Raw genomic sequence first — 115343 nt, 5'->3', positions numbered from 1 at the left:
ATGCCGACGACTGAAATTTTTGTCATTTCTTGTTCAATACTAACTTCAAACCCTTCATTAAATTCACTCATTATTTTTTCAATAATAAATAAATCATCTTTTGGGGCAGTGAATGATAAGCTAATAACTCCCGATAACGGGGCGGTTTGACTAATCATATCGACATTAACATTTTCTTGCGCTAACTTTTCAAAGATCATCGCGATATGTTCTATTTGATCAGGAATTCGGCTAATCGTCACCATTAAGCTATCGTCACTAATACTCAAACCAGTAATAATATTTTCTTCCATTTTTTCATCATACTCCTTAATATAAGTTCCTTCCACATCATTCATACTTGAGGCAACATAGATCGGAATGTTATATTTATAGGCAATTTCAATGGCTCGTGCTTCCATAACACCAGCCCCTAAGCTTGCCATTTCCATCATTTCTTCATAGCTCACCGTCTGTAACTTTTTGGCTTGTGGATATAACCTTGGATCAACGGAGTAAATCCCATCCACATCGGTATAAATATGACACGGACAATTAAGTTTAGCGGCTAATGCAACAGCTGTGGTGTCTGATCCACCGCGTCCAAGTGTCGTAATGTCTCCTTCATCATTAATACCTTGAAATCCAGCGACAACGACGATTTTTCCCTGTGATAAATAATTCTGAATTTTGTCACTATCAATATCTAAAATTTTATTTTTCGTATGGGGACCATATGTTTTAATTCCCGCTTGAAATCCTGTTAAAGCAATCGCATCATAGCCAAGCTCTTGAAACGCCATCGATAATAAGGCGATTGAAACTTGTTCTCCGGTTGATAAAATTAAATCAAGTTCTCGCCTACTTGGATTTTTTGAAATTTCTTTAGACATCTCTACTAAGTGATCCGTTGTTTTTCCCATCGCTGAAACAACAACGACCATTTCATATCCATTTTCTTTTTCTAAAATGACACGTTTTGCAATTTTTTTAATTTTTTCAAGCGTTCCTACTGACGTTCCCCCGTACTTATGAACTAGCATCCTCATCTGATTCTCACCCCTATTTAAACTTCTAGTGACAGCAACTCTTCTAAACTTTGTCGTTTACAAATCACCTGAGCTTCTCCATTTAAAACTGAAACGATTGCAGCCTTTGGAATTTTATTATAATTAGATGACATGGAATAACCGTATGCTCCAGTTGAGGCAATAATGAGAATGTCCCCAGTTTCAATTCCTTTAATGTCCACATCTGTAATTAAAATATCGCCACTTTCACAGCACTTTCCTGCAATCGTTACTTGCTTTGGTTCACCTGTACGCATTTTAGTGACAATCGAACATTCATAACCTGCTTGATATAAAGATGGGCGAATGTTATCGGTCATTCCCCCATCAACACCCACATACGTACGAACATCTTTTATATCTTTCATCGAACCAACCGTATAAAGGGTACTTCCAGCATTTGCAACAATTGAGCGTCCGGGTTCAATGACAAGAATCGGTACTTCAATTCCTAGTGCCTCACATGATGCTGCTGCCCGTTCAATGATTGCCTCACAAAATTGTTGAATGGTTTTGGGTTGATCTTTTTTCGTGTAATACACGCCCATTCCTCCACCTAAGTCAACTTCTTTAATTTGGATATCATAGCATTCTTGAATCTCTTTAACTAATCTCATCATAATATCGACTTCATCTAAAAAAGGTGTCACATCAAAAATTTGTGATCCGATGTGAGCATGTAAACCAATCAATTCTAAATGCTGATATTGATGAAAATTTGATAAACATTCAGACAAATCACCATTTGTTAAGGTAAAACCAAACTTGGAATCAATTTGCCCCGTTTTGATATAATCATGAGTATGAGCTTCAATTCCGGGTGTAATTCTTAAATAAATCGCTTGCTTCATCTGTTTTTCTTTACAAAATTGTTCTAGTAAATCGAGTTCATAATAGTTATCAACAACAAATCGTCCAACCCCTAAATCAAGTCCCATTTGTATTTCTTCAATCGTTTTATTGTTTCCATGAAACAACACTTTTTCCATAGGAAAATTAACTTTATGAGCCGTATATAACTCTCCACCAGATACAACATCTAAATAAAGTCCTTCATCTTTAATCAAACGACACATATGTAAAGGTAAAAAGGCTTTACCCGCGTATGCAACTCGATTATTGTTTTCTTTAGCTTTAAAATGCTTCATGTATTCTTGACAATTTTTTCGAGCTAATTGTTCATCAAAAACATAAAGTGGCGTTTGATAAGTTTGAGCTAATTCTAAACAGCTCATCCCTCCAATATAAAGTTGATCGTTTTGTACCATCATCGTTCCATGTAGTTTCATTTTATAGTCCTTTCTTTACGGTAGAAAGAAGCCCATTTATATAATAAAAACTCCCTTAACTAGTCATTAAGGGAGCCTCTAAAAGCTATAATAAATCTAACTAAATTTAAAATAGCTTTATTGATTAAATGTAGCTCAACACAAATAACTATTTGTGACAGTGATACATATATTTTATGCATCCCCAGGTCTATAACATTAAAGCATCTGTTATAGCCTTCGGCAATTCTTCCTTTCACCATAAATCATCGTGCTTACCTCCTTATGGTTACTCTTAAGTCTCGCGGCCTCTACCCTAATTCATTTATTATCTTATTATCTATTCTAGCTATTTACCATCATTTGTCAATTGAGTTTTTTGAATTTATTAGCTTAACGTTTATGTGATCTTATCCATATAAGTGGCGGTATTTTTTTATCCAAGAAAAGTTTTTAACTTCATTATTGTCATCTGGGTCTTTTTTTAGCTTGGTATAGAGAGAAAATATTTTATTTAAACTCAAATTAAGGTATGATAAAACTAATCTATATAGAAACAGATAAGTATTTGACATCTAATGTTTATTATCAAAACTAAGGATTACTTGACTTATCAAGACATTCTATGGTCCAGCTAAAAATTTTCTCTAAAGAAAATTTATCTGGACTTATATATTAAATGAAATGAGGTTATGTGATGTTTGAAGAACTTATAATGCAACCACTTTCTAATTTTTACGAAGAAGGTTCATATGATGAAATTCCGTACTGTGCCAACTGTAATCTAGAAGTTGGTCCAGGGGGACGTGTTGATTCACGATTTCCAACGAATGATGATTACAATCGCTGCTATCAGTGTGTTAATAAATAGTAAAAAGTAATTCATCGTGTATCTTACTGAGTCACTTAATAACATGAAAAAGGGATGTTCATTTACATTAAAAATGACATCCCTGATTTTTTAGCGAACAGTATCTAATGTTTCTTTTAAGATCGAAACTGATTTTGTTAACTGTTCTTGTTCTTCTTTTGAAATATTTAAATTGAATACTTCACGAATTCCGTTACGGTTAATAATAGCTGGCATTCCGGTAAAGATATCATGAAGTCCGTATTGCCCATCTAAATAAACAGAAACTGGTAAGACTGAGTTTTCATCATTTAAAATAGCTCTAACGATACGCGTTGTACACATCCCAATACCATAGTAAGTGGCACGTTTACGTTCAATAATATGATAAGCAGCATCACGAACATTAACGTAGATTTCTTCTAAGTCTTCCATTTTATATTCTGGATGATCTTTGATAATATCAAAGATTGGTTTAACACCAACTGTTGTGTGTGACCATAATGGAGTTTCTGTATCTCCATGTTCTCCAACAATATAACCATGGACATTACGAGGGTCAACATCTAAATATTTACCAATTTGGTGACGTAAACGGGCTGTATCAAGTGTTGTCCCTGTCCCAATGACACGATTTTTTGGTAATCCTGATTCTTGCCAAGCAATATAAGTTAAAACGTCAACTGGGTTACTTGCGATTAATAAAATCCCATTGAACCCTGATTTCATGACATTTCCAACGACATCACGCATAATTTTAGCGTTTCGTTCAACTAATGCTAAACGTGTTTCTCCAGGTTGTTGATTAACTCCGGCTGTAATAACAACGATATCAGCTGATTTACAGTCTTCGTAATTCCCAGCCCAAATTTCGATATTTTCAGGTCCAAAAGGAATCCCATGGCTTAAGTCCATAGCCTCTCCTTCTGCTTTTTCATGATTAACATCAATTAAGACTAGCTCTTCAGCTCCACCTTGATTCACCATTGAATAGGCGAAACTCATTCCTACAAATCCTGTACCAATTAACACCACACGGCGTGTTTCAGTTTGCATAATAATACCTCCTTTCAAAATACTTCATTATTATATGTATCTTCCATATTTCTAAAGATAATTTTTATCGATAATTTTTGGTTATTGTTATATAAATTGGTTTTTATAGAGTTAGATTAAACGAGCTTATCTCTTAAAAATAATGCTCATTGTTTTTTTTAATTATTTACATCTATGATAGTAATCCTGATTAAGAAAATGAGTCTGATCGGATATACAAAAATTTTGTGTTCAACTACATTAGTTACTAAGTTTATTCATATGAAAAGGAGAGATAATATGTTACAGTTTAGAGCTGCTAAGTTTGATGACCTTTCGCGTATAATGGAGATTATCAAACAGGCACAATGTTATTTTAAAAAACAAGGAATTGATCAATGGCAAAATGGCTATCCTAATTCAACCGTGATTAAACAAGATATTGAAAAAAAAGAAAGTTATGTTTTAACTAAAAATAAAAAAATTATTGCAGTCGCTGTTATTTCATTTGAAGAAGAGCCGACTTATCATCAAATTTTTAATGGTAAATGGAAAAGTCAACAAAAGTATGCCGTCATGCATCGAGTCGCTGTTGATTCTTCTTTTAAAGGGATGAGCATTGCTTCTGAGTTTATTTTTCATACTGAACGCATGTGTAAAGAAAATGCAATTTCAAGTATTAGAATTGATACTCATGAAGATAATCAATCCATGCAAAAGTTATTAGCTAAAAATCAATTCAGCTATTGTGGCATTATTTATTTATCAGATGGTAGTAAACGTCTCGCATTTGAAAAAGTATTAATCTAATAAACATTTCTCCTAAATTGCTACGAAAGTAATCCATGAATGATGATTTCTAAATCATATTATGAGTCAATTCATTTAAAACATAACTTCATAAATGCATACAAAAAGTGCCGTTAACATTAACGGCACTTTTATTATTGTGCTATGTTTTCTACTGATTGTGGTTGAATGATTTCTTTATCAATCCCAACAATATCCATTATTTTTTGTGAACGTTCACGTGTTGATCCAGTAATCATTTCATACTTAACATTTTCAGCATTTAAGAAGTTTAAAATAGCATCATCTACCATTTGAGCCACTTCTTCATCTTGCCAGCGAACACCATCTTTTTTGTATCCAAATTCGCGTGGAACAAAGAAGATATGATCATATTGAGGTAAATCGCGAATAGCTAAGCTATATAAGTCATTTAAAATTTCAATTTCTTTTTTAGTGCGTTTTTTATCACCAAGCATTAAACGTCCATAAATGTATGGAACGAACGTTGCATAATCAGTAATCGCATAATCATGTCCTTCTAATGCTTTTTCTAAATGTAATTGCCCTAAGTAAATTCCATATTGCTCTGAAATAGATTCAATCATTCCTTTATCACGTAAATAATCTGTACTATATTCAGTCGCAACTCCGACATTAATATCTCGAATTTTTAAATCCACGTATAATTGTTGAATTAACGTTGTTTTACCACATCTTGGTCCACCTAGAATTGCAATTCTTACTGTCATCTTTCACTTCTCCAATATATAGATATTTGTCATCATAACTATCTTTTTAAAGTTAAATTATATCAACAAATATGCGTTTTTTCAACGACAATTTCTGTGTGATTACGACAACATCTGTCATTTAAAACTATAATAATTTTATTTTTGTGCTGTACGATATTGAATCGCTAATCCCTTTAAAAAGTTGCGTAAATAACGATCGCCACATTCTTTATAGTTTTTATGTCCTTCTTTACGTAATACGGCACTTAATTCACTTTTTGAAATTTTAACACCTGCTAATCCTAAAATATCAAGAACTTCTTCTGCTGTTAAAGCTAAAGCAATTTTTAATTTCTTTAAAACAATATTATTGACATTATTACGACGAATACTCACTGGATTCTCAGGTTGATTCGGTTTCTTTTCTTGTGGACCACGTTTGAAAATAATTAATCCGTTTAAGAAACTGTCTAACATCTTATTGTTACAAGGTAAAGTTTCTGTGTTTGTTTTATCTTGGAATCCAAACTCTTCTTTAACTTTAGTTAACATTTTTTTGACTTCTTCTTCTGTAACCTCAACTCCACCTAGTTTAAAGATTTTGACCATTTGTCCATCTTTTAAATTAAGTGCATATCGTATACGAATTAGAATATCGTTATTATTCATTCATAAACCTCCATTACTTTATTACCTTTTTATCTTTTAACCCTACCTAACTATAATGACTTTGGTGTGACTAATTCTAAATGATAAAAATCTTCATATCCATAATCACCGACATGATTTAAGTAGACACGAATAATTGCACGAATATTTGTTCCACAACTACGAAGTTCGTCCTCTAATTCATCACTTTGATGATAATCAATTAATCGCTCAACGACTTCAGAAATTGTTGAACGATCGAGTTCTAAAAGTTCGACATTTGATTCAATGTAGCTACCTTCTCTTAAAAACATCACTAAATAATGTTGATCCATCTTCTAACCTCCTGATGTTATCTTTTCTTTATTATATCATAAGTTTCATTGGTTTAATCAGCCGAATCAGTTGTATCAACTCTCTCTGCTCTTGGTTAAGCACTCATTTTATTTTTCTCAAATTAAACCGTCTAATAAATCTGAAAAACGTGATCAAAAGCACACGTCATTTCAAAAGATAAATAGGCTTCAAACTAAATAAAAAGCTTCCTAATGGTGGAAGCTTATCTATATTGAATGGTTGATAAACCATACTTTTCACAACAATCATTTGTCAACTGAATAATTAGTTGACGGAGCTTGTCTTCATATCGTTGACTATACGCTTCATCCTCATTCATCGAAGTCGATACAAAAATAATATGATTATGTAAAACTTTTGAATGAGTATGCGTTGCAACCACATAATCAGAATAATCTTTTAAAAATCGAGTCGCAACCTCCATTCCAATTTGATAGGCAATTTCTGGTTTTACATATTCGTCCACAGGAAATCGTTGAACAATATGATACGCCGAATCTAGTTTATGAATGGATTCACTCGTTGTTGTAAATTTATAAATCAGTTCATGATCCCCAGCCTTTTTCTCATCCATAATGGCTTCAATCTTTTTATGACAATTTTTCGTAATTTTATAAACTTTAATGAAAGCCACGTCTTCACTTCCTTTATTATCTTGATGCTTTAAGTAGCTACTATAATACTCTCAAATTCATAGCTCTGCAAATATATTACAATAACTATGCTTTTTTTAACAATGATCGACACGTTTCATTTGTTTCATCATTTCTTTAGTTGATACATCACTTTTTAACGATTCGCTAATTTTTTGTAGTGCTTTGTGATAAGTAAATGTATCTAGTTTAGTTTCTTTCAAATAAGCGAGTGTTAAGTTTGGATATTTAACATAACAAGCCGAGATAGCCCATGCAATCGCCATTCGAACATAATACCCTGAATGTGAAAGATGCTCTAGGTGATTTAACACGTCATTAACATATCGATTATCAACGTAATAAGTTAGCATCATGACAATTCCAAATCGGACTTCAAACTCATCTTCTGATGAAAGAGAGGAGCAGATCAGCGGCCAAAATTTTTCTTGATGATGTTTGGTTATTTTAAGACCCGCACAAAAACTATCACAAACTGACCAGTTATCCATCTTAGGAATAAAGGTTTCAATTAGTTTTATTATTTCGTTGACGGATGCATCTTTAATATAGCCAATCACCATTCCTTTTAACATGATTTCCTCAAAGTAAACCTCATCGTTTTGTTTTAAAAATTCACGCCAATTTTCTTTAGCAATCTCCTTAGCCACCTTACGTAAAAGGGGTAAACGAACGCCTAAAATATTTTTATGGCCCGGTATTAATCGCTCAGTAAATGCTTGATAACCTGGATCTGCTAATTCTAGTAATTGTGCTTTAATATTCATCTTCTACTCCTTTTAAAACGAATCAATATTTTTTGATTTGACTTCCCGCTTCTTCTCAATCATTAAGACATCTTATTACTCATGAAAAAGCTTATCTTGTCCATTTATAGCCTATTTTCTCTAATCATATCATGAGTTATTCTAAGATAACAGTCATAATGTCCACTTGTTTAATAGACACAGTAATAAAGGTGGTAGCTACAAAAAAAGTAGAGATTTAATCTCTACTTCTTTACTATGAATTGGCATATTTAACAAGCGCTTGGCTTCGAATAAGTGGTGCTTCTTCTGTTACTTGGATCACTGATTGAATCAGTCCTAATACATCCGAATTGTTAGCTCCTATAATTCGTTGCTGTGTTTGTAAACTATAAAAATTATCATATGGCTGCATGATTGGATAGATTGTATTGATAGCTGTAACTGTCGGTTGACCCATGTCCTGTCGCACTCCTCCATAAGATGAGTAAGGATTAAATCCCCCTCTACTTTCTAACATAAAGGTTTGACCACTAGCCGGACAAGTAATTCCTAAAGTACCATTCATATTAATATAACCCGATTGATAAACTAGCTTTCTTAAAAGATCTTCCTCGTCTAGTATCAGCTTTAATTTATTATTTTCTAAGCAATACAAACGTAAAATCGCGTAATCTCCGCTACCTCCTGTTCGACCTGTAATCAATATTTGACTATAGTTTTTGTTTAGAAAATCTCCTAAAAACAAATGAATACCATATCCCTGTAAATCTAGTTCAAATCTTAACTTCGTATCATCCATATAATGAATTAATAGCTCTAACTGCTGTGTATAAGATTGGTTAGGTCCATACGGTGTGCCAAATAGTATGATTTTTTCACAGTTATAGTCGCCATCGACATCGCCATATTGAATACTAATTGCGTTTTGATCAACATTCATGATTTCTACTCCTCCTCTCATATCGTTAAATTATATGAGAATTGTTCTAAAAACATGTTATTTTGTTGAAGAATGTACAACTTACTGTTCAATCCAAATGATATTATTTTAACTTGAAACCATCATATAAATTATTTTTAAACTAACAAAAAAGAAAGCCATTTTAGCTTTCCTTTCAATTTACAATGAATGAACTAAAAAAGTTATTTATTGTAGCCCTGATCTACAATAAATAACTTTTGACTTAAATAAAAAATAAACAAAATAGCATCATAACGAGCCACTTAACATTGGACATAAACTTCCCAATAGAGAATTTAATATAATAGATCATGTTTAGTTGTGTACATCGGGTAATATACATGTTATCACTTAAAAAATATTCTATTATAAACATAAATCCTCTCTAAATCAAGTATATCGAATTATGTCGAAAGTTTCGAGTGTGCAAATGCACACATCTAAGACTTATTACCTATTTTACATATATGAAGCGTTATCCTTTTAAATTTACATTCGTTAAAACTTCCTAGTATTTTTCTTTTATTTTATATGGATACCTATCAAGTAATTGGGGATATTTCATTTGAATCATTGATTGAGTTATTGCTTTAACTTGGGTAGTTGGAATCGATTGCATCATCGCCATATTCACGATAGACTCCGGTCTAGACTTCAACACAGTTATAATAGCAAAAAAAATCGTTGTCATTTTTTCCACATCAATTTCAATGACTTCATGATTCTTCATTACCAAATAACATATTTTCATACTCCTCCCCCTGACTATAGTCTGTCTTTTACGACACAACGATCAAACAGTTAGTGTGTAATGATAAATATAGATGTTTTTGCTTATATAAGGTATTTACATTAAAATTCTTGTTTTACTGCCATCGCTTTATATAAACATTTTATGTTCAAGTTATACAATTATACGTATAAATCTACAACAAACTAGATTGAATGCGTTTTTTCCATCAACGATGACATAAAAAGAGAGCCTATGATCAACATAAGCTCTCTTTCATTTTATAATTAATCAACTGATTTTAATGACTCTACCATTTGAACATTTTTTAGTTTATAGTACATCGCTAAGTTAACAAAGGCTGCAAAGATAAACGTTAATCCCGCTGAATAAATGTAGCTTAATCCACGAATTTCACGTCCAAACATCATCATATCCATTTCAACCGTTGTCATTACAAATTGATGAAAAATTGTTCCTAAAACTAATCCAACCAGTGTTCCAATGATCGTAAGAATAATATTCTCACGATAAATATAGGCCGATACTTCGAAATCATAAAATCCTAATACTTTAATGGTTGCTATTTCACGCATACGTTCTGAGATATTAACATTCGTTAAATTGTAAAGAACGACAAATGCAAGTGCTCCTGCCGAAACAATAAGTAAAATAATGACGTAGTTTAAATTCTTAATCATATCATCAAAGCTATCTTGTAGCGTAGATACCCAACTTACCCCACTCACTTGATCTAACGCCATTAATTCACTTGAAGTTTGTGACTGAAGATCTTTATCTTGTTGATTTGAGATAGCGACTAATTGATTAAAACTAATCGTATCATTAAATAATTTTTCATAAGCAGTTTTAGATAAATAGATGTAATGATTAATATAGTTTTCAGTAATCCCTGAAATTGAAACATCTACCTTTTTCCCATCTGCATTTTCTAATATTACTGTATCTCCAACTTTAACACCTAGTTGATTTGCTACTTTTTCAGTTAAGATTGCACCTTCATCCGTTAAGTCAAATGACTCATCCGTTTTACGATTTTGAAAGTGAATAAACGAATTTAAATCCTCTAACTGATCAGGAATGAAAATAATAATATCTTTGTCTTGATCATCAGTGTATAACTTTCCATTTTGACTAGTTGTTAATAATGTTCCCGCAAATCGATCATCTTGATTAAGCCATTCAATCAAATCATTTCGTTCATTTTCTGTACTTTCACGATCAAATGATAACGTCATATCGTATAAGAATAATGATCCAAACTGTTTTTCAACAATAGTACGAATAGAATCTTTTAACCCAAATCCAGTTAATAATAAAGCTGTACACCCAGCGATTCCAAAAACCGTCATGAAGAAACGTTTTTTATAACGGAAAATATTACGCACCGTTACTTTTCCAATGAAACTTAAGTTATTCCATACAAAAGGAATTCGTTCTAATAAAATTCGCTTTCCTTCTTTTGGAGCTTTAGGTCTCATTAAAATAGAAGGTGTTTCAACTAACTCTGAATTCACAGCAAAGTAAGCTGATAAAGTTGTCACCCCAACTGCAATTCCTAAAGCGGTTAAAATAAGTGGCCAACTAACAACAATCATCTTATTTGGCAAGACATACATCATCGAATAAGCTTCCATCACGATATTTGGAAAAACAACATTTCCAACGGCAGCTCCAATCACACTTCCTGTTAAACTCGCTACTCCTGCATAAATTAAAAACTTTGAAGCAATGTTCCATTTATTATAACCCAGTGCTTTTAGCGTTCCGATATTCATTCGTTGTTCATCCACCATTCGTGTCATGGTTGTTAAACAAACAAGTGCAGCAACCATAAAGAAAAACACAGGGAATAGTTGTGAAACCGCATCAATACTATCTGCTGCTCCTTTGTAATCTACAAATGAATAATGTTTATTACGATCAAGCACATACCACTCTGGCTCTTCTAACTCTTCAAGTTGTTTTTTCGCTGTTTCTAGCTCTTTCTCAGCTTCTTCAAATCCTTCTTCAGCTTCTTTTTTAGCTTTCTCATATTCTTTTTGTCCAGCTTCTAGCTCAGTTTCTCCTTGAGCTAACGTTGTTTCAGCTGCTTCAAATTGTTGATGAGCACTTGCTATCTCACGTTCTAAATTAGCTTTTTGTTGATTAAGTTCTTGGCGAGAATTTTCTAATGTTGTTTTAGTCTCTAATAACTGTTGTTCACCTTGAATTAAATCCTGTTCATTTTTTTCTAACTCTGATTTAGCAGCTGTTAAGGTCATCATTCCAGTCTCATACTGTTCTTTAAGAACCGTTAGTTGTGCTATAACAGTCGTTTTTTGTTCTTCAGTGAGCAATGGGTTATTTAAACTGTCTTCAAATTGAGTAATCGTTAATTTTAGTTCATTTAATTGATCTTCACTTTGATTCAGTTCTTCTTTTGCTGCATTAATCTTTTCCCAAGCACTATCTTTATTTGAGTAAAATTCATTATATGCCTGATTAAATTCGGCTTCTCCTTGAGTTAATTTTGCTTCACCATCTGCTATTTGTTTTTTTACCTGTGCAATAGTTGATTCAAACTGTGTTTTCTTAGAAGCTAACTCTGATTTACCTGATTCAATCGTTTCTTTAGCCTCTTCGAGTTCATCAGACGCCTTTTGTAACTCAGCTAATGCCTCTGCTTTTTTATCTTCGTATTCTTGACGACCTTTATCTAATTCTTTTGTCGCTTCGTCCATAATCTCATCATAACGTTGTTTCGTTTGCGTATCAGCGAGTGTTTCAATTGAAGAAATCAATGGTTGCATCGCTTCTTCATAAGCTTTACTAAAAGTATCTAAATCCGATACTCCACTTGCTGTTACAAATACCTCAGTATAAATATCTGATTTAAAGTCACTTTGTGGAATCATGATAAAACTTGCTATTTCACCATTTCCAATCGTTGTCGTTCCTTTATCAAAAGATAGATAATACGGCGTTTCTACAATCCCAACAATGGTGTATTCAATTGTTTCTAACGTGTCACTTAATTCTTGGTCTGTCCCAGACTCTAATGTGATTTTAGAACCAATCTCCATTGTTTCAACGTAATTTCCTTTTTCAATCACTGCTTCTCCTGATTTTTCAGGTAATCGTCCCTCAATTACACGCACTTGATTAATATAATCTGAGTTATCTGAATTTAAGTTTTCAGGTAAGGCGTGTACCTTCAGTACAAGTTCTCGATTATTATAATTAGTTATCACATCTTGAGAAAAAGTTGCAAAAACACCGTTAATCCCTGGTAATTGCTCGATTGCCTCAACATCAGAGTCAGTAAATCCAAGTGTTGAAAGTAGACGTAAATCCATCATATTATAATCGTCATAATATTGATCGACTGTTCGTTTCATCGATAAAGGAGAAGACTTAATCCCAACAAAAAAAGCAACTCCTAGGGCACAGATCACCAAAATAGAAATGAATCGGCCTAATGACTTTTTAATATCGCGAATTGTATCCTTTGTTAAGCTTTTACTCATATCTACCACTCAATCCTTTCGACTGGTGTTGGATTTTCATTAATTTCAATACTTGAAACTTTTCCATTACGGACATGAATAACTTTATCTCCCATTGGAGCAATAGCTAAGTTATGAGTAATCATAACAACTGTCATTCCCATCTGACGGCACATATCTTGTAATAATTTTAAAATAGCCTTTCCAGTATTGTAGTCTAAAGCCCCCGTTGGTTCATCACATAATAATAATTTAGGGTTTTTGGCTAATGCACGCGCAATCGCTACACGTTGTTGCTCTCCTCCTGACATTTGGGCAGGAAAGTTATTTTTACGATGAGAAAGACCAACTGCTTCTAATACTTCATGAACATCTAAAGGATTTTTGCAGATTTGTGTCGCTAATTCAACATTCTCTAAAGCCGTTAAATTTTGAACTAAGTTATAGAACTGAAAAACAAATCCGATATCATAACGACGATAAGTGATCAGTTCTTTATTATTATATTTACTAATCTCATTTCCTCCGACTTTAATACTTCCGCTACTAGCTGTATCCATTCCACCTAATATATTTAAAACGGTACTTTTCCCAGCACCACTCGCTCCAGCTACAATGACAAATTCTCCTTTATCAATCGAAAAATTGACACCACTTAACGCTTCAATCTCTACTTCTCCCATTTTATAGACTTTTTTAACATTTTCAAAAGTAATATAATCCTTCAAATTCACCCACTCCTCTTAGTTGATTAACTTTTATCAATAACTCTATTATGCTCGAGTTTAAAGAGAGATACAATACTCAATGTTCATTTTCCTACCTATAAATTCATGACTGATCAATTTTTTAATTTATTTATGTATATTTTCTTATTTTTTTGCTTGCTTTTATAATCTAAACATGTTATTCTATTATACCAACCCCTTGCGTTAAGACAAGGAATGTTTCGAGGTTGAAGGAAAGAACAATTTCCACGTACTGTTCTTTATGTGTTGTTATTGATTATCGTCGGAATGATAATCGCCAGAAGCATTCACAAAAAGAAAGTAATTACCACATAAGTTAATTACGAGCGCTTTTTCATAAATAGAGCTCAGATTGAAAACGTAAATGATGAGAAAAATTCTCTCATAGAAACCAATATGACGGCTAATTTCTTATTCTCATAAGAAAACGCGGCCACTAGGCTCTGTTTATTTTTCTTGTTTAAACGCAACATGCGTTTTATAGGAAGAAGGCCTGTAAAACCTTTGGGGTTAGTAAAAACACCAAAGGAGGAATTTGAAATGAAACAAATTCAAATGTTAAAAGATGCAGTAAAAGGGTTAGTAATTGGAACAGCTTTATTCTACATTACCCCTGAAATTATTGAAGTTATCGCTCATATCACAGCAATTAAATAATAAAATAAAAACCTCACGTATTTGTGAGGTTTTTATTTTATTAACAAACTTCTTTTAAAAGATAATAGTCTGTCTTATTGTTCAAGATGATCATTTGGGTGACGAATATCATCAACGAAGTCTTTTGCCTTGTTTACGACTTTTTTAGCTCCGTGCTCAATTTTTTCTCCTAAATGTTCAATACCTTCTGCTGTTTCGTGGATAACTTTTTCAGTTCCATTTACAACATTTTTCATTCCTTTACTAATTCCATGAGCGATATCTTCTGCTACGTCTTCTGCACTATCTACTACTTTTTTAGCTCCGTGCGCAATATCTTCTGCAACGTTTTTAACGCCATGAGCCGTCGCATGAACAGCTTTATCTGCACCATGCGCTACATCTTTAGCAACATCATCTACACCGTGAGCAACTTTTTTAGCTCCGTGTTCAACATCTTTTGCTATGTCTTGAACTCCATGTGCCATTTTATGTGCTACATGTTCAGCATCTTTTACGACTTCTTCACCAAACTCTTCTTGATAAGTTGATTTATTATAGGTAGACATATCAATACCTCCTTTAAATGTAAACAATGATTTCAATTCAATGAAACCAGTATTAGTATTCTCAAATTCTGATCAAAATATATTCATTCTAGTTTTTTATTGTAAAAATCACCTTTTTTAAAAAATTAATTTCCAAATTAGTTGTCATTTCTGTTGGTAGGATTGAAACGAAAAAAATGTAGCTAAACTACACTTTTTTCTATTGCTTCTATCGATGATGGAGTGAACTTATTAATGATTGAATTAATTAAATTAACTATTGGTCCGATTAAAACAGTCATTAAAACAGTTCCAATTCCTACCGGTCCTTTTAATAGTAAAGCAATGACAATTGCGATTATATCAATAAACAATTTTGCTGTTCCCATTTTTAATCCTAATACCTCATTTAAAGCGACGATCATATCATCATTTGGATTCGCTGGAAATTTAGGTCTTAAATAGATGGCAATCCCTAGTGAGACGCAAAAAATAGCTAAAGCAAATACAATAATCTGTTGAGCAATTGTATCCACAGTAATGATTTCTATGATCTTTACCCATGACTCCGTAAACACACCCATGAATATAGCAGTCATTAACGTTTTAAAACTTAACTTGCCACGACGAATCACCGCTGAAATAAAAATAGCTACAAACGCCATTAAAACAATGACTATGGATAAGTTTAATTGTGTTCGACTAGCTAAAGCAAAATTAATCGAGTCTAATGATCCTGTTCCTAACCCCGCCTTTGAACTTAACGCAACGCCAAGTGTTAATATTAAAATTCCTCCAACATATTGAACATAGTCCATTTTGTTTCGTTTCACATCTACACCTTCTTCTTTTTCTTTGATTTAGTATCATTATAAATGTTAATTGAAGGATAATACATTTCATGATGTTAGATAGGAATGGTTAAATGTTTGTTGTTTACTGATTATAGATGACTTTCTTTTTTATAGTTTAAGGATATTTTAAGAATCACTTGTTATATTAGCCACAGATAAGACAAATATCTTTGTAGAAATCGTGTCCCCATTCTTATAACCTATCCTTTAGACGCTTTCTACTTAGATTTGTCTTATCTTCTTTAGATTAAAGATTAGAAAAGAGAACTCATTAAACAGGAGGCATTTAAAATGAAAAAGCAACTGACGTTTTTTATTTCAGCTTTATCAATTTATAGTACATTAGTCGGATGTTCCAATCAGCAAATGAATAATTCTGATGAGACAACACAAGAAAGTGTTATTGATTCGACTCTTCAAACCGATAAACAAGCGACGACTAACGCCGATACAACCATTGAATTTGGATCAACGATTGACGTGAATGGAACAGGTGTGACGGTGGAAGAAAACATTGTGACTATTACTAAAGGTGGAACGTATTGTTTAAGTGGAACATTAGAAGGCGGTCAAGTTATAGTCAATGCAGGAGATACCGATCAGGTGGAATTATTACTAAATGGTGTTCAATTAACTTCTTCAACTAGTGCCCCTATTTATATTATGAATGCAGATAAAACAACCTTAACCTTAGTCGATGGAACCGAAAGCATCATTACAGATGCCGATTCATATCTCTTTGAAGATTCATCAATCGATGAACCGAGTGCTGCTATTTTTAGTAAAGATGATTTAAAAATTAACGGAACAGGCTCTTTAGTCGTTAACGCAAACTATAACAACGCAATTGCAAGCAAGGATGACTTAGATATTAAAGATGGAAATATTACTATTACTGCTGTTAACAACGGATTAAAAGGAAAAGACTCCATTGAAATTGATAACGGAACGTTTGTCATTAATAGTGGAGGTGATGCCATCAAATCAGATAATACAACAGATTCAACTAAAGGTTGGATTACCATCCATGACGGAACATTTAATCTAACTACAACAGGAGATGGAATCCAAGCTGAAACTAATTTACTGATTAATGGTGGAACCTTTACAATCGAAACAGGTGGTGGTAGTGAAAACAGTAGTTCAAAATCAGAGGATTGGGGAACTTGGGGAATGCCTGGTCGTAATCAATCTTCATCTACTACTAGTGATGAAACAACAAGTGCTAAAGCATTAAAAGCAGGAGTTAATTTAACGATTGAAAATGGAAACTTTACGATTGATTCATCCGATGATTCGCTTCATACAAACGATAGCGTTACGATTAATAACGGAACCTTCTCTATTGCTAGTGGTGATGATGGAATTCATGCCGATACAACACTCGAGATTAACGGTGGAACAATCGATATTACAAAGTCTTATGAAGGATTAGAAAGTACAACAGTTACAATTAATGATGGAACGATTCATCTTGTTACAAGTGATGATGGTATTAATGCAGCAGGTGGAAATGATGGTTCAGCTATGAATGGACGTCCTGGACAAAATAATTTTTCATCAAGTTCAGGGATGATTTATTTTAACGGTGGCTATGTTTATGTCGACGCTTCTGGAGATGGAATTGATGCCAATGGATCAATTGAAATGTCAAATGGAACTGTGATTGTCAATGGTCCTACTAATGGTGGAAATGGTTCATTAGATTTTGATCAAACATTTACGATTAACGGTGGATTATTCATTGCATCAGGAAGTAAAGATATGCTTCAAACGCCGAGCTCATCTTCTACTCAAAATACAATCGTCGTAAGTAGCAACACTTCAAGTAATACATTAATTAATGTTCAAGATAGTAGCGGTGTTAATCTGGTGACTTATGCTCCAGCTAAAACATCAGAAGTTATTATCATTAGTTCTCCTGAATTTAAAACAGGTGAGACTTATACCATTTCAACAGGCGGAACTTCAACTGCAACTCCAACGGATGGATTATATGAAGGTGGTTCATACAGTGGCGGTTCAGACGTAGCAACACTAACGATTTCAAGTGCTGTTACGAGTAATACAACGTTAAATATGGGAATGGGTGGCCCTGGTGGCATGATGCGACGTTAATTAGCTGACACTCATCGATAAATAAAAAGGTATGAAATCTAAGCCCACTAGATTCATACCTTTTTTAATAGCTTCTTATTACGTAGAAAGCAAGTGACATAAGTTTCTAAAAACTGAATCTAATACGTGTCAGATAATAGTCAGCTTTCATATAAAAGCAATCATTCAACAATAATCTATCTAATAATTATAATTAGGATGTTGAATCTAACTAAACTATTGAATCCCGTGATTTCTTAATATTCTTCCCCCCTACACCTATCAAAGAAACTAAATCTACCGCTAGTAGAATTTAAAAACTTTAGTTAAATAAATCATTTGATTATCTCCCTAACATTAATCATACTGATCACCATTAAAAGCCTATCCGTCATTTAACTAATAATAAAAAGCCAGTAAGTTCTCATCCCTTACTGGCTTTCCTTTTAACCATATATTTTTTCACTTTGAGCATTTAACGTTAATGTAATATTTAAGTTTCCATTTCGACATCTTAAGTCATCAATTAGTTGTTTTTGATTGACTCCCTCAAGTAACTCGATTGAATAATTAAGTTCAAACAAAGCACCAAAATCACGTGTTCGGATCGTTTCAATAAAGTAAGTTTTTGAATAGTTCTTTAAAACTTCATCAAAAACACCTTCGTAATTTAAATCTTCTGGAACAATAATTTTTAATTTCATTGCTTTTGTTTTAGGCATCGCAAATTTAGTTGTATCTAATACTAGCATAACAAAACATAGAGCCATGGTAAAAATAACGGCATAGCCAATATACCCCATTCCACAACATAACCCAACGGCTAATGTAAAGAAGACATAGGCAATATCTTTTGGCTCTCCCGGAGCACTTCTGAATCGAATAAGTGAAAAGGCTCCTGCTAAACTAAAGGCGCGAGCCACATTATTTCCAACTAATAAAATAATGATTGAAATAATGACAGGTAACATAATTAATGTGATTGTAAAACTTGGACTATATCCAGATTTCTTAGTTGTTCTCATATAAACTAAACTAATCATAAGTCCTAATATAAGAGCCGCGATCATAACAATGAACGTATTGACGATTGTTAATGAGCTTCCATCTGTTGATTGAATAATTGTTTCTAACATGCGATTTCTCTCCATTTCTCTTCTATTTCATTTTTATCTTGAGCACAGTAATTCATAAATTCTTGACCGTACTTCGAAAACTTAGTATTGTAAATTTCTAACTCAGATAAAATCTGAGTAAACCAAACAGGAATTGCCCCTAAGATTTTAACTTCCATTAAGTATTGATTTTCTTTTAAAATGTCTTCCCCGTAGTAACCTGACTCAAGCGTTAAATTTTCACGTCTAGTTAATATTTTTGAATCAAACGTTAAACGAAACTCTGGATCGTTTTTAGCAAAGAAAGCTTTACGAGTATAACCGATGTAAACGGCTGGCTTCACTACTTCATGACTTAAGTAATAGGCTATTTCACTAATGACTTGTTCGCTCATATAATCATGTGATTCAGGTCGTACTCCCTTTTCAACAAAATCTTTTGCTTCTTGTAACGTTAGAACCACACGACGTTTATTCACAATGCCATTAATTTTTTTCTTAAGTTCTAAAAACACTTTATCCGTTGGTTTTTTAGGAACTTTATAGCTTCTTAATCGTAGCTTCTCCTTATAATAAGGCTTTGAAATAGAATGACGAATGACATCAGAATGAACCGTATCATAGTAAATGTTATAGATACTGTAATTCTTTCCATCTAAACAATGTTGATCAGGCTCCATGTAATCAGACAATTTACTAACCAATACATCATATTGTTGTTGAGTTAACAAAAATTTTTTCTCATACCGTTTAAAAGATTTAATCGCCATGATAACAGCCTCCAATTTGCTTAAATAATGTCTTATACTTTCATTATAGTGATGCACCTTAAATCAACCTTAAGAATTATTAATTTTCTGTTAATTTTAATAAATTCTCTTAAACTCAATTTAATGACTAACAAAAACTAACTCCGCCATCTAAAAACGATAATAAAAAGAGTAAGATAAATTAATATCTTACTCTCTTTTGATTAATTGTTTTTTAAAAATTCAGTTGCAAAGTCTATAAATGATCGATAATCGATTAAAGAACACTTTGTCCCATCCAGTAAATATGTTTGAATTTCATTCGTTTGTTCATAAGCTTTTCCGATTTTATCAAATAAGGTTGAATTCAACGCTAAGTCTTCAAATTCAACCAGTGTTCTCTTCCCATTTTGAATGATGATGGCTTCATGCTTCATTTTAGGTCGACAATTTGAAAAATATTCTGCTAAATGAAGCGCTGTTAATTGATTATAATCAACACCTAAACATAAAAGTTTAGCATCTTGTGCATATAGCTTCTGTAGTGGCGACTTTTCACCAAACATTGATTGTAATGAATGATTAGCCATAAACCAATCTGCTTTTCTACCAGCCGCTAAATACGATGCAATTGGATGTTCACTACGAAAAACATTTTTATTCATTGAAAATGTTTCTGAAATCTCCCCAGCTAAAATAGGTGAACATTCTTTATCAAAAGCTGGCATCTGCTCATAAACAATATGCTTCCATTCATTAGGCAATCTTTCATCAAAAAAAGTCGGACATGTTTGATTGAGTTGATGAGCTGGCATGATGATAGTCGTGTGATAGCCTGCCACTTCATAAAGAGCCTCTAGTACCGTTTGTGCTCCACCTATGACATAACTAAATGCTTTTAAGTCTGCATAAACCATTAATAATTCCTGCTGATTCACTTTTAACTGTTTAAATGCTTTAATCCAATCTAACTTAGTCATTGGCTTTTTCGTACGATTAATAATTTCTTGTAATTTCATGATGATTTCTCCCCTTCTCATAAAATGATTTCATAAACCATTTTATAAATTATTTTCTTAATCATATCGTTAAATAAGTGTCATTCGTCTCCCGCTAATCACCTATTACTGTTATTTTACATAAAAAATCTTTGATTGAATAGTAATTAACTAAATATTGTTAGTTTATAAAAGATGATCACTTAATTTTCTTCTTTCAAAAATAAAAGAAGCCATAAAAAAATTCCATAACATCTATGGAATTTTTTTATATTTATCTTTTCAAAAGTTTTAATTTCGATTTTTTAATTTAGGCTCGCACATGTCTTTGATCAATTTCAACAACCTTTTGAACTCGCGTTGCATATTTTTTTTCTTCCGATAAATAGCTAGTAGAGAGCCAGGTCTTAACAATTTCAAGAGCAAGGGCCGAACCAATAATTTTCCCACCAAGGCAAAGAACGTTGGTATTTGAATGCGAGCGTGCCAGGCTCGCACAAAAGGGATCTTGGCAGACAGCTGCAAAAATTCCAGGAAGTTTGTTTGCAATCATTGCACTTCCATAGCCAACACCGTCCACGAAAATTCCACGCTCTACTTGCCCTTCACTTACGGCAACAGATGCGGGATAAACATGATCTGATAAATCACATGATTCGTTATCATTTGTTCCAAAATCAATCACTTCATGACCTTCATTTTGTAAATATGTTTTAATCTCTTCTTTTAATTCAACACCTGCATGATCGCAGGCCATCCCTATTTTCATATAAGCACCTCACTTTAAGTTCTATTTTATCGTTTGTAAATTTTGAATTTTTATACAAAAAAAAGAGTTGGCTAAACGCCAACTCCCTTAACTCAATCATGATTATGCTGTAATTGTAGCTTTCCATAGTCCGTGTAAGTTACACCAAGCGTAAACTTCTACTTCACCTTTATAAGATCCTAATTCAAATTCTGCGACAGGTTTTTCTGTTGCTTTAATTGAACGACGTAATACTAAATCTCCAGCCTTAACAACTACGAATGGAATCCAGTGCTTTTCAATACTTGGATGTTCTACTTCACCAACGCATACGTTTAATACTCCATTTTCTACTGATAAAACTGGCATATGTTTTTCAACTGCAGCCTCTGTTGAATTTGGTACTAATTCTTCCATTGGTTGTCCATCCATCATTAATGGTGCAGGTTGTCCTGCAATGACTTCAACCACTGTTTGTGTTTTTTTGCAAATATAAAATTTCATTATTATTCCTCCATTCATGTTTGAATCTCTAAGTCTATTTATATTATATCCCTTTGAATTTCTTTCTTCAAACATAATGCTTTATCTTTCGTCACCTTTTTAAAATCACAATTTAGTAACTTCTAGACAACCATTTACCTGATGTTGAGAAATGCTATCAAGTCATATCACATCACTTAGTTTTTATTTTGTGTTGAAATCACTTTTTAAATACCAACACTGTAAAACTTTTTGAATGAAGCTGATTCCAAGACAAACAGATTGCTAAGAAAACTTCTGTAAATTCTAATATTAATAACTCTTTTCTAACTTCAAATCAGTTTTCTCAAACTCATTTTGTTCTTGATATTTTAATTTCAGTTTTGGAATGGCTTTATAATAAGCTCCAACTAACCATACCGTTGCCCCAATCCATGCGAATGGACTTGCAAAACAAACCCCTTGAAAACCTAATATTCCAGGTAACGTAAAAGCAACGATGGTACGCATAATCAGCTCCATTACTCCTGCAAACATCGGAACAATCGTGTTTCCAATTCCTTGTAGCGTAAAACGATATAAAAATAATAATCCTAAAATAGGAAAGAATACAGCTACTGTACTTAAATATTGTTGTGATAATGGAATAGCGTCTGTATTCTGAGCTGGGATAAACATCTGAACCACGTACGTTCCGAATAAAGTAACCCCTACCCCTGCAATGGCATTAACAATAAGGGTAATCCATCTACACTTACAAACCCCTTGTCTCACACGATCAATCTCACATGCTCCTAAGTTTTGTGCTGAGTAAGTGGCCATTGTCATTCCTAATGCAATTCCCGGTTGCATCACTAACTGTTCGACTTTACTTGCTGCCGTATACGCAGCGACAGTTGTCGATCCAAAACTGTTAACCGCTACCTGTAAAATCATTACTCCAATAGCTGTAATCGAATATTGAAGCGCCATTGGTAATGAAGTCAATAGTAACTCTTTAACTAATAGTGAATCATACTTAAAATGCTCTTTCTTTAATGTTAAGATATCAAATTTTTTCATCATATAAATATAGCATAAAATACCTGATAATCCTTGTGAAATAACAGTGGCAATCGCAGCACCCGCTATTCCTAGATTGAAGTTAATAATTAACAATAAATCAAGAACGATATTTGTAATAGATGCTAAAACTAAAAAATAAAGCGGCGTTTTACTATCTCCGAATGCTCGTAATAAAGAAGCTAATAGATTATAAATCATCATAGTTACGAGTCCTCCAAAGAGAATCGAAACGTATAAACTAGCTCCTGAGATAATATCCGTTGGTGTATTCATCAACTGTAACAGCGGTTTTGCTCCAATCATACAGATGATCGTTAAAATAATCGTAGCCATAGCTGACAAGCAAATAGCTGTTGCAGTGGCTTTTTTAATTCCTTGTTCATCGTTTGCTCCATATCGTTGTGAAACAATAACTGAAAATCCATGAGTTAATCCATTAATAAAACCTTGGACTAAAAAAACTAAGCCTCCTGTTGAACCAACAGCTGCTAACGCACCAACGCCTACAAACTGCCCTACAATTGCGGTATCGACCATGTTATAAAACTGCTGAAATAAATTTCCGATTAAAATAGGAATCGTAAAAGCTAAAATTAATTTCGTTGGACTTCCTTTTGTCATATCTGTCATCATGACTTTCCTCTCCTCTCTCATATCGTAAAATCTTCAGAAATTTCCTTTTCAAAATTCTTTATCATCTTATCAGCGACAGGTATCAGTGTCAATGCTATTTTGTTCATTTTTACCATGTCTTTTTGCCCCATAAAAAAGTAGATCAAACATCTACTTTTTTATGCTTTTATCCCTTGTTCAAAATCAAAAACACCTGTTGGATCATACTTTCGTTTGACTTCCTTCAACCTTTTTAAGTTATCTCCATAATAATTCAAGTCATAGTCTGTTCCTTGATCAATCGGAAAGTTAACAAATGAACCTTTTGTATAAGTGGATAAGATGTTAAACCGCTCTTTTACCCACTCATCGTTAGCTGCTTTATCTGATAAATCTTCCCAAACCGATTGAAATCCTAGAATAAATAAAGCATCCCGATAATAAAAGGCAGTCTCATCCTTAGCTATATCCGAAATAGCACCTCCTAATCCATAAAAGGTAATGGCAGTATATAAGGCACCCGGAGCACGATCATTTAGTAAGCTTAACATATTTAACAATTCAGCTTCGGTATAATGACGATAAATAAAACGTCCTCCTGAACGATACATTTCAAAATCAGGGTGACTATCTTGAATCTCACGATTCGCTTGTAAAACAGTCATATACTCTAATTCAAACTCAGGAGCGTCTCCAAACAGATGCAACAACTTAGTGGCTTCTTCTTTCGTTCCATAAAATAACCCTGTTAATTTAACACCTTTTCCTTTTGTTTCAGAATGATACATGGACATTTTTAAATTTAAACGACGATCTAAGTTTTCAAAAAATTGTTGATAGCGAATAGCGACTTCTACTACTTTTTCAAATCCGACCTGTTGATAATCAATATTAATTAATGTTGCCATTTTTTCTTTTTTCGGAAGACGATACGTTAATGATGTAACGACACCAAAGTTTCCGCCTCCGCCTCCACGGAGTGCCCAAAACAAATCTTCATTTTCATGCTTACTTGCCACCATGACGGTTCCATCCGCTGTAATAACTTCAGCTTCAAGTAGTTGATCACATCCTAGACCAAATAAGCGACCTGAATAGCCCCAACCGCCACCAAGTGTATAACCAGCTACACCAACAGTAGGGCACCCTCCGCCAGGAAACGGATATCCTTCTCCACATACAGCTTCGTAAAGTTCACGATTGCGAACACCACCTTGAACAGTTACAGTTGTCTCGCTTAAGATAATTTTATTCATTTTACTAATATCAATGACTAACAAATCATCTCCAGTTGAATAGCCTTCATAATGATGCGTCCCTGATCGAATTCGGAAGGGGACTTCATATCGTTTAGCCCAATTAATAGCATCTATAATTTGTTGATTGGTTTCACAATAAACAATAGCTAATGGATGTTTATCAATCGCACGATTCCAAGACAAACAACATTCGTTATAATTAGGGCTATCCTTTGTAATGACCACTCCACTTAATTGACTATAATCCATCCTTCAACACCTCTTTTTAAATATGTTATAATGTGTTAAAACTGATCACAACTCATAACTTTATCTTCAAAATTAAATTAATCTTTGTTAAGAATACCATAACTCTATCTTCTTCTACAAATGGTGTCGTATTTTTACATCTTCATCATGTTAATCAATTACTATAAGATTCTACTATGAGACTACTTATGTTTAATTTTTATTCTAACTAATCAAATATAAAAAGAAGGCTATTTTACTGATAGCCTTCTTTTTCGTTTATTCAGCTGTTAATACATAAATACGTGATTGATAATCTCCATTTGTTCCATCATACGGATTTTTATTTTCTCCACATGAACCATCAGATGTAATCAACCCAACATTCATTAATTCATCCCCATAATTCATCGTTTCGTTAATTGAAACATGATATTTTAATTCAGGATTAAGCCCTTGTAATTTAACACGTCGGAATCCAACATTAACTTCATTTAATGGACGATAATAACCAACTAACGCTGTTTTTTGATCATTCGATACAATCATCCAGCAAGTTTCATTTCCTTCAAATGGACTTAACAAGCGATAGAAGCGACCATTAAAGATGGTTTCACGATGAGCTTTGAAAAACTTGACCTGTTGTTTAACTTCTTCTTTTTCTTGATCAGTTAATTTATTTAAATCTAACTCATAGCCAAATGTTCCAAAATAAGCGACATTCGCGCGTGTTGATAATGGAGCGTGACGATATAATTGATGATTTGGAATGGCTGATACGTGAGATCCCATGCTACTGATTGGATAAACCATTGATGTTCCGTATTGAATTTTCAAACGTTCCACTGCGTCTGTATCATCACTTGTCCAAGTTTGTGGTGCATAGTATAACATACCTGGATCAAAACGAGATCCACCACTTGCACATGATTCAAATAAAATTTCCGGAAATTCAGTTGTTAAACGATCATATAAATCATAAACACCTAAAATATATTTATGAAATACCTTTCCTTGATCAGCCGCATTAGCAACTGCTGAGAAGCATTCTGTAATATTTCGGTTCATATCCCATTTTACATATGAAATAGGGGCTTCACTTAAAACTTTAGCCATCGCTTCATAAATATAATCCACAACTTCTTGGCGAGAGAAATCCAAAACAAATTGATGGCGTCCATGACAAGCACGACGATTTGGCGTCGTTAAAATCCAATCCGGATGAGCGCGATATAAATCACTATTTTTATTGACCATCTCAGGTTCAAACCATAATCCGAATTTAATTCCTAACTCAGTGACACGATTAGCAAGACCCGTAATACCATTTGGTAATTTTTCAAAGTTCTTAACGTACCAATCTCCTAAACCAACTGTATCATCTTCACGATTTCCAAACCATCCATCATCTAATACAAATAATTCGATTCCTAATTCTTTTGCATCTTTTGCGATAGATACAATTTTATCTTCATTAAAATCAAAATACGTTGCTTCCCAGTTATTAACTAGAATTGGACGAACGCGATCACGCCAATATCCTCGACATAAACGTGTTCGATATAACTCATGATACGCTTGACTCATTCCATTCAACCCGTTTTGGCTATATACCATGACAACTTCTGGCGTTTGAAATTCTTCACCTTGTTTTAATACCCAGTTAAAACGATTAGGGTGTAATCCCATCATCAAACGAGTCGTTCCATAGGTATGAACTTCTGCCTGAGCTAAGAAATTTCCGCTATAAACTAAACTAAATCCATAAACTTCTCCCGTATACTCTGTTGTATTTGGACGTTTTAACGCTAAGAACGGATTATAATTGGCACTACTTGATCCGCGCATACTATAAACTGACTGAATCCCATGTTCTAATTTACGATTTTTAACGTAACGCTCCCTTGACCATGCACCTGTTAATTCAATCATCTCATAATTATAGTCAGGAAAATCAATAGATGCACTCATCGCATGATTAAGTACGATCTCTTCCTCTCCTAAATGTTTAAAAAGGGCATGACGCGTAATAACAGGACGTGTTTCATAAATTGTATAAGTTAACACTAATTCGGTCTGAATTAATGAATCTTTTAATGTCACTTCTAACGTTGTTGCTTCTTCATCAGACTCTACATAAGTGGCTGGCATTTTATGAGATAACGTCGGCTTTCCATTATAAATACGATGAGATACATATTCAAACGCTGTAATATCACTACCATTTTGTTGTAAAATTTCATAAGCTGGATACTTAAAATCTCCCGTTCCATAACATGGATATTCTTGTTTAATATGTTCCATACAAAATGACATATTACCTTCAAATGTACATGCTGATAACGGACGTGGTCTTTGTTCTAATAAATGTTGAAAAGAATCGTTATGGCGAATTTTTTTGCCGTAATATAATTGTCCTAATTGATTGTTCTGTAAAATATTCATGATGTAACTGACTTCATCATTATATAAATGAAACTCTTTAGTTTGCTCATTAAATAAAATTGGCATTGTGTCTCTCCCCTTGTTCGCACGATTATCCTGATTTTTATTTCTCTCTTAAAACATGATTTAATTATAAAACAGAAATCGTTTTCTTCACATGTTTAAATGTTATGGATAACTGGTTAAATGTTGTTTTTTTAACTAAAATTTACTTAATGTTTAAAGAGATCAAACCAACATCATCGAAATCTTTTTATTCAGCTACTCTTGCACTCATCAAAATAAAAAAGCTAGTCATAAAAACCAGCTTTTTATAAAACGTCATTTATTGATTTGAGTGATCTTCTTAATGGTTTTGATCACTCCATTCTCGTCATTAGATGGAGCTTCAAAACGACAAATTTCTTTTAAATCTTCATGTGCATTTTTCATCGCATAGCTGTAATAACAGCTCTTCATCATTTCATAATCGTTTAAATAATCTCCAAAGGCCATGGTCTCCTCATATGAAATATCATACTTTTTTTGAATCAAACGAATAGCTTCCCCCTTATTGACCGTTAGATTCATAATATCTACCCATTCATGACCTGAAAGTGAGACTTTAAACGTTTCACTCAAAGAAGCTAAGTGTTTATAGGTATTTGTTTGGGCATCTCTCGTATCAAAAATGGCAATCTTACAAATTCGATCGTTTTTAGCTACCTCTAACAAGTCATTAACACGCTCAAAACGTGCATAATACATAGCAACATTTTTTTCAAATGCTTCAGTAGAGTTCTCAATATAAGCGGATTTAACGCCACATAAGATTGGATATGCATGCTCAATCTTGCGAATGATTTCAATTAATTGAACAATCGATTCGTATGATAAGCTATCACAAAAAATATTTTCTCCTTGGTCAAAAACTAATGCCCCATTTTCACAAATAAAGATCATTTCATCTTTCACTAATTCAAAGTCTTTAAGTAAAGTGTAATACTGCCGCCCACTCGCTACTGAGAATTTAATATTTTGCTTATGAAGTTGATCAATGACATCAAACAATTCATTTGGAAATTCTTTTTTACTATTTAATAATGTTCCATCCATATCTGTTGCAATTAACTTAATCATACTATTCTCCCTTTATAAAAATATTTATCACCCATTTATTACCTTTTATAACATAAACTTAATAAAAAAGCTATTTTAATCACGTTATCAAGTTAGCTTTAAATAGGCATTATTTGAATCGATTAATTCTAGTTAAACCATAACCTTTACTTTAAATACTAATTAAAAAGGCTAACACTTGTTAGCCTTTAATCTCGTTATTTATCTTCTCGAAGTAAGTAGTTATTTCCATCTTGATCTTTAAATGAGAACATTTTACCGTAAGGCATTTCTTGTAATGGTCCTACTTCTACTTCATTTTCTTTTAATTTATTATACACGGTTTCAATTGATGAAGTACTTAAAATGACATTAGGATGTTCGACTGACATATTTGGATTTTGTGCTTTCATTAATTGCTTTTCATAAATAACAAATGAGGTCGATGTACTTTTGTTTGGTTTAACTTCCATCCATTTAAAATTCGGACCCATTGGTTGTTCATGACAAATAAATCCCATCTTTTCCGTCCAAAATTGTTTAGCTTCTTCTTGATTATTAACATAGATTGTAATTTTAGCGATATAATTAATCACTGCATTCACCTCTTGCTCTTATCTTATCACATCTTATAAAAGAGTGCGAAACATCTGTTTTATTATTCAACATTTAATGGCATTTTTAAAAGATCAGCTCTCATTACCATTAGCTTTAAACCTTCAATTGCGTGATACTAAAATAATGTTTTTTTACGCTCTATTTTGTTGTTTACTCTTTCTAAGTCCTAGTTATTTTAATCCTTTTCTTATTCCCACCCGGATAAATACGTCATCTATTCTTTTTTATTTGTCGATGGTGTGTTAGGCATCATCACTTGTATATCGCCTTTACTCCAACTAAATTTATCACTCATTATCTCTCGTTCGTACTTTTTAGTATTTGAATTATAAAAATATCCCCCATTCCCAAACTTTTTTGTAAAATTAGTTTCATCTATCTCTAATGCCTCAGCGATTTCCTTTGGAGTTTTCCCTTGTTTTAATTGACGATTATAGTACTCTACTTGCTTCTTTAATTCTAAAAACATAAATTCTAACTTATCCATTTCCATCCCCCCACTTACTGTTTCTTAACTTTTATTATAGCATGTTATAATTTTAGACTTATATATGATTTGCAATGAAATTGTATCTATTTAAAATATTAGCTAATAGTTTACATAAAAAAATAAATTTCCCTAATGTCTTCTTTTAGAAACGGTTGATCTCTCGTTTCATTAATGTTTCAATGAAATAAAAAAAATTCGTTTAACTCCCAAATTAAACGAATTTTTTTATTTGCATACCCCTATGCTAATAAATAAAAGAATGAGAACAACGCTACCCATATTCTAGTTATTTAAAATCCCATTATTTAAATAACCTTTTAAATCTAAATCATTTACTCCCAAATTAAACAACTTAGAATGTTCCTTTATGTACATTACCCTTCGTACAAATCTATGATACTATATAATAATGAAAAAAAGTACAAAAAAAATATCACAAGATTATGTGATATTTTGTGATATTTTTAAAGAGCAAAAAAGTCATTAAGAAATCGGTATTCTTCTTGTCGAAGAAGAAGTTGCCCTTCAAATCTTTTATAGATAGTCGCTTTTAACTCATATAACATGGATTCTGGGAATTGTCCTTCACAAACGAGATTTCTTAACTCAGCAAACAATTCTTTAATTTCTTCCATTTGATTCAGTCTACAGTATAAATCTAACTGCTCATCGATCCATAATCTTTTGGTTCTCAAACTGTTTGATAAGAAAATACGGTCTTTAATCTGATGATAATACTTTTGAGCGATCTCGTATTGTCCTATTTCAGCATTAATATGTCCAATTAATAACATCGTTAAGGCTTTATCTAATTCTTTTTTTCGAAGAGGTAGTGCTATTTGCATAGCCTCTAGAGCTTCATTGTATTTTTTTGCTTCTATGTAATTCCATCCTAACGTATGATAAACAACATGCACATATTCAGGATATTGTTTCAGTTGATCGGAATCTAATAATTTCAATAAATATTTTCTTGATACTTCTGACCCTTCGATTCCTCGAGTACACATCTCTTTTAAGATTATAACACCAATATAGCGACCTTCTACTAATCCATGTTCTTTTGTTAATAAATGATTAATGACTTCTAGTCCTAGCTTATACTCTTTCATTCGATGATAAGTGAGGGCTAGAAAAATCTGAGCATCATACGAAATAAGAGATCTTTCGGTTAACGCTTGGGCAGAGTTGGTAGCTAAACAAAGATTTAAAACCGCCTCATCGTAATGACCGATTGTCAATAAACTTTTACCAAACTTCATATGTAGATGGGCAGGATTTAATTTATGCTTCATCGCACATCCAATGGCACGGCGGTAGTAGTGTGACATCGCTTGATAATCACTTATCTTAAAATAATACCTTGCCATTTTTTCATTAGTGTCTACCTGCTGTTCAGCTAAATGATATTTTTCGGCAATTGAGATGAATAATTCATATTTTTCATGAAAATCATCACTATCTAACTGTTCCTCCAACCATTGCTTAACCTGTGTTTCAACTGGTATACAAAACATTTCAAACGTATAAAGAGACTCAACTTCACCATCTGTTAAGATTAATAATGCTTCATAGATATCTTTAAGCGTTTCTTGTGGTGCTTGACGCTTATTTGTCTCGATCATGCTTAAATAATGTTGAGTAATCCCAAATTGTTTAAAGACCCCCTGTTTTAAGTTAAATTGTTGCCTTATTTGGCGTATCCTGTCTCCAACTGTTAAGAACAATCAATTCACCTCTAAACTATTTAATATTACTAGGTCTTTTTTACAAACATTTATAAAATACCACATTTTTTGACTTAATGCCAATAAACTCTTTAAAATTACTACTTATTTTATAATCAGTCTTCACCAAAAATGGCGCTTGGTTCTTTATTTGTAATGAAAAAATACCTAAATTCTAATTCTGTGATTCGGCTATTTGTATCAACTTTTTGTCAAGAAACACTTCCGGTGTTGAGCCTTTATAATATTTTAAAAAATACCTCATTATTAGTTAGGATATTATCAAATAATAGATTAGTGTATTAATAAAACAATCATAAAGATTTAAACGCTTAGCTCACTAATAAAAAAGAGATTTCTTTAATAAGGCAACAGTTTCAGTTTTGCAGTGGAATTTTTGAAATTACACAACTAAATGTAATTGAAAAATACGATTGTTTTGCAATCGTATTTTTTATTGTTGTATCAATGAAAATTTAGATTTTTCGTTGAAAATACACGAAGTTTTACATCAACTTTTACAACACAAAAACAAGTGGTAATAAATTTATAACTGCTTTTTTAATAGGTGTAAAAATAAATATAATTTTAATCACGAAAATAATAAAAAAGTAGGCTAGACCATTGGTTCTACCTACTTTTTTGTAAAACTGAAAGACATGTTCAATAAGGAATCTCTTTTTTATTAATTTTGGCTTTGTCCCGCTGCTTGAGCGTATTTTTGTTTAGCTTGAGCAATTTTTTGTTGTTCAGCTGCCTCTGTTGGATACCAACCTTTTTGAGCCATTAATTGATAAACTTCATTTTGCATCGTTAATGTTTCATTTAACACTTTATTGAACGTTGTATGAACATTTGATGTTGAAGACTCAATCGTTCCATGTAATTGTAAATCAGCTTCACCTTTAAGAATTAATAGAATATCTTCCATTAAATCGCGATCAGTCATCGAAATCCCTCCTCGTTAGTTTAATAATTGATAAAGTTCATTAAGCATCATTTTATGTTTATTTGCTAAACGTTCTGCAACTTGTTTTAATTCTTGATCTTGTAATTGATCAGCACAGCATCGACATTTTTTCTCCATATGTTGAGCATGTCCTAATGCATCCTCAATATATAAAAGTTCTTTTGGACTCATAAATTCACCTCCTCATACATTTACCCTTATTATTTATCCAATAAACTTAGTTATGCACACGAAAAGATACTTCTTTATATAACCACTTTATTTTTCTTTGCATAAACTAAACTATAAGTAACTACATTTTAATCATGGCACTAAGGAGGAACTTTTCATGTTATCATCTGATCAATCAAATCACAACCAGGCAATTAATAACTTAATTGCCTCAATTGCTTTACAGGAATCTTTTTTTTCTGATGTCATTTATCATGAATCACACCGTTTAAATACGATTATTAACTCTCAAGGAATAACTCCAGACGAGTTATATAATGCAAAAGTTTGTTTATCTGAAATTTCTCAAGCGATTTCAGGACTTGAACGAATTTTACAAGCTAAAATCGAATTTTTTCAATCTGAATTTTCGCAATAAAAAAACTCTAATGATATTAGAGTTTTTTTATGCAGTTTAATCAAATAAATTTAAAATAATGAATCACTTCATTAAGCAGTAGTGTTTATTTAAAGATATGCCATTCTTTAATTCGAGCCACTGATTGTTTTAATGATTCCTTAGTTTGAGCCTGGATTAATACACTTGCTTGATTTTTTTGGGCTATTTGTAACTTTTCTTTAATTCCCTCTTGAAAAGTAACTGATTGTCTTTTTTCATCATCTTGATTAGGGAGATGAATATACTTAATTTCTGATTGATGCTTTAATAAAAATTCATAATCATCGTCTAATAAATTAGATTTTTGATTTTCACTCCAAGTCAGACAAAAGCGACCACTCTTTAATAATTCCTTAACAGCAGCTTGAATATAAGATCGATTAAACATTCCTGTATTTTCAATTCCTATTAAAACGCCTGTTCCACCTAACCAAATATCGATTAATTCCATACTAGACATTAAATTTTCTAAATATAGTCGTTCATATTTTTCGTATAGGCAATCTTCATCGTCTGAAAATGATAATTCAGGGCCCGGATTCATATGAATGTTTAAAATCTTACAGCCCAGTCGATCAGCAACACCAATGGCTTCTTCGATGACTCTTAAATGAGCCTCACGAATATGGCGATTAAAATGACCTAAGTCAAGATTTTCTGGTAGACGAAGTATATAAGAAACATTATATTTTGACTTTAATAAATTCAAGTATTGAACGTTCATTATTTCAGGTTGACACGCTGGTAAATTACAATTTAACTCGATAAAGTCTAGGCCTAGTTCTGAACAAAGTTGAACGCTTTCTTCAATCTGATCTAACTCAATGAGCTGGGGCATTCCATAACTAATGTGCTTCATACCTTAACTCTCCTCTCATTCACCCTCCTAGTATGGAGTTTTATCCTTCTTTCCCTCCCATACTTTAAACGCCTGTAAGGCTTCATCCCTTAGTAACTCCTCTAACTGAATAGGAGCGTTTTCTATTGAACGATTTTGAATATATGTATAAATAAATTCATCGGCAAACCCTATCTCTTTTGCATCATGAACCGTGCATCCATAATAAACTTGACGTATTCCTGCCCACATAATGGCGGATAAACACATCGGACACGGCTCTGCAGACGTGATTAAAATACAATCACTTAAATCAAATCGTTGTAACTTTTGTGATGCTTGACGAATAGCATTTATCTCAGCATGAGCTGTCGGATCATGACTTTTTAATACCGTATTATGTGCTTGAGCAATCAGCTCATGATCTTTTAAAATGACTGCTCCAAAAGGACCTCCATCCTCTTGATGAACCCCCTCAATTGCTTCTTCAATACATAATCGCATCCATTTATTCATTATCGTTCACACCTCTTTATTTGAAGAACTGATAATAGCAATCTCCTTTATTGATATCTTTTCATTCCGTAGTTTTTAATAAATCACAGTACATTCATTTTTATGATTTAAAGTCTTTGTTACTTTGAATTGAAAGAGCTTTATCCCTAACAGAACTTTAAGATTTTTAATCATTAATCACTTCTTTGGACTTATATAAAAACGATAGGAGAAATTGTCTATATAATAAATATATACTGATCGTTCCACTTTTAGACTAATTGGATAAAATAAAAAAAACTGTGGATAAATATTTTATCCACAGTTTAAAGCTATTTGGTTAAAATTATAATTTAACGATGTTAGCTGCTTGAGGTCCACGGTCACCTTCAACGATTTCGAAAGAAACTTTTTGACCTTCTTCTAAAGTTTTGAATCCTTCTCCTTGGATTGCTGAGAAGTGAGCGAATACGTCGTTTCCACCTTCAACAGTGATGAATCCGAAACCTTTTTCTGAGTTAAACCATTTTACTGTACCTGTAGTCATAATCAAGTACCTCCTGTAAATTTTTATTTCTTAAAGCCATATTTCAAAAAATTTCAATCAATGTTCGAGTTGCGCACTACCCCATGGTTCAAATTTAAATCAAAAAAGACTATTAAGTTAAACTCATTGTATCATACCACATATAAATAAGCAAACGAAAATACTCTTTCTATACAACAATTCAATCACCAAAATTCGACAACCAAAACATTTTATTCCCTTTTTTATAAATTATAATATGGTAATTTAAGTTTTAATTTCCTGAAATCTTCTTAAAAACGAAGATAAGACTAATTGGGTGAATACATGATTCATGTAAATCAAGATAAAACTTCAATACTAGATAATAACAGATAAGTGCTCTACAAAAAAATGATACCTTGACATACTAAACTATATTAAGAAGTATACTAAGTGGATCATTAAATATACCGAATTATTATATTCATCAAATTCAATTCTTTTACCATTCTGTCATTGACATATGTTATACTTTCCGTGAGGTGTTAAACATGGACTTTAATAAATTACTAAATATCAGTACACAACTTGGAAAAATGCTTCTTGAAAGTGGTGCTGAAATATACCGCGTAGAAGAATCGATCCAACGCATGGCACTAGCCTATGGTGTAAAGGAAGTAGACGTCTACGCTGTTCCAACAACTATTATCACAACAATAACAACGCCTGATAACGTTAATTTAACTAAAGCAAAACGGATTCATGTTCGATCGACTAATTTTGATAAAGTTGAACGTTTAAATCATCTTTGTCGACAAATTTGTCAAACGACACCTGAACTAAAGCTAGTCAGTGAGGAACTAGACGCCATCGCATCACGTCCCGTTTATAGTTTTAAAATTCAACTACTCGCTTATGCCTTAACATCATCGACATTTACTTTATTCTTTGGTGGTAATTTGGCAGATGCTTTTTGTGCGATGCTGATTGGTCCTTTAATTAAAATCGTCTCTTATTATTTAGAACGATTTGGAACTAATCCTTTTTTCGTCACTATCTTATGTAGTATAATAAGCGCCTTTTTAGCAACCGTTGCCTGTGATTTGGAGATTGCACAACATGTTGATAAGATGATTATTGGAATGGTGATGAATTTAGTTCCTGGTGTTGCTATTACTAACTCTGTTCGTGATGTCATTGCTGGAGACTTCATTGCCGGACAAACAAAAATGACAGAGGCCTTGTTAACAGCTACATCCATTGCACTTGGTACAGGGATCGCACTCTCATTATCGGCATATTTTTAGGAGGATGTTATGGCTATCTTACTCTCTTGTTTATATTCATTCATTGCCACGATTGGATTTTGTATTATGTTTAATATTCGTGGAAAAATGGTCTTTTTCGCTTCACTCGGAGGGGCACTAGGATGGATCGCCTATGAACTATCAGCTTTTTTCGGAAATGATTTGAGTCAATATTTTGTTGCCACAGTTGTGATTGCTTTATATGCTGAAATCATGGCAAGATTACATAAAGTTCCCGTCACTGTTTACTTAATTGCTGCTCTAATTCCTCTTGTACCCGGTAGCGGGATTTATTACACGATGGAGCATTTTATTGAAGGAAATATTGATGAATTTTTAGCTACCTTTGTTCATACAATTGCAATCGCTGGTTGCCTTGCGTTTGGAATCTTACTCGTCTCTTCACTCGTTCGTTTAACGAATCGTATGAAATTAGATAAACATAGAAAAAAAGTCGCTCGTTAATTAAACGAGCGACTTTTTCATTATTTAATATAACCTTTAGCCACACATTCCTCAATAACTTCATGAATAAAGTCTTTAAACACTTGAGGTCCCTTTTCTAAAGTAATTTGATTTCTTTTATATACTTGTTCAACTGAAATCTGGTGCTGTGCCCAAGTCCCACCTTCATTAATATAATTCATAATGAGTGGCTGTAATCGATCAAGCATTGCCGCATACTCTGCCTCTAGTGTTTCACAAGATTCAAACTCTTCCCATAATTGACGTAATTCTTGACCTTGATCGTGTTCTAATAAACCGAAAATCTTATCTGCGGATGCTTGTTCACGAGCTTCCTTATCTTGCATTCCCGCTTCATCAAAACAAAATGTATCTCCTGCATGAATCTCTACTAAGTCATGAATTAATACCATTTTAATGACTTTTAATAAATCAATCTGATCGTCTACATATTCAGCAAACAAGACAGCCATCATGGCTAAACTCCATGAATGTTCTGCATCATTTTCACGACGTGATCCATCTGCAATTGAAGTCATACGTAAAATATTTTTTACTTGATCAATTTCAATTAAGAAATTTAACTGCTTTTTAAAACGTTCCATCATCCGAGAAATCCTCCTTTTATTTAAACCATTATAACATATTAATGACTTAACGCCTTAGAAGAATTTAATCGTTACTAGTTCGTCTATTACCTAGTAGTCACTATATCAATAAAAGATGAATCCTCTCATGCCTTATCATCTATCAATTAATATTTGTAAGTCATATTTTTATAAATACTTAATAATTTTAGCTGGATTTCCTCCTACTACAACATTATCAGGCACATCCTTTACAACAACTGACCCTGCGGCAACAACAACGTTATTTCCAATCGTCACCCCAGGAACAATGACTGCACTTCCACCAATCCATACATTATCTCCAATTTTAACTTCTTTTCCATACTCTAAGCCTGAAATTCGAGTCGGTGCATCTAATGGATGTGTGGCTGTATAAATACAAACACGCGGTGCTAACATACAGTTATCCCCAATGGTTACTTTACAAACATCTAAAATAACACAGTCGTAATTAGCAAAGAAATTTTCTCCTACATGAATGTTATAGCCATAATCACAGCGAAATGTCGGCTTAATACAAAAGTTCTTTCCCGTTTTTCCGAATAAGGGTTTTAAAATCTCGCTACGATTTAAATCATCCTCTGACTGATTAAACTCTCGTAAAATTTTTTGTGCTCTCAAATGTTCTTCAAAAAGCTCCTTATCTGAAGCCATATATAGCTCTCCAGCTAACATCTTTTCTTTTTCTGTCATCTTAGTCACTCCTAATCAAATGTTTTTTTTACAACTTTTAATTCATAACTTATCTTTTGAAATGCTAAAGCTTTTAATCCATCCATATACCCCTCATGAATATCTGCTTGATAAACAATAGTAAGGTGTCCTTCACTTGATGAATCAAATTTAAGTTCGATTACTTCACCTGTTTTTAATTATTCATTTAAGATTGTTCCACAGATCATCACACTAAGCGCTATTGCAAGAGCTAATTCTGTTTTCATAAACTCAAATCTTTCACTTTTTAAAAAGTATCATAAACCTATCAAATGAGCAAGAGAGTAACCCTAAACATATTGATCAAAAATTATCTCGTTAATTTTACCAAATTGAATAGGATGTGACACTAAACTCTATAATAAAGCTACAACATTCTAATAGGTGGTAATTTATGATCAATTTTATGAAGCAATATCAACTTCCCAACTTAAAATTAAAACTCATTCTTCTTTATCTTCTAAACTTAACAGATATTATCTTCACTGTGTTCCTTTTAAAAACAGGAGTGATTATAGAAGCTAATCCTTTAATGGCTATTATCTTAAAAAGTGAGTTATATACATTTTTCATCAAAGGAATTTTACCTGCACTTCTTTTTCTTTATCTCTATATGCGATTAAAAACAGCTAGTCTCCACATGGTACGCCTAACAAATTACTGTTTACTTGCCTTACTTTGCTTTTATTTAAGTATTAATCTATTGCATTTAATTTGGTTTATTTGCTTACCTTTATTTTTATAAATCATTTAATGTTTAACGCAAAAAATACGACTGTTATCACAGTCGCATTTTTTATATCAATCATTTTTAAGCAATTAATCAATTCCTAAAACTGAAAATCCTGCATCATCAATCGTTTGTTTAATTAATTCATCACTAACCGTTGTTTCTAATAAAACTAATTGACTTCCTAAATCAACTTGAATATCGGTTGTGTCATTTAAATCACCTAATACTTTCTTCACATGCTCTACACAATTTGAACATTTCATTCCCTCTAATTGAACTTTCTTTTTCATCGTATCGTCACCTCTATTTTTTATTAACCTTTAAAACGTGTTAAACGAAGGGCATTTAATAATACAGACACTGAGCTTAAGCTCATCGCTGCTGCTGCGATCATTGGATTTAGCAATGGTCCACCAAATACATGTAAAATACCCATCGCAACTGGAATTCCAAGAACGTTATAAGCAAATGCCCAGAATAAATTTTCTTTAATATTTTTAATCGTTGCACGACTTAATTTAATAGCAGTTAAAACATCCATTAAATCGCTCTTCATTAAAACAATATCTGCTGATTCAATGGCAACATCTGTTCCGCTACCGATTGCGATTCCAATGTCGGCACTAGCTAATGCAGGTGCATCATTGATTCCATCGCCAACCATTCCTACTTTTTCACCTAAAGCCTGAAGTTTTTTCACTTCTTTCGCTTTATCAATTGGCAATACTTCAGCTAACACTAAATCGATTCCAACCTGACGAGCAATTGCATCTGCTGTCTTTTGATTATCACCTGTGATCATCGCCACTTTAATTCCCATCTCATGTAATTTTTCAATGGCTTGTCTGCTACTCTCTTTAACCGTATCTGCAACTGCAATGATTCCTGCAAGTTGATGATCAATCGCTATATACATCGGTGTTTTTCCATCATAAGCTAACTGATCTGACACTTCACTTAACGGTGTTACATCAATAGTGTTTTCAATCATTAGTTTTTTATTACCAATTAAAACTTGTTTTCCTTCGATCACAACTTCAATTCCATGACCAGTTACTGCACGGAATGATTCTAAATCACCTAATGAATAACCTCGATCAAGTGCTTCTTTAACAATGGCTTCTCCTAACGGATGTTCAGACCCTTTTTCAGCACTAGCTGCATAATAAAGCAATTGTTCCTTTGTTAGTGAAGTTGTAATAATATCTGTTACTTTTGGTTTACCTTCTGTAATGGTTCCTGTTTTATCAAATATAATAGTCGTTAGTTTATGCGTTGTTTCTAACGCTTCTCCACCTTTAATTAAAACGCCATATTCAGCACCTTTTCCTGTTCCAACCATAATCGCTGTTGGAGTGGCTAAACCTAAAGCACAAGGACAAGCAATTACTAAAACTGAAATGAAGATAGATAAAGCAAACACACCTGATTGTGCGGCAAGTAACCAAGCTATGGCTGATAAGAACGCTAATCCAATGACAATAGGTACAAAGTAAGCTGATATAATATCTGCCATTTTGGCGATTGGCGCTTTCGAACCTTGCGCATCTTCTACTAATTTTACAATCTGTGAAAGTACTGTGTCGCGTCCTACTTTTGTTGCCTTATATTTTATAAATCCAGTCTTATTCAAACTTGCTCCAATCACTACATCCCCTACAGTCTTTTCAACCGGAAGACTCTCTCCTGTTAACATGGACTCATCAATAGCTGTACTTCCTTCAATCACTTCACCATCTACCGGTAATTTTTCACCCGGTCTAACTAAGACAATGTCGCCTACTGCTACTTCTTCAATGGGAACCTCTAATTCTACACCGTTACGTTCAATCCTAGCTGTTTTAGGTGCTAAGCCCATCAAGGCTTTAATAGCCTGTGACGTTTTACCTTTTGAGACAGCCTCTAAGTATTTACCTAACGTAATTAAAGTTAAAATAACAGCGGCTGATTCAAAGTATAAGTGCATCGCATAACTAGCATCACCTTCGTTTATTTTATAAATTCCAAATAAACTATAACAAAAGGCTGTTAACGTTCCAATGGCAATTAACGAATCCATATTAGGACTTAATTGAATTAAGTTTTTGATTCCAACGTAATAAAATTTATAGCCTGTCACAACAACTGGGATCGTTAAAATCAGCTGAGTAATAGCAAAATTTAATGGATTCATCATTGGATCAATGAAGTGAGGAAGTGGCATTCCAACCATATGTCCCATAGAGACAATTAATAATGGGATCGCAAACATTAAGGAAATAATAAAACGAACTAATAATTTTACGTCTTCACCCCATTTTTTCTCTTGCACTTGTTTTATATCAGTTTCAGAGATTAACTGAAATCCAGCCTTTTCAACAACTGACTTAATCTGTCCATAACTTACTAAATCAGCATCGATTTTTATTGTTAGTTTTTCTGTCGCAAAGTTAACAGATGCAAATTGTACGCCTTCAAGTTTTTTTGTAACCTTTTCAATTCGATTCGCACAAGCTGAACAACTCATTCCTTCAACTTTAAACGTATAATCTTTTATATTTTTTTTGACTTTAAATCCAGCTTTTTCAATCGCTGATTTTACTTCATCTAACTGCATGATTTCTTCATGATACTCAAGTGATAATGTTTCAGTGGCAAAGTTAACCACACCTTTTTCAACACCATCTAACTTATTAACGATTCGTTCAATTCGATTGGCACAAGCTGAACAACTCATACCTTCAATTTTAAGTGATATTTTCTTCATTCTATCTCTTCTCTCTATTTACTCATTGCTTTTTCTAAAATAACCATAATTTCATTAATTTTTTCTTCACTTCCGCCATTTAAACAAGCTTGAGTGACACAATGATCTAAATGTTGCTTTAAAATTAATAAATTGGCACGCTTTAATAATGCTTGTGACGATAGAATTTGATTGGAGATATCCATACAATAGCGATCATCTTCTATCATTTTCATAATCCCTTCAATTTGACCTTTAGCCGTTTTCAAAGTTTGTAATGACTTTTTTCGTTCTTCGTTCATAGTTTCAACCTCCTACCCCCCCGGGGGGTGTTTATATACTTATTATATGCTTAAACCATTTAATGTCAACCTTTTTTCATTCAAATAAAAAATGTTTCTTAATTCATTAAAAATTAACTAAACTTTATGGATAACATAACATGATCTTCTGTTCATATTAAGTATCGCTAATAAAAAAACTCCTAGAGATTCATCAATCCCTAGGAGTTTTTCATATATATTATCGTTATATTTGATAAGATTACTTGTTTTGGCTTAAAAAACTTCATCTATTAAATCCACTCTTCAAATTGAGGTCTGGGTAGTGGTTTTGAATACACATACCCTTGAATGAAATCACATTTCATTTCTTTTAAGATCTCCACTTGTTCTTGAACTTCTACTCCTTCGCAAACAACTGAAATCCCAATTCGTTTCGCTAATTCAATGATTCCATGAACCATTTCTTTACTTTTAAAGTTTGTTTCAATATCACATAAAAATGAACGATCGATTTTTAAAACATCGATATCTACATGTTTTAAATTACTAAACGTCGAACTACCTGTTCCAAAGTCATCCATTGATACTTTCATCCCTAAATCATGAATAGATGCAATCTTTTCATTAATTAAAGTAATATCGTTTAAAGCAGCGGTTTCAGTAATTTCAATTTCAATTAAGCTCGGATCAACTTGATATTTTGAAATCGTTGACGCTAAGAAAACAATTAAATCAGACTGATAAAACTCCACTGGTGATAAGTTAATCGAGATAGGAACGCTTTTGAGTCCCTTTTGTTTTTGATCAGCCAACATTAAACAAACCTCATTAAAAACCCAGCGTCCTATATCAACAATATCGCCTGATTTCTCTGAAATTGGAATAAAATCTGCCGGACTAATGAATCCTCGTTCAGGATGGAACCAGCGAACTAGCGCTTCAGCTCCTGCGATTTTTTCAGTTATCGGATTTACTTTAGGCTGATAGTATACTTGAAAATGTCCTTGTTCTAATGATGATTTGATTGCTTGTTCAATTTCTTTTAATTTTTTTTCATTTTCAACTACATCCTGATTAAATACATAATAGTTATCTGGTAGTGTTTTTGCATGAACACGTGCCATATCTGCATGATCAACGGCAAGCTGAATATTTTCTTCTTGCGTTTTAAAATCATAAAACCCGATGTTTACATTTAATGTCATCTCAATAATATTCTCACTAACTGAACGAACCACTCGCTCAATTCGAGAAGAAATATTGTCCTCATCATATTGAATTCGTTTAGCAAGCATTAAGGTAAAAACATCATTTCCTAATCTTCCAAAAATTGTTGATGAATGAAATTCTGATTTTAACTGTTGAGCAATTTCTATTAACAGTCGATCACCTTTACTATAACCATAAATTTCATTAACTAATTTAAAACTTTCAATATCAAAAGCTACTAGTGAATAGTAACGATATGGCGAGCGTTTTAGCACAGATTTTATCTCTTTAACAAATCCATCATTATTAAATAATCCCGTCAAAGAATCATTAAAAGCTAATCGTTCAATGTATTCTAAACTATCTTTTTTCATCTTAGTCACATAAAAGTGGAAAGAGATAACTGCTGTCCATATCATCATAACAACTAATAACGTCACTTTTTCCGTATTATGAATCTTTTGAGCAAGACGATCAGGATTCGCTGTCGTTAAAACATACCAATCACTAATACTATCGATTTTTTGATAATTAATATAAGTTCGGTGGTTATATTTATTAGTCCATTCAATACTTTGACTATGATTGGTTGAAAGAATATACGGTAACTGAACATCCTTTGATCGGTTTAAATTAATATAATAATCATTGAACGAGCTCACTAAAAGTGAATTATCTAAGTTGTTTGAAATAATAACTTCTCCATTATCTCCAACAATGTAAACATCCGTTCCGAAGCCATAGATTTTACTTAATACAACTTTATTTAACTCATCTACTGTATTTCTTCCGCTTAACGCACCGATGACTTGACCGTTCTTTTTAATCGGTACTGTATACATAATGACGCGTTCACCATCAAACTCACTGATCGTTGGATTGGAGATGCTGACTTCTCCCTCTAGAGCTAATTTAAAAAATCCTCTATTTTCAAAATTTCTCTCTATTCCTTCAGATGAATAAACGACTCCATTTGGTTTGGCTAAATATAACTCATCAAAAAAATCTGATTTAATCTCGTCATTCCATATATTTAACGCTAACGTTGATTCTTCTGACAAACTATCAGCAATAACATTCGCTAAAAACTCTAGCTCCTTGACACTAACATTTAACTGGTCACTAATCGCCTTTGCCATATGACTTGAAACTTCTAAACTTTCATCTCGAGAACGATTAATAATGTTTTGTTCAAGAAAATTTTCAATCATCATTCCAGTTAATCCAATCATGACAATAATAAAAATAATGAAAGTAATTGAATTTTGTTTGATTGACCTATGCCCCTTAATCACGTCTTATCTCCACCTAGTTCTATAACTCTATCAACATCATATCATTTCCTTATTTTACTACAAACAAGTACTTTTTTGGAGATAATTGTCTAAAATTATTTTATTTTTAACTTAAATTTCATTAAGTACGTTAAAGCCAAATAAATGATCCCAATCCCAACATAAATAATCCACAGCGATGGATTCCACTTAATGAATAGAAAAACAATAAAATAACCAACTAAATAACAAACAACCGTCGTTTTTAAAACCCAACGCTGCTCACCTAAAATTTGTAAACAAGTCTGGTTCATCATCAATGGCTGACGAAAGATATATAATAAAAAGACATAGGGTAATAGCAGACGACATTCATTCATTAATAGCTGTTGATTAGTTAAAAGATTAAAAATGACTCCCTTATTGAAAATCAGAATACTAGCGATTACTCCGTACAATTTTAACGATCTTATCAATGCTTCTTTTCTAATACGTTTAAGTCTTTTAGGCTGTTTGCTCACTATGGTTAAAATGGCTTGGGAATAAGCATACATCGGCATCCATGAGATTTCTAACAAAAGATTTACTAAGTTAAACACAGATACTTCAAGTAATCCAATACGAGCAATTAATATATTTAACACTAAAACTAAAATGGTACTTTCTAAAAATTCCTGAACCATAAATGAAAAAGAATGAAACATACATTTTTTCATCAATCGTAACTTAATAATAACAGGCTGCCAACACCATTTTGATCGTAGGAAAAAAAGATAGATTATAAGGTTGAAACACAAAGCTAGAATGGAACCTACGGCATTTCCTATCATTCCGAAATTAAGTCCATAAATGAAAATGAAATCTAAAATGACATTGCTGATAGCCGCTACGACATTACCAACTAAAATATAGTTCGTTTGATTCGTAATTTTTAAATAGGTTGAAACTGTGAACAATAACAAGTTTAGTCCAATCGAGAGACTAAAAATCTTAGCATAAGATAAGGCATCAATCAGCACCTGCCCTTTTAATTGATATAACTCATGAAAAATAAACTCTTTACTAAACCCTATTGCTACATAACTGATAACGCCTATGATAAAACTTAACACCACTTGAGATTGAATATACGCTTTAAATAATAAGGATTTTCGATAAGCTCTAGCAGCTAAAATATTAAAGCTAATTGAAATAGCTCCTAAAACACCTGTTATACTATTAATAAAACTAGCTACGATTCCAACAGCTGCAAAACTACTGATTGATAAATGTCCAATCATCGCTTGATCACAAAGACCAATTACTAAAGATAAAACATTACTTAACATTAATGGAAATGCTATTTGATTTAATTCATCATTTTTAAACATATTTATCCCCTTCTTTTCAAATGACTTAGAAAAGAAGGGTTAATCCATCCAGAACATTCATTTTAATCCGTCTCCCTTAACTTCTTTGATCTTTCACTTTCCATGGACCGAGATCGCTAATTAAACTTAATAATGAACTGACGATTAAAAAACGACTCAAAACATACCAATCCATCGTCCAGTTTAAGTGACTAAAAGCAAATAAAGTTGTAAAATATTGTTCATTAAAAAGTGATTGATTTAAAAGCATCGCACAAAATAGTAAATAAGCACTAATCTTATACACAAATTTTAACATAATAAAATTAAATGACCACTTGTCTAATCTTAATTGAAATCCATAATAGACTAAACCTAGTCCATATACTGTAAAAATAAGTGGATGATAATTTCGTAATACCGATTCATTAAACAGTGGCTCTACCATTTGAAACGTTCCATCAACGACTTGATAACTCGCAATAAAGTGAGGTTGAAAGCAAAGCACCCACACTAAGACGACTATTCCTATCATATTAAAACAAGAGTTGCTATGTGAAATCAAACGTGACCTTTCCCTCTTATTAAAAAGATAATTCTCGAGTGAATCAACATTGATTTGATGACTAGGAAAAGAACAAAGTCTCATTAAAATAAAAATAATCGTTAGTCCAACTAAGCAACAAATCATAGATTGAATAGCAACTACTATTAACCCAGTCGATAACTTAGCAACTTTTAAAACTATTTCTTCAGACTTAAAATTAAATAGGATCAGTTGTTTAATAAAAAAGATACCCATTGTAACCGTGGGGATGATACTAAGAATTAATTTTAAAACAACCCGATATAAACGATAAAGAGAATTCCCTAAAAATTTCTTCATCTAATCATCTCCCTTCACCTAAAATGTATTTTAAATCATATGAAGGGAGTTCTTTTAGTATTATTAAAATGTATTAATCTCTTAGTGATTCTATAGATTTTATTAAGTAGTTGATGAGTACTTAATTTTCGTTTACTTACCGATTTCTGACTTTTCCTTCGCTTGTTTTTTCAATACTTCTTCTAGTGTAGGAATCGATGTAGAAGACCCTTTTCGTGTAACCGTAATTGAAGAAGCCAAAGAGGCTAATTTTAAAATGTCATCCATTGATAAATCACGAACGAGTCCTGAAATAAAATATCCAATAAACGTATCCCCTGCCGCAGTTGTATCCACTACCTCTACTTTATAAGCGGATTGTTCAATCATGACATCTTCATGAGCATAAAGAACTCCTTTACTTCCGCGTGTTAATAACAGATGAGTTTTTGGATACATCGTTTTTAATTTCTCTAACACTTTAAAGTCATCCGTTTCTTTTGTTAAATCTTGTCCCTCTATTTCATTTAAAATTAAATAGTCAACTAAATGAAGTGGAATTTGTTTAATCTGATCATTAAACGGAGCGGGATTAATTGCAATTTTAAATCCTTTTTCGTAAGCTTTATTCACAATAAGTGGCATTTCATTGATTTCATTTTGTAATAAAAGAAGGTCTCCCGCTTCAAAGTGAGTGAAAAGTCCATCAATCTTCTGTTCATCAAACAAATGATTAGCTCCTGGATAAACGAGAATACTATTTTCTCCGTTTGCATCTATTTGAATAATGGCATGACCACTTGGGCCCTCTACTTCATGAACATAATCAGTTTTCACATCATATCTCTCTAACGTTTCTTTTAAGAGCGTTCCATCTTTTCCAATTAAACCTGCATGATACACGTCAACGCCTGCTTTAGCTAAAGCAATCGATTGATTTAGGCCTTTACCACCACTCACCACTTGTAAATTTTGAACCGTTTGGGTTTCACCTGGACGTACCATGTGATTGACTTCATAAATATAATCAATATTACATGACCCAATATTTAAAACTTTCATTTCATCACTTCCTAATCTATAGAGTAACTACTTTTTCACTTCATTGATTTAATTATAGGGGGGCATCTTTTAAACACGCAATCCCTTATTATTAAAAATGTCTATTATTTACAAATAAAAAACACTGAAAAAACTTCAGTGCTTTTCGTTTATTTATTAAATGTCAGCATGACTTTAAACAAATCACCATCGACTTGAATTTGAAGTGTTCCTCCTTGAAGCTCAACAAAGCTTTTAGCAATCGCGAGTCCTAGTCCTGAACCTTCAGTATGACGAGCTTGATCTCCACGAACAAAGCGCTCCATTAATTCATTCACATTTACGTTAATTTCTTCGGCTGATATGTTTTTAAAAATAATTTGTACTTGATTGTCATTCTCTACAATCTCAAGATATGCTCGTGTGCTTGGCATAGCATATTTTGTCATATTTAAGATGAGGTTATCAAAAACACGGAACATGCGATCACTATCAAGCATCAGGGTGACTTTATGATCTGGGAAGTTTGAACGAATCATTAAATTTGCTTCTTTAATTTTATCTTCGAGTTCTAGCAGGGTTTGCTTCATTAAAGAAGTAATATCAACTTCTTGTAAGTTCATTGTAATATTCCCGCTATTTGCCTTACTCATCTCAAATAAATCCTCGATTAGTACTTTTAATCGATGGGATTTTTGATCTAACGTTTCTAAGTATTGTGCACGCTTTTCATCACTTAAATTTTTATCTTTTAATAAATCAGTGTACGTAATAATAGATGTTAACGGTGTCTTTAAGTCATGTGAGACATTCGCAATTAATTCTGTCTTCATTCTCTGACTTTTAACTTCTGCATCCACCGCTTTTTTTAATCCGTCTTGAACTTGTCTAACTTCTTCTTTGAAGGCATTAAAGATTCCAAGATTTTCGTTCATTTCAACGTCAAGGTTTCCATCTGCTAACTGCTTTGTCACCTTGAATAAACGAGCATAATTCTCCTCTATTTCTATCATCTTTTTGCGAAGAATGAAATATAAGATGATGCTATAAATAAAGACTCCAAAAATTCCAAAGAACCATCCTAAGCAAAAAAGAGATAAAATGATAAACTGTCCAAAAACGATCATGAATAATCGTTTTTTATTTTTTTCTTTTAAATCAAAAACTAAAAAGGCATTTAGTTTTTTAAGGATAAATCGATAGATTCGATACGTCCAACAATTCTCTTTAAGACTGAGTTTCCATCCTTGTTTCAGTAAATTTCTAACATATAAGCTTAAAATAAAAATCCATGCTAAGACCACAAACCAAATGATCAGATTTAATATGAATACCACTCTATTCATCATTTCATTGCTAAAATAAGCACTTAAGAAATAATTAAATTCAGAATGTATCGTATCGTGCACCAGACTTGGCAATAACTCCACAAAAATCGCAACCGGAAGTGTTGCCGTCAATAGCAATGTTTCAATTGGCCAACTTAAGAAATGATGAATCAGTTTATTTTTTCTGACTGTCTGAATAGGAATTAAACAACTAAAGATAAAAATGATAAAACCAGTAACGAAACTGATTGGCATTAAGGCTTCCTGAACTCCCCAATACGAATAAGTCTCCTGTTGTCTTGAAATCTCATCATAATAGATGAGTGTTTTAGGGACCGCATAAACAAATGTCGTATCTTTAATCGGCTTAACATCAATATTTACATACTGACGTAAAAAATAAGGATCAATAAAATAGTTTTTAACCTCTTGTTTAGCATCAATAACGGCTGGTTCATATTTTGATTTTTGCTTAAACTCAGCACCAAATAATTGCTCCACTTCTAAATTTCCATTCACATCGTAATTTAAGACCACGTAATATTGATATAAGTCGTTGAGTTCATTACTTGCTCCAGCGGTCAATAACTGTTGTAACGATTCATCCCCTATTTTTTCACCTGTCTCATGATTAATGACAAAGTAAGATAAATTTTCGATTTGATAATCTATTAAACTCGATTCTAAATTCTCTAAACTTCTATTAAGCATGGGTTCAATTAGAATGAGTTGTTCTTCTTTAGATAACCTATTAAACACTTGATCAGGAATCGATTCAATTTCTTCATCGAATGAATCTAATAAGGCACAAACTGATTGTTGACTAGAGAGCGTCTCCGTATTTGTTATCGTTGAGTTTTCGTTATTATCATCTCTTTCACATTGATAATAATCATCCTCTTCGTAATAGCCATTTTTCAACGCTTGAAAAATTTCTAAACGGTCCTCTACCGTTTCTAATAAAAAGATATCTTCAGGTAATAATGTTTGGTTTTCTTTACTTTTAACGAGCTGTTGAAGGTAAAGTTCATAACTTTCCTTATTAAGAATCTCATAAAAATCATACCTTTCAAAATAATTGTAACCCCTTAATTTTGAAATCTCATCAATTTTAGGATAGCTAAAACAGATTCCTATCGCTAAAAGAAATAAAAATAAAAAAGAGACAAGTGAAATAAAAACCTTACTGTTTTTCAATTTTGTAGCCAACGCCCCACACCACCTTTAAATATTTTGGTTTTTTCGGATCAATTTCAATTTTTTCTCGAATGTTACGGATATGAACCATAATCGTATCCGTATTGATAGCCGTCTCATTCCAAATTCTTTCATAAATTTCCTCGGTTGGAAAAACACGTCCCGGATGTTTCATTAATAAATTTAAAATCTTGTATTCGATGGGGGTTAATTTAACCGGTACTTCATCGACCGTAAATTCCTTCGTTTCTGTATTCATCTCAAGTCCCCCAATCGTGATGAGATGTTGATTAACCTCTTGGGTAGCAGTCGTAAACTTCTTATAACGTCGTAACTGTGAATTGACACGAGCTAAAAGTTCAAGAGGTCGAAACGGTTTCGTGACATAGTCATCAGCCCCCATATTTAATCCCATAATTTGATCCACTTCTTCCGATTTAGCAGATAGCATAATGACAGGAAAATGATAGTATTCACGAAGCTTCATCGTGAATGTAATTCCGTCCATTTTAGGCATCATGACATCTACAATCGCCAAATCAATCGGGATTGATTCTACTAGTTCAAGCGCTTCAACTCCGTTACTTGCTAGACTCACTTTATAACCTTGATTCGTCAAATATGCCTCAATCGCAAGTGCAATCTCTTTTTCATCTTCAACAATTAAAATATGTGATTGATTCATAAAATCCCTCTTTCCAACGTGTCCTTTACTGTTATTATACCACTTAGAATAAGCTTACCCAATTGCTGTGAATCTTACGAACTTATCATAACAAGAACTCCTAAAGAAAAAGCCAAAAGAAAACTTAAGATTTTCTAAAGAAATGAAAAAGGATATCTTCATTGATGAGGATATCCTTTTGATCACTTTTATTTTTTTGATTTTAACGCACGTGTACTATTAATCACAGCTAAAACAGTGACACCGACATCTGCAAAAACAGCCGCCCACATCGTTGCTAATCCAAATGCAATTAAAATCATCACTAATATTTTAACACCTAAAGCAAAAATAATGTTTTGATATAAAATGAACTTCGTTTGTTTCGCCTGATCAATGGCTTTGACTAATGCCATCGGATCATCTTCCATTAAAACAACATCCGCCGCTTCAATGGCTGCATCTGACCCAATTGCTCCCATCGCTACACCAACATCGGCACGTGCTAAGACAGGCGCATCATTCATTCCATCTCCAACGAATACTAAGCTTTTATTTTTAGATTGATTAGCTAATAACTGTTCAACATGTTCAACTTTTTGGTAAGGTAACAATTCAGCATAAACTCGATCGACACCTAATTCTTCTGCTACTTGTTTAGCAATTCTTTCTTGATCACCCGTTAACATAATAACTTGTGAAACACCTTGTTGTTTTAATTTTGAAATAGCCGCTTTTGAAGTTTCTTTAATCTCATCAGCTATAACGATATAACCCACATATACTTGATCCACAGCCATATGAATGATTGTTCCCGTTGCACTAACCGATAACACTTCAAGACTGAATTCTTTCATTAAAGTCGCATTTCCTATTAAAATCTGTTGCTCATTAACAACAGCTTTAATCCCTTTACCAGCTACTTCTTCATAACTTGAAATAACTGTTTCATCAATGGAATAACCATAAGCCTCAACAATTGATTTGGCAATTGGATGATTAGACTGACTTTCAGCATAAGCCGCAAATTTAATAAATGTGTCTTCAGTCATATTTACTGGATGGGTTTCAATGACTTTAAAAACGCCTTTTGTTAACGTTCCTGTTTTATCAAAAACAACAGTATCCGCATGCGTTAATGTCTCTAAATAATTTCCCCCTTTGATTAAAACCCCTTGTTTAGAGGCTCCCCCCAGTCCTGCAAAAAATCCAAGTGGAATAGATACCACTAAAGCACATGGACAAGAAACCACTAAAAAGCTAAGGGCTCGATATAACCAAGTCGAGAAATTTCCTTGAAAAACAAGCGGTGGAATAATAGCAATTAAACAGGCTAATAACACAACAATCGGTGTATACACACGTGCAAATCTTGTAATAAATCTTTCAGTTTGTGCTTTTTTAGACGAAGCATTCTCTACTAATTCTAAAATACGTGCCACTGTTGATTCACCTGCTACTTTAGTGACTCTCACTTTGACTAAAGCATTCGTATTGATACATCCCGATAAAATGGGGTCTCCTACCGAAACAAGGCGTGGAACAGATTCCCCGGTTAATGCTGATGTATCTAAATAACATTGCCCCTCAACGATTTCTCCATCTAATGGAACACGTTCACCAGGTTTAATGATAATATAATCCCCAACTGAAACAACTTCTGGATTCACTTCTTCGACTGAAGATTCAGTCACTAAATTGGCGTGATCGGCACGTATATCAAGCAAACTTGTAATGGAATGGCGTGAACGATTGACCGCATAACTTTGAAAAAGTTCACCAATCTCATAAAATAACATAACCGCAATTGCTTCTGGATACTCTCCAATACAAAAGGCTCCAACAGTTGCCACTGTCATCAAAAAGTTCTCATCAAATATTTCACCACGTTTAATATGACGCCAAAAAGCCCCGATGACGTTACCACCAATAAGTAAGTAACTCATTAGATACAAAACAATCTCAACGCGTTGTTGTAATGGAAATAAGACAGCAATTAAGAAAATAACAAATCCAAGTAATAAGTTTTTTTGTTCTTTCAAAATTTCTATGACTTTAAGCTCTCTAACAATATGCTCGTGACTAGATGCATGTTTATGTAAGTGTTGTTCATCATGTCGTGAACAATCCCCCTGACAACACTGATTTTGATTCAAAACTTCACCTGAGTTATTTTCTATGACTGTGACATCTGGTTCTAACTGTTCCACAATCTTTTTAATTTCTTCAATGACTTCTAATTTAACCTGTGGATCATTAATTGAAACCGTTAATCGGCTAGTTGAAAAATTTAACGTTGCTTCTTCAACATCCGAAAGACGATTAACCCGTTCTTCAATTTTATTTGCACAATTAGCACAATCTAAACCCAATAAAGCTAACTTAAATGTTTTATCATTCTCCATAAGAACTCGCCTCCAAATCATGTGAATAGATATTCATATATTCATATGATTAGTATATGCTGATAGATTTAGTTTGTCAATAAAGGTGCCTAGTTCTTGTTAGATTTTACCTTAATCCAAGTCGTAGCTGCTTTAACACTCGATTAATACTTCTAATATTTGAACCTAATTCCTCGACGATTAACTCTTTAGGAATACAACTTTTGTTATATTGTTTATTATATTTCCAGATATATAGTAATACTTACTCTTTTAATGGAAGTCTTGCAGAAACGACTATTTTCACGATTGGATTTATTTTAATTCAACTCGTTCCTGAGACACTGGTTCAATTCTTCAACTCTGATCAAAGTTTATTAGCTTCAACTGTTAGTGGATTAAAATTATATTTATTCACCTTTCCACTTTGTGCGCTTGCGACAACAGGTCCAAACTTTTTTCAATCGATTGGACAGTCTAAACTCTCGATTGGATTGGTTATTTTACGACAAATTATTTTACTGATTCCACTTCTTCTAATTTTACCTAAATTTATAGGGTTAAATGGTGTCTGGTTAGCACAACCTATTACTGATCTAATCATTTCGGGTATTTGTATCTTTTTAATTAGAAAGGAATTTAAACACTATCCGAATTAAGGAGTGGCGTTATTTATGTTCGATAAATTTAAATTTAATAAAAATTACTTGAATATCGGGGTCATCACGTTAATCATTGGAAGTATTTTGTTATTCGTCTATCAAGTCTCTCGACATTCAGTAGATATTTTCTTCTTTGTAAAGAATATACTATTTACATTTTTATCGATTATTTCTCCTATTATATACGCCTTTGTTCTAGCCTACATTTTATACCGTCCTTTGCGTTTTATTGAACGCCTCGTTCACATTTTATGGATTAAAATCACTAATCAAAAGTTATCTCATAAAACGACGCGCTTAATTAGCCTTCTAGCGCTTGTTATCCTGATTTTTGGATTCATTACATTTTTAACTAAACTACTAATTCCTCCACTTTTTCAAAATTTATTGACGATTGGAGAAGCATTACCTAATTTTCAAACGATTTTAACCGATTGGTTAGCAAAAATATCTCCTTATTTTGAATCTATTTATATCAGTGAGACACAAATTCAAAGGTTAGCCGTTTATATTACTAATTTTCTCAGTCAATTTCTAACGACCATTTTTGATTCTAGAAGTGGCGTGATCACCAATGTTGCAAGTTTTTTCATTCATCTCGTTGCTACCATTATCTTAACCTTTTATTTTTTAAAGGATCGTGAGGCTATTTTAAAAACCATTGATAATGTCTCAATTATTCTCTTATCTTCTAAGTTAAGACAGCGAATTAAATACTTTCTAAAAGATTTACATGAAGTCTTTGGAAATTTCATTTTAGGTCAATTACTAGATGCTTTAATTGTAGGAATCGCATCCACTACTTTATTATTAATTATCGGCCATCCATTTGCCTTACTGATTGGGGTTATCGCTGGGATTACCAATGTTATCCCTTATATCGGGCCGATTATTGGTGCAGCACTAGCTTTAATTCTTGGAATATTTACAAATGTTAAACTAGGTATTTTAGGTTGTGTTTTATTAATTATTTATCAACAAATCGATGGAAACATTATTCAGCCTAAAATTTTAGGTGATAGCGTTGGATTGGCTCCTGTTTGGATCTTTATCGCTATATTAGTCGGGGGAAGCTATTTAGGAGCGGTTGGGATGATCATCTCTGTTCCAATTGTGGCTTTAATGAAGCGATACTTCGAGCGCCTTTTTATGAAGCATCAATTGACTAACGAAAAAATATCTAAATAATAACCCTTTTATTAAAAAGAATTAAATACTCTATTATAGGAAGTATTATTTTGCCTTATTCAGTCAACTGGAAAATGAAACATTTTTATTTCTTTTTGTTACAACATCCGTTATAATTACTTTGGGGAAGAGAAGACTAAAGAGTCATCTAAAAATCTCTTTACCCGATAATTTCATAATACAATGGAGGTAACAACATGTTAGTTTCTGCTAAAGATATGTTACAAAAAGCCTATGAAGGTAAATATGCTGTTGGTCAATTCAACATCAACAACTTAGAGTGGACTAAAGCAATCTTATTAACTGCTCAAGAAAATAATTCACCAGTTATCTTAGGTGTTTCTGAAGGTGCTGCAAAATATATGTGCGGTTACGAAACAATCGTAGGTATGGTTAACGGAATGATGAAAGAATTAAACATCACTGTTCCTGTTGCATTACACTTAGACCACGGAAGCTACCAAGGTGCTTTAGACGCTATGGCGGCTGGATTCTCTTCAATCATGTTTGATGGTTCTCACTATGCAATTGAAGAAAACATCGCTAAAACAACTGAAATGGTTAAATTAACTGCTGAAAAAGGTTTATCTTTAGAAGCTGAAGTTGGATCAATCGGTGGAGAAGAAGACGGTGTAGTTGGTAAAGGTGAAGTTGCTGATCCAGCTGAATGTAAACAAATCGCTGACTTAGGAGTAACTATGTTAGCTGCTGGTATCGGAAATATCCACGGTAAATACCCAGAAAACTGGGCTGGTTTAGCATTCGATGCTTTAGAAGCAATCAACGCTTCAACTGGAAACACTCCATTAGTATTACATGGTGGAACAGGAATTCCTGAAGAAATGATCAAAAAAGCAATCTCTTTAGGTGTTGCTAAAATCAACGTTAACACAGAATGCCAATTAGCATTCCAAGAAGCTACTCGTAAATACATCGAAGCTGGTAAAGATTTAGAAGGTAAAGGATTCGACCCTCGTAAATTATTAAACCCAGGATTCGAAGCAATCAAAGCTACAGTTAAAGAAAAAATGGAATTATTCGGATCAATTAACAAAGCTTAATTATCTGTTCCAAAAAAACGTCTACGTAAGTAGGCGTTTTTTCTTTTTCATTAAATATTAGATGGGTGGAAATCTCGACTAAAAAAACTTAAATTCATAACTCATGACAAAACAAAAAGAGCTAAAGTTTTTAGCTCTTTTTGTTTAAATATTGTTCCAAAATCCAATTATTTTCATAAATTTCAGTTGCAGCTTCTACCCCAACATAACGAATATGCCACGGTTCATACTGATAACCTGTTTCATCTTCACGACCTTCTAAATAACGAATAATATAGCCGAATCGATGAGCATTCTCTTTTAACCAAATTCCTTCTGGTGTTAGTCCAAAATCGGTAACTAATTGTCTATTAACACTATCCGCCGTTACATCCATAGCTAACCCTGTCTGATGTTCGCTATGCCCTGCCCTTGCACTGAATGTATCTGCTTTTTCTGTTCCATTTTGTGAAACGTATCGATCATATAATGAAATTTGTGTTTGATAGGAACGATAACCACTTCTTGCTAATAATGTTAAACCCGCTTCATTTTGAGCGGCATAAAATAGCTGTTCAAGATGGATGGCAGCTTCTTTACGTAAGTAAATATTTTGATTTTGATTATAATCAGTCGATAAAACATTCGGTAACACTAAATCACTTGGTTCATAATCTTCGTTTAAAGCGTAATTTTTGTTAACAAGCACTAACATTGAGTCGGGATTTGAGACGGTGATAACATTTTGATAAAACGTAGGTTTAGAAACATAGTTAATGGGATGTTTTTCTTCAACTTGTTCCTGCTTTTGCTCTGTTTTCTCTTCATCTCTTTGATTGTCATTTACGGTATTCGTGACTTCATCTGCTTTAGCCACATAAATCTCTTTCTCTTTAGTTTCTTCTTGTTTTAATGCTGAAGTTGTCATATTTTGAGTTAAACTCATTGAAAGAATAATACCAACTACCCCTAAAGGAATTCCAAGTTTAACTAATTTCCTTTTATACATACATTTCATAAATTCATAACCCTACCTATAACATTTTTATGTCTTTAGTATAACATAAATTTCGATCAAATCCGAATTATTATCTATTTTTACGACATTTTATTCTTTAAAATTTAACACTTTCTTTGTCAAAAAATAAAAAGGCCCTTGGCCTTTTTATTCACTTCTTTCATCTTCAGTTACTTGAGGGAAGGATGCTTCAAAAGAAGAAATCAGATTAATGAGATTGATTCCTGTTAATGATTCAACCACTTCCGGAATTTCTGACATTATTTTAGTTACATTTTGCGTGACTCTTGCTGCACCATTTCCGCCTCCATTATCAATAATAACAATTTTGTCTGTCTGTGCTAGTGGTTCTGCTATATTTTTAGCAAGTTCAGGTAACTTTTCAACGATCATCTGAACAACAGCAGCTTCTCCATACTGCTTATAAGCCTCTGCTTTTTCACGCATAGCCTCTGCCTCTGCCTTCATGGCTTCCGCTAAAGCCTGACCTTTCATACGAGTGGCTTCTGCTTCTGCTGCCCCCTTAATTCGAATCGATTCAGCTTCTGCTTCTGCATTTTTAATAATGGCATAACGGTTAGCATCAGCTTCTTGTTGTTCTTTATATTTTTGTGCTTCTGCTACCTTTTTAACGGTTGCTTCAAGTTCTTTTTCTTGTTTGATCGATTGTTGCATCGCAATTTCAGTCTGTCGTTGTTCTTCAAATAACTCGGTATTTTTTAACGCCTCAATGACATTCTTTTTCACAATATTTTGTTCAACTTCATAAGCGTAATCAGCCTTAGCTTGGGCTTTTTGTTCTTCTTCTTTATAGGCCTGAATTTGTAATTCTTTTTCTTTTTTAGCTAGGGCAATCTGAGTTTCCGCTTTTAACTGTGCTTCTGTTCCAAGACGTTTTGCTTCCGATGTTTTTTGCATTCGATCTCTTTCTGCCTCTGCTTCTGCAATTGCTGCATTTTTCTTAACTTCAGCAATTTGTTTTGCTCCTAAAGCCGTTAAATAACCTTTTGTATCATCGATGTCACGAATCGTAAATGTCTTAATTTCAAGTCCCATTTGCTCAAGGTCTTCTTTAGCAACATTTTCAACTTCACGAGAAAACATCTCACGATCTTTGTATATTTCTTCAATACTCATTTTAGAAACAATTTCGCGAAGCTTTCCTTCTAATACATCCTGTACAGTTTCTTTAATCACATTAATCGTTTCTTTTTCACGTCCTGTATTGAATTGCTCCACTGCTAATAAAACACTTTTTGGATCTGAGTTAACTTTAATAATCGCAACTCCATCTGTATCAATCGGTACTCCATTACTATCTAGTGATTCATGAGTTTTAACTTCTACTTTAATATTCTCAAGTGAAATTCTTGATACTTGTTCAAGATATGGAATAACAATTCCTCCACTCCCACTAATCACTCGACGTCTTAATCCTGTCACAACAATGGCCTTATCTTGTGGCGCCTTTTTCCAAAGAATTAATAATATAAAAATAACAAAAAGAGCTAATCCAATCCACTTAACGTATGGCATAATCATCTCTAACATCATATATTCTCCTCCCCATAATATGATAAAAATATATGAGTTGAATGAATGAATTAGAACAAAATGATACAAACTTAGTCTTGTATTCATCCGTTTACACTGGATTTATGTCAATATTTCAGTCCTATAATAAGAGATGCGTTTTCTAACTTATAAGAAACATAGCGAATGAAAAAACTAAGTATTATAACTAGTATATTTATATCGTTAAATCATGTTTATAGTTTATTTTTAGACACTAAATGACATGAATCATAACTATAATTAATATAATTGATATAGTTATTATGAGGAGGATTAAATATGAACAATTACATAAGAGAACCGATTAATGGATTAACTCATTTAGTAGGTGCTATTTTATCTCTTATTGCTTTAGTTGCAATGGTTTTTAAAGTCGTTATGGAAAATTACACATTGACTGGATTAATATCTGTAATTATTTTTGGTCTAAGTATGCTATTACTTTACGCAACATCAGCTACTTATCATATGATTATTTCATCAGATCCTGTCATTAATTTTTTACAACGGCTTGATCACAGTATGATATTTGTATTAATTGTAGGTTCTTATACACCTTTTTGTCTAATGGTCTTAAATGGAAAATCAGGATGGATTTTATTTAGTATTGTCTCAATAATCGCTATATGTGGAATTATATTTAAACTCGCTTGGTTTAATTGTTCTCGTGTGCTATCGACTTCCATTTATATTTTAATGGGATGGTTAGTGATTTTTGCCTTTGAACCATTATTACTTGCATTAAGTACAAATGGTGTGATGCTTCTTGTTCTAGGTGGTGTTCTTTATACAATAGGCGGCATTCTTTATGCGATTAAGCCTGATTGGCAAGTTTTTAAATATCTTGGATATCACGAGGTTTTTCATATTTTTATTTTACTCGGTAGTTTATCTCACTTCTTATGTATCTATTTTTATGTTCTGTAATGAAGGATACATTTCTTCTACCTCATTTATCAACAAAAAAAGCTGAGTTCTTAAGAACTCAGCTTTTAAAACTTAAATCAGACTAGTATTCACAACCGCAGTCTTCACCTTTTCCTCGACCGCAACCTGCAACTTTGCACCAATCTTCATTACGACGACCATGATCGTAGCGGTTATTTTCTTTAACAACTTTTTTCTCAATAACATATTCATGATCATAGTGATGATTTTCTACTTGTTTGCAAACAACTGGCACAATGTGTTTTACACAATGACGATAATGTTTTTCTTCTTTACAGTATACAGTTGGTTCAACAACTACTTTACATCCATATTCTGGACGTTGTGGTCTACCTCCACATCCATGTTGAGGACGTTGTGGTTTACATCCACATCCGTATTCTGGACGTTTTGATTCGTATTCCCATTTTTCTTCTTTTTCGAATTCACATTCTTCTTCTGGATACCATTTTTCTTCGTCATAGCAAGGTTTTTGATATTTCATTTCTTCTTCTTTACCCATAAAACGTGAACAACCATATTGTTTCATAATGTTTATATCTCCTTTTTTTTAGAAAAATTAGTGGCATTATTGCTTATCAGTATTTTGACCTTTGTCACAACTTTTTTTGAAGAATTGTGAGCCTCGATGATAATGATTAACCTCTTTTTTTGTGACTGGTCTATAAATATATTGATGGCAATAATGATGATGTTCAATTCTTGTTACGATGACTGGAATGTCGCATCTTATAGTCTCAGAATAATCAGATTGATTCGAACGACTCTGAGGTGTAGACTCAAAGGTTTGAACAGAAGGCTCAAATGTTTTGATTTCGTTCGCATCGTTTGACTGATCATAAGAATTCCATCTTTTCATTTCAATGCCTCTTTTCGTTTTTCTTTGAGCTACAATATAATATATTAATAATTCCAATTTTTGTTAGGGTTATTTTCTTATTTTTTATCGTTATTTACGGAAGTATATTTAAACTCGCTTGGTTTAACTGTTCTCGTATGCTATCGACTTCAATTTATATTTTAATGGGATGGTTAGTGATTTTTGCCTTTGAACCATTACTGATTGCTTTAAGTACGAATGGTGTGACACTTCTTATTTTCGGTGGTGTTCTTTATACAATAGGTGGAATTCTTTATACGATTAAGCCTGATTGGCAAATTTTTAAATATTTTGGATACCACGAAGTTTTTCATATTTTTATTTTACTCGGTAGTTTATCTTACTTCTTATGTACCTATTTTTATGTTCTGTAATGAAGGATACATTTCTTCTATCTCATTTAACTTCATTTATACAAACAAAAAAGCTGAGTCCTTAAGAACTCAGCTTTTAAAACTTAAAACAGACTAGTATTCACAACCGCAGTCTTCATTTTTTCCTCGACCACAACCTGCAACTTTGCACCAATCTTCATTACGACGACCATGATCGTAGCGGTTATTTTCTTTAACCACTTTTTTCTCAATAATATATTCATGATCATAGTGATGATTTTCTACTTGTTTGCAAACGACTGGCACAATGTGTTTTACACAATGACGATAGTGTTTTTCTTCTTTACAGTATACAGTTGGCTCAACCACTACTTTACATCTACATCCATGTTCTGGACGTTGTGGTTTACATCCCCATTTTTCTTCTTTTTCGAATTCGCATTCGTCTTCTTCTGGATACCATTTTTCTTCGTCATAGCAAGGTTTTTGATATTTCATTTCTTCTTCTTTACCCATAAAACGTGAACAACCATATTGTTTCATAATGTTTATATCTCCTTTTTTTTAGAAAAATTAGTGGCATTATTGCTTGTCAGTATTTTGACCTTTGTCACAACTTTTTTTGAAGAATTGTGACCCTCGATGATAATGATTAACCTCTTTTTTTGTGACTGGTCTATAAATATATTGATGGCAATAATGATGATGTTCAATTCTTGTTACGATGACTGGAATGTCGCATCTTATAGTCTCAGAATAATCAGATTGATTCGAACGACTCTGAGGTGTAGACTCAAAGGTTTGAACAGAAGGCTCAAATGTTTTGATTTCGTTCACATCGTTTGACTGATCATAAGAATTCCATCTTTTCATTTCAATGCCTCTTTTCGTTTTTCTTTGAGCTACAATATAATATATTAATAATTCCAATTTTTGTTAGGGTTATTTTCTTATTTTTTATCGTTATTTACGGAAGTATATTTAAACTCGCTTGGTTTAACTGTTCTCGTATGCTATCGACTTCAATTTATATTTTAATGGGATGGTTAGTGATTTTTGCCTTTGAACCATTACTGATTGCTTTAAGTACGAATGGTGTGACACTTCTTATTTTCGGTGGTGTTCTTTATACAATAGGTGGAATTCTTTATACGATTAAGCCTGATTGGCAAATTTTTAAATATTTTGGATACCACGAAGTTTTTCATATTTTTATTTTACTCGGTAGTTTATCTTACTTCTTATGTATCTATTTTTATGTTCTGTAATGAAGGATACATTTCTTCTATCTCATTTAACTTCATTTATACAAACGACAGATTGTAATATTAAGTGCGACACATAAAAAAAAAGCTCATAAATAGGATCTTTGTTATAGAATGAAGTTACCACACCAAATTCTTAACAAGGAGAGCTATTTATGAGTTATAAACATCTTACCACATTTGAACGTACACGTATAGAAGTTCTTTTGAAAATGGGCTATTCGACAAGACAGATTGCAGCTCAATTGAATCGACATCACTCGACCATTGCTCGTGAATTGAAACGAAATACTCAGAAAACTTATCAGGCTGAGCTAGCAGAGAAATTAGCCGGAAAACGACGTTTAGCTTGTCACCGTAAAGAAGTAAAGTCTGAAGAACTCATTCAAACCATTCAACACTATTTGAAGTTAACCTGGTCGCCTGAACAAATTTCTCATACGGTTTTAAAGGGTGTGATTTCATTTAAAACCATTTATCGTTGGATTTATGATGGTACGATTTTATCAGGAGATTTAAGCTGTTTAAGACAAAAAGGAAAGCGTCGAAAACCACGAGAAACACGTGGGCGATTTAACATTGGAACCTCGATTCATCAACGCCCCAAAGAGGTTAAAAAGCGCCAAACATTCGGACACTGGGAATTAGATACAGTGGTTTCAAGTCGTGGAAAAAGTAAGGGGTGTTTAGCGACCTTTGTTGAACGTCAAACACGCTTTTATATGGCCGTGAAAATAGAAAATCGCTCGGCTTCAGAGATGTATCGAGCGATTCAAGAGTTATATGAACACTTCCCTAACGACACGTTCAAAACCTATACCGTTGATCGAGGAAAAGAGTTTGCCTGTTATTCCAAAGTAGAGGCTGATTTAAAGGTCCCTGTTTACTTCGCAGATGCTTATTCCTCTTGGCAAAGAGGAAGTAATGAAAATGCCAATGGATTACTTCGAGAATTCTTCCCGAAAAAGACCGACTTGGCACGAGTAACTGAAAAAGAGGTTAATGAGGCACTCTGCCTCATTAACCATCGACCACGAAAATGTTTAGGTTGGAAAACTTCATTTGATCTATTTCATGAGCAAGTGTCGCATTTATATTGACAATTCGTCAACTTAAAACAGACTAGTATTCACAACCGCAGTCTTCATTTTTTCCTCGACCACAACCTGCAACTTTGCACCAATCTTCATTACGACGACCATGATCGTAGCGGTTATTTTCTTTAACCACTTTTTTCTCAATAATATATTCATGATCATAGTGATGATTTTCTACTTGTTTGCAAACGACTGGCACAATGTGTTTTACACAATGACGATAGTGTTTTTCTTCTTTACAGTATACAGTTGGCTCAACCACTACTTTACATCTACATCCATGTTCTGGACGTTGTGGTTTACATCCCCATTTTTCTTCTTTTTCGAATTCGCATTCGTCTTCTTCTGGATACCATTTTTCTTCGTCATAGCAAGGTTTTTGATATTTCATTTCTTCTTCTTTACCCATAAAACGTGAACAACCATATTGTTTCATAATGTTTATATCTCCTTTTTTTTAGAAAAATTAGTGGCATTATTGCTTATCAGTATTTTGACCTTTGTCACAACTTTTTTTGAAGAATTGTGACCCTCGATGATAATGATTAACCTCTTTTTTTGTGACTGGTCTATAAATATATTGATGGCAATAATGATGATGTTCAATTCTTGTTACGATGACTGGAATGTCGCATCTTATAGTCTCAAAGTAATCAGATTGATTCGAACGACTCTGAGGTGTAGACTCAAAGGTTTGAACAGAAGGCTCAAATGTTTTGATTTCGTTCACATCGTTTGACTGATCATAAGAATTCCATCTTTCCATTTCAACGCCTCCTTCCGTTTTTCTTTGAGCTACAATATAATATATTAACAATTCCAATTTTTGTTATGTTTATTTACTTATTTTTCAAAAAACTTTAAATATTAAAAAACATCTCATTTAAGAGATGTTTTAATTTATACCGCCTTCAATGACATATAGAGTTTTATATCCTAAGGCCTCTAGTTGTAAAGCTACCGTTTTACTTCGATGACCTGATTCACAATAAAGAATAATCGTCTTATCCTTATAGATCTCAAGTTCATTCAAATGTTCGTTTAGTTCTCTACTTGGAATATTAATCGCATTTTCTAAGTGAGACGCTATATATTCACTATTATTTCTAACATCTATTACAATATTACCTTTCGTTTCCTTCAGTAACTTTTCTGCTTCTTGCTGACTGATGTAATGAACGACAGAAATAGTTGAAACAGGCTGACTCGTATTTCTATCTGATTCATGATAATCAATGATTGCTACTATCATTAAAAAGATAAAAATTAAACAAAATGTAATTTTCCCAACGAGTCTTTTCATTTCTATCACATACTTTCTTCAAGATACTATTAGTATTTGGTTGTTTTGAAGTTTTATTCTTAAGGATTCTCTAATTCATAAACGTGATGTCGTCAACATAGAAATGATACTTTACCCCTTATCCGTGTATCGCAGTTACGATGACATCATTCTAACTATTAATCGTAACTCAATAATAATGAATTATTTTATCAATCTGTGTCACAATCTTACGTTCTTTACATTATAGTATCCATCTTTTATAATAACTGTATCGAAACAGTTTATACTGACTTCTTAATAAAGATAAACTAATCATCTCAAAAGGACTGATCAGGATGCTTCCTATTTCTATACACTTAGATAAAAACAACTCAATTCCCATGTATTTACAACTAGCTAATCAATTACAGCAATTGATTGAAACGAAGCAATTATCCCCAGGTTCATCGCTTCCTTCTATTAGAAAACTGGCCACCTTTCTTGGCGTTAATACGGTAACCATTGTATCTGCTTATAAACATCTTGAAACAAAAGAACTCATTCAAGCTAAAAAAGGAAGCGGGTATTTTATTTTAGAAAAAGAGCCTTCTCAACAACCGCCTATTATTAAAAGTCATTCTACACCGTCAATCGCTCATCAGCATCTTCAACTAGGTGAAAATGAAATTAATTTTGCTAGTGCAACCCCTGATCCTAGTGTTTTTCCGATTACCGCTTTTAAAAAGTATCTCAATATCGTATTAGACCGTGATCAAGGATACGTTTTTGGTTATCAAGAAAGTAACGGCTACGCTCCTTTAAGAGAAAGTCTTTGTCTATTCTTAAAGAAAAACTATTCCATTAACACCTCACCTGACTATCTTCAAATTGTATCAGGTGCTCAACAAGGAATCGATATTATTGCTAAGGCAATATTAAATTCAAAAGATCATATTATTGTCGAATGCCCCACTTATACAGGGGCTTTAGCTGCTTTCAGTTCTCGTGAAGTAACGATTCACGAAGTACCAATTGAGGAGGATGGATTAGATGTGGATGAATTAGAAACGCTTATTCAAACATATCAACCTAAACTTCTTTATCTCATGAGTAAATTTCAAAATCCTTCAACGATTTCTTATTCTCAAGAAAAAATTAATAAAATTATTGAGTTAGCTGAAAAATATAATTTCTATATTGTTGAAGATGATTCCATGTCTGAAATTTGTTTTAATTCAGATTCATCCTCAAAAAGCTTTAAATCAAGCGATCCTTATCAACGAGTGATTTATATCAAGAGCTTCTCCAAATTATTAATGCCAGGTCTTCGCATCGGATTCATGGTTGTTCCTCCTCAATTAGCTATGTCCATTCTAAATGCAAAACATCATACCGATATCTCTTCTTCTGGACTCATTCAAAGAACGGTTGATTTATACTTACGTGAAGGTGATTGGACTCAACACATTACTCAGATGAAAAATATCTACGAAAAAAAATATCATCTGATGCTTTTAAAACTTCAAAAGTTAAAACAGTATGGGATTTACTTTCATGAACCTAATGGAGGATTACACTTTTGGGTAAAACTTCCTTCTTATCTTGATGCAAAAACGTTATGTGAAGCTTGTCAACAACACTCCTTATTAGTCATGCCAGGTTCAACATTTACCGCCAATCACGCTAATCAAATGAAACAGTATATTCGTTTAAGCTTTGCCGCTTGTAGTGAGGAACAACTGATTAAAGGAATGAATATCCTTGAACATATTTTAAAATCATATGGTCAGCAACAAAAAGTAACGACCATCCCTATTATCTAAATAAATAAAAAAGAGAGGTAGCCTCTCTTTTTTGTTTATTTAGATAATACCATTACTTTTAAAATACTTTCATAAACTCATTAATTTTATCATCATCATAAAGTTTAAATTTTAAAGGCGTAACCGTAATATAGCCATTCATGATTGATTTAACGTCTGTTTCTTCAGGCTGATCCATATCAATTAGCGGACCTGATAAACGATGTCCGTCTTCCTCTTCAACATAAGTCTCATCGTATCGACTAATTCCTACCGTCGTCACTTTAACTCCTTTTGGCGTCTCTAATGATGGAAAGTTAATATTAATCGTTGTATCCGATGTTAATAAACCAGATAATAATTTTTCAAATAAATTAGGAAAATGATCTGTTACAACTTTAAAGTTTGAATCGGTTGTAGAAACAGCAATGGCTGGATATCCACATAAATTAGCTTCAATAGCACCTGAAACTGTCCCAGAGTATAAAACATCTGTTCCAACATTGCGTTCATCGTTAATACCAGATAACACGACATCTGGCTTGATTTTTAAATGAGCTAAAGCATATTTGACACAGTCAGCAGGTGTGCCATCAATCCCCATAGCTAATGTGGCACCTTTCACAACCGTTGGATATGACTTTAATGGTCGACGCATCGTAATTCCATGGCTAACTGCACTATTATTCGTATGTGGCGCAACCACATATACTTCACCATAATTTGAGGCAATATCAGCTAATGCATGAATTCCAGGTGCTTGAATTCCATCATCATTTGTAATTAAAATCTTCATCTTACCATCCTTTAATTTTGTTGTGCTAATTGGTCTAAATCTTTAATCATTTCATCAATCGTATCCCATGAATTAACACGTGCTCCAGCGGCTTGAAGATGACCACCACCACCGTATTTTTTAGCAACTTCATTAACTGCTGCTCCACTTGAACGTAAATTGACACGGATATCTCCTTGAGCTTTATCCTCAACAAAAAATGCCCAAATCTTAATTCCTTCAATATTGGCAAGTGTATTTACTTGTGATGAAGCAGAGTTTTCATCAATATTAAACTCTTTTAATTGTTCATCCGTTAATTTAAGATAACCAACCCCGTTATTCGTTTCTTTAAAGTTTAATAATGCATAACCTTTAAAACGTACAAGTGATTTAGATTGAGTATACATATGTGCATATAATTCAATCATATCAAAGTCATATTTTAGTAGCGTAGACGCGTAACGTAATGTTTGTTCCGAAACCCCTCTAAATAAGAAACGTCCTGTGTCAGAAATGATTCCATTATATAAACAGCGTGCGCCATTATCACTTATTTTTAATTGTTGTTCAATGAGTAAAGATGTGATCATTTCACACGTTGAGGTATATGATGTGTCAATCCATTCAATATCTGCATATTCATCTGAAAATGGGTGATGATCAATTTTAATTTTATAAGTTCCTAATCTCCAACGATCATCTGAAATACGTGCAGCATTTGACGTATCAGTAATTATAACAAGAGCATTATTGTAAACAGAATCTTCAATTTTATCAGTTGTTCCTATATAGTTTAAATAATCTAACTCTTCACCAACGACATATACTTTTTTATCTGGAAATGTGGTACGTATCAACTCAGCTAAACCAAACGATGAACCATAGGCATCACCATCTGGAATCACGTGTCGATGAATAATAATGGTCTGATATTCTTTAATTTTATTAATAATCTTTTCTTGAATTGTCATGTATTTAATCCTCCTTTTTTTACTAATTATAAAGAAAAATAGAGGTAGAAGTCTACCTCTATTTAACTATTAAGCTTCTTATTTATTTTAAAGAGTTAAGAGCTTCTTGAACTGCTTGTTCTGGAGATACACCATTTAATACAACTTGCTCTACTGCTTGTCCAACTGCAGTACGTACGTTATATGAAGAATATGTATCTGTGTAGAATGATGGATCATAGAAGTAGTAATCTGCTTGTTCTGGACCTACTACTTTAGTTTGATCGTTAGCTTCTACAACGTAGTTTTGATATTCATCAGAAGCAATTACTGATTCACGAATTGGTAAATATGAAGTCGTTGTTGAGAACGCTAAGTTTCCTTCATATGATGCTAAATATTTAGCAAATTCGTATGCTGCATAAACTTCTTCTGATGATTTGTTTTGATCAAATACAACAACGTTAGTTCCTTGTTGAATAACTGCTCCTGTTTCATCAGAAACTTGAGGAATTGGAGCTACTCCAACTTCAAAATCAGCTGATGAAATATGAGAATATCCAGCAGATGATCCTGTGTACATGTACACTAATTCACTCATGAATGGTCCAGAAAGATATTTATCTTCTCCTGCTAAACGCCAGTATCCAGCATCTGTATTACGTTTTAATAACTCTAAAGCCTCAATAGCAGCTTTAGCATTATCTTCACCGAATAACACTTCACCTTGAGAGTTTGTATACTCTCCACCAAATTGTTGAACCATTGTGATGAAGTAGTTTTGTGGTGAATCAATACCAAATGCAGGATTTCCTGTTAATTCTTTAATAGTCGCTGATAAAGTTTCTAATTCTTCCCAAGTTGTTGGAACAGTTAAACCATTTTCCTCAAAGAACGTTTTATTGTAGTATAAAACTTCTGTTGATTTATTAAATGGTAATGAATAGAATTGTCCACCTTCATATTGACTATTTTCAGCGCGATATGATGCGATGATATCATCAAAATCGTTAATTCCAACTTCTGTGTTTTCGATGTATGGAGTTAGGTTTACTACTGAACCTGACTGTAAATATTCAGCAACCCAATCAGGATATGCTTGAGCAATTGCTGGTACTGACCCTGATTTTAATGCAGCTGTTGTTTTTGTTTTTAAATCTGTATATTGTCCTTGATATACAGGTTTAACCGTAATGTTTTTTTCAGCCCCAATTGTTGAGTTAAACTGCTCAACTAACGCATCAACAGCTTCTTGATTTGTTCCTGACATTGCATGCCAAAATTCAATCGTTACTGGACTTTCAATTGTCGTTACGATCTCTGATGTTTCAGGTGTTTGTTCTTTGTTACCACTTGAACATGCTGCTAAAGTAGTTACCCCAGCCATAAGTGATAAAGATGTCATTAATTTCTTCACTTTGTAGTCCTCCTACTCAATTTACATTGAATTATATATGTATAAAAGGAGTTACTCCTTTAATACGCTTAATTAACGATTATAGATGAGGTTACCCTAACCTTTTAATCCTCCACGTGTTACTCCACTAATAATATACTTTTGTAAGAATAAGTAAATAATTACTACTGGAATAATAATGATTGTTGCGGCTGCCATTTGTAAATGAACTTGTGATCCAGATTCATTTGTAAAGTGTGTTAAACCGATCGTTAAAACACGCATATTATCTTTGTTTGTGATTAATAATGGCCATAAGAATGCATTCCAACTTGCAATGAAGTTTAAGATTGCAATCGTTACAATCGCACTAATCGTATTTGGAATCATAATTTTCCATAAGTACTTCCAATCACTACATCCATCAATTTTAGCTGCTTTATATAACTGTTCCGGAATTTGCATGAAATATTGTCTTAATAAGAAAATATAAAACACATTCGCAATATAAGGGATGATTAATCCTTTGAACGTATCGATCCATCCTAACGCAGAAACTGTTTGATAGTTTTGGATGATTAACATTTCTCCAGGAACCATCATTGTTGCTAATAATAAAGTGAAAATTGTGTTACTTCCAAAAAACTTATATCTTGTAAATGCAAATGCAGCAAAGATAGTTACAAATATCGTTAATATTGTATTTCCAACTGCCGAGATAACTGTATTTTTGAAGTAAATATCGAATGGAGCCATCTCCATTGCTGTTTTATAGTTATCAAACTGTGCGATACTTGGGAAAATTTTTGGTGGCACAGCAATTGATTCAGAATATGTTTTTAATGACGTTAAAATCATGAAGATAAACGGGAAAAGCATAACAATTGCTCCAAGTGATAGCGCAATGTAAATTAACACTTTAGCCCATACTGACGTAACCTTATTTGTATTACCTTCCATTGAGCACACTCCCTATTTGTAATGAACTAATTTTTTACTTAATACCATTTGAATACCTGTGATAATTAAGATAATCACAAATAAAATAATTGAAGCTGCTGCTGCTTTATGTACTTGTGATGATCCGTAGAACATATCATAGATATAATATACAACCGTCATACAGCTATTAGCCGGTCCTGGTTTACCACCAAATAAAGCGAATACTTCATTGTAAACTTTGAAGCTTCCGATAATTGACGTAATCGTTAAGAAAAAGACAGTTGGTGATAATAACGGTAATGTAATACGGCTAAACACCTTCCATTTTGGTGTTCCGTCAATTTGTGCTGCTTTATAATATTGTGGGTCAATATTTTGTAATCCTGATAAGAAGATTACAATCTTGAATGCTAGACCACTCCAAATATTGAAAATGATTAATGCCCAAATTGCCATTTTAGGATCATTTAACCACTGAATTGGTTCTACACCAAATAATCCTAAAAACTGATTAATATATCCAAAGTCACTATGGAATAACCAGCTCCATACGATTCCGATTGCAATAACTGATGTAACATACGGTAAGAAATAAATGGCTTGGAATACTTTACTCGCCTTAATTCCAGCATTTAAAAGTAACGCAATCGCTAATGCAATAATCATAGAGACTGGTACTGCAACAATAACGATTAAGAATGTATTCATTAATGCCTTTTGGAAACTTGGATCGTTTAAAACAAATTTAAATGTTGATAATCCAAATCCTGTTCCTACTTCAGTATAGTAATTATACTTCTCATAGAATCCCATTCTAAACGACATGATTAATGGGTAGACAACGAATACTAAAGTAATAATTAATGTGGGTAATAAGTATAAATAACCTAAAAAATTATGTTTAATGGTAGTTTTAGTAGCATTCGATAGATTAGCCTTTTTTTTCATTATTTACACCTACCCTACTAAACGATGACCTGAAGCTGCATCGAATAAATGGATTGCTTGTGGCTTAACTGTTAATTTAATCACATCAGATACTTTTACTTCGTAATCTGAATCAATTAAACATCTTACTTTTTGTCCAGCAATATCAACTGTCATTAATGTATCACGTCCAATAACCTCTACCATTGTTACTGTTGCTTCTACACCTTCAGATTCTGATAAGCGCCATGATTCTGGACGAACCCCAACGATCACTTCTCCATCTTGAATTTCAGTGTGACCTAATGTTAATGAACCAATTAAAATTTTTCCACCTTCTACTTTACCATTCATGAATCCCATTGGTGGAGTTCCCATGAATGAGGCAACGAATTGATTAGCAGGTTTACGATACATTTCTTGAGGTGCTTCTTTTTGTTGTAATACTCCATCTTTCATTAAAACGATTGAATCCGTAATACTCATCGCTTCCTCTTGATCGTGTGTTACGAAAATCGTTGTGATTCCAGTTTCTTGTTGAATACGACGAATTTCTTCGCGTGTTTCTAAACGTAAGCGAGCATCTAAGTTTGATAATGGCTCATCTAATAATAATACACGTGGTTTTTTTGCAATAGCACGAGCGATCGCTACACGTTGTTGTTGACCTCCAGATAATTCACCTGGTTTACGATCCATTAAGTGTCCAATTTGAACTAAGTCTGCCATTTCTTGAGCAGTTTTTAATGCTTCTGCTTTAGGAACTTTTGCATTCTCAAGTGGGAACATAATATTTTGACGTACTGTCATATGAGGATATAACGCATAGTTTTGGAACACTAAACCAATTCCGCGCTTTTCTGGTGGTAAATCTGTTACATCTTCATCTCCAAAATAAATACGACCACTTGTTGGTTTCTCTAAACCAGCAATCATATATAATGTTGTAGATTTTCCACAACCAGATGGTCCTAAAAGTCCAGCTAATGTTCCATCTTCAATTGTAACGTTTAAATTATTAACTGCTGTAAAATTTCCAAAGCTTTTTGTAATGCCCTCTAATCTTACTTCCATTGAACTAACCTCCAAAATTATGCATCCTTTTATTTTTAATTTGTATGGATACGTATAATCATTTAGTATTTTCTTGCTTTATAGATTTTTAGCGTTCATTAATCATTCTAAAGAATAATAGTAGTTTAAGTCAATGAATTTCCTGTTAAAAAATAATAATTTATCAAGACTTGTCGAAAAAAAGTGAATATCTACTACTCTCACTTACAATTATGTCCAATATTCCTTTTATTATGAGACAATCAAAAAAATATTCATTATTTTTATAACACATCTTTTGCCTAGTTGTAATACGATATGTTAGGCCGAAAACTAATCATTCGGTGATAAGGAGGTTTCCTATGAAAAAGTTTAAGAATACGTTTACCTTTTTTGTTTTAGTTTTTTTATTTACAGGTGTTTTAGCTGGATGTACTCAACAAGCGGATGAGTTAACAAAAATAAAAGTGGCTGAAGTCACTCATTCTGTTTTTTATGCGCCACACTATGTTGCTATTAGCGAAGGTTTTTTTGAAGAAGAAGGTCTTGAAATTGAGTTAATTAATGCCGGTGGTGCCGATAAAGCAATGGCGGCTTTAATCTCTGGGGAAGTTCAAGTTGGATTTATGGGACCTGAGGCAACGATTTATGTTTATAACGAGGGTGGAAAAGATCAACCGATTAACTTTGCTCAAGTGACTCAAAGAGATGGTAGTTTCTTAGTTTCTAAAAATCCAATAGACGATTTTAAATTTAGTGATTTAGCGGGTTCTGAAGTAATTGGAGGACGTAAAGGTGGAGTTCCTGAAATGACGCTTGAATACGTCTTAAAAGCTAACGGACTTGATGCACGTCCTGATGATGCAACAGCTGAAGTTAATGTGCGTACCGATATTTCATTTGATGCAATGGCAGGAGCATTCACGGGACTTGATGCTGAGTATGTCACTTTATTTGAACCATTAGCAACGACCATGGAGAAACAAGGAAAAGGCTATATCGTTGCTTCAATCGGTGAACAAACTGACAATATTCCTTTTACCTGCTACAGTGCTACTAAATCTTATATCAGTGAAAATGGAGATGTGATTCAAAACTTTACAAACGCTGTTTATAAAGGACAACAGTGGGTAGCTACTCATTCAAGCGAAGAAATTGCACAATCTATTCATGAATTCTTCCCAGATATGGAATTAGAAGATTTAGTAACTGTTATTGATCGTTATCGTTCCATCGATGCATGGGCAGATACTCCACTTCTAAAAGAAGATAGCCTTAATAATTTAATGGATATTATGCAACTTGCTGATCAATTAGATACCCGCGCACCTTACGATGCTGTCGTTGATACGACTTATGCTGAAAATGCAATTTCTAATATAAAATAACTAGTGATCGAAAAGATTTAGCTCTTGTATAAGGCGCTAAATCTTTTTATTTTCATTCTAAGGTACAGTTTTTTTACTCTCTTAATACTATATAGTATAGACGCAAAACGGAGGTGACTCAATATGTCAATCGTACTAGAAATGAACCATGTCTATAAAGATTTCTACTCTTCAGAGGAAGAGCGGCAAATTTTAAGAGATATTAACTTCTCTGTAAAAGAAGGCGAAATTTTAGTTTTGCTCGGCCCTTCAGGATGTGGAAAATCAACGATTTTAAATATAATCGCAGGCCTACTTGAACCGACTGGGGGAACAGTAGACACTTATGATAAAAAAATTGGTTATATGTTTCAAAAAGATCATCTATTTGAATGGAGAACAATTCTAAAAAATATAACACTTGGCCTTGAGATTCAACACAAACTAACGGATGAGGCTCAAGCTGAAATCAAACGATTATTAGAGATTTATGACTTGTGGGATTTTAGAAATAATTTTCCTAGAGAGTTATCTGGTGGAATGAAACAACGGGCAGCTCTTATTCGAACGCTCGCATTAAATCCTGATATTTTACTGCTTGATGAATCTTTTTCAGGTCTTGATTATCAGACACGTTTGATTGTGACAGACGATATTTATAAAATTATTAAAAAAGAAAACAAAACTGCTATCTTAGTCACACATGATATCTCAGAAGCTATATCTATGGCAGATACAGTAGCTGTTTTAACTCATCGTCCAACAACGATTCAAAGTGTCCATCAAATTAAACTAACGACAGCTGGTGAAAAAACACCACTCACTGCTCGTACAGCTCCTGAGTTCAAAGACTACTTCGATTTATTCTGGAAGGAGTTGCAAAACAATGAAAAATAAACAATCGGCTTCTTCTGGTTATCTTAATTATCTAAAAGGTATAAAAAAAGAAGCGCGACAGATTCATTGGCTTCAAATTTTATTTTGTCTTTCGTTTTTAATTTTATGGGAAATGTTAGCTAGTTATGGAGTGATTGATGATTTTATTTTTAGTAAACCATCAGCCATTTGGAGTTTATTAATGAAATATATCTCAACGGGTGAAATTTTTAAACATTTAGGAATCTCACTGTATGAAACACTCGTAGGACTAGTAATAGGAACCCTTGGAGGCGTATTTATTGCGATTTGCTTGTGGTGGTCAAATAAACTAGCAAAAGTTCTTGATCCTGCTCTTGTTGTTTTAAACGCCCTTCCCAAAACAGCACTAGCACCTATTTTAATTGTTTGGGTGGGAATGAGTACAAAGGGAATTATTGCGATTGCCATCATTACATCGATTACAGTAACCATTATGTCAGCCTATAATTATTTCATTACGGTTGATGATGAGAAAATTAAGTTAATGCAAAGCTTTCATGCGAGTAAGTGGCAAATTCTAACCAAATTAATTCTTCCTGCAAACAGTATTAATATGATTAATCTTATTAAAATTAATATTGGGATGACTTGGGTTGGAGTCATTGTCGGTGAATTTATTGCTTCGCGTGCTGGAATTGGTTATTTAATTGTTTATGGTGGACAGGTTTTCAAACTTGACTTAGTTATGATGGGGGTCTTTGTTTTAGCAATCTGTACCCTAATCATGTATCAAGGCGTTAATATGCTTGAGAGTTATTTAATCAAAAGACAAAGCACGAAAAAATAAACAAAGGGTTGATTCTTAATTAAGAATCAACCCTTTCTTATTGTAATCTTAACTTTAACTTTTCTATAACTAATTAATTTAACACTTTCAACTTGTTAATGGTTGAATCTGATCCAAATGATGATAAATTATATAAAAACAGAACTCGTTCAATCTCTTGCTCTCGAATATAATCATATGGATTTAAGTTAAAATAACGCAAATCAATTAAGTGAATTTCCTCAAAATTCATTGCTAAAAAAGGAACAAAATTATGCGCATATGAATCTTTAAAGATGATTAACTTTTCACCATTTTTAACACTACTTTTGACAATCGTTAATGGGTGATTTCCATTGATAAACATCGAATACTTATCTTTTTTACTTAAGTAATCTTCATTATATAGTCCTTCTAAAGCCTCTGTTTGATCATCCCAAGTTATTGTAAACGATGTCTCATCTTGTGGATAATACACGTCAATTTCATCTGGACTTAAATGATAATTATTAGCTTTAGAATAATAAGTTCCATAAAACTCAGTTGAAACTGTCTCAATATTGTAATTTAAATAAGGCGTCATATCCCAGTCACTCATTAATTGTTGATAAACGTAATAGGCACCTAGTGTCGTCCAGTGATGATCTGTTTTATAATAGATATACTCATTTTTATGTTGATTTAACACAGTATATGGATTAACAAAGTCAATCGTTAACTCGGTTTGTGCTACTTCTAGCATTTCATTTTGATCATAAACTGGAGCAAATAACGGTAATTTCTCTTCATAGATTTTTACAGCTGTTGGAACTAAAATAGCTGTTGCTAAAATATTAGGCATCTTCTCATGAAAAGCATTAATAGCCTCTAAATTTTTTTCATAATAAGGTCCCGCTTCAGTAAACATCTCTAGTAAATAATCTTCAGCGAAGTAAACCCCGTTATTTTCTTTCTTTTGAAAAAATAATCGCTCAACATCAGACTTCAATCCAACCCAAGCATCTTTTAAAACGAATTGATCCATCATGTATTGATCAAATTGTTGAGTATACTTACCTGATATTAGTCGTTCAAATGAAAAAGAAGGAAGCTGCTGTAGTGGACGATTTTCTGATTCTGAAATTTCACGGTCTTCAGTTATGACATTAACTAACGATAATCCAAAAATAAAAACTAAAAAGGTGATGATAATAATTTTATTTTTTATTTTATCCAATGAAACAACCTCCTTTAAAAGCGGAAATACAAGAATGGATTATAAGCAGAATCCACTAAATAAGCAGTCGAAAGAATTAAAATTAATAAACAAACAATAGGCGATAAGACAACGTCAAGTAATTCTCCTCGCTTAGATTGCTTTAACTTTTGATACATTTGTTTAGCAAGTGGCGTTGAAGCAACGACTAGAATGATTAATAATACTCCATTTGTCATTAAGTAGTAAAGCGTAACCTGATCATATAGAGCTACTTCTTTAAAACCAAACATGACCCTAAAATAATCTTTTAAATAAGAAAGATTTTCAAAAGCAAACAATCCCCATCCAATGATTAATAACACTAACGTATACAAATGTCTAATTAAACGTGGAGCATAACTTAACCATTTCATTAAAAAGACTTTTTCAATAGTAATAATGATTCCAAAATAAAGTCCCCATAAAATAAAGTTCCAACTTGCACCATGCCAAAGTCCTGTTAAAAACCAAACGATAAAAACATTTAAGTATGTTCGCCATTTTCCTTTTCGATTTCCCCCTAAAGGAATATACACATAATCTCTAAACCAAGTTCCAAGTGAGATATGCCAACGGCGCCAAAACTCTGTGATACTTTGTGAAATATAAGGATAGTTAAAGTTTTCTAGTAATTCAAATCCAAACATTCTTCCAAGCCCAATTGCCATATCTGAATATCCACTAAAATCGAAATAAATTTGTAATCCAAATGCAATAACCCCTAGCCATGAAGTCATCACGGTTAGCTCAGATATAGCCATAGATGAAACTTGACTCCACAACAAGCCAATGTTATTGGCTAATAATACTTTTTTACCTAATCCGATCACAAATCTTTCGACTCCACTAGCAAATAAGCTTTGTGTTTCTTTACGATGATTGAGTTGCTCTGCTACGGTTTGATAGCGTACAATCGGCCCCGCTATTAACTGAGGAAACATCGTAACATAGGCCCCTAAGTTAATGATATTTTTTTGTGCAGGAGCATCTTTTCTAAAGACATCTATCGTATAAGACATCGTTTGAAACGTATAAAATGAAATCCCAATTGGAAGTGCAATATCAGGCACTGTAAAAGTTGTACCTATAAGTGCATTTACGTTTGAAACAATAAAACCTGAATATTTAAAGAACGTTAATAAACTTAAGTTAACAATAACAGCAAATATAACGACCTTTTTTGCTTTTTTAGGTTGATCAGCATACTTCTCAACTAATAGCCCGTTAATAAAGTCGATAACCGTCGAAAATAACATCAAGACAATATATACAGGTTCTCCCCAGGCATAAAAAATAAGACTGACGATTAATAATATGAAGTTTCTATATTTTCTTGGTACGATAAAATAAAACAATAAGGTTATTGGTAAAAAAACAAACAAAAAAACTAGACTACTAAAAACCACTCGTTTTACCTCCCATCATATAAAAAGAAGATTGAGCAAAACTCAATCTACTTTTATTACTTATTATTTTACTTGTTCTTCAAAAAGCTTAACAATCTCTTCTGCTTTTTCACTTGTTACATATAACGCATAGTTTCCTTGTGTTTTAATAACATTTCCTTTAACGAATTCATATTGATCTGGTAAGTATTGAGACCACATAGCATCTTGATCTGATAATACTTTTTCATATCCAGCTTTAATATTTTCTAAAGCAGTTGCATCTTTAGCTTTCGCTACCATTACTAATTCAGATTTTACATTCATCATTGGTTGTAAAATATATCCTGACTCGATATCTTCTGTATTAAATGTTCCTTCATACATTAACATTTGTTCTGGGTCTGTCATATCGATCACATTATATCCTGGTAATGCTCCGTCTTGTAATGGAATATCATAAGAAGTTGATAATAATTCTTGAATCTTCGTGATAATAACTTCAGGAGATACTTCACTCGTTGATGTATTGTTTTCTGCTCCTTTACTGCATCCGACTGCTAAGACTGTTACTAATACAGCCATCATGATTAATTTAATCTTTTTCATATTAGGTTCCTCCATTATTTGATTACTTCATAATATTCATTATAAAGAAATCCTCTGTTCTTTTACATTAAATTAGACGAATCTAATAGGTATAGTGTTCCATATTTATTAAAAATATTTATTTTTTTAAATTATTCCTATAAAAAAAGGAAGATTCTCTTCCTCATTCCATATATCATATATCTCTGCAGTCTATTGATTTAACACTTAGACAAACTACACTCTATATTGAAAACTAATCTACCATTATACATATAAGTTCAATGCTTCTTCTAGGTTTAATGGACTAACACTCTGTTCATATCCTTCAACATAATATTCATAGTTTTTAAATAATCTCAATAAGTTAAAGAAAATATCTAAATCATCCTCTAATATGTAAGTAGAATATAATTCTTGATTGACTTTCACGGTAATACGTTGGCGAGCAAGGTGTGTGATCTTAGCATCTGCAACTTCATAGTATAACTCAACTGTTTTAAACTCATTAGGTAAGCTTTTTAACAAACTAATAAACTTTAGTGCATCCTCATCATAAGGTTGTGATTCTTTCGAATTAATGACGATAGTATATCTAATTAACACTGGTTTTTTCGATTGACCATTATTAAATTCGATGATGTTAAGTGTTTCACTCTTTAACATTTAATCCCCCCTTAAATTCTCTGACGATACTCTAATCACCCGTAAAGCTCTACCTCAAAGATTATATGGTAGTTGTTTCAAATATATACCTATCATCTTTAATATCTTAGACTAAAGCTAAAAATCAGGATATTACTCATCTAAACTCCATTACCATATCTTTCAATCTTGATTAACACCATGATTTGAATAGACAAAAAAAGACAATACAAAAAATTGTATTGTCTTTTTTATACAGAAATATCTTTCATCACTTTACAATCGTTTTAGTTTAATACTATTTTCAATCCTAACACAGAGTTTATTCTAGTTAACCGTTTTAACATACGAAAAAATTATCTAGATTTATATAAACTGATTAGTATTTTTGACGATCACGTAAAGCTTTTTCAATTTGACGATTTGCGTCTTTAGCCTTTAAATCTTGACGTTTGTCATAATTTCTTTTACCTTTGGCTGTTCCAAATAGAAGTTTAGCATACCCATCTTTAATATAAAGTTTTAATGGAATCAGTGAGTATCCACCCATTTTTTGAACTCCAATTAATCGGGCAATTTCTTTTTTATGAAGTAATAACTTTCTTGTACGAAGAGGTTCATGATTAAATCGATTTCCTTGCTCATAATGTGCAATATGCATGTTATGAACAAAAGCTTCATTTCTATCGATTCGAACAAATGAATCACGTAAATTCACTTTTCCAGCACGAATGGCTTTAATTTCTGTTCCTTGTAAAACTAATCCTGCTTCAAAGGTATCTTCGATGAAATAATCATGACTTGCTTTTTTATTTTGAGCAATTGTTGATCCAACACCTTTTGGCATCTCTTCACCACCTTTTTAAACTTTATTCCTCTAATTCATTATAAGTAATGTAATCAACGACATCTACACTTTCCGAGTAATTTTCCATTAATGATTTAATCGATTCAAAATAATCTGCTTGTGATGAATCGACTAGTGGGACTAACTGATAATCTGATGTTGAGTTTTCAGCGTAGTTATAAGTTGGCATAAACTGTGGTTGGCTAATTTCGATTTGAACCTCGTCACCAATTGTTGTTTTTTTAATGTCAAACTTCATAATACCACCGACCAAGCGTTCAAGTCCAACTTGTCCCGAAATAAAATTACCTAATGAATAAGCCACGACTGTTTCATTACCATTTTGTCCAGTTAAACGATCCATTGGTTGTAAGACATGTGGATGAGTTCCCAAAATAACATGAACCCCTTGATCTGATAACCACTGCGCTTGTTCCGTTTGAAGTTGACTTGGAACATTTGAATATTCAACACCCCAGTGCATCGAAACGACAATTACATCAGATACACTCTTTGCCTTTTCAATGTCAATCGCTGCTTGTTGATAATCAAATTCATTAGCTAAGTAAGGTTTATCTTCTGGCACCTCATATCCGTTAAATCCATAGGAATATGATAATAAGGCAATCTTTATATCATTTTTCTCAATCACTGCAATTTCATCACGTTTTTCTTGTGAATCTGTAGATCCCGCTGTAATAATACCTTCGAACGTTTCCCAATTTTTTTGTGCTGCAACAACACCCGCTTCACCTTTATCTAAGGTGTGATTATTCGAGCGTGCAAACATATTAAATCCAGCTCCAATTAAATCTCTTGCAATTTCATAAGGACTATTAAAATTAGGATAAGTGGATAGCCCGACTTCTATTCCACCAATGTTTGTCTCTTGATTAGCAAATGCAAAATCTGCTGGTTCAATATACTGATTAATTTTTTCAAACAATGGACTAAAATCAAAGCTATCTCCTTCTAAACGAAAATCATTATACACCGTATCATGTAATAAAACATCTCCTACAGCAACCATCGTTGCTTCATACACATGAATCTCAGGCCCTAGTGAAAATGTAATTTCAATGACTTGTTCATATGGATTGGCATCATAAGTAATCGCATAACCTGAGTTAACTTCAGTTGAATACGTGGATTCATGATAAATAATATCATCTACCTGTATCCTTTCTTCTTCCACTAACTCATTTAGATACGTTTTAATTTCAGTATCAGATTTACTCGAAACATCTTTCCCCTTAGAAAACGTTAAAACAATATCGCACTCTTCTGTTTTTTCACATCTCTGTTGGTTGATAACAGTTCCATAGGGTACTGTGTCGGAATAAACATTGCTATATTCAATATCAATATCATTGGCTGCTTCGTAATGCTTAACACGATCCACATCCCATCCAACCATATCAGGTAGCACAAACGATTGTGCCAATACTAATAGACCAACCATGACGAATAAGAATAAGACGACATTACGCCACTTAATAGTTTTTAGTTTCTTCATCATGACTTAATTGCTCCCTTTCGGTATTTATTCTACTTTTTATTTTTTGTCTGATTTGTCGACTTTGTACCTTTTGATTTTTTTCTTTTTGGTTTTGGATTTTTAAATGTTTTATCTGATGGTTTTGATGACTTACGTGAACGAGCAGGGCGATAGTCTTTTTTATCTCCCTTCTTATCTTTAGATCGATTATTTTTTGAAGTTGAAGTTCCACGCGTATCAATTCGCTTAAATCCACGTTTTTGACGACTTTTGCTCATTCCAACTAATTGGAAATCAATTGTTCGTTCCTCTTTACTTGCTGCTGCTACAGTAACTTTTACAATATCCCCTATTTTATAAATCGCCTTTGTTCGACGACCAATTAATGCTAAATTATCTTCATCAAATTCATAGTAGTCGTCTGTTAAATCATTAACATGAACTAAGCCCTCTACCGTATTTGGTAACTCAACATACATTCCCCATTTAGTCACAGATGAAATAACTCCCTCAAATTCTTCATCAATAAATTGTGTCATGTATTCAGCTTTTTTCATATCCTCTACTTCGCGCTCAGCATCAATCGCATCACGCTCACGCTTAGATGTTTGCTCACCGATTTCTGGCATAACGGCTGTATAGTAGTCTAATGTCTCTTTCGATAAATCTTGATCAAATAAATAACGACGAATTAAACGATGTACAACTAAGTCTGGATAGCGACGAATTGGTGATGTGAAGTGTGTATAAAACTCTGCTGCAAGTCCAAAGTGTCCTAAACTTTCTTCACTATAACGTGCTTTTTGTAAAGAACGTAACATCATCGTATTGATGGCAGCGTGCTCTGGTTTACCATGAACTGCTTCCGTAATCATTTGCAATGCTTTCGGATGAACATTTTCTTTTGTTCCTTTAATTTCATAACCTAATGCACGTGCTAATTTATAAAAACGTTCTAACTTTTCTGGTTTTGGATGTTCATGGACACGATAAATGAAAGGAACATCCATCCAATGGAAATGTTCAGCTACGGTTTCATTAGCTGCTAACATAAAGTCTTCAATAATACGTTCAGCGATTTCTCGTTCACGTAAGACAACATCAATTGGAAAACCGTACTCATCAACAATAATTTTTGATTCTTCTAAATCAAAGTCAATTGATCCACGATCATGACGTTTTTGACGTAAAATTTTAGATAGTTCATACATTAATTTAAATGTTGGAACTAACTCTTTATAACGCTCACAAAGCTCTGCGTCTTCATCAATTAAAATACGATTGACATGATTATAGGTCATACGTTCAGTTGTTTTAATAATAGATGGGAAAATCTCGTGACTAACGATGTCACCAGTAGGAGAAATCTCCATTTCACACGTAATTGTTAAACGATCAACCTGTGGATTTAATGAACAAATTCCATTCGATAAACGATGTGGAATCATCGGAATCACGCGATCGACTAAATAAACACTCGTTCCTCTAAAAAATGCTTCACGATCAAGAGGTGATCCTTCTGTCACATAGTAAGAGACATCAGCAATTGAAACACCTAATAAATAATTTCCGTTATCAAGCATACGAACATGAACAGCATCATCTAAGTCTTTTGCATCGTCCCCATCAATCGTAACAATCGTTTCTGCACGTAAATCTTTACGACCTTTATAGCTATCATGATCAGGTTCATTTGGAATTTCAGCGGCTTGTTTTAATGCATCTTCACTAAATTCAGGAACGATATCGTACTTATAAACAACTGATAAAATATCAATTCCTGGATCATTTTTATGTCCTAAAATTTCAGTGACTTCAGCTTTAACCACATTGTTCTCTAAGTAATCCACAATACGAACACGAACCTTATGATCTTTAACGGCTCCTTTAGTTTTATTTTTAGGAATGGCCACTACGGCATGATAACGAGAGTTATCTGGTTTAACATACCCTACTTGTTTAATTTCATAATATGTTCCGATAAAATCAGTCATCCCACGTTCAAGAACTTGAGCAATTTCCCCTTCTAAGCTATCACCCTTAGATGAAGGTAAGATTTTAACTAACACGGTGTCTTTATGTAACGCACCATTTAAATGTTCACTACGAACATAAACATCATCCATTTCATCAATTTCAACGAAACCAAATCCTTTAGGATGAATCGAGATAATTCCTTTATAATAACCTAAATCACGTGCTAAATCATAGCGATCATTTTTTGAACGAACAACAATCCCTTCGTCCTCAAGTTTCACCATTAATTTAACAAACTCCTTAAATTTATCTGACCCTTCAATTTGTAGATATTCCACTAATTCCTCGATCGTCATCGCCTCATATTGGCTAGATCCTAATAATTCTAATACTGTATTGCGCAAATAGCACACCTCCAACTCATAAGTTATATTCTATCATAAGTAAACAAACATTTAACCACTTTTTGCTATTATAAGACAAAGTACGTTATTTGACTTATCTATCACTATTTTATACAAATGTACTTATTTTATATCACGAATCCTCTCATCTAGTTAGAAAAACAACCAAAATTTATCATTAAGTAGTAATATTTAATAAAAAGCTATAATTTACTGATCAAAAATATATGATGACGATAAATTGATTGCTAACTCATCTAATATATTAGTTTAACAAGAAAACTTATAATTATTTTGAATTAAACACTTGTAGATTTTTCAAATGGATCATTTAGACTAATGCATGAACTTATCTTTTAAAGATTTTTAATCAACATGACATAAACTTCATTTTTAAGAATAGATCTTTATCTCTTTAAATTAGTTATCCTCTTGTTTTTTATAACTAAGATAAATTCTATGAGAATGAAAAAATACTTAAATAAAATAAAAACTCATATTCTAATTGAATATGAGCCTTCTATATACAAACAGAAATTTATGTAATCATTTGATATCAGTCTTAGGTAATGAATAAGTTTCATCCTAAGACAAACAATTTCCCAGACATCGTCTACTATTTTAAAACCATTAGTAGCGCTTAAAAATTCTTTTTAAAAAATTAATCTGAACCTATCTATAAAAAGCCAAATACATTTTAAACTTTCATTATCAGTTCAACTACTAAAAACTTATTCATATAAAATATATTTCAGATTTTTCAAAACTAGTTTTTGTTATTTAGATACTTTAATCGGATCATCTTTTGAGTTCCGGTTAATTATCTATTCATAAAGATCATAAGGACCTAGCCTTTATTTCATAAAAATAATTAATCCTAAAACAAGAAAAATAACTGAACAGATATAGGTTGCACGTACGATGTAAGCTTCTGCTCCACGCTCTTTTTGATTTTTAAATAACTCGCTGTTACCACCCGTAAGAGAATCACTTAATCCTTGTTTAGAACTTTGTAAAGCCACTAAAACAATTAGGATTACAGAGACAATCATAAATAAAATATCCTCAACACCATATTGGAACATCCTAAACCCTCCTTAAACTATAACAAAACTTTACCATATATATGTTATATTTTCAACTATTATTTAAGACGAGAGCTTAACATTTGTAAATATGTACCATTCATTAAAAAAGTTCGCTAATCGCGAACTTTTTGTTTCCATTCTTTTAAACCTTCAAAAGCATATCGGCAAATAACTTTTACAATTCCTGCAATCGGAATGATAAAGATGATTCCTATCACACCAAAGATTTGGCCCCCTATGATAATTAGTGTTAATAACATAACAGGATGAAAATCAATAGACTTTGAAAAAACTAGGGGTTTAATAAAGTTTCCTTCAATGAAATTTAAAGCCATCACACCAACTACCACATACACCGGTGTCCATACCGAAACCATTAATCCAAAAAGTGCAGCTGGAATCGTTCCGATAATTTGACCAACATACGGAATGATATTTAAAAAACCGATCAACGTCCCGAACACAATCGCATTTTCTAGTCCAAGAATTGAAAAATAGATTGAAGCAATGATGGATAAAACGAATGATACTAACAACGTTCCTGAAACATATCCTTTAACGATTTCTTCTGATTCTTTCAAAATATGATACAGTCGATGTTGCTGATGATGAACTAAAAATGATTTTACCTGTTCACGAATTTCATAGAAATTTTTCAAAATATAATATAAGACGACGGGAACTAATAACAGCATTCCAATGACTAAAGTAAAGCTACTACTAAATGAGGAAATCCATAATCCTAAAGTAGATAAGAATTTTGAAAAGATTTCAATAAATTTTGAATTTTGAGAAAATAAGTGACTGAAGTCATATTGATAAAGTTTGACATAATCAAATTGCCATGACTTTAATAAGTTCTCTACTTTCACCATAAGCGTCGGAACTTGATTCATAATGTCTTGTACACTTATCACTAAATTTGGAATTAAACTAAAAATAGCATAAACGATTCCTCCAATAATCGAAACAAACGTCATCAAAATTGAATATGAACGTTTAATTTTCAAACGACAAAAGAAATCAACAATTGGATTCAAAAGATAGGCGATACATGTAGCAATTAAAAAAGGACAGATAATCATATAGATCGCAGAGAAGATAGGTTTAACAATCGGAAAAATAAGAATAAAAATACGTACCGTAACTAATACTCCAATTAAAAAAATTAAACTATTTAGCCACTTATAATTTATAGATTGTTTGATTTGTTTCATTATGATCCCCCTTATTGATTGTACTAATAGATTACCATATTTTTCAGTTTTTGAGGATAAAACAAAAACACATATTTTATATTAAATCCACATATATACTACTAGTCTATTTCCATTCAAATTAGTTTTATCTCATTAAAGACATTTACCTAAAAGATGATAGACAACAATTCGACTCTTAGGTTTTGACTCCTCATTAGGTTATTTGATAAAAGTCTTTCATTTGTAGAAAATTTTGATTACTTACATAGGTACAAGGATGTGATTATATGATGGATAAGCAACCGTTAATCATTTTTACTCTCATTTTCTTAATTATGATGTCAGCTTACTTTTCAGCGACAGAAACAGCTTTTTCATCACTCAATAAAATTCGATTGAAGCACTTAACGAATAGTGGTCATGAACGGGCACAACAAGTATTGAATGTTCTAAAGCAATATGATCAATTACTTTCAACTATTTTAATTGGAAATAACATTGTTAATATTTTATCAGCTTCATTAGCGACTATTTTATTTACAACTTATTTCCCGAAAACGGGAGTCAGTATTTCCACTCTTGTAATGACTATTCTTATTCTTATTTTTGGAGAAATTTCTCCTAAAAGTTTGGCTAGAGAGGTTCCAGAGAAATGGGCAATGCTATCAATGCCACTGCTTAAGTTTTTTATCATTATTTTATCGCCTTTAAATTTTATCTTTACTCAATGGAAAAAACTACTTTCTAACATTTTTTCTTTTGATAGTTCTGAATCGATTACTCCTGAAGAAATTAAAATGTTAATTGATGAAGCGAAGCATAACGGTAACTTTAGTGAAACAGAAAGTAAATTAATTAAATCAGCTATTGAGTTTAATCAATTATGCGCTGATGATATTTTAACACCACGTGTTCAATTAATTGCTATTAATCTCGATACGTCAAAAGAAACGATTCAATCATTGTTTTACACCACTGGATTTAGTCGTTTACCCGTTTATCAAGAAAATATTGATCATATTATTGGAATCTTACATGAAAAAGATTTTAACCTATATAAAGATTTACCCACTTACTCTTTATCTCAGTTAATTAAGCCAATTATTTATAAGACCGCTAATAGTAAAATTTCTAAGCTTCTTCTTACCTTTCAACAAACTCAAACACAACTTGCTGTAATCTCTGATGAGTATGGCGGAACACTTGGTATTGTAACACTCGAAGATATTTTAGAGGTTTTAGTGGGTGATATTTGGGATGAACATGATACAGTCATTCATGACTACAAACAACTTAATGAAAATACCTACTTATTTAATGGCCAAACAAGTTTAACTAAACTATCTGATACTCTTAATATTAAGATCGATGCCGATTGTAATAGTGTGAACGGTTGGATTATTAATGAATTAGGATATATTCCTAAAGTCGATGAAATATTTAACTTCAAAAACTTAACAATAAAAATATTAAACTCAGATAGTAGACAGGTGACTCAAATTATAATTATTATCAACTAAAAAAGCCTTGAATTTATCAAGGCTTAATTTAATTGATGTAACTAATTAAAAACCCTCTCTTCGTCGGAGTGAAGAGAGGGTTTTTTGAGTCATATTCTTCTAAAAAATAATTAAATTATTTTTTTAAGTTGTAGAATGATTTAACTCCATTGTAAACAGCTTGTTGTCCTAATTCGTCTTCGATACGTAATAATTGGTTGTATTTTGCAATACGGTCTGTACGAGACATAGAACCTGTTTTGATTTGTCCAGCATTTGTAGCAACTGCGATGTCAGCGATTGTAGCATCTTCAGTTTCTCCTGAACGGTGAGATACAACTGCAGTGTATCCAGCTTTCTTAGCCATTTCGATAGCTTCGAAAGTTTCAGTTAATGTACCGATTTGGTTAACTTTGATTAAGATTGAGTTAGCAACGTTTTTCTCGATACCTTCAGCTAAACGCTCAGTGTTAGTTACGAAGAAATCGTCTCCAACTAATTGAACTTTATCACCGATTTTTTTAGTTAAGTAATCCCATCCAGCCCAGTCGTCTTGGTCTAAACCGTCTTCGATTGAGATGATTGGATATTTTTCGCATAATTCAGCGTAGAAATCACATAATTCTTCAGATGTGAATACTTTTCCACCTTCACCTGCTAAAACGTATTTTCCATCTTTGTAGAACTCAGAAGAAGCAACGTCCATAGCGATCATAACGTCTTTACCTGGAACATATCCAGCTTTTTCGATAGCTTCTAAGATAACTTTGATAGCAGCTTCGTTTGATTCTAAGTTTGGAGCGAATCCACCCTCATCACCAACTGCAGTGTTTAATCCCATACCGTGTAATACTGATTTTAATGCATGGAATACTTCAGCTCCCATACGGATAGCTTCTTTGAATGTTGGAGCTCCAACTGGCATGATCATGAACTCTTGGAAGTCGATGTTGTTGTCAGCGTGCTCTCCACCATTGATGATGTTCATCATTGGAGTTGGTAATTCTTTAGAGTTGAATCCACCTAAGTAACGGTATAATGGTAATCCAACAAAATCAGCAGCAGCATGAGCAACAGCCATAGATACACCTAAGATTGCGTTAGCTCCTAATTTTCCTTTGTTTTTAGTTCCATCTAATGCGATCATTAAACGGTCAATTCCACATTGGTCAGTAACATCCATACCAACTAATTCAGGAGCGATGATGTCGTTAACGTTTTTAACTGCGTTTAAAACACCTTTTCCTAAGTAACGTGATTTATCTCCATCACGTAATTCAACTGCTTCGTAGATTCCTGTAGAAGCTCCAGATGGTACTAAAGCACGTCCAAAAGATCCGCTTTCAGTTGTTACTTCTACTTCTACAGTAGGATTTCCACGAGAATCTAATACTTCGCGAGCATATACATCAACAATATAAGGCATGTATGACATCTCCTTCTTTTCTAAAATTTTCACACTTCTTATTATAATACATTTTTTTGCATATTAAAGAAGTTTTTATGCTGTAAGCGCTATTTTTTATAAAATAAACCAATCTATTAATCTACAGAAAAAATGCTAAAAAGGTATACTTTAATTAAATACCTACAATAATATGCACTAACTGAACAGACTTTATGCTTGATCTATAAAAATAAAAAAATCCAGACAGTCGCTGGATTATATTCTTATAAACTGGTGCCGAGTGCGAGAATCGAACTCGCGGCTACGCATTACCATTGCGTTGTTTTACCACTAAACTAACTTGGCTTTCCAATATCTATACTAACATATTAACCATATTTTTCAATATAATTTTCTTTTTTTATCTCTAAAATAATCTTTATTTTGGTTCTAAATGGTTATTAGGCTGATCATACCTCTTGTATTTTTATAAAAATATCCATAAAAAGAACGTATCACTAGATACGTTCTTTTGTGTTTATTCAATTATTTAATAATTGATTTTCCAGTCATTTCAGCCGGTTGTTCAACACCTAATAATTGTAACATTGTTGGTGCTAAATCTCCTAAATTTCCACCGTCACGTAATTCGATTCCTTCTTTTGTTACGATGACTGGAACTGGATTTGATGTATGAGCAGTATATGCTCCACCATTTTCATCTTCTAATTTTTCTGCATTACCGTGGTCAGCTGTAATAATAGCAACTCCACCTTTAGCAATGATTGCATCTACAACTTTACCTAAGCACTCATCCACAGCTTCTAATGCTTTTACTGTTGCATCAAATACACCAGTGTGCCCAACCATATCTGGGTTAGCAAAGTTTAAAATGATTGTATCATGAACATCTTTATTAATCTCAGCTACACATGCATCCGCTACTTCATAAGCTGACATTTCAGGTTTTAAATCATAAGTTGCAACTTTTGGTGAATTGATTAAAACACGAGTTGCTCCTTCGATTTCTTTATCTACTCCACCATCGAAGAAGAATGTTACGTGAGCATATTTTTCAGTTTCAGCAATACGTAATTGTTTTAATCCATTTGCTGAAATAACTTCTCCGTAAGTATTAGCTAAATCTTGTAATCCAAAGATAACTGGTCCATTAACCGCATCCCCGTAAGACATCATTGAAATGAAGTAAACATCTTTAGGTCCTTTAGATGGATCTAATGCAGGTTTTCCTTCTTTAGCAAAGTTTGCAACATTTTCTGGATTAGATAATGCGATTGCAATCTGTTGTGCACGGTCAGGACGGAAGTTAGCAAAAATTACTGTATCTCCATCTTTGATTAATCCATTTGCATCAACAACAAATGGTGCAACGAATTCATCTAAAACATCATTTTTGTAAGAAGCTTCTACCCCAGCTTTAGCTGATTCAAAAGTTTCTCCAATTCCTTGAGTCATTGCATCATAAGCTAATTGAGTACGATCATAGTTTTTATCGCGGTCCATTGAATAGTAACGTCCTGATACAGTCGCTACTTTTCCAATTCCGATTTCAGCTAATTTAGTCTCTAATGCTTCAATGTACTCTAATGCTGATTTAGGTGCAGTATCACGTCCATCTAAAAATGCATGTACGTAAACTTCTTTTGCACCTTGAGCTTTTGCTGCTTCAACTAATGCATACATATGCTCGTTGTGTGAATGAATTCCACCTGGAGATAATAATCCCATTACATGAATGTTTTTATTGTTTTCTAATGCGTGTTTGCATCCTTTTTCAATCACTGGATCATTTTTTAACTCACCATTTTTAACAGCTAAGTTAATACGAGTTAATGATTGATAAACGATACGTCCAGCACCTAAATTTAAGTGTCCTACCTCTGAGTTCCCCATTTGTCCTTCTGGTAATCCAACACCTAATCCAGAAGCTTCTAATGTGTTATGAGGGTATTTATTAAATAAACGATCTAAGTTTGGCATTTTGGCCGCTTTAACTGCGTTTCCAGCAGTTTCATCACGTAACCCGAAACCGTCTAAAATAATTAATGCTACAGGTTTTTTAGTCATGTTATTACCTCCTTCATCTTATCTAATTTATAGTATACTAAACTTTAATTGACAAGTACATGAATATCCCTAATGTAAGCGGTTTTTATTTTGAACAAAATCAACTTTAGTATGTCAAACTTTTAGAAATCTATGTAAGTTTTCATTCATAAAATAAAAACCTTATTCATAACATGACGTTACAAATAAGGTTTAATCTTTTGTTTCTAAGTTGAAACGATTAATAAGAATCATCTCGCTTTAGTTTTATTTTTCTAATGAACGTTTTTGCTGATTTTCCCGAATTTCTTCTGCCATTTCGGACAACTTTCTCATCCGATGATTGACGCCTGACTTAGTCAACTTCATCCCGCGTTCCGTGGCAATTTCACTTAAATAAGTTAAATTTTCCTCAGGAAACTCTAACCTTAACCTGGCAACGTATTGTAAACGTTCTGGTAACGAATCTATTCCATAAACAAGATCAATTAGTTCAATGTTATCAATTTGACGCTGCGCTGCAGCAATTGTTTTTGTTTCATTAGCAATTTCACAATTATTTAAACGATTTTCTGAGTTACGGATATCTCTAAAAATACGTACATCCTCGAAATTTAAAACTGCATTATATGCTTCAATCGCCCTTAAAAAATCACTAATTTTCTCAGCTTCTTTGATATAAGTAATATATCCTTTTTTACGTTGTAAGACACGGGCATTTAGTTCAAAAACATTTAACAAATCTTTAAGATCTTCCGCATGTTCTTCATCAAGTGTAAAAATTTCAAAATGATAAGATGATGTTTCAGGATTATTAACCGAACCTCCCGCTAAAAAAGCACCTCGCAAATAGGCTCTTTTACAGCAATCATACTCAATTAAATGCTTAGCAATCCCTAAAACAAAGCCAGTTTCAGACATAATTCCTAATTCTGTGGCAATATCACGAGCATTTTTCTTAATACGAATAATATAGACGTTATTTTTTTTCAGTTGCATTTTTTTTCGCGATAATAAATCAACCTCAGTATCAAATAACTGCTTAATTAACTGCAACGTTCGACGAGCAATCGCGGCATTTTCAGTTGCAAAATCAAGAACTAAACCTTTACTTGATAAAGAAATAACTCCATTCATTCGAATAAGTGCTGATAGTTCTGCTTTAGCACAACAATCATCTGATTGAATTTGAACTAATTCTTTTTTCGTTTCAGAAGCGAATGACATTTTATCACCCCTCCCTTTTTTCCTCTATATCTAATAATAATGAAAAAACTGTCGCTGCAACTTTTTTCGTGTTATGACGAACCTCGCCTACGTTATTGTAAGAAACTAGACGACTTTTAATCACTTCAATATTCATACTTTTTAATTTTTTCTCATCATTAAAAACAACATCTGATTGCTGATCACAGTATCGTTCATAAGTTTCTTGATTAATTTTCTCATCATTAACAATGATTTTATCAATGAACGAATGACCGGCATGTTCTTCTAGAGCAATTACATGATCAGAGGCTGTATAGCCTGTTGTTTCTCCTGGTTGAGTCATTATGTTGCAGCAATAAACACATTCTGCTTTTGTCTTAACTAACGCCTCAGAAATTTCACTTAATAATAAGTTAGGAATAATACTAGTATATAAACTTCCTGGTCCTAGTAAAACTAAATCTGCTTCCATAATAGCCTCAACAGCTTCATGAAGTGCCTTAGCATCTTGTTTTGTATAATAAACACGCTTAATTTTTTTTTCAATCGTAGGAATAAGCGATTCGCCCTGAATGATTGTACCATCATCATACTCTGCACACAAGCACAACGGTGTGTTACATACTGGTAAGACTTGTCCTCTAACTTTTAAAACCTCACTTAATTTTTGAATAGCAGAAGCAAAGTCCCCCGTAATATTTGTCATAGCTGCAATTAATAAATTTCCAGTTGGATGACCTGCTAACTCTGTTTCACCTTGAAATCGATACTGAAATAATTCTTGTACAAGTGGTTCAACTTCGGATAAAGCAACTAAAACATTTCGAATATCTCCAGGGGGAGGGACATCAAAATCTGATCGTAAACTTCCCGAACTTCCTCCATCATCTGCTACTGTGACAATGGCCGTTATATCAATTGGATATCGTTTTAATCCTCTTAAAATTGTAGATAACCCTGTTCCTCCACCAATGACAGCAACCTTTAAATCATACTCTGCCATATCTAATCCCCCTATTTTTTATATGCGCGATGAATATCTCGATGAGTCGCGTTTGTTTTATAATCTTTTTCAAAAGCAGTGGATAAATATTCTGCAATGGCAACTGAGCGATGTTGTCCCCCTGTACATCCAATCCCAATAATGACTTGTGACTTTCCTTCAGCTTTATACTTTGGAATTAAGAATTGTAACAAGTCAATTAATTTAGATAAAAACGTCGTTGTTTCTTCAAAGCTCATCACGTACTCATAAACACTTTCATCTAACCCAGTTTGTGGGCGCATGGCTTCAATATAAAAAGGATTAGGTAAGAAACGAACATCAAACATAATATCTGTATCAATTGGTGTCCCATGTTTAAATCCAAATGACATAAATGTTACACTAAAATAATCTTTATCCATACTTCCATACTTCGTAATAATTTGCTGTTTTAAATCTTTAGCAGCTAAACCTGTTGTATCGATTTTAAAGTCTGAGATATCTAAAATTGGCTTTAACAGCTCTCGTTCTTTATTAATTCCATCTAACAAATTAGTGTCGCGTGATAATGGGTGTGTACGTCTTGTTTCCTTATATCGTTTAACGAGTGTTGTATCATTTGCATCTAAGTAAACAACATGGACATTGACAAAATGACTATCTTGTAAGAAATATAACATTTCATCAATAGAGTCAAAGTCTAGTGATCTTAAATCAATCACAACTGCTAAATTAACGGTATGCTCACTCGCTCCCATAATTAACTCTGTTAACTTAGGTAATAATTTAGGTGGAAAATTGTCAATACAGTGATAACCTACATCCTCTAAACTATTTAATACAACACTTTTTCCAGCTCCACTCATCCCCGTGACAATTAGTAAATTAATTTTTTTCATCCTAACACACCCTTTCTATTACTTCAAAAATGATGATCATCACTTAAGTTCTGTATTATGACTTGAAATAACTTTAATTAAATCGTATGAAGGCGTATAAAATTGAGTTGAAACAATAGGTTGATTGCTATTAATTAAGTGTTTAATAATTAGACGATCCCCTTCAAACATCGGTAATGTATCTAATTCACCAATCTCATGCCAAGCTAATGTTCCTTCTCGATTCTCTTTATTTAATTCACCTGTTGCGTGAGTTCCTTTAATCGTATAAAGCATCCACTCCGTTTGATCTGATTCCTCTTCAACAACAATCGTTGTCACCGCACCAAGTTCTGCACTTTGTAGCTGCAACCCTGTTTCTTCAAAAAATTCTCGACATCCTGTTTGTATGACATGTTCACTAAATTCGGCTTTTCCGCCAGGTAGAAACCATTTTTTTCGGCTCGGTTTAAATAAAAGTAATATCTTATTATCTTTCAGTAACAAACTATTCACCACACGCATCAATCCACCCTCTTTCGTCATGATTATTATAACACATAAATAGAAAAATAGAAAAACTGATCATATCGTAGTATCAAGTTCCTAAACTAATCATTAACATTAGCATCGATGACTTTCATGTGTATTCTTTCGACTTACCTGACATCAGTAAATATAATTCTACTCATCTAGTTATTATTTAAACTATGTGATAACCGGTGAAATGGTCTCATCAGATATCAACATAAAACTAACTCATCTATGGTTAATAACTTTACACTCTCTAAAGATTGTTTATTCATTTAAAAAATATCATTATTAACTTCATAGGAGTGCGTAATAAAGACATAATCACCATTAAAATTAATGTTAACTTGAAATGAACTTATTTATTCATCTCAAACACAAAAAAGAAAACTGAATCATCTAAATCACTAAAGACGATCAGTTTCCCTTTATAACTCTTATTATTTTTTATGATATCAAGGCTGTATGTATTAAATGAAATTAGTTCTATAGTTTGTTAGTCTTTGATTATCGAAGGTTTGTTTCAATATATTTAAATGCTGATTGAGCTGCAATGGCTCCATCATTTACTGCGGTTACAACTTGACGAAGCTCTTTACTAATAACATCACCTGCAGCAAACACACCCTCAACTGGTGTCATCATGGCATGATCAACTTTTACATATCCTGCATCATCTGTTACACCTAATTCTTTAATCATATCTGTAATTGGATCTAATCCAATGTAAATAAATGCTCCATCTGCTTCGATCTCAGAGATTTCTCCTGTTTTAGTATTTTTAATTTTAACGGCACCTAATTTTCCGTTTGCTTCTTCAAATGACTCCACAACTGAATCCCATACAAATTCGATTTTTTCATCTGCAAAGGCACGTTTTTGTAAGATTTTTTGGGCACGTAATTCATCACGACGATGAACAATAGTTACCTTTTCAACTAGACCTGCTAAGTAAATAGCCTCTTCAACGGCAGAATCTCCACCACCAATAACAACAACTTTTTTACCACGGAAAAAGGCACCGTCACATACCGCACACCATGAAATTCCACGTCCTGATAATTCACTCTCACCAGGAACGTTTAATAATCGGTGTTTTGTTCCCGTTGCAATAATAATCGTTTTTGCATGAATCTGATGATCTCCACAATCAATCACTTTAGTTCCATCTTCAGCAATGACTACATTCTCTACATTACCGTATGCATACTCTGCCCCAGCAGCTTGCGCATGTTCAAACATTTTCATTGATAATTCTGGACCTGTAATTGTTTCAAAACCTGTGTAGTTTTCAATTTCAAATGTATTAACCATTTGACCACCTGGAGCTCCACGCTCAATCATGACAACCGATAAACTGGCGCGTGCTGCATAAATGGCTGCTGTCATTCCTGCAGGACCAGCACCGATAATCGCTAAATCATAAACTTTTTCCATTTTAAATACCTTCCTTTTTTACGATATTCAATAAATCACTTGCTTCATTTATTATATAAGTCGGATGATACTTTTTCAAATAATCCGCACCACGAATGGCCCAACTAACGCCGACGCTTTTTATACCTGCATGGTGAGCACATTCAATATCATGTGAATTATCGCCTACCATCAAACACTCATCTTGATCTAACTGATAATATTTTAAGACCGTTTCAATCGGTTCAGGATGTGGCTTTGGATTTATAATATCATCTGATGAAATAATTAAATCAAAATAATCATAAAGCTTAGTATATTTTAGTCCTTTAATTGTCATATCTCGCTTTTTCGAGGTGACAATCACAAGCTTTAATCCTAGTTCCTTCAGTGAATTAAGCATTTCAACGACACCAGGAAAGATTTCGATCATTTCATCATGATTTAACTGATAATAATGACGATAACGTTGAACAAATTGTTCAGGATTTTTTGGGAAATATTTTAAGCCTGTCTGATGAAGTGTCGGTCCGATACAGTCGATAATTTCTTCATCACTCAAAGACTCATTTAAAAGAAGTTCGTTAAATGTCTGACGAAATGAGCTGAAAATCAGATGATTCGTATTTAATAAAGTTCCATCTAAATCAAATAATATAGCTTTAAGCATTTGCTCCTCCTTCAATGACTAACTTCTATGTTATTTTATTTTATTTTTCTTTATGCTGATTTATGACTTTCATTTAAATAAAAGCTTTGATAAGTCACTAAATTCTTCTTGGTTATACGTCGATAAGCCACTACCGCAACAACTAGTACAATTGTTAAAATTGAAATAAATTGTGCCATACGAATCGATTCTGTCAACATTAAGCTGTCAGTTCGCATCCCTTCTACCATATATCTTCCTATTGAATACCAAACAGCGTAAAAGGCTGCAATCTCTCCTACCAGTAACTTAGATAACTTTCTTAAAATTAGAATAATTATGAAAAATCCAATCACATTCCATAATGATTCATATAAAAACGTTGGATGATAGTATGCACCGTTAATGTACATATTATTCACAATAAAATCTGGAATAAACAGAGATTGTAAAAATTCACGTTGAGCATCAAGAGTCGATCCAGGAACAACTCCACCATGAGCTTCTTGGTTCATAAAATTTCCCCATCGGCCAATCGCCTGAGCAATGATAAAACTTGTAGCAGCGATATCCGCAGTTAACCAAACCGAAATATTTCTTTTCTTACAAAAGAAATATCCAAAAATAAAAGCTGCAATAATTGCTCCATGAATGGCAATTCCACCTTGCCAAATTTTAATGATATCTTCCGGGTGTACTGAATAATAATCCCACATAAAAACAACGTAATAAATTCGTGCTCCTACGATAGAGATTGGTAATCCGTACGTCACTAAATCATAAAAGAAATCTGGATTAATTCCCATTCGTTTTCCTTCTCTAATGGCTAAAAAAAGTCCTAAGGCTACTCCAGACATGATTAAAATAGCATACCAGTAAATCGTAATAGGCCCTAACTGTAAAAAAATACGATTTAGTGGTTCAATTGTTGAATGATCCACAGAATCTCCTCCATCTCCTAATGATTGAAAGGTGAGGTTCAAATAACCCCACCTTAATTATTACTTTTCGTTTTAATATAATTATTTAATTGGTTAGTAAAATCTTCTGCTGCATTATACCCCATCACTTTTAATCGATGGTTCATTGCCGCAACTTCAATTAAAGACGCAATTGAACGACCTGGACGAACTGGAATCGTAATCTTTGTAATATCCGTATTAAATAAACGTGTTGTCTCATCTGATAATCCAATACGATTATAAATTTTTTCGTTATTCCAATCTTCTAGTTCAATCATTAATGTCACGCGTTTTTTATGTCGGTAAGCACGTGCTCCAAACATTTCTACAACGTTAATAATCCCAATTCCACGTACCTCAATAAATTGTTGTAATAATTCTGGTGCACGCCCAACAACAAGACCCGGTTCTTTTTCATAGATGTCGACACGATCATCGGCAATTAATTGATGGCCACGGTGAATCAGTTCTAAGGCTGTCTCACTTTTTCCTATACTACTTTTTCCTGTAATTAATACCCCAATCCCATTTACATCGACTAATACGCCGTGAACAGATTCAATTGGTGATAAAGCCTCTTCTAAATAGTTTGAAATAGCAGTAAATAAGACGGTAGTTTCTTTTTGACTTCTAAGTAAAGGAACACCTGTTTGTTCTGATAATTCAATCATTTCTTGTGGAACTTCAAAGTTCTTTGAAAATACAATAACAGGTGTTTCATCTGTAAATAGGACTCGTGCACGTTCACGTCGAACATCACTATCTAAAGATTGAAGATATAACCATTCTTTTGTTCCAATAATTTGGACGCGTCGTTTAGCACTATCACGAAAATATTCAACGACTCCTGTTAACTCCATTCCAGGACGCGATAACATTTGTTCTGTAATTTTACGATCTAATGATGCCGCCTGTGAAATAACCTCTAACTTTAATTCTTCTACTAAATCTTGAACTGTTACTACATTCATAACTTTTTCACCACCAAATTAAATTATGTATCTAATGACTATGAGAGAAGTGAATGAATAATACGTACCTACATATTAATTTTTAACGAATCTTCTTTTAAAATATAATGATTAATTGCCATACGTAATAATGAGATAAAAACTGAAGCTAAGATAGCTAATCCAAATGAATTAATTTCAAATGATGGTCCCATTAAATAGTCTGTCATCCACAATAAAAAACCATTCACAACAACGTAGAATAATCCAAACGTCATAATCGTTAACGGTAAAGTAATGACGATTAAAATCGGTTTTAAAAGAATATTTAGAACTAACATTACTAAAGCGGTATTGACTGCGTTAAAAAAACTTGAAATATAAACACCTTCAAACAAACCGCTAGTCACCATTAAAACAAGCGTATAGATGCCTAAGTTAATAACCATTGATCTAAAATCCAAGCAGCCTATTTGTTTCGTGTAAATAATCTGTCGCTGTTGAAAAGAGTTCTCTTCATCTTGCACTTGACTACCTCTTTTTTTATCATTTCCATCTGTAAGATTTTCAATCACATCTTCTTCATCTATGATTTCATGATTTGATTTTACATCCTTATGACTCACACTATATGCCTCCTCAAATTAGTCAATTCTATTGTATCATAAGTCAATTTTAGCACAATAGTTTTAGTAATTGTTGTAAATTACATTCCTTATCTATAGAATTAAAAAGCTACAACACGACATAGTTTTATGTACAAAAAAAAGTCCGTCAACTTTTAACATCTTTTGTTAAAGTCAACGAACTTTTTTTGTATTTACAAAACACGCAATTATCATTTATAGCTTCAGCTAATGAGATTAATTATTGATTGTCGTAAGAACTTTCACTAACTGTCCATCCCTTTATAAGCATATAAAATTTTAGCGATAACTACGCTTTGTAAATGAAAGATTACCAGCCCAATCTGAGGACTTTAGTTTGTTTGTATCTGCGGCCAAAATCCCATGGATTTGTGTTGACCAGTAAATCTAAATCATTTCCGGTAATAGCACTTCCGCGATCTAAGACAATCGCTTTTCCTATACCATCAATATCTACAATTGTCCCACAAGGATACTCTTTTCCTGCGGCAACAATGCGAACTGAACCATATGTACTATCATTATAGTAAATGGTTGAGCTAATATCTGGGTATGGTTTACACGCCACTCGTGTTCCACATCCTGCACAGTTTGTATCATATGCAGTCATATTAGCAACGAAAGATGTAATTGGACCCGTTCCAATTGCAATCGTTTTAGTTTGACCTTCGTCAACTACATTCGTCTTCACTTCAGTTTCTTCGACTTGTGTTCCATTCTTATAAACCTTCTCGATGACGTGTTCGACTACTTTTGGCGAACCTTCATTCCTTACTTCTTGTTCCCCTTGTGGAATGTCGTCTGTGTAAACATACTCAGTATTTAATTCTATTTCCTCAAACACTGATTCGTATGCCTTTTCTACACGTGTAATTTCAATTTCCATATCACCTTCAACTGAGGCCGTTTGGGCAACTGAAATTTCATCATTTGAACCTAGCTCAATGCTACGCTCTTTTAATACATCATTTACTGTTGATTCTGTTGTCATGACTAAAGTTTTGATTCCGCCATCGTTAATAACGACTGACTGAGCACGACTAATTTCAATGTCCATGCCATCATAGACTTGATCATCAAAACTTACATTCATATCATCGAAATTTCCAACTCTTATTCCTTGCTCTTTAAGCAAGCCATCCACCGTTTGTTGATACGTGGTGAATGTATTCAGCTCTCCATTATCATTGATGTTTACTTCCTTCAAGTTGGATTGCATGACAGCGTAGATTCCAACTACAATTACGCATAATGACATAATAAATGCAATTAGATCTCGTTTCATCTCATGCGCCTGTTGCCTAAAATAACTACCGTCCATTTTGGATATGGGGGTGAGCTTTTTAGCAACAGTTCACCTCCTTCTTTACGTCCGATAAACAAGCAAGTAATCTTTCTAGAGTGAGCTTACGACGTGCCTATCATAGCACGTCAACAAAATGAAGGTCAACCGAATAGCCTGTTTAAATCCAAGTTTAATACACTTTTTACATAGATAGGACACATTCATGAACTTAAAAAACACATTTCGTTCGTTTTTCGCTATTTTCTTTATTTTTGATAGATTTTTTTGTCTAAACCAGAGGGTCTTCACCATTAATGGTATTTGACTAATTTCAATCTAATATATTCCATATAAAACCAATAAAAAAAACATCTAAAATCTAGTATTCTTGTAAGTACCACCAAACAAAAAATACGGAGATTTTAGATGTACTTACATGATATCAATTATTTAATTAACTTACAAGACATTACAATCACTAACTTTTCTATTTCAGAGAATCAATCTCTTTTTTTAACTGCGACTCCATTAGACATTCATCAAGCGTGTCCTTGTTGCCAAACAAATCGTCATGTCATTTCGATTGGCACGCGTCAAAACTATCGAACAGTTAGACATTTAGATTGTTTTCAATATGAAACCTATCTCATGCTCCCTATGCAACGTTTATGGTGTAAAGCTTGCGATTTTTATTTCACTTATCAATATGCTTTTATTGACCAGCGAAGTCGCTATACGATTGCTTTTCAACAAAAAGTTGCTCATTCACTGTCAGGATCTACGGTTCAACAGGTAGCCAAATTATTTAATCTTCCCTATTCAACTTGCGAACGTATCGTAAAAAAACATCTCAATGAACAAGTTCCGAAACTTCAAGAAACAGTCATTCAAACGGCTGAAGAATGTAACCATCTGGTCTTAGGAATGGATGACTTTGCGATTAGAAAGGGACATAGCTATAATACTGGTATTCATGATCTTAAGCATGAAAATTTGTTAATGATCATCAAAGGGAGAACCTATACTGACCTGATTGAAAATAAAGATTTAATGATCTATTTAACACGATTGAACCCGAAAGCCGTTGTGATGGATTTATCTCGAAGCTATCATAAATTTTGTGCTAAAGTCTTTCCTAATGCCTTGCGTATCGCTGATCGTTTTCATGTTAATCGATACATAACCGAGGCTCTACAAGCGGTTAGAAGAAGAATCAGTCAGACATTAGCTCCAGATAGTGTCAAGTATTTGAAGCGACATAAAAATCTTCTGAATCAACGATGGGATGAGTTAAAGGAAAAAGACCAAACCAAGTTACGAAAGCTTTTAAGCTTTTCAAATGAACTTGCTGATGTTTATCAGATAAAGGAACAGTTAATCGATTGGTATGAATTAAGTGATTCCTCAAACTCGTATCGAAGACTTAATAAGTGGATTGAAAAAGGAGAAAGTCTAAATATCCCAGAGTTAAACGAAGGTTTAAAACCCTTTAAAAATTGGACTCAAGAAATATCTAACTATCACCACTGTCGATACACGAATGCAGCAGTTGAAGGGCGAAATAATAAAATAAAAACACTTCAGAGAAGGTGTTATTTCTTGCGGAATAGAACGATCTACGAAAATAGAATCTATCAAGAGTGTAATTACAAAAATTGTAAATCAGGATTTGTCACCTACCATTGTTAGTGATGAGCCAAACCAGATAATTTATTTTTTATCTAATATATCCAAAAGTGGAATAAAAATTTGAAAAAAGCTCTGAGTTAACAGAGCTTTTTAAGATTGTCTTTTTTGATCACGATCTAAAATTTTCTTTAAATATTTCCCTGTATATGATCCCTCTACATTAGCAACTTCTTCTGGTGTCCCTTTAGCAATAATCGTTCCACCTCGTGTCCCACCTTCTGGACCTAAGTCAATAATATAGTCAGCCATTTTAATGACATCTAAATTATGTTCGATGATAATAATCGTCGCACCTTCTTCAACCATGCGATTTAATACCTTTAATAATCGTTTCACATCATCAATATGAAGTCCAGTTGTCGGTTCATCTAAAATATAAACTGTTTTATCTGTAATACGGCGGTGAAGCTCTGATGCTAATTTAACACGCTGTGCTTCTCCTCCCGATAAAGTAGATGCCGGTTGTCCAAGTTTTAGATAGCCTAATCCAACATCACACAATGTTTTTAACTTACGCGAAATTTTAGGATGATTTTCAAAAAATACATGAGCATCTTCTATTGTCATTTCTAAAACATCAGCAATATTTTTCCCGCGATAAGTCACCGTTAGCGTTTCACGATTATAACGTTTCCCATGACAAACTTCACATGGAACGAAAACATCTGGTAAGAAGTGCATTTCAATCTTTAATAATCCGTCTCCTCGACAAGCTTCACAACGTCCACCTTTTACATTAAACGAGAAGCGTCCTTTTTGATATCCACGTACTTTTGCTTCATTAGTTGATGCAAATAAATCACGAATGTCATCAAATACTCCTGTATAAGTCGCAGGATTTGACCGTGGAGTACGTCCAATTGGGGATTGATCAATATCAATAATTTTTTCAATATATTCAATCCCTTTTAATTCTTTATGTTTACCTGGTTTATCTTTAGTTCGATAAAGCTTTGAGGCAATCGATCGATACAAAATATCATTAATTAATGTCGATTTTCCTGAACCAGAAACACCCGTTACTACATTCATAATTCCCATCGGAATTGAAAGATTCACATTCTTTAAGTTATTTTCTTTTGCACCTTTTACTTCAATGAAGTTTCCATTTCCTTTTCGGCGTTCTTTCGGTAAATAAATTTGTTTTTTTCCACTTAAATACTGACCAGTTATCGAAGCTTCATTTTCCATCACTTCTTCTGGTGTCCCTTGAGCGACAATTTGTCCACCATGAATTCCTGCACCAGGACCGATATCAATTAAATAATCACAAGCCATCATTGTGTCTTCATCGTGTTCAACTACAATCAATGTGTTTCCTAAATCACGCATTGATTTAAGTGTTTCTATTAGACGATCATTATCTCGTTGATGTAAACCAATGGAAGGTTCGTCTAATACGTATAAAACACCTGATAATCTTGAACCAATTTGAGTAGCTAAACGAATACGCTGTGCTTCTCCTCCAGAAAGTGATCCCGCTGAACGACTTAATGTTAAGTAATCTAATCCAACGTTTACTAAAAAACTTAGACGTTCAATAATTTCCTTTAAGATTAAATTTGCAATCAGCTTATCTTTTTCACTTAAATCTAAATTCTTAATAAAGTCTAATGCTTCCTGAATCGATAAATCGGTAAAGTCATTAATGTTCTTTCCATCTACTAAAACAGATAAAGCTTCTTCTGATAGTCGCTTTCCATCGCACTGTTTACAAGTTAAATCAGACATGAATCCTTCGATCCACTCACGCATAAATGACGAGTTGGTTTCGATATAACGTCGCTCTAAATTATTAACAACGCCCTCATAAACATCAAACTTTTCTTGTTTAATTCCACTCTCCGACTGTAGTTGAAAATGAATAGGTTCTGTTGTTCCATATAAAACAATATTTTTTTCTTTTTCAGTTAACTCTTCAAACGGTTTATCTAAATCTATTTCATAATGTCGACAAACCGTATCTAAAAGTTTTCGTCCATAATTCTCTTCTTTTTCCCATCCACGAATAGCACCTTGTGAAATCGATAACTTCGGATCTGGAATTAATAAATCAACATCGATTTTCTTTTGAACACCTAGTCCACTACATTCAGGACAAGCACCAAAGGGAGAGTTAAATGAAAACATCCGTGGCTCTAAGTCACCAACTGAAAAATCACAGTAAGGACAAGAAAAATGTTCACTAAAAACTAACTCCTCTTGACCTACTATATCCACTAACACTTTTCCATTACCAAGATTCAAAGCTGTTTCGATGGAATCTGCCACCCTTGCAGTGGCATCTGGTCTTAATGAAATTCGGTCCACAATAACTTCAATCGTATGCTTTTTATTTTTATTTAACGTAATTTCTTCATCTAAATCTAGCATCTCACCATTAATGCGAACTCGAATATATCCATCTTTTTTTAATTGTTCTAAAACTTTTGTATGTGTTCCTTTTTTTCCAACAACAATCGGAGCTAAAATTTGCATACGTGTTCGCTCCGGATATTCATATAAGCGATCAACCATTTGCTCGACGGACTGTGCTTGAATTTCTATATGATGCGTTGGACAAACAGGTTTTCCAATTCTAGAAAATAATAAACGTAAATAGTCATAAATTTCGGTTACAGTTCCTACCGTTGAACGAGGATTTCGATTAGTTGTTTTTTGATCAATCGAAATAGCTGGCGAAAGTCCTTCAATCGAATCCACATCTGGTTTTTCCATATTACCTAAAAATTGTCTAGCATATGCAGATAAACTTTCCACATAACGTCGTTGTCCTTCTGCATAGATGGTTTCAAAAGCAAGTGATGATTTTCCTGAACCAGATAGTCCCGTTAAAACAACTAGTTGATTTCTTGGAATTTCTACATCAATATTTTTTAAATTTTGTTCTCTTGCACCTTTTACAACAATTTTATCATTCATTTAAGTTCACCTCTTGCTTTCTTCTAACATTGCTCTTCCTCAACTAACGTTTTAGCTAAAGGTAAAAAGAGTGTGAAGGTTGATCCTACTTCGAGCGTACTTTCTACTGTCAAGTTTCCACCCATCACATCTGCTAATCGCTTCGAAATACTCAATCCTAGTCCTGTTCCTCCATAGCGTCTTGAAATCGTATTATTTTCTTGTGCAAAAGCCTCAAAAATAAATTCTAGCTTATTGGGTGCAATACCTTTACCCGTATCTTCTACTTTAATACTCAAGTAAACCTCAAATTCATTTTCATAATCTAAATCAAAGCTAACTTTAATTTCTCCAATATCGGTAAACTTAATAGCGTTAGACACTAAATTTATAATAATTTGTTTAATACGGTCATTATCTCCATATAACTGATGAGGAATTGATTCATCAATTATGACTGTTAGTTCTATTCCTTTATTCGCTGCCTCAATCATAAATAATTCTTCAACTTCATGGGCCGTTTGAAAAATATCGAGTTTGTGAATAGCTAACTTAACTTTTCCATCTTCAATCATTGAGAAATCAAGTAATTCATTTACGTGTTTTAATAATAAATCACTCGAGTGTTCAATAATCTCTAGTTGTTTTTTTGTTTTGGCTGATCAATGCTTAGTTTTAAAACTTGCACATAGCCTTTGATCGCATTTAAAGGTGTCTTTAATTCGTGAGAAACTTTAGCTAAGAAATGAGTCTTTGCTTGACTCGCTACAAGCGTACGTTTCCAAGCATACTCTAATTCTTGACTTTGACTATCTTTTACATTTAATAATCGTTCATTTTCTAAATAAGCATTTCTAACCATTAAAAAAGAAGATCGCCAACTTTTACAAATATTTGAAGGTATTTTATAATTTCCTTCACTACATCGCTTGACGTAATCAACTAATAAGTAACATGGTTTGACAATGGACATAAATAAAATGTAAGAGACTAGTAAAAATAAAAGAATTAAAAGAATAACACTTAATTCAAATAAACTGATCGTCTGAGCAATGACGGACGCTCGTAACTGATTTTTTAACTGATAGTGAATGACTTTTAAGTTCATCACTTCGGATGTATGTTGACTTAAATAATACCCTTCATCTTTTAAGATAGAAGATGCCTCTTCAAAGCTAGCTGGTAGCAGCTTTTCTTTTAAATCAGATGGAAGATCATTATCTGTATATAATTGATTATCCACATAGTAAAGACCTTTATTAAGATGAGAGTATGGAAAAATTTCTTCAGTATTAATTGTTTTAAACACAAGTTGGAAGTACCCTAGTATTTCATCTTCCCATTCCACTACTTGATAAGCTGCCCAAATATTATCTTTTTGTTGAATAGGTTCATTAAACATGAATAATCCATCTTGTAATTCAATCAGCTGAGATTGATTGAATTTTTCAGCAAAAACTGTTTGATTCATCGATTCATCATAAAATGGAATAAATATAAACTCAAGAATCTCATATTCATTTTCATACAGTTCTTTTATGTTAGGTAGCAATTCATTTACTAAATTAACTGTTTTTGAATAAGCTAAGTAAAACAATTTTTCCTCTTCAGTCATACTTTCATCGCTAACTAATAATTGTTGATTTAGTAAAGTATTAACTTCTTCCGAATCCATCATTTTAAAAATCTCTAAATTTTCTTCCAAGATACAAATGGACCTAAACTCTTCTAGTTTGACTATTCGAGTATACTCCTTAAAATTTTTATCAATCATACTGACGACATCTTTAACTTGATTATCAAATTCTAATAGCTTCTGCATATAACTTTTTTCATAATTCAAATAAAAAGTAATTAGAAAGGATACTAGAACCACACTAAATACTCCCCAAAACATCATCGTTAAACGCCAAAATAATTTCTTCATTTCATCCTCTTTCTCACATACTTGCTATTTCCAACTTATTATTTTTAATTCAACCTCATCACTGTTAGCTGGGCGTAACAATACCCCGTAAATTTCATCACTTGAGCGAACGACAACATTGATATTATATTGGGGTGAAAAGGTTTCTTTAATAAGTTGACTTAGCAATTGATGAAAGGAGATCTTCTCAGCCAAACCGTAGAAGTCAATATTCACAGTGATTTCTAAGTTTTCTAATTTATTATCTATAAAATGTGCCACACCTATAATTCCATAATAATGTGGATAATACTCCTTTATAATTTCTTTGAATTCACTGTACTGATTAGAGATATTTGCATCAATAGCGAAGGTATTCTCATTTGGAAGTAAGTAATAATGTTCATTAACGGCTTTCCAGTCTTTAATTTGTTCACTCTCTGCTGCAACTAATGTTTTAGCTACCATATGTCCCGGTGTGACCGCACTTTCTTCTTCAACAATGTATAATCCAATCATAATAGGAATAGATTTAAACTCTTCTTGATTACGTAAAATTTGAATCACTTCTTGAGCAATCTCTTTTCCTTTTGAAATTAGGGTCTCTTCATCTAATGCAACAACTTGAGTATAACCGAGTTCATTTTGCCATGATTGATACGGATTTAATGCTAACCCAATCGTTACACCGTTTAAAAGAGCTTCATCTCCTTCTTGAATGAGGTAATCCTGTTCGAGTAGATACGCCAAATAAACTGGACTCGTTACTTCAATCCCATTAATGTTAATCACTTCATTTGAAGATGGATTTAACCCTAAATCTACATACTCAGAATCATTTTCTAATTCCGCCTCTAATTCGGTCTGTGTTTTCTTTTTTGAAAGCATTTGTTTAACGGTTTCTTTCGTTAAATATTGGCCTTCTTGAAAATAAAAATTCTCTGGATCAAAATACGATTGTGATTCACGCATGAGCGCTAATTCAAAATAATCAATATCGTAACGATTACTTACCTTTGAATACTTAGAGGAATAAATTAATCCACGCGTAGGACTAGATTTATACGGAAGTATCGTTCGATAGTAATCCGTTGTCGTCTCATTTGATAACCACTTTGTCGTTAAAGTTTCTTCATCAGTTGTTCCCTCTTGAACAGACGGTGTCGGGGGCTTAGTACATCCCACTAAAACACTAATACTACATAATAAACTCACGAATAACACGTAGAAACGTTTCATTAAACTCCTCCTATCTTCCCATCATTTTTAACATTGTCTCTTCATCAAGAATCGTAATTCCTAGTTCCTGTGCTTTTTTTAGTTTTGATCCACTTTTTTCTCCAGCAACTAAATAATCAGTCTTAGCACTCACACTTCCTGAAACTTTAGCACCTAAAGCTTCTAACTGCTCCCCTGCTTCTTTACGAGATAATGTGGTTAATGTTCCTGTTAAAACAACTGTTTTTCCAAAAAACTCATTCATTTCGGTTGAAGATGATTTAATACCTGTATACGTCATATTAAGCTGCAATTCTTTTAACTCTTGAATTAAATGAAGATTGGCTTCTTGTGAGAAGTAATGAAGAATACTGTTCGCAATCACGTCACCAATTTCAGAAATGACTTTAAAATCTTCAAACGTTGCATTCATTAATGCCTCAATCGTTTCAAAATGTGCAGCTAACACTTTAGCTGTTTTACTTCCCACATGACGAATACCTAAACCAAATAATAACTTCTCTAAGCTATTTTGTTTACTACTTTCGATAGCTGTTAATAAATTTGAAACTTTCTTTTCACCCATACGCTCAAGTGGTAATAACTGTTCTTTTTTAAGTTTATAAATATCTGCTACATTTGAAATTAACTGATTCACATATAGTTGTTCAACTACTTTGACACCTAGTCCTTCAATATTCATAGCATCACGTGAAACAAAGTGACATAAACTTTCAACAATGCGGGCTGGACAATCAATATTTAAGCAATAATGATCAGCTTCTCCAACCTCACGTACTAAATGACTTCCACAACGTGGACATTCTTCAATCATTTGAAATGGAACTTCCTCTCCATTACGGCTATCCACAACTGGCTTGACAACCTCAGGAATAATTTCTCCTGCTTTACGAATAACGACGCGATCAAAAATTCGAATGTCGCGTTCTTTGACGTAATCTTCATTATGTAGTGTTGCACGGCTAACACGTGTTCCCGCTACACGAACTGGTTCTAACACCGCATTAGGTGTCACCATTCCAGTACGTCCGACGGTAAAAATAATATCTTTTAAAATAGTTTCCACTTCTTCAGCAGGGAATTTATAAGCGATGGCCCAACGAGGACTTTTTACGGTTGATCCTAACTTCTCTTGCTCTTCTAATTGATTGACTTTAATCACAATTCCATCAATTTCATACGGTAAATCAAATCGAGCAGTTGACCATTTTTCAATATAAGCTAAAACCTCATCAATCGATTGACAAACTTCACGATTTGAATTGACATTAAATCCTAACTCCTCAATCTTTTGCAAACTTTGTTCATGAGTTGAGCAATTTAATTCAAAAGCACTTGGAACGGAGTAACAAAACATCGCTAATTCACGTTTAGCTGCAATTTTTGAATCCAACTGGCGTAAAGAACCTGCGGCTGCATTTCTAGGGTTGGCGAATAATTCCTCTCCTTTTTCTGCTCGTTGCTTATTTAATTTCTCAAGCGTTGCTTTAGACATATAAACTTCTCCACGAACTTCAAGTGGATTTGTGTAAGGAATTTGAAGCGGGATTGTCTGAATCGTTTTTAAGTTTTCAGAGATATCCTCTCCTACGACACCATCTCCACGTGTAGCGCCTTGAACAAAATGTCCATCACGGTAATGCAAAGTCACTGCTAATCCATCAATCTTTAACTCACAAACATACGTGACCTGCGGTGATACTTTACGAACACGACTATCAAAATCACGCAAATCACTTTCATTAAATGCATTCGCCAATGATAACATAGGCTTCTCATGCTCGACTTTATTAAATCCTTCTAAAACGGCTCCTCCTATACGAACTGTTGGAGATGTCACAGATTTTAATTCTGGAAACTGAGATTCTAGTTCTATTAATTCTTGCATTAATCGATCATATTCTTTGTCACTGACACTCGGTTTATCTAAAACGTAATATTCTTTATTATATTGATTTAATAGTTTCGTTAACTCTTCAACACGTTCTCTTGACATCAATCATTCTCCTTTATCATTTGTTATGAGCGTTTTTTTAATGCCGGATGTGATCCCATTAATTTTTTAATTCCATGAGGTGCACTAAAGGCAATCGAAATAACCTCACCCTTAACTCCGACAACAACACCTTCACCAAATGTATCATGTTCAACTTTATCACCACTTGCCCATGAAGAATCAGAATTTAGATTAACGGTCTTTAATTGACGCTTTGGTGCCTTTGACTCTACTGCTTCTTGAAGTGTAAACGAAGGGCGAGGACGAGCTTCAATTCCTGTTTTATTTAAATATTTATCGGAAATCTCTTTGATAAACATCGATTCGGCATTAGCTGATCGCATTCCATATTGATAACGACTTTGTGCATTTGTAATGAATAAAAGATCTTCTGCACGAGTAATCGCCACATAAGCTAAACGACGTTCTTCTTCTAACTCGTCGGCTCCTTGTTCAATGGCTGAACGTAATGGGAAAATTCCATCTTCAAATCCACAAATAAACACAACTGGGAACTCTAATCCTTTAGCTGCATGAATCGTCATTAAGGTTACTTTAGATTCATTAGCTTCTTCTTCAGTTTCAGTATCTGTTTGTAGCATCAAATCATTTAACAAAATAATCAACTTTGTCATTGTAGATAGTTCTTCTGCACGTTCTTCACTTTCTTCTTCTGCTAAAATTTCATCTAAATCAACCTCTTCAAATTGTGTAGCCATTGATTTAAATTCTCCTAAGTTATCAATACGACTGTCAGCTTCAATGGTATTTTCGTTTTCTAACATTTCAAGATATCCAGTCTGATTTAAAACTAAATCAATAAAACTAGCCAATGAATAATCTTCAATTTGGGCACGAAGCATATAAATCATCGTCTTAAAATCCATTAATTTATTTAATGTCGCTTTTGCAACTACACCCGTTGCATCTTGAATAGATGCCATCAACGATAATTCTGAATCTTTAGCAAATTGATTTAATTTATCAATTGATGCAGCTCCGATTCCTCGTTTCGGTTCATTCACGACACGAACAAATGATAAATCATCATCCGGATTACAAATTAAACGTAAGTAAGCCATCAAGTCTTTAATCTCTTTACGTTTAAAATAACTTTGTCCTCCAACTAATCGATAAGGAATATTTTGACGAAGTAAAGCTTGTTCAATGGCACGTGATTGAGAGTTCGTACGATATAAAACAGCAAAATCATGATAATCGTACGTATCACGTCTCATATAAGCAATCTTATCTGCAATGTAAGTTGCTTCAATATCCCCATCAGATGCACGATGGTATTCTATCGACTCACCTTCACCACGATCAGACCAAAGTTGTTTATCACGACGCCCACTGTTATTTCTAATCACATCATTAGCCGCATTTAAAATCATCTGTTTTGAGCGGTAGTTTTGTTCAAGTAAAACAACAGCTGCATCTTTATAGTCGCTCTCAAAAGATAAAATATTTCCGATATTTGCTCCACGCCAACTATAAATAGATTGATCTGAGTCACCCACCACACAGATATTTCGGAATTTCTCCGCTAATAGCTTCACAATCTTATATTGAGCATGGTTAGTATCTTGATACTCATCAATGTGAATATATTGAAACTTATTCTGATAAAAAGATAAAACGTCTGGATGCTTTTCAAACAAGTGAACAGTTAACATTAATAAATCATCAAAATCTAAACGATTATTTTTAAATAACGTCTGTTGATATTTTTCATAAACACGAATGACATCTTCATTTTCAAACTCTTTACTTAAATCACTTGGCGCTTTTAATTCATTTTTGGCATTACTAATTTGGGATAAAAAATATTTTGGAGATTGACGTTTTGGGTCTAAATTCAAATCTTCCATCACTGTTTTAATGACACTTAACTGATCTGCATCATCTAAAATTCCAAAATTTAAATCATAACCAATTAAATCAATATCGCGTCTTAAAATACGAACACACATGGAATGAAAGGTTGAAATCCAAACGTCTTTTCCACGTTCACCAATTAATTTTTCAACACGCTCTTTCATTTCGCGCGCTGCCTTATTCGTAAAAGTAATCGCAAGAATATTATATGGGGATACTTGTTTTTCCGACATTAAATAGGCAATACGATGCGTTAATACTCGGGTTTTTCCTGAACCGGCACCAGCCATTACTAATAAAGGACCTTCTGTCGTTAAAATAGCCTCCTTTTGTTGCGGATTCATTTTATCTAATAAATGACTCATTATCTCACCTCTTAAAAATTTGTATATCTCAATTTACGCTTTTAACTATCACTAGCGTTGTGATTGGTTTTCAGCGATAAAAAATCTGACTTTAATCATAGAAGATCATAGTTTTTTACTTTTAAAACGAACTTTTAAGGCCTAAAATTTATTTTACCCTCTCTAGGTACAATTTATAGACTATTTTAATTGATTAAAATAACTCTATGAGTGCTTAACATAAAAAGGAGCTATCTTTCATCTTAAAAACTAACACTCTTTAAAGTTGAATGATGATTATTCAAACGATTAAGGATATCCCCAAACTGAAAACATTTCACTCATCTAAAGGTCATTCCCCAGTTATTGTGGATTGTTCGCTTCTCTCACCTGGGGGCCCATTCCCCAGTTGTTGAAGATCGTTCGTTTCTCTCACCTGGGGGCCCCATTCCCCAGTTATTGTGGATTGTTCGTTTCTCTCACCTGGGGGCCCATTCCCCAGTTGTTGAAGATCGTTCGTTTCTCTCACCTGGGGGCCCCGCTTTATTATAGCAATTTTATAGCTCAAATTAAACAAACAACCGTTTGTTATTAGCCATTTTTTGAGAATATCTTTTGAAAATAGACATATTTATTATTTTAACAAAAAATAATAAATATTATACAATTTTTACCTATTATATCTTGTTTATCAGACACCCTTGATATTCAGTTTTAAATAAAAAAACTCGTAGATTAACTAAAAAATATCAATCTACGAGTTTTTAATCTATTCAAAAATCAAATCATGTTTTGTCTAGTTATTATCTCTATTCTAATAACAATATTAAATTAGATACGGAAGCTTGATTTTAATGATACGATGCGGTTAAATGATAATTTTCCTTCGTTTGTACGTTTTGGATCCACATTAAAGTATCCATGACGGAAGAATTGGAATTTATCATGGGCTTGAACATCTTTCATGTTTTCCTCAACAAATCCTTGTGCAACATCTTCAGAGTTTTTGTTGATACGTTCTAAGAATGGTAATCCTTCAGTTTCTTCATTTTCAACTAATAATGGTTCATATAAATGGAAATCAGCTGGAATATTATGCGTTGCATCTACCCAATGAATGGTTCCCTTAACTTTACGTCCTGTAAATCCTGAACCTGATTTCGTTTCTGGATCATAAGTTGCATGAATTTCAACAATGTTTCCTTCTTCATCTTTAATAACATCTGTACACTTAATAAAGTATGCATGTTTTAAACGGACTTCGTTTCCAGGGAATAAACGGAAGTATTTTGGAACTGGATTTTCCATGAAATCTTCTTGTTCAATGTAAATTTCACGAGAGAATGGAATTTGACGAGTTCCCATTTCTGGTACTTCTGGGTTGATTTCAGCGTCTAAATATTCAACTTGTCCTTCAGGATAGTTTGTAATGACTACTTTTAACGGACGTAAAACAGCCATTGTACGTGGGGCTTTTAGTTTTAAATCCTCACGAATGAAATGCTCTAACATTTGTGGATCCACTGTACTCACAGCTTTTGATAATCCTACCTCTTGAATAAAGTTTGTAATAGCTTGTGGTGTATATCCACGACGACGTAAACCTGCCACTGTTGGCATACGTGGATCATCCCATCCATCAACAACACCTTCATCAACTAATTGTTTTAAGTAACGTTTTGACATGATTGTGTTTTTCATATTTAAACGAGCAAACTCAATTTGACGAGGTTTTGCTTCTGTTTCACAGTTTTCAATCACCCAATCATATAACGGACGATGATCTTCATATTCTAACGAACATAATGAGTGAGTGATTCCTTCGAATGCATCTTCTAGTGGATGTGCGTAGTCATACATTGGATAGATACACCATTTATCACCTGTATTATGATGAGTCGTATGTAAAATACGATATAATGCAGGGTCACGTAAGTTCATATTAGGAGAAGCCATATCAATTTTAGCGCGTAATACTTTTTCTCCGTCTTTATAAACACCTTTTCGCATATTTTCAAATAATTCTAAGTTTTCCTCTACTGAGCGATTACGATACGGTGATTCAACTCCCGGTTGTGTTAAAGTTCCACGGTTTTCGCGCATTTGTTCAGGTGTTTGATCATCAACATAAGCTTTACCTTTTTTAATTAAGTGAATTGCATGTTCATACATTTTTTCAAATGTATCAGAGGCAAATAATAATTGATTATACTCAACACCTAACCATTTAATATCTTCAATAATTCCTTGTACGAACTCTTCATCTTCTTTTACTGGATTCGTATCGTCAAAGCGAAGATTCATTTTTCCACCAAACTCTTTAGCTAATAAGTAGTTTGTTAAAATGGCTTTCGCATGACCAATATGTAGGTAACCATTCGGTTCTGGTGGGAAACGTGTAATAATTTCTTTATGCTTTCCACTTTCTAAATCTTCTTTCATAATC

Annotated in this window: 106 protein-coding genes, 1 tRNA gene and 1 riboswitch (2 of these 108 cut by a window edge); of the genes, 20 read left to right on the top strand and 87 right to left on the bottom strand. The window is 33.1% G+C overall.

Annotated elements, in window-relative coordinates; genetic code table 11:
* On the bottom strand, nt 1-1028 hold the 5' portion of the coding sequence (locus JRC48_RS12175) for an aspartate kinase (protein ID WP_235069755.1). Its footprint begins 169 nt before the window's first position; the window shows 1028 of its 1197 coding nt (coding positions 1-1028); it begins with the start codon at nt 1026-1028; its stop codon lies off the left edge, out of view.
* A gap of 17 nt (nt 1029-1045) precedes the next feature.
* Nucleotides 1046-2338, bottom strand: coding sequence for a diaminopimelate decarboxylase (gene lysA, locus JRC48_RS12170; protein WP_235069754.1), 1293 nt, complete (start codon nt 2336-2338; stop codon nt 1046-1048).
* A 123-nt stretch (nt 2339-2461) separates the two neighbouring features.
* A riboswitch (Lysine riboswitch) is annotated at nt 2462-2639 on the bottom strand.
* Nucleotides 2640-3014: 375 nt separating this feature from the next.
* On the opposite strand from lysA, the gene JRC48_RS12165 reads away from it, so the two are divergent.
* Nucleotides 3015-3188: a hypothetical protein gene (locus JRC48_RS12165; protein WP_235069753.1), complete on the top strand. Its 174-nt coding sequence runs from the start codon at nt 3015-3017 to the stop codon at nt 3186-3188.
* 90 nt (nt 3189-3278) lie between these two features.
* Here the strand turns inward: JRC48_RS12165 and JRC48_RS12160 are convergent, their stop codons facing one another.
* A complete protein-coding gene (locus tag JRC48_RS12160) occupies nt 3279-4223 on the bottom strand; it encodes an L-lactate dehydrogenase (protein WP_235069752.1) in 945 nt (314 codons plus the stop codon).
* Nucleotides 4224-4502: 279 nt separating this feature from the next.
* Here JRC48_RS12160 and JRC48_RS12155 point away from each other — a divergent pair, with 279 nt between their 5' ends.
* Nucleotides 4503-5012 carry a GNAT family N-acetyltransferase gene (locus tag JRC48_RS12155; protein ID WP_235069751.1) on the top strand — a complete coding sequence of 170 codons (510 nt, stop codon included), beginning with the start codon at nt 4503-4505 and terminating at the stop codon, nt 5010-5012.
* Between the two features lie 134 nt (nt 5013-5146).
* On the opposite strand, the gene JRC48_RS12150 is transcribed toward JRC48_RS12155, so the two are convergent.
* From JRC48_RS12150 to JRC48_RS12100, 11 genes are all read right to left on the bottom strand, one after another.
* On the bottom strand, nt 5147-5743 hold the full coding sequence (locus JRC48_RS12150; protein ID WP_235069750.1) for an ATP-binding protein: 597 nt from the start codon (nt 5741-5743) through the stop codon (nt 5147-5149).
* A 138-nt stretch (nt 5744-5881) separates the two neighbouring features.
* The gene (locus JRC48_RS12145) at nt 5882-6394 is read right to left on the bottom strand and encodes a DUF1456 family protein (RefSeq protein ID WP_235069749.1); all 513 of its coding nucleotides are present in this window, start codon (nt 6392-6394) and stop codon (nt 5882-5884) included.
* Between the two features lie 50 nt (nt 6395-6444).
* Nucleotides 6445-6708, bottom strand: coding sequence for a hypothetical protein (locus JRC48_RS12140; RefSeq protein ID WP_235069748.1), 264 nt, complete (start codon nt 6706-6708; stop codon nt 6445-6447).
* 224 nt (nt 6709-6932) lie between these two features.
* Complete coding sequence (locus JRC48_RS12135; RefSeq protein WP_235069747.1) at nt 6933-7364, bottom strand: relaxase/mobilization nuclease domain-containing protein; 432 nt, start codon at nt 7362-7364, stop codon at nt 6933-6935.
* Between the two features lie 96 nt (nt 7365-7460).
* Nucleotides 7461-8150 carry a DNA alkylation repair protein gene (locus JRC48_RS12130; RefSeq protein WP_235069746.1) on the bottom strand — a complete coding sequence of 230 codons (690 nt, stop codon included), beginning with the start codon at nt 8148-8150 and terminating at the stop codon, nt 7461-7463.
* 235 nt (nt 8151-8385) lie between these two features.
* Nucleotides 8386-9072 carry a hypothetical protein gene (locus JRC48_RS12125; RefSeq protein ID WP_235069745.1) on the bottom strand — a complete coding sequence of 229 codons (687 nt, stop codon included), beginning with the start codon at nt 9070-9072 and terminating at the stop codon, nt 8386-8388.
* Nucleotides 9073-9601: 529 nt separating this feature from the next.
* Nucleotides 9602-9823 (bottom strand): hypothetical protein, encoded by a 222-nt coding sequence (locus tag JRC48_RS12120; protein ID WP_235069744.1) that lies wholly within the window; start codon nt 9821-9823, stop codon nt 9602-9604.
* Nucleotides 9824-10110: 287 nt separating this feature from the next.
* On the bottom strand, nt 10111-13353 hold the full coding sequence (locus tag JRC48_RS12115) for an FtsX-like permease family protein (RefSeq protein ID WP_235069743.1): 3243 nt from the start codon (nt 13351-13353) through the stop codon (nt 10111-10113).
* Between the two features lie 2 nt (nt 13354-13355).
* Complete coding sequence (locus tag JRC48_RS12110) at nt 13356-14060, bottom strand: ABC transporter ATP-binding protein (RefSeq protein WP_304941338.1); 705 nt, start codon at nt 14058-14060, stop codon at nt 13356-13358.
* Between the two features lie 752 nt (nt 14061-14812).
* The gene (locus JRC48_RS12105) at nt 14813-15286 is read right to left on the bottom strand and encodes a hypothetical protein (RefSeq protein WP_235069742.1); all 474 of its coding nucleotides are present in this window, start codon (nt 15284-15286) and stop codon (nt 14813-14815) included.
* Between the two features lie 182 nt (nt 15287-15468).
* Nucleotides 15469-16098 (bottom strand): YitT family protein, encoded by a 630-nt coding sequence (locus JRC48_RS12100; protein ID WP_235069741.1) that lies wholly within the window; start codon nt 16096-16098, stop codon nt 15469-15471.
* Nucleotides 16099-16410: 312 nt separating this feature from the next.
* On the opposite strand from JRC48_RS12100, the gene JRC48_RS12095 reads away from it, so the two are divergent.
* Nucleotides 16411-18237 (top strand): carbohydrate-binding domain-containing protein, encoded by a 1827-nt coding sequence (locus JRC48_RS12095; RefSeq protein ID WP_235069740.1) that lies wholly within the window; start codon nt 16411-16413, stop codon nt 18235-18237.
* Between the two features lie 425 nt (nt 18238-18662).
* On the opposite strand, the gene JRC48_RS12090 is transcribed toward JRC48_RS12095, so the two are convergent.
* The 14 genes from JRC48_RS12090 to JRC48_RS12025 all read right to left on the bottom strand — a co-directional run bounded on the left by JRC48_RS12090 (nt 18663) and on the right by JRC48_RS12025 (nt 32992).
* Nucleotides 18663-19352: a DUF4956 domain-containing protein gene (locus JRC48_RS12090; protein WP_235069739.1), complete on the bottom strand. Its 690-nt coding sequence runs from the start codon at nt 19350-19352 to the stop codon at nt 18663-18665.
* On the bottom strand, nt 19346-20101 hold the full coding sequence (locus JRC48_RS12085) for a polyphosphate polymerase domain-containing protein (protein WP_235069738.1): 756 nt from the start codon (nt 20099-20101) through the stop codon (nt 19346-19348). The genes JRC48_RS12090 and JRC48_RS12085 overlap by 7 nt, the downstream gene beginning before the upstream one ends.
* 203 nt (nt 20102-20304) lie before the next feature.
* Nucleotides 20305-21099: an aminoglycoside N(3)-acetyltransferase gene (locus JRC48_RS12080; protein ID WP_235069737.1), complete on the bottom strand. Its 795-nt coding sequence runs from the start codon at nt 21097-21099 to the stop codon at nt 20305-20307.
* Nucleotides 21100-21388: 289 nt separating this feature from the next.
* Complete coding sequence (locus JRC48_RS12075; RefSeq protein ID WP_235069736.1) at nt 21389-21847, bottom strand: RpiB/LacA/LacB family sugar-phosphate isomerase; 459 nt, start codon at nt 21845-21847, stop codon at nt 21389-21391.
* Nucleotides 21848-21949: 102 nt separating this feature from the next.
* Complete coding sequence (locus JRC48_RS12070) at nt 21950-22330, bottom strand: desulfoferrodoxin family protein (RefSeq protein WP_235069735.1); 381 nt, start codon at nt 22328-22330, stop codon at nt 21950-21952.
* Nucleotides 22331-22621: 291 nt separating this feature from the next.
* Nucleotides 22622-24007, bottom strand: a complete 1386-nt coding sequence (locus tag JRC48_RS12065) for an MATE family efflux transporter (protein WP_235069734.1) — start codon at nt 24005-24007, stop codon at nt 22622-22624.
* Between the two features lie 158 nt (nt 24008-24165).
* Entirely contained in the window at nt 24166-25494 is a 1329-nt protein-coding gene (locus JRC48_RS12060) for an FAD-binding oxidoreductase (protein ID WP_235069733.1), read from the bottom strand.
* 258 nt (nt 25495-25752) lie between these two features.
* Nucleotides 25753-27984, bottom strand: a complete 2232-nt coding sequence (locus JRC48_RS12055) for an alpha-galactosidase (RefSeq protein ID WP_235069732.1) — start codon at nt 27982-27984, stop codon at nt 25753-25755.
* A 255-nt stretch (nt 27985-28239) separates the two neighbouring features.
* Complete coding sequence (locus JRC48_RS12050) at nt 28240-29037, bottom strand: Cof-type HAD-IIB family hydrolase (protein WP_235069731.1); 798 nt, start codon at nt 29035-29037, stop codon at nt 28240-28242.
* A gap of 197 nt (nt 29038-29234) precedes the next feature.
* Nucleotides 29235-29612 (bottom strand): VOC family protein, encoded by a 378-nt coding sequence (locus JRC48_RS12045; protein WP_235069730.1) that lies wholly within the window; start codon nt 29610-29612, stop codon nt 29235-29237.
* Between the two features lie 236 nt (nt 29613-29848).
* Nucleotides 29849-30121: a hypothetical protein gene (locus JRC48_RS12040; protein WP_235069729.1), complete on the bottom strand. Its 273-nt coding sequence runs from the start codon at nt 30119-30121 to the stop codon at nt 29849-29851.
* A 467-nt stretch (nt 30122-30588) separates the two neighbouring features.
* Nucleotides 30589-31851 carry a helix-turn-helix transcriptional regulator gene (locus JRC48_RS12035; RefSeq protein ID WP_235069728.1) on the bottom strand — a complete coding sequence of 421 codons (1263 nt, stop codon included), beginning with the start codon at nt 31849-31851 and terminating at the stop codon, nt 30589-30591.
* 685 nt (nt 31852-32536) lie between these two features.
* Nucleotides 32537-32800 carry a spore coat protein gene (locus tag JRC48_RS12030; protein WP_235069727.1) on the bottom strand — a complete coding sequence of 88 codons (264 nt, stop codon included), beginning with the start codon at nt 32798-32800 and terminating at the stop codon, nt 32537-32539.
* Between the two features lie 15 nt (nt 32801-32815).
* Entirely contained in the window at nt 32816-32992 is a 177-nt protein-coding gene (locus JRC48_RS12025) for a hypothetical protein (protein WP_235069726.1), read from the bottom strand.
* A 157-nt stretch (nt 32993-33149) separates the two neighbouring features.
* Between JRC48_RS12025 and JRC48_RS12020 the strand changes: the two genes are divergently transcribed.
* Nucleotides 33150-33410, top strand: coding sequence for a hypothetical protein (locus tag JRC48_RS12020; protein WP_235069725.1), 261 nt, complete (start codon nt 33150-33152; stop codon nt 33408-33410).
* Nucleotides 33411-33495: 85 nt separating this feature from the next.
* On the opposite strand, the gene JRC48_RS12015 is transcribed toward JRC48_RS12020, so the two are convergent.
* The 3 genes from JRC48_RS12015 to JRC48_RS12005 form a co-directional block, all read right to left on the bottom strand.
* Nucleotides 33496-34290: a TIM barrel protein gene (locus tag JRC48_RS12015; protein ID WP_235069724.1), complete on the bottom strand. Its 795-nt coding sequence runs from the start codon at nt 34288-34290 to the stop codon at nt 33496-33498.
* Between the two features lie 27 nt (nt 34291-34317).
* Nucleotides 34318-34785: a nucleoside deaminase gene (locus tag JRC48_RS12010; protein WP_235069723.1), complete on the bottom strand. Its 468-nt coding sequence runs from the start codon at nt 34783-34785 to the stop codon at nt 34318-34320.
* Between the two features lie 325 nt (nt 34786-35110).
* The gene (locus tag JRC48_RS12005; RefSeq protein WP_055241847.1) at nt 35111-35311 is read right to left on the bottom strand and encodes a cold-shock protein; all 201 of its coding nucleotides are present in this window, start codon (nt 35309-35311) and stop codon (nt 35111-35113) included.
* A 512-nt stretch (nt 35312-35823) separates the two neighbouring features.
* Here JRC48_RS12005 and JRC48_RS12000 point away from each other — a divergent pair.
* Entirely contained in the window at nt 35824-36579 is a 756-nt protein-coding gene (locus tag JRC48_RS12000; protein ID WP_235069722.1) for a threonine/serine exporter family protein, read from the top strand.
* Nucleotides 36580-36588: 9 nt separating this feature from the next.
* Nucleotides 36589-37044 (top strand): threonine/serine exporter family protein, encoded by a 456-nt coding sequence (locus JRC48_RS11995; protein WP_235069721.1) that lies wholly within the window; start codon nt 36589-36591, stop codon nt 37042-37044.
* Nucleotides 37045-37064: 20 nt separating this feature from the next.
* Here the strand turns inward: JRC48_RS11995 and JRC48_RS11990 are convergent, their stop codons facing one another.
* Nucleotides 37065-37652, bottom strand: coding sequence for an HD domain-containing protein (locus JRC48_RS11990; protein WP_235069720.1), 588 nt, complete (start codon nt 37650-37652; stop codon nt 37065-37067).
* A 168-nt stretch (nt 37653-37820) separates the two neighbouring features.
* On the bottom strand, nt 37821-38366 hold the full coding sequence (locus JRC48_RS11985) for a sugar O-acetyltransferase (protein ID WP_235069719.1): 546 nt from the start codon (nt 38364-38366) through the stop codon (nt 37821-37823).
* A gap of 415 nt (nt 38367-38781) precedes the next feature.
* Between JRC48_RS11985 and JRC48_RS11980 the strand changes: the two genes are divergently transcribed.
* Nucleotides 38782-39132, top strand: a complete 351-nt coding sequence (locus tag JRC48_RS11980) for a DUF5658 family protein (protein ID WP_235069718.1) — start codon at nt 38782-38784, stop codon at nt 39130-39132.
* 74 nt (nt 39133-39206) lie between these two features.
* On the opposite strand, the gene JRC48_RS11975 is transcribed toward JRC48_RS11980, so the two are convergent.
* The 10 genes from JRC48_RS11975 to JRC48_RS11930 form a co-directional block, all read right to left on the bottom strand.
* Nucleotides 39207-39410, bottom strand: coding sequence for a heavy-metal-associated domain-containing protein (locus tag JRC48_RS11975; protein WP_235069717.1), 204 nt, complete (start codon nt 39408-39410; stop codon nt 39207-39209).
* A gap of 23 nt (nt 39411-39433) precedes the next feature.
* Entirely contained in the window at nt 39434-41866 is a 2433-nt protein-coding gene (locus JRC48_RS11970; protein WP_235069716.1) for a heavy metal translocating P-type ATPase, read from the bottom strand.
* Nucleotides 41867-41880: 14 nt separating this feature from the next.
* On the bottom strand, nt 41881-42147 hold the full coding sequence (locus tag JRC48_RS11965; protein WP_235069715.1) for a metal-sensing transcriptional repressor: 267 nt from the start codon (nt 42145-42147) through the stop codon (nt 41881-41883).
* 272 nt (nt 42148-42419) lie between these two features.
* Nucleotides 42420-44633, bottom strand: coding sequence for an EAL domain-containing protein (locus JRC48_RS11960; RefSeq protein WP_235069714.1), 2214 nt, complete (start codon nt 44631-44633; stop codon nt 42420-42422).
* Nucleotides 44634-44728: 95 nt separating this feature from the next.
* Nucleotides 44729-45982, bottom strand: coding sequence for an MATE family efflux transporter (locus JRC48_RS11955; protein WP_235069713.1), 1254 nt, complete (start codon nt 45980-45982; stop codon nt 44729-44731).
* A gap of 76 nt (nt 45983-46058) precedes the next feature.
* Nucleotides 46059-46847, bottom strand: a complete 789-nt coding sequence (locus tag JRC48_RS11950) for a hypothetical protein (RefSeq protein WP_235069712.1) — start codon at nt 46845-46847, stop codon at nt 46059-46061.
* 132 nt (nt 46848-46979) lie between these two features.
* Complete coding sequence (locus tag JRC48_RS11945) at nt 46980-47888, bottom strand: ribokinase (RefSeq protein WP_235069711.1); 909 nt, start codon at nt 47886-47888, stop codon at nt 46980-46982.
* A 149-nt stretch (nt 47889-48037) separates the two neighbouring features.
* The gene (locus JRC48_RS11940) at nt 48038-50404 is read right to left on the bottom strand and encodes a sensor histidine kinase KdpD (protein ID WP_235069710.1); all 2367 of its coding nucleotides are present in this window, start codon (nt 50402-50404) and stop codon (nt 48038-48040) included.
* Nucleotides 50379-51077 (bottom strand): response regulator transcription factor, encoded by a 699-nt coding sequence (locus tag JRC48_RS11935; RefSeq protein ID WP_235069709.1) that lies wholly within the window; start codon nt 51075-51077, stop codon nt 50379-50381. The genes JRC48_RS11940 and JRC48_RS11935 overlap by 26 nt, the downstream gene beginning before the upstream one ends.
* Before the next feature lie 188 nt (nt 51078-51265).
* Nucleotides 51266-53461, bottom strand: a complete 2196-nt coding sequence (locus JRC48_RS11930; RefSeq protein ID WP_235069708.1) for a heavy metal translocating P-type ATPase — start codon at nt 53459-53461, stop codon at nt 51266-51268.
* Nucleotides 53462-53664: 203 nt separating this feature from the next.
* Here JRC48_RS11930 and JRC48_RS11925 point away from each other — a divergent pair, with 203 nt between their 5' ends.
* The 3 genes from JRC48_RS11925 (at nt 53665) to fba (ending at nt 56351) form a co-directional block, all read left to right on the top strand.
* On the top strand, nt 53665-54099 hold the full coding sequence (locus tag JRC48_RS11925) for a hypothetical protein (RefSeq protein WP_235069707.1): 435 nt from the start codon (nt 53665-53667) through the stop codon (nt 54097-54099).
* A 15-nt stretch (nt 54100-54114) separates the two neighbouring features.
* Nucleotides 54115-55290, top strand: a complete 1176-nt coding sequence (locus tag JRC48_RS11920; protein WP_235069706.1) for an AI-2E family transporter — start codon at nt 54115-54117, stop codon at nt 55288-55290.
* A 197-nt stretch (nt 55291-55487) separates the two neighbouring features.
* Nucleotides 55488-56351: a class II fructose-1,6-bisphosphate aldolase gene (gene fba / locus JRC48_RS11915; protein ID WP_055241894.1), complete on the top strand. Its 864-nt coding sequence runs from the start codon at nt 55488-55490 to the stop codon at nt 56349-56351.
* Nucleotides 56352-56481: 130 nt separating this feature from the next.
* On the opposite strand, the gene JRC48_RS11910 is transcribed toward fba, so the two are convergent.
* Together JRC48_RS11910 and JRC48_RS11905 are read right to left on the bottom strand one after the other, a co-directional pair.
* Nucleotides 56482-57348 carry a D-alanyl-D-alanine carboxypeptidase family protein gene (locus tag JRC48_RS11910; protein ID WP_235069705.1) on the bottom strand — a complete coding sequence of 289 codons (867 nt, stop codon included), beginning with the start codon at nt 57346-57348 and terminating at the stop codon, nt 56482-56484.
* A 147-nt stretch (nt 57349-57495) separates the two neighbouring features.
* The gene (locus tag JRC48_RS11905; protein WP_235069704.1) at nt 57496-58899 is read right to left on the bottom strand and encodes a flotillin family protein; all 1404 of its coding nucleotides are present in this window, start codon (nt 58897-58899) and stop codon (nt 57496-57498) included.
* 303 nt (nt 58900-59202) lie between these two features.
* Between JRC48_RS11905 and JRC48_RS11900 the strand changes: the two genes are divergently transcribed.
* A complete protein-coding gene (locus JRC48_RS11900; RefSeq protein ID WP_235069703.1) occupies nt 59203-59850 on the top strand; it encodes a hemolysin III family protein in 648 nt (215 codons plus the stop codon).
* An 82-nt stretch (nt 59851-59932) separates the two neighbouring features.
* Here JRC48_RS11900 and JRC48_RS11895 read toward each other — a convergent pair whose 3' ends face one another.
* Together JRC48_RS11895 and JRC48_RS11890 are read right to left on the bottom strand one after the other, a co-directional pair.
* Nucleotides 59933-60400 carry a hypothetical protein gene (locus JRC48_RS11895; RefSeq protein WP_235069702.1) on the bottom strand — a complete coding sequence of 156 codons (468 nt, stop codon included), beginning with the start codon at nt 60398-60400 and terminating at the stop codon, nt 59933-59935.
* 39 nt (nt 60401-60439) lie between these two features.
* On the bottom strand, nt 60440-60730 hold the full coding sequence (locus tag JRC48_RS11890; RefSeq protein WP_235069701.1) for a hypothetical protein: 291 nt from the start codon (nt 60728-60730) through the stop codon (nt 60440-60442).
* Between JRC48_RS11890 and JRC48_RS11885 the strand changes: the two genes are divergently transcribed.
* Entirely contained in the window at nt 60700-61125 is a 426-nt protein-coding gene (locus tag JRC48_RS11885; protein WP_235069700.1) for a hemolysin III family protein, read from the top strand. The two genes, JRC48_RS11890 and JRC48_RS11885, sit on opposite strands and share 31 nt — an antisense overlap.
* Nucleotides 61126-61218: 93 nt before the next feature.
* Here the strand turns inward: JRC48_RS11885 and JRC48_RS11880 are convergent, their stop codons facing one another.
* Both JRC48_RS11880 and JRC48_RS11875 read right to left on the bottom strand, forming a co-directional pair.
* Nucleotides 61219-61629, bottom strand: a complete 411-nt coding sequence (locus tag JRC48_RS11880; RefSeq protein ID WP_235069696.1) for a hypothetical protein — start codon at nt 61627-61629, stop codon at nt 61219-61221.
* A 39-nt stretch (nt 61630-61668) separates the two neighbouring features.
* Nucleotides 61669-61959: a hypothetical protein gene (locus tag JRC48_RS11875; protein WP_235069699.1), complete on the bottom strand. Its 291-nt coding sequence runs from the start codon at nt 61957-61959 to the stop codon at nt 61669-61671.
* On the opposite strand from JRC48_RS11875, the gene JRC48_RS11870 reads away from it, so the two are divergent.
* Together JRC48_RS11870 and JRC48_RS11865 are read left to right on the top strand one after the other, a co-directional pair.
* Nucleotides 61929-62354: a hemolysin III family protein gene (locus JRC48_RS11870; protein WP_235069698.1), complete on the top strand. Its 426-nt coding sequence runs from the start codon at nt 61929-61931 to the stop codon at nt 62352-62354. The genes JRC48_RS11875 and JRC48_RS11870 overlap by 31 nt on opposite strands.
* 152 nt (nt 62355-62506) lie before the next feature.
* Nucleotides 62507-63451, top strand: a complete 945-nt coding sequence (locus JRC48_RS11865) for an IS30 family transposase (RefSeq protein WP_235069697.1) — start codon at nt 62507-62509, stop codon at nt 63449-63451.
* A gap of 22 nt (nt 63452-63473) precedes the next feature.
* On the opposite strand, the gene JRC48_RS11860 is transcribed toward JRC48_RS11865, so the two are convergent.
* The 3 genes from JRC48_RS11860 to JRC48_RS11850 form a co-directional block, all read right to left on the bottom strand.
* The gene (locus JRC48_RS11860; RefSeq protein WP_235069696.1) at nt 63474-63884 is read right to left on the bottom strand and encodes a hypothetical protein; all 411 of its coding nucleotides are present in this window, start codon (nt 63882-63884) and stop codon (nt 63474-63476) included.
* A 39-nt stretch (nt 63885-63923) separates the two neighbouring features.
* Entirely contained in the window at nt 63924-64214 is a 291-nt protein-coding gene (locus JRC48_RS11855; RefSeq protein ID WP_235069695.1) for a hypothetical protein, read from the bottom strand.
* Nucleotides 64215-64343: 129 nt separating this feature from the next.
* The gene (locus JRC48_RS11850; protein WP_235071062.1) at nt 64344-64751 is read right to left on the bottom strand and encodes a rhodanese-like domain-containing protein; all 408 of its coding nucleotides are present in this window, start codon (nt 64749-64751) and stop codon (nt 64344-64346) included.
* A 317-nt stretch (nt 64752-65068) separates the two neighbouring features.
* On the opposite strand from JRC48_RS11850, the gene JRC48_RS11845 reads away from it, so the two are divergent.
* Nucleotides 65069-66535, top strand: a complete 1467-nt coding sequence (locus JRC48_RS11845; RefSeq protein ID WP_235069694.1) for a PLP-dependent aminotransferase family protein — start codon at nt 65069-65071, stop codon at nt 66533-66535.
* Nucleotides 66536-66593: 58 nt separating this feature from the next.
* On the opposite strand, the gene surE is transcribed toward JRC48_RS11845, so the two are convergent.
* From surE to JRC48_RS11815, 6 genes are all read right to left on the bottom strand, one after another.
* A complete protein-coding gene (gene surE / locus JRC48_RS11840) occupies nt 66594-67310 on the bottom strand; it encodes a 5'/3'-nucleotidase SurE (protein ID WP_235069693.1) in 717 nt (238 codons plus the stop codon).
* 11 nt (nt 67311-67321) lie between these two features.
* Entirely contained in the window at nt 67322-68263 is a 942-nt protein-coding gene (locus tag JRC48_RS11835; RefSeq protein WP_235069692.1) for a bifunctional oligoribonuclease/PAP phosphatase NrnA, read from the bottom strand.
* Nucleotides 68264-68345: 82 nt separating this feature from the next.
* Nucleotides 68346-69659, bottom strand: coding sequence for an ABC transporter substrate-binding protein (locus JRC48_RS11830; protein WP_235069691.1), 1314 nt, complete (start codon nt 69657-69659; stop codon nt 68346-68348).
* Nucleotides 69660-69755: 96 nt separating this feature from the next.
* Nucleotides 69756-70598 carry a carbohydrate ABC transporter permease gene (locus JRC48_RS11825; protein WP_235069690.1) on the bottom strand — a complete coding sequence of 281 codons (843 nt, stop codon included), beginning with the start codon at nt 70596-70598 and terminating at the stop codon, nt 69756-69758.
* Between the two features lie 12 nt (nt 70599-70610).
* Nucleotides 70611-71528 (bottom strand): carbohydrate ABC transporter permease, encoded by a 918-nt coding sequence (locus tag JRC48_RS11820; RefSeq protein WP_235069689.1) that lies wholly within the window; start codon nt 71526-71528, stop codon nt 70611-70613.
* A 9-nt stretch (nt 71529-71537) separates the two neighbouring features.
* Nucleotides 71538-72581 (bottom strand): ABC transporter ATP-binding protein, encoded by a 1044-nt coding sequence (locus tag JRC48_RS11815; protein ID WP_235069688.1) that lies wholly within the window; start codon nt 72579-72581, stop codon nt 71538-71540.
* A gap of 341 nt (nt 72582-72922) precedes the next feature.
* Here JRC48_RS11815 and JRC48_RS11810 point away from each other — a divergent pair, with 341 nt between their 5' ends.
* From JRC48_RS11810 to JRC48_RS11800, 3 genes are all read left to right on the top strand, one after another.
* Nucleotides 72923-73948: an ABC transporter substrate-binding protein gene (locus tag JRC48_RS11810; protein ID WP_235069687.1), complete on the top strand. Its 1026-nt coding sequence runs from the start codon at nt 72923-72925 to the stop codon at nt 73946-73948.
* Nucleotides 73949-74071: 123 nt separating this feature from the next.
* On the top strand, nt 74072-74824 hold the full coding sequence (locus JRC48_RS11805) for an ABC transporter ATP-binding protein (protein ID WP_235069686.1): 753 nt from the start codon (nt 74072-74074) through the stop codon (nt 74822-74824).
* A complete protein-coding gene (locus tag JRC48_RS11800; RefSeq protein ID WP_235069685.1) occupies nt 74814-75632 on the top strand; it encodes an ABC transporter permease in 819 nt (272 codons plus the stop codon). The genes JRC48_RS11805 and JRC48_RS11800 overlap by 11 nt, the downstream gene beginning before the upstream one ends.
* A 73-nt stretch (nt 75633-75705) precedes the next feature.
* Here the strand turns inward: JRC48_RS11800 and JRC48_RS11795 are convergent, their stop codons facing one another.
* The 9 genes from JRC48_RS11795 to JRC48_RS11755 form a co-directional block, all read right to left on the bottom strand.
* On the bottom strand, nt 75706-76827 hold the full coding sequence (locus tag JRC48_RS11795) for a DHHW family protein (protein ID WP_235069684.1): 1122 nt from the start codon (nt 76825-76827) through the stop codon (nt 75706-75708).
* 14 nt (nt 76828-76841) lie between these two features.
* Nucleotides 76842-78254, bottom strand: a complete 1413-nt coding sequence (locus JRC48_RS11790; RefSeq protein WP_235069683.1) for an MBOAT family protein — start codon at nt 78252-78254, stop codon at nt 76842-76844.
* Between the two features lie 63 nt (nt 78255-78317).
* Nucleotides 78318-78842, bottom strand: a complete 525-nt coding sequence (locus JRC48_RS11785) for a DUF4358 domain-containing protein (protein ID WP_235069682.1) — start codon at nt 78840-78842, stop codon at nt 78318-78320.
* Between the two features lie 246 nt (nt 78843-79088).
* Nucleotides 79089-79487 (bottom strand): hypothetical protein, encoded by a 399-nt coding sequence (locus JRC48_RS11780; protein ID WP_235069681.1) that lies wholly within the window; start codon nt 79485-79487, stop codon nt 79089-79091.
* 358 nt (nt 79488-79845) lie between these two features.
* Complete coding sequence (gene smpB / locus JRC48_RS11775; RefSeq protein ID WP_235069680.1) at nt 79846-80313, bottom strand: SsrA-binding protein SmpB; 468 nt, start codon at nt 80311-80313, stop codon at nt 79846-79848.
* 22 nt (nt 80314-80335) lie between these two features.
* Nucleotides 80336-81832: a CapA family protein gene (locus tag JRC48_RS11770; RefSeq protein WP_235069679.1), complete on the bottom strand. Its 1497-nt coding sequence runs from the start codon at nt 81830-81832 to the stop codon at nt 80336-80338.
* 29 nt (nt 81833-81861) lie between these two features.
* Nucleotides 81862-84192, bottom strand: coding sequence for a ribonuclease R (rnr, locus tag JRC48_RS11765; RefSeq protein WP_235069678.1), 2331 nt, complete (start codon nt 84190-84192; stop codon nt 81862-81864).
* An 854-nt stretch (nt 84193-85046) separates the two neighbouring features.
* The gene (secG, locus tag JRC48_RS11760; protein ID WP_235069677.1) at nt 85047-85277 is read right to left on the bottom strand and encodes a preprotein translocase subunit SecG; all 231 of its coding nucleotides are present in this window, start codon (nt 85275-85277) and stop codon (nt 85047-85049) included.
* Between the two features lie 116 nt (nt 85278-85393).
* Complete coding sequence (locus JRC48_RS11755) at nt 85394-86497, bottom strand: AI-2E family transporter (protein WP_235069676.1); 1104 nt, start codon at nt 86495-86497, stop codon at nt 85394-85396.
* Nucleotides 86498-86766: 269 nt separating this feature from the next.
* Here JRC48_RS11755 and JRC48_RS11750 point away from each other — a divergent pair, with 269 nt between their 5' ends.
* Nucleotides 86767-87999, top strand: coding sequence for an HlyC/CorC family transporter (locus tag JRC48_RS11750; protein WP_235069675.1), 1233 nt, complete (start codon nt 86767-86769; stop codon nt 87997-87999).
* Nucleotides 88000-88114: 115 nt separating this feature from the next.
* Here the strand turns inward: JRC48_RS11750 and eno are convergent, their stop codons facing one another.
* The 13 genes from eno to JRC48_RS11685 all read right to left on the bottom strand — a co-directional run bounded on the left by eno (nt 88115) and on the right by JRC48_RS11685 (nt 100944).
* On the bottom strand, nt 88115-89404 hold the full coding sequence (eno, locus tag JRC48_RS11745; protein WP_006785196.1) for a phosphopyruvate hydratase: 1290 nt from the start codon (nt 89402-89404) through the stop codon (nt 88115-88117).
* Between the two features lie 253 nt (nt 89405-89657).
* Nucleotides 89658-89731, bottom strand: a tRNA-Thr gene (locus JRC48_RS11740).
* A gap of 180 nt (nt 89732-89911) precedes the next feature.
* The gene (gpmI, locus tag JRC48_RS11735) at nt 89912-91453 is read right to left on the bottom strand and encodes a 2,3-bisphosphoglycerate-independent phosphoglycerate mutase (protein WP_235069674.1); all 1542 of its coding nucleotides are present in this window, start codon (nt 91451-91453) and stop codon (nt 89912-89914) included.
* A gap of 246 nt (nt 91454-91699) precedes the next feature.
* On the bottom strand, nt 91700-92659 hold the full coding sequence (gene whiA, locus JRC48_RS11730) for a DNA-binding protein WhiA (protein WP_235069673.1): 960 nt from the start codon (nt 92657-92659) through the stop codon (nt 91700-91702).
* A gap of 4 nt (nt 92660-92663) precedes the next feature.
* Nucleotides 92664-93644, bottom strand: coding sequence for a YvcK family protein (gene yvcK / locus JRC48_RS11725; protein ID WP_235069672.1), 981 nt, complete (start codon nt 93642-93644; stop codon nt 92664-92666).
* Between the two features lie 11 nt (nt 93645-93655).
* Entirely contained in the window at nt 93656-94525 is an 870-nt protein-coding gene (gene rapZ, locus JRC48_RS11720; RefSeq protein WP_235069671.1) for an RNase adapter RapZ, read from the bottom strand.
* A gap of 39 nt (nt 94526-94564) precedes the next feature.
* Nucleotides 94565-95029 (bottom strand): NUDIX domain-containing protein, encoded by a 465-nt coding sequence (locus tag JRC48_RS11715; protein ID WP_235069670.1) that lies wholly within the window; start codon nt 95027-95029, stop codon nt 94565-94567.
* A 513-nt stretch (nt 95030-95542) separates the two neighbouring features.
* The gene (gene trxB, locus JRC48_RS11710; RefSeq protein ID WP_235069669.1) at nt 95543-96472 is read right to left on the bottom strand and encodes a thioredoxin-disulfide reductase; all 930 of its coding nucleotides are present in this window, start codon (nt 96470-96472) and stop codon (nt 95543-95545) included.
* A gap of 1 nt (nt 96473) precedes the next feature.
* Nucleotides 96474-97121: a pyrophosphatase PpaX gene (gene ppaX, locus JRC48_RS11705; protein ID WP_235069668.1), complete on the bottom strand. Its 648-nt coding sequence runs from the start codon at nt 97119-97121 to the stop codon at nt 96474-96476.
* 50 nt (nt 97122-97171) lie between these two features.
* The gene (gene lgt, locus JRC48_RS11700; protein WP_235069667.1) at nt 97172-98041 is read right to left on the bottom strand and encodes a prolipoprotein diacylglyceryl transferase; all 870 of its coding nucleotides are present in this window, start codon (nt 98039-98041) and stop codon (nt 97172-97174) included.
* Nucleotides 98042-98094: 53 nt separating this feature from the next.
* Nucleotides 98095-99033, bottom strand: coding sequence for an HPr(Ser) kinase/phosphatase (gene hprK / locus JRC48_RS11695; protein ID WP_235069666.1), 939 nt, complete (start codon nt 99031-99033; stop codon nt 98095-98097).
* Between the two features lie 68 nt (nt 99034-99101).
* Nucleotides 99102-99638 carry a phage holin family protein gene (locus JRC48_RS11690; protein WP_235069665.1) on the bottom strand — a complete coding sequence of 179 codons (537 nt, stop codon included), beginning with the start codon at nt 99636-99638 and terminating at the stop codon, nt 99102-99104.
* A 331-nt stretch (nt 99639-99969) separates the two neighbouring features.
* Nucleotides 99970-100944 (bottom strand): 3D domain-containing protein, encoded by a 975-nt coding sequence (locus JRC48_RS11685; RefSeq protein WP_235069664.1) that lies wholly within the window; start codon nt 100942-100944, stop codon nt 99970-99972.
* 426 nt (nt 100945-101370) lie between these two features.
* Here JRC48_RS11685 and JRC48_RS11680 point away from each other — a divergent pair, with 426 nt between their 5' ends.
* Nucleotides 101371-102633, top strand: coding sequence for an ISL3 family transposase (locus JRC48_RS11680; RefSeq protein ID WP_235069663.1), 1263 nt, complete (start codon nt 101371-101373; stop codon nt 102631-102633).
* 90 nt (nt 102634-102723) lie between these two features.
* Here the strand turns inward: JRC48_RS11680 and uvrA are convergent, their stop codons facing one another.
* The 7 genes from uvrA to JRC48_RS11645 form a co-directional block, all read right to left on the bottom strand.
* Entirely contained in the window at nt 102724-105555 is a 2832-nt protein-coding gene (uvrA, locus tag JRC48_RS11675; protein WP_235069662.1) for an excinuclease ABC subunit UvrA, read from the bottom strand.
* Between the two features lie 23 nt (nt 105556-105578).
* On the bottom strand, nt 105579-106109 hold the full coding sequence (locus tag JRC48_RS11670; RefSeq protein WP_235069661.1) for an ATP-binding protein: 531 nt from the start codon (nt 106107-106109) through the stop codon (nt 105579-105581).
* Nucleotides 106110-106171: 62 nt separating this feature from the next.
* Nucleotides 106172-107461: a HAMP domain-containing sensor histidine kinase gene (locus JRC48_RS11665; protein WP_235069660.1), complete on the bottom strand. Its 1290-nt coding sequence runs from the start codon at nt 107459-107461 to the stop codon at nt 106172-106174.
* A 24-nt stretch (nt 107462-107485) separates the two neighbouring features.
* The gene (locus JRC48_RS11660; RefSeq protein ID WP_235069659.1) at nt 107486-108679 is read right to left on the bottom strand and encodes a CamS family sex pheromone protein; all 1194 of its coding nucleotides are present in this window, start codon (nt 108677-108679) and stop codon (nt 107486-107488) included.
* 10 nt (nt 108680-108689) lie between these two features.
* Complete coding sequence (ligA, locus tag JRC48_RS11655) at nt 108690-110675, bottom strand: NAD-dependent DNA ligase LigA (protein ID WP_235069658.1); 1986 nt, start codon at nt 110673-110675, stop codon at nt 108690-108692.
* A gap of 23 nt (nt 110676-110698) precedes the next feature.
* Nucleotides 110699-112918 (bottom strand): DNA helicase PcrA, encoded by a 2220-nt coding sequence (gene pcrA, locus JRC48_RS11650; protein ID WP_235069657.1) that lies wholly within the window; start codon nt 112916-112918, stop codon nt 110699-110701.
* Between the two features lie 810 nt (nt 112919-113728).
* Nucleotides 113729-115343 carry the 3' portion of a glutamine--tRNA ligase/YqeY domain fusion protein gene (locus tag JRC48_RS11645; protein ID WP_235069656.1) on the bottom strand. The gene runs 38 nt beyond the window's last position, so the window shows 1615 of its 1653 coding nt (coding positions 39-1653); the start codon falls outside the window, past its right edge; its stop codon occupies nt 113729-113731.

Source organism: Turicibacter sp. TJ11 (genome assembly GCF_021497505.1).
GTDB lineage: Bacteria > Bacillota_I > Bacilli_A > MOL361 > Turicibacteraceae > Turicibacter.
The sequence above is the reverse complement of the archived record's forward strand: the minus strand, read 5'-3'. Positions and strand labels throughout refer to the sequence as shown.

Coding starts and splice junctions, on each gene's coding strand:
- JRC48_RS11905 (WP_235069704.1), bottom strand. CDS start 58,899: ATGTTAGAGATGATTATGCCATACGTTAAGTGGATTGGATTAGCTCTT.
- JRC48_RS11955 (WP_235069713.1), bottom strand. CDS start 45,982: ATGTTTAAAAATGATGAATTAAATCAAATAGCATTTCCATTAATGTTA.
- JRC48_RS12000 (WP_235069722.1), top strand. CDS start 35,824: ATGGACTTTAATAAATTACTAAATATCAGTACACAACTTGGAAAAATG.
- JRC48_RS12050 (WP_235069731.1), bottom strand. CDS start 29,037: ATGATTAAGTTAATTGCAACAGATATGGATGGAACATTATTAAATAGT.
- JRC48_RS12105 (WP_235069742.1), bottom strand. CDS start 15,286: ATGTCTACCTATAATAAATCAACTTATCAAGAAGAGTTTGGTGAAGAA.
- JRC48_RS11805 (WP_235069686.1), top strand. CDS start 74,072: ATGTCAATCGTACTAGAAATGAACCATGTCTATAAAGATTTCTACTCT.
- JRC48_RS11750 (WP_235069675.1), top strand. CDS start 86,767: ATGATGGATAAGCAACCGTTAATCATTTTTACTCTCATTTTCTTAATT.
- JRC48_RS11825 (WP_235069690.1), bottom strand. CDS start 70,598: ATGGAAGGTAATACAAATAAGGTTACGTCAGTATGGGCTAAAGTGTTA.
- JRC48_RS12095 (WP_235069740.1), top strand. CDS start 16,411: ATGAAAAAGCAACTGACGTTTTTTATTTCAGCTTTATCAATTTATAGT.
- JRC48_RS11855 (WP_235069695.1), bottom strand. CDS start 64,214: ATGGAAAGATGGAATTCTTATGATCAGTCAAACGATGTGAACGAAATC.
- ligA (WP_235069658.1), bottom strand. CDS start 110,675: ATGTCAAGAGAACGTGTTGAAGAGTTAACGAAACTATTAAATCAATAT.
- JRC48_RS11660 (WP_235069659.1), bottom strand. CDS start 108,679: ATGAAACGTTTCTACGTGTTATTCGTGAGTTTATTATGTAGTATTAGT.
- JRC48_RS11815 (WP_235069688.1), bottom strand. CDS start 72,581: ATGGAAGTAAGATTAGAGGGCATTACAAAAAGCTTTGGAAATTTTACA.
- JRC48_RS11890 (WP_235069701.1), bottom strand. CDS start 60,730: ATGAAAAGATGGAATTCTTATGATCAGTCAAACGATGCGAACGAAATC.
- JRC48_RS11835 (WP_235069692.1), bottom strand. CDS start 68,263: ATGACAATTCAAGAAAAGATTATTAATAAAATTAAAGAATATCAGACC.
- JRC48_RS12115 (WP_235069743.1), bottom strand. CDS start 13,353: ATGAGTAAAAGCTTAACAAAGGATACAATTCGCGATATTAAAAAGTCA.
- JRC48_RS11875 (WP_235069699.1), bottom strand. CDS start 61,959: ATGAAAAGATGGAATTCTTATGATCAGTCAAACGATGTGAACGAAATC.
- whiA (WP_235069673.1), bottom strand. CDS start 92,659: ATGTCATTCGCTTCTGAAACGAAAAAAGAATTAGTTCAAATTCAATCA.
- JRC48_RS11910 (WP_235069705.1), bottom strand. CDS start 57,348: ATGAAATGTATGTATAAAAGGAAATTAGTTAAACTTGGAATTCCTTTA.
- secG (WP_235069677.1), bottom strand. CDS start 85,277: ATGTTCCAATATGGTGTTGAGGATATTTTATTTATGATTGTCTCTGTA.
- JRC48_RS11975 (WP_235069717.1), bottom strand. CDS start 39,410: ATGAAAAAGAAAGTTCAATTAGAGGGAATGAAATGTTCAAATTGTGTA.
- ppaX (WP_235069668.1), bottom strand. CDS start 97,121: ATGCTTAAAGCTATATTATTTGATTTAGATGGAACTTTATTAAATACG.
- JRC48_RS12120 (WP_235069744.1), bottom strand. CDS start 9,823: ATGAAGAATCATGAAGTCATTGAAATTGATGTGGAAAAAATGACAACG.
- JRC48_RS11945 (WP_235069711.1), bottom strand. CDS start 47,888: ATGAAAGTTTTAAATATTGGGTCATGTAATATTGATTATATTTATGAA.
- trxB (WP_235069669.1), bottom strand. CDS start 96,472: ATGGAAAAAGTTTATGATTTAGCGATTATCGGTGCTGGTCCTGCAGGA.
- JRC48_RS11785 (WP_235069682.1), bottom strand. CDS start 78,842: ATGAAAAAGATTAAATTAATCATGATGGCTGTATTAGTAACAGTCTTA.
- JRC48_RS11680 (WP_235069663.1), top strand. CDS start 101,371: ATGTACTTACATGATATCAATTATTTAATTAACTTACAAGACATTACA.
- JRC48_RS12070 (WP_235069735.1), bottom strand. CDS start 22,330: ATGAAATTTTATATTTGCAAAAAAACACAAACAGTGGTTGAAGTCATT.
- JRC48_RS12030 (WP_235069727.1), bottom strand. CDS start 32,800: ATGACTGATCGCGATTTAATGGAAGATATTCTATTAATTCTTAAAGGT.
- smpB (WP_235069680.1), bottom strand. CDS start 80,313: ATGCCAAAAGGTGTTGGATCAACAATTGCTCAAAATAAAAAAGCAAGT.
- JRC48_RS12065 (WP_235069734.1), bottom strand. CDS start 24,007: ATGATGACAGATATGACAAAAGGAAGTCCAACGAAATTAATTTTAGCT.
- JRC48_RS12005 (WP_055241847.1), bottom strand. CDS start 35,311: ATGACTACAGGTACAGTAAAATGGTTTAACTCAGAAAAAGGTTTCGGA.
- hprK (WP_235069666.1), bottom strand. CDS start 99,033: ATGAATGTAGTAACAGTTCAAGATTTAGTAGAAGAATTAAAGTTAGAG.
- JRC48_RS12020 (WP_235069725.1), top strand. CDS start 33,150: ATGTTATCATCTGATCAATCAAATCACAACCAGGCAATTAATAACTTA.
- JRC48_RS11865 (WP_235069697.1), top strand. CDS start 62,507: ATGAGTTATAAACATCTTACCACATTTGAACGTACACGTATAGAAGTT.
- JRC48_RS11920 (WP_235069706.1), top strand. CDS start 54,115: ATGTTCGATAAATTTAAATTTAATAAAAATTACTTGAATATCGGGGTC.
- lysA (WP_235069754.1), bottom strand. CDS start 2,338: ATGAAACTACATGGAACGATGATGGTACAAAACGATCAACTTTATATT.
- JRC48_RS11715 (WP_235069670.1), bottom strand. CDS start 95,029: ATGCGTGTGGTGAATAGTTTGTTACTGAAAGATAATAAGATATTACTT.
- JRC48_RS11670 (WP_235069661.1), bottom strand. CDS start 106,109: ATGATTGAAGATGGAAAAGTTAAGTTAGCTATTCACAAACTCGATATT.
- surE (WP_235069693.1), bottom strand. CDS start 67,310: ATGAAGATTTTAATTACAAATGATGATGGAATTCAAGCACCTGGAATT.
- JRC48_RS11770 (WP_235069679.1), bottom strand. CDS start 81,832: ATGATGAAGAAACTAAAAACTATTAAGTGGCGTAATGTCGTCTTATTC.
- JRC48_RS11780 (WP_235069681.1), bottom strand. CDS start 79,487: ATGTTAAAGAGTGAAACACTTAACATCATCGAATTTAATAATGGTCAA.
- JRC48_RS12055 (WP_235069732.1), bottom strand. CDS start 27,984: ATGCCAATTTTATTTAATGAGCAAACTAAAGAGTTTCATTTATATAAT.
- rapZ (WP_235069671.1), bottom strand. CDS start 94,525: ATGAAAAAAATTAATTTACTAATTGTCACGGGGATGAGTGGAGCTGGA.
- JRC48_RS12140 (WP_235069748.1), bottom strand. CDS start 6,708: ATGGATCAACATTATTTAGTGATGTTTTTAAGAGAAGGTAGCTACATT.
- JRC48_RS11845 (WP_235069694.1), top strand. CDS start 65,069: ATGCTTCCTATTTCTATACACTTAGATAAAAACAACTCAATTCCCATG.
- JRC48_RS12090 (WP_235069739.1), bottom strand. CDS start 19,352: ATGTTAGAAACAATTATTCAATCAACAGATGGAAGCTCATTAACAATC.
- JRC48_RS12155 (WP_235069751.1), top strand. CDS start 4,503: ATGTTACAGTTTAGAGCTGCTAAGTTTGATGACCTTTCGCGTATAATG.
- JRC48_RS11995 (WP_235069721.1), top strand. CDS start 36,589: ATGGCTATCTTACTCTCTTGTTTATATTCATTCATTGCCACGATTGGA.
- pcrA (WP_235069657.1), bottom strand. CDS start 112,918: ATGAGTCATTTATTAGATAAAATGAATCCGCAACAAAAGGAGGCTATT.
- JRC48_RS12150 (WP_235069750.1), bottom strand. CDS start 5,743: ATGACAGTAAGAATTGCAATTCTAGGTGGACCAAGATGTGGTAAAACA.
- JRC48_RS12085 (WP_235069738.1), bottom strand. CDS start 20,101: ATGGCGATTAAATCTTTTAAACGGTATGAGAAAAAATTTTTGTTAACT.
- eno (WP_006785196.1), bottom strand. CDS start 89,404: ATGCCTTATATTGTTGATGTATATGCTCGCGAAGTATTAGATTCTCGT.
- JRC48_RS11800 (WP_235069685.1), top strand. CDS start 74,814: ATGAAAAATAAACAATCGGCTTCTTCTGGTTATCTTAATTATCTAAAA.
- JRC48_RS12040 (WP_235069729.1), bottom strand. CDS start 30,121: ATGGATAAGTTAGAATTTATGTTTTTAGAATTAAAGAAGCAAGTAGAG.
- fba (WP_055241894.1), top strand. CDS start 55,488: ATGTTAGTTTCTGCTAAAGATATGTTACAAAAAGCCTATGAAGGTAAA.
- JRC48_RS12025 (WP_235069726.1), bottom strand. CDS start 32,992: ATGAGTCCAAAAGAACTTTTATATATTGAGGATGCATTAGGACATGCT.
- yvcK (WP_235069672.1), bottom strand. CDS start 93,644: ATGGCAGAGTATGATTTAAAGGTTGCTGTCATTGGTGGAGGAACAGGG.
- JRC48_RS11935 (WP_235069709.1), bottom strand. CDS start 51,077: ATGAATCAATCACATATTTTAATTGTTGAAGATGAAAAAGAGATTGCA.
- uvrA (WP_235069662.1), bottom strand. CDS start 105,555: ATGAATGATAAAATTGTTGTAAAAGGTGCAAGAGAACAAAATTTAAAA.
- JRC48_RS12165 (WP_235069753.1), top strand. CDS start 3,015: ATGTTTGAAGAACTTATAATGCAACCACTTTCTAATTTTTACGAAGAA.
- JRC48_RS11990 (WP_235069720.1), bottom strand. CDS start 37,652: ATGATGGAACGTTTTAAAAAGCAGTTAAATTTCTTAATTGAAATTGAT.
- JRC48_RS11965 (WP_235069715.1), bottom strand. CDS start 42,147: ATGAACGAAGAACGAAAAAAGTCATTACAAACTTTGAAAACGGCTAAA.
- JRC48_RS11755 (WP_235069676.1), bottom strand. CDS start 86,497: ATGAAACAAATCAAACAATCTATAAATTATAAGTGGCTAAATAGTTTA.
- JRC48_RS12060 (WP_235069733.1), bottom strand. CDS start 25,494: ATGGATTATAGTCAATTAAGTGGAGTGGTCATTACAAAGGATAGCCCT.
- JRC48_RS12010 (WP_235069723.1), bottom strand. CDS start 34,785: ATGAATAAATGGATGCGATTATGTATTGAAGAAGCAATTGAGGGGGTT.
- JRC48_RS12145 (WP_235069749.1), bottom strand. CDS start 6,394: ATGAATAATAACGATATTCTAATTCGTATACGATATGCACTTAATTTA.
- JRC48_RS11980 (WP_235069718.1), top strand. CDS start 38,782: ATGATCAATTTTATGAAGCAATATCAACTTCCCAACTTAAAATTAAAA.
- JRC48_RS12015 (WP_235069724.1), bottom strand. CDS start 34,290: ATGAAGCACATTAGTTATGGAATGCCCCAGCTCATTGAGTTAGATCAG.
- JRC48_RS11860 (WP_235069696.1), bottom strand. CDS start 63,884: ATGAAACAATATGGTTGTTCACGTTTTATGGGTAAAGAAGAAGAAATG.
- JRC48_RS11880 (WP_235069696.1), bottom strand. CDS start 61,629: ATGAAACAATATGGTTGTTCACGTTTTATGGGTAAAGAAGAAGAAATG.
- JRC48_RS12080 (WP_235069737.1), bottom strand. CDS start 21,099: ATGAAATTACAAGAAATTATTAATCGTACGAAAAAGCCAATGACTAAG.
- JRC48_RS12160 (WP_235069752.1), bottom strand. CDS start 4,223: ATGCAAACTGAAACACGCCGTGTGGTGTTAATTGGTACAGGATTTGTA.
- JRC48_RS11810 (WP_235069687.1), top strand. CDS start 72,923: ATGAAAAAGTTTAAGAATACGTTTACCTTTTTTGTTTTAGTTTTTTTA.
- JRC48_RS11985 (WP_235069719.1), bottom strand. CDS start 38,366: ATGACAGAAAAAGAAAAGATGTTAGCTGGAGAGCTATATATGGCTTCA.
- JRC48_RS12125 (WP_235069745.1), bottom strand. CDS start 9,072: ATGAATGTTGATCAAAACGCAATTAGTATTCAATATGGCGATGTCGAT.
- JRC48_RS11895 (WP_235069702.1), bottom strand. CDS start 60,400: ATGAAACAATATGGTTGTTCACGTTTTATGGGTAAAGAAGAAGAAATG.
- JRC48_RS11970 (WP_235069716.1), bottom strand. CDS start 41,866: ATGAAGAAAATATCACTTAAAATTGAAGGTATGAGTTGTTCAGCTTGT.
- JRC48_RS11930 (WP_235069708.1), bottom strand. CDS start 53,461: ATGGAGAATGATAAAACATTTAAGTTAGCTTTATTGGGTTTAGATTGT.
- JRC48_RS12075 (WP_235069736.1), bottom strand. CDS start 21,847: ATGAAAATAGGGATGGCCTGCGATCATGCAGGTGTTGAATTAAAAGAA.
- JRC48_RS12130 (WP_235069746.1), bottom strand. CDS start 8,150: ATGAATATTAAAGCACAATTACTAGAATTAGCAGATCCAGGTTATCAA.
- JRC48_RS11900 (WP_235069703.1), top strand. CDS start 59,203: ATGAACAATTACATAAGAGAACCGATTAATGGATTAACTCATTTAGTA.
- JRC48_RS11950 (WP_235069712.1), bottom strand. CDS start 46,847: ATGAAGAAATTTTTAGGGAATTCTCTTTATCGTTTATATCGGGTTGTT.
- JRC48_RS11685 (WP_235069664.1), bottom strand. CDS start 100,944: ATGAAACGAGATCTAATTGCATTTATTATGTCATTATGCGTAATTGTA.
- JRC48_RS11820 (WP_235069689.1), bottom strand. CDS start 71,528: ATGAAAAAAAAGGCTAATCTATCGAATGCTACTAAAACTACCATTAAA.
- JRC48_RS11665 (WP_235069660.1), bottom strand. CDS start 107,461: ATGAAGAAATTATTTTGGCGTTTAACGATGATGTTTTGGGGAGTATTT.
- gpmI (WP_235069674.1), bottom strand. CDS start 91,453: ATGACTAAAAAACCTGTAGCATTAATTATTTTAGACGGTTTCGGGTTA.
- JRC48_RS11850 (WP_235071062.1), bottom strand. CDS start 64,751: ATGAAAAGACTCGTTGGGAAAATTACATTTTGTTTAATTTTTATCTTT.